The sequence below is a fragment of the Pseudomonas massiliensis genome, assembly GCF_000826105.1.
GTDB lineage: Bacteria > Pseudomonadota > Gammaproteobacteria > Pseudomonadales > Pseudomonadaceae > Aquipseudomonas > Aquipseudomonas massiliensis.
The window spans coordinates 1,192,567-1,307,909 of the sequence record NZ_CCYK01000007.1 but is presented as its reverse complement, the minus strand read 5'-3'; the positions used below and the strand labels follow the sequence as shown (position 1 = coordinate 1,307,909).

The window sequence follows — 115,343 nt, the reverse complement described above, 5'->3', positions numbered from 1 at the left end:
CGACAGGCAGCTGATACCCAGCCCAGCCGCGACCATGTGCTTGATGGCTTCGGAGCTGCCCACCTCCTGGGTATGCGGCCAATGCTTGAGGTGTGGCAACAGCAGTTCGCTCACCTGCTCGGCCGTACCGGAGCCAGGTTCGCGTAATAGCCAGCGCGCGGAGGCAAGCTGGTGCAAGCTGACCTTCGCGGTTTTGGCCAGGGGATCCTCGGCCGCTGCAACTATCAGCAATTCGTCCTCGCACCAGAGCCGGGCGCTGAGATCCGCCAAGTGACACGGGCCCTCGATCAGGCCCAGGTCGATGCTGAGCTGAGCGGCGTGGCGAGCGATGTCAGCGCTGTTCCCCATGATGACGTCAACTTTTACCTTGGGAGCGCGTTTGGACAGGGCCTTCATCAGGGCGGGCATCAGGTAGTTGCCGATGGTGGTACTGCAGCCGACCCGTAGACGGCCACCGATATCGGCATGTTGAAAGCCGTCTTCGATCTGGGCGGCGGCTTCCAACAACTGTATCGCCTGGGGTAGCAAACCTTGCCCATTCACATTGAGCACGAGCCGCTTGCCTGCCCGGTCGAACAGCTGTGCGCCCAGAGCATGCTCCAACTCTTGGAGTGCGGCGCTAGTGGCTGATTGAGACAAGGACAAGACAGCACTGGCCCGGGTTGTGGAGCCGTGCTGAGCGATCGTTCGAAAGATGGCCAACTGGCGCAGGGTGAGCCTCATGATCTACCAGTTATCCAGGTAACGGATAGCGATATTAACCGTTTCATCAATTAAATTCGGCGGGTTAGCTTTAACGGACCAAACACTTGTATCGTCCGGGGCACTTTCATGGCCGTTACCCTTTTAGCCCACACCTTGCGCCTGCGGCGGCCCCTGACCCACCTGCCGAGGCCGCTGGAAGTCATTCGGCAATTCACACCCAACTGGTTCGCCGTGACCATGGGGACTGGCATCCTTTCACTCGCGCTTGGGCAATGGCCCGGCCACCCGAGGCTTCTGACTCGTATAGGGGAAGTCTTGTGGCTGCTCAACATCCTGCTCTTCGCGCTTTGTACGATGCTGTACAGCGCTCGCTGGGCATTGTTTTACCCGCAAGCCAAGCGTGTATTCGGCCACGCTACGGTCTCGATGTTCTTCGGCACCATTCCCATGGGCCTGGCCACCCTGATCAACGGCTTGGTGCAGTATGGCCTGCCTCGCTGGGGCGAGGCGGCCCTGCACTGGGCTTATGCCTTATGGTGGCTGGATGCCGCGTTGGCCCTGGTGTGCGGTGTGGCCATCCCTTTTTTCATGTTTACTCGGCAGGAGCACCGCATCGATCAGATGACGGCGGTTTGGTTGCTGCCAGTGGTGGCTGGCGAAGTGGCTGCCGCCAGCGCAGGCGCGCTAGCGCCCCATCTGGCCGATGCCACGACGCGGTTCCACCTGCTGGTGGCCAGCTACGCGCTCTGGGCCTACTCGGTGCCAGTGGCCGTGAGCATCCTGGTGATCCTCATGCTGCGCCTGGCGTTGCATAAACTGCCTCAGGCAAGCATGGCTGCATCGAGCTGGCTCGCCCTTGGCCCCCTGGGCACAGCCGCGCTGGGCATGTTGCTCCTGGGCGCGGAGGCGCCGGCCACCTTCGCCGCACAAGGCCTGGGCGATGCCGGCCAGGTGGCGGCGGGCGTCGGCCTGGTGGCCGGGCTGCTGTTCTGGGGGCTCGGATTGTGGTGGTTGCTTCTGGCCGCCCTCATCACGATTCGTTACCTCAAGGTGGGCCTGCCTTTCAATCTCGGCTGGTGGGGCTTTACCTTCCCCATCGGAGTCTATGCGCTGGCCACACTCAAGCTCGGCGCCCTGCTTCACCTGGGCTTCTTCGATTGGCTGGGCGAGGCGCTGGTCGTATCGCTGACGGGGCTATGGCTGCTTGTGGCAGGTCGTACCGCGGCGGGGGCTTACCACGGCAGCTTGTTCGTTTCGCCCTGTATCGCGCACGGCCACAACTGAACCGGCTCATGGCGTTGCAGAGTTGACCCGTGGCCCCTTGACAACCTGCGCCGTAGTTAAAAGCCTTGCCATCCGTCAAGAAACCACTATATTAACGCTTAACGTTATCCGTTAAGCGCTTCCGATGATTGTCAGCTTCAACTGTAAGGACACCGAGACGCTCTATCGTACAGGGCGTACCGTTCGGTGGTCAGGGATTGTAAAAGTGGCAACTCGCAAGCTACAAATGCTTGAGAGCGCCTCGAAACTGATTGACCTTTGTGCGCCTCCAGGTAACCGGCTGGAAGGCCTCAACGGTGACCGCGCGGGTCAGCATAGCATTCGTATAAATGAACAATGGCGGGTGTGCTTCTCATGGACGGAAAACGGTCCGGCAAACGTTGAAATCGTGGATTATCACTGAGGTTCCTATGTTCAAGAACGGCATGCGCCCTATCCATCCCGGTGAAATATTGCGGGAGGAATTCATGGTGCCGCTGGGGCTCTCTGCTTCCGCCTTGGCGCGTGCACTCCATGTTTCAGCTCCGACGGTCAACGAAGTGGTCAGGGAACGGCGTGGCGTCACGGCCGACATGGCCCTGCGGCTGTCGCACTGTTTCAGTACCACAGCAGAGTTCTGGGTCAACCTGCAGGCTAGCTATGAGCTTCGTTTGGCTGAAGCTGAGCATGGGGATGCAATTGCCCGACAGGTCGAGCCAATCGTGGCCTGTGCCTAGTCTGCCGTCCACGGCTGCTGAGTCCAACGAGAGGCTATTGCGCTCTTTCTGCGTCCAGCTTCGATGGGATCTGACCGCACATCAATCCAGCGCGCTATGTCCTTCGCCGGGCCGCTATTGCAGCCAGCCGCGACGCCTGCCTTCATTCGAGATACCTCACTCGTCGATCCGATAATGGAAGGTATTGCGCACCGCGTTCACTTCTACCGCATGGCCGCCGACCATCCGCGGTCGATAGACGAAGGTACTGGCGGCCGCCAGGGACGGGCGAATGAACATCGGATGGCAGCTGCCCACCACATGGGGATCTTGCACATGGCCACGGGTATCCACACGGTATTCGACGGTGCAATCGCCTTCGATGCCATCGTCGAGCGCGCGCGCCGGGTAGCTTGGTGCTTGCTTGCTAATGGGCAGGTATTGCTGGCTCGAGGTCTCGGCGGTGGCCGGAGCGGCTGCGACTGGCGGGCGAGCGGTGGGCCCTGCCATGGGCTCGGCAGGCGGGCTGGGTGAGCTGGGCGCAGCGGGAACTGGCGGCGCCGGGACAGGCCGTGGCGTACTCACGGGCTCAGACGCCCTGGGCGGCACAGCGGGAGCTTTGGGCCGCGCCGTCGTGCTCACCCGCTGCCGCGCCAGATCAGCCGTCTTGGTGAGGGGCCGTGCAACGGCAGGCGCTGGCGTGGATGTTGGAGCTGTTGCCGTCGGTGCGCTAGGCTCTACCCTCGGCGTCGTGGGAGGCGCGGTTACGGGCTGAGCAACCACGGGCGGCGCCGCCCCGGCCGCCAGGCTGGGCGCGGCAGGCGCCAACATCACCACCTCGGTATGCAGCACCTTCGGCGCAGGCACAGGCGGTTGCGTCAGCCCAAGCCGGTAAAGGGCCCAGCCCAGCACCAGATGCAAGGCGACCGCCAGGCCCACCGCCAGGCCTCGCCCCAACCAGAGCGTCCACGACTCGTTGGTGCAGTAGCCAGCGAGCGAACCCGCGCGCGGGGCGACCAGCGCATTCATGGCGCTGCCTCCGTCATCAGGCCCAGCTTGCGGATGCCCGCTGTCTGTAGCGCGGCCATCACCTTCACCACAGCGCCATAGTCCACGCCCTGGTCTGCGCGCAGGTACACAGGCGTGTCCTGGGCTCGCTCGAGCACACTGACGAGCTGCTCGCGCAGCGCGGGGATGTCACTAGCCAAGTGAGGCTCGGGGTCGCGGCCCTGGGTCCAGGCAAAGCCGCCTTCTGGCTTGATCGATAGGGTGACGGCCTGGGACTCATCAGGACCCAGCGCCTGGGCTGCCACCTTTGGCAAATCGATCTTTACCGCTTGGGTAAGCATGGGGGCGGTGACCATGAAGATCACCAGCAGCACCAGCATGACGTCAATGTAAGGCACCACGTTCATTTCGGCCTTGGGGCTATGCTTGCGCAGGGGGCGAGTGAGCATGGGCAGGTCCTCAGGCCGCTTTGGCCAACGCGCCGTGGCTGCCATGCCACTGGCGATGCAGGCGGGCCTGCAGTTGATTGGCCAGGTTGTAATAGCGCGCCAGCAGACGCTGGCCTCTGGCAGCGAAGCGGTTGTAGGCAATAACGGCGGGAATCGCGGCGAACAGGCCGATGGCCGTGGCGATCAACGCCTCTGCAATCCCCGGCGCCACGCTGGACAGGGTTGCCTGCTGCGCCTGGGAAAGGCCCATGAAGGCGCCCATGATGCCCCACACCGTGCCCAGCAGGCCGATGTAGGGGCTTACCGAGCCGATGGTCGCCAGCAAAGACAAGCCCCGCTCGAGCCGCAGCTCCTCTTCTACCAGCAGCACGCCCATGGCGCGCTCCGAGGCTTCCAGCGCCGCGACCGGGCCACTGCCGTCCAGGGGGCGCAGTTGCTGATAGGTGTTCAGGCCAATGGACAACAGGCGCGCCGGACCGTCGTTGGCCTGGACGCGACCCAGGGCCGCAAGGTCTTGGCTCGCCTCCAGGTCTTTCCTGGCCCCGGCCATAGCCGCCTCGGTACGTGCCAGGGTCCAGTGGCGCAGTACGATAAGGTACCAGCTGGCCAACGAGGCCAGCAGCAAGATGGCCATGATCCCTTTCACCACCGGGCTTGCGCCGACGATCAGGCTCCAGACATCCATATGCTCAAGTGACGCTTGCATGGGTAACTCCTTCCCGCTACTGCGCGGGCACTAGATAAAAGCGAAAGAATGACCGTTTGATGACCGCAGACGTCATGGCAACCCGATAGCCCGGGCCAGGTCGTCCCAAGGCACCAGCTTGAAGTTCTGCGCCTGCTCGGGCATGCGCTTGCGTCCGTCCTGCACTACCAGCAGTCCGGCCTGCCAGGGCCCGCCCAGGTTGGCGCTGGTCACGTCCAGGCCATCGGTTTCCGAGGTGCCGTCAATCCCGGCGACGGCGTTGATCCCCACCCGGAAGGCCCCGTGCAAGCGGTACGGCGGCTGCGCGTCCAATACCAGGTAGCTGTCGTTGCCCTGGCTGGAAACCACCAGGTAGCGGCGGTCACCCTTGGCATAGAGCGCCAGCCCCTCCACGTCAGCCTTCAAAGTGTCGCCAACGCCAATGACCGGCCTGGGCTCGGCAGGCGCGCTGGCGCGGGCATCCAGGGCCCAGACCCCGACGTCCTCTTCGCCAATGAACAGGCGATGCTGGGCGTCGTCAGCGACACAGCCTTCCGGCTGGCTGTGCAGAGCGAAGCCGCGCAGCCGCTGGCCTACTACCTTGCCCTGGCTGTCCTGCAGAAGGTACTGCACGAAGCGGCCATCCTTGTCATTGGCGATCGCCTGGATGCCCTGCTCGTCCTTGTAGAGGCACAGACCGTAGATAGCACCCAGTTCAGTCGGCACCTCCCCAGCCACTTCCAGATGACCATCGTCGGGCCGGATGGCGAAGATCAACAGGCTGTTGCGGTCGCGCTGGGTAGCCACGGCCAGGTCCACCGGCTTGCCAGCCAGGCGAAAGCCTCTGCGCAGGTCCACATTGTTCAGCCGGCCCACGTCCAGGCTCTGGCGCAAAAGGCCGTCCAGGCCGTAAACCAGCAAGCCCTGCTTCTTGTTGGTGCCCAGTACCAGGCTACGGCTGGCATCGGTCGGGTGAATCCACAGGGCAGGATCGTCCGCCGCGTCCCCCTGCCGGGCCACAGGTTCGGTTTGCGCCGCCGCCTGCACCTCAGGAAGGGCCGACGCAGCGGCCAAGCGCTGAGGCCGCCACGCCAACTGCCCCAGGCGCACGCCGGCATGGCCGTCACTCTGTACGACCACGTCAAGGCCACTGGGCGACGGGCGAGCCGCCAGGGTTTCCGGGTGACCGCCGCCTGGGATGCTCAGGCTACCCATCGCTTGCCATCCCTTGCCGCTGGCCTGGTACAGGTGCAGTTGGCCTGCCTTGCTGTCCAGCCCCAGTAAGCCGCCGGCTGCCCAGGCCAAGCCATCGGCCGAGCCTGCGAGCTTACCGAAGGGCTGCCGCAGGTCCACCGGGCTGCGCTCGGCCCGTGCCTCGGCTTGCGCCGGGTACAACCACCAGCCCAGGCTGGCCTCGTTCACCGCCAGCTGTTGACTGGTGTCGTCCACTCGGCAATGGCTGGCGTCCGGGGGCAAGGCCAGGGTGCGTACCTGGCGCGGGCTGTCGAGCAAGCGCTCCTGGCTGCCGATCAGCCATTGCTCGCCGTGACCGCCCTCGCCCACCAGAAAAACGAACAGGTTTCCAGCCGGGTCGCGGAACAGACAGGCACCGTTCAACGCAACCGCCATGGGGGGTAAGGCTGGTCCGATTTGCCAAGGACTCGCAGGCTCCGCGGCCGTAGCCAGCACCAGTGCCTGCCGGGTGCTGTCGACCGCAGCTACCAGGGTGCCAGTACCTGACGGGCGACTGTCCAAGCTGTGGAAAGCGCCCTCCAGGCGCGGGCCAGGCGCGCCACCGGCGCTCAACCAGGTCAGGCCCTGGGCACCCGCTATCAGGGTGCCTCCGCTGGCGGGCAGGTCCACGGCCTTGGCCGGCGGTACGTCCAGGGGCGCCTGGAGCGTCAAGCTCGGGTTCGTCTGGGCGAACGCCGCCTGCAGCCCGGCCAGCAGGCCGAGCAGGACAAAGGAATAACGCATCGAGGGTTCTCTAGGTCAGAAATGGGTGAAGGTCAGGCCGAGCTTGTAGGTGGGCCCGTACTCTTCGTACTGGTAGTTGCGCGCGCTGCTGCCGCTGTACACGAAGTAGGGTTCGTTGGTGAGGTTCTGGGCGTCGAAGCTCAGTTGCAGGTTCTTGCTCAGCTTGTAGCGAGCACTGAAATCCACGAAGGTCTGGGCGTCCACATAGGCATCATGGTCTTCGTCGTCGATACCGGAGAGCTCGAACAGGTAGCTGGACTTATAGTTGGCAGCCAGGCGCAGGCTGACCTTTTCGTTCTCCCAGCCTACGCTCAGGTTGGCGACACGCTTGGCCTGTCCGGGCAGGTCGATGGCACGCTTGCGCATGGCCCCTGCGCCACTGTCATAGCCTTCGATTTTCGCGCGGGAGTGGGTGAAGGTGGCGTTGGCGCCCAGTAGGAGGCCGTCCCAGGGAGCGGGCAGCCAATCCAGTTTCTGCGACCAGGCCAACTCCAGCCCATAGAGCCTGGCATGGTCGCCGTTGGCATAGGTGTGGGCCTCGGAGAAGTCGGCATAAGCACCGGTGCCGGCCAGGTCAGTGTTGTAGATGAAGTCCTTGATGTCCTTATAGAAGACGAAGGCGGACAGCGTGCCGGCGCGGCCCATGAAATGTTCGATGCCCAGGTCCAGGTTGCTGGATTTGAGCGGGTTCAGGTCCGGGTTGCCGAAGCTGGCTTCGTCGTCCTCGATCACGAACCCTGGTGCCATCTGGCCAAAGGTTGGCCGCACCACGGTGTTGGTCCAGGCAGCCCGTATCTGGGTGGCGCGGTCCAGTTGATAGCGCAGGTGCAGCCCTGGCAGCCAGTGGTGGTAGCTACGCTCGCTTTCAACAGTGCTGAAGGCGCCATCGGTGTAGCCGGTGCCCTTGGCTTCGGTACGGGTGCCCTCATAGCGAAGCCCGGCGATGATCCGCCAGTTGTCCACATCCACTGTGTTCATGAAATAGCCAGCGTCGATGTCTTCGCTGATGTCGAAGTCGTTGACCCGGGACTCCTGCTCGTCGTAGTACGCCGACGAATCGAGGCCGCCGATCAATCCCTTGATGGCACTGGCACTGATACCGCTGCCGTAGTTGCCAAGGCTGTAATGCACCTTGCTGCCACTGAAGTTGCTCAGGTTCAACTGCGCGTCGGTGTAGCCGGCATCATCCAGATCCTCATACACCCAGGTATCCAGGTCATTGGTCTTGTCGCGGCGGCTCACCTTGCCGCCGAACTTGAACTGGGAGGCATAACCCAGGATATCGTAGTCACGGGCCAGGTCCAGGCGCAGGTTCTTTTCGGTGTCGCGGGTGTACTGCTTCTCCCACTCGACCTTGTCCAGGCTGTAGCTGCTGGCATCGTAGGCACTCACTGGGAGCAATGCGCGGGGCTGTTCGCTGTCGTAGTAACCGGCATCGAGGCTGTCGTCCGCCTCGAACACAGCGCTGGCAACATGTCCTGGGGTGTTCTCGCTGGAGCGACTGAAACCCGCCTGGCTGCTGACCGTCCACAAGCCCAGGGTGCGCTTGCCGCCTAGCACATAGGACTGGATCAGCTGGGTTTCTTCGCGGTTCTTCAGGCGCTGACTCACCTCGGCTTCGCCGGTTTCACCTTCGGCCAGGGCGTCTTCGAATTCGATGACCCGAGCGTTTCGGGTTTCGCTGTCCTTGAAGCTGCTGTAAAGGGTACGCAGGTAGTAGTTGCTCAGGTCGTCGGGCTTGTAGTCGAAGTTCAGGCCCATGCCGCCCCGCTCCCGGCTGATGTCATAGTCCCGTTGCTCGAAGGACTGCAAAGCGTCGCCGCTCCAGTCGCCGCCTGTCTCCACGTTGTCCGAGCCGAAGTCGCGCTTCTGCCAGCTCAGGGCCGCGGCCACGCCGAAGTTGTCGACCCCATCGCCCAGACTGAAGCGGTCGCTGACGGCGCCTGAGAACTTGGGGCTGTTCTAGTGGCTATTGCCGTCGTGGCTCACCTCGGAAGTACCGGTGTAGAACAACCCCTTGTGGTCGAACGCCGAGAGGCTCTGCACCTCGACAGTACCGCCGAGGGCGTTGGCGTCCATGTCGGGGGTCAGTGTCTTGGTCACCGACAGCGACTGCACCAGCTCGGCCGGCAGCACATCCAGGGCCACGGCCCGCCGATCGCTCTCCGGCGAGGGCACCAAGGTGCCGTTGATGGTTACGCTGTTGAGGTCAGGGCTCAGGCCGCGCACGCTGACGAAACGACCTTCACCCTGGTCCCGCTCGACGCTCACGCCCGGCAAGCGCTGGGTCGCCTCGGCCACGTTCTGGTCCGGCAGCTGCGCCACCCCATCGGCATGCACCACGCTCTTGATGCTGTCTGAGGCTTTCTGCTCCTTGAGCGCCTTGTCGATGCGCGCGGCCTGGCCTACCACCTTCACATGCTCCACGGGCGGCGTCACGGCCTCATCTTCGGCCTGGGCGGCCACTGCCATCGTCATGGTGCTCAAGGTAAACCCGACCCAACCGGCGGCGCCCCATCCCTTGCTCATCCTGATATCCCCTGTCAGCCATGCCGGGCAACGGCCCGGCGATCTGGTGGGGCACGCTAGGCAGCGGTCATGACACTGGCGTGACAGCCTCGGACGGCACGCGCCAGAAACCCTGGATTGCAGGCGGTTTCAGGGCGTCCGTGGGCTGATCCGACCCCTCTCTTGGGCCATGCCGCCTGATCCATCGCCCGCGGGACCGACAGCAAGGAGTCCAGGCGAGAATTCTTTGGCACATGGCCTGGGCTGAATCGACCCCTGGGCTGTCACCAGCCTGTCACACCGCTCTGCTTAGGTGGCGCCATCGAAACCGGGAGTTACGCAGATGCACAACGGATGGCGCTCACACCTTGGCCCCCTGCTCACTCTCGCCTTGGCCGCCAACGCTGTCCTGGTGACGATGCTGATGTTCGGCCGCGTCAAGGGCACCGAAGAGTGGATCTGGATCGATATCCTGGGTGAAGGCGGCTCGGCGTTGCTCAGCCTGGTGTGGCTGGGGCTGGTGCTCAAGAGCCGGCCGGCCGGGCGCGTTACTCGCTACCTGATGCTGGGCCTTTCGATGGTGTTCATCGCTGGCTGGGCGGATTGGCTGGACGAGTTCATTCGCCTGCCCGCCGACGCGCCCCTCGGGCATCTTCTCGAGTCGAGCTGCATGCCGCTGGGGCTGCTGCTGGTGACCTGGGGCATCTATCACTGGCATCGCGAGCAACTGGCGATCAACGCGCGCATGGCCAAACGCGAACAGGGCGTGCGCGACCATGAAAGCTTCGATGCCTTGACGCCCCTGGCGACTGCCGATTACCTCAAGGCCCGCCTGCCACGGATGATGGCGACCGCGCGCCGTGCAGGCCAGCCGCTCAGCCTGGTCGCGCTGGACATTTGTGATTTCCGCCAAGTGAACGATGCTTTCGGATACGCTGAAGGCGATGCCTTGCTCAGCAGCCTCAGCCACTTGCTGCTACTGAACCTGCGTCGGCAGGACTTGCTCTGCCGCCTGGCCGGGGACCGCTTCGCCGTGGTATTGCCCGGCACGGGAGAGCAACAGGCCGGACTGATGGCCGCCGAGCTGGCCGAGGCAGTCGCCAGCCTGGCCCACCGCACCACTGCGCAAGGCGAGCGCATCCGCCTGCGAGCCCGGGTCTGCGCCGTCATGGCCCGGGACGAAACCCCCGAACAGTTGCTGCAACGGGTGAGCCTGGGGCTGGCCCGCGCCGCCAACCTCGCCCGGAGCGCCTGAGATGGCCGCCAGCGTTAGCTACGAACGCGACAGCGTTTTCATTCCGGCGCACGGCCAGCCGGCGTTGCTGATCGACCTGGTCTTGTCCCGGGGTATCCACAATCACCGCCTGCTGCGCGGTACCGGACTATTTTACGAGGACATCGCCAGCGGGCAGGCCCTGCTTGCCGCCAGCCAGTACCTGGACCTGATCGGCAATGCCCGGCGCTTGCTGGTCGCCGACGACACCAGCTTCCTGTTTGGCCATCGGCTCTGGCCCGGCCATTATGGCCCCGCCAGCGATGCGCTGCGGACCGCCGCCAATCTTGGCGAAGCCCTGGAATCACTGGTGCATTTGCAAGTACTGCTAAGCCCGCTCGCTGCCCTCCGGGTGCGCACCGACGAGCAGCAGGCTTACCTGAGCTGGCGGGACAGCTGCGGCGCCGGCGAGCAGTGGCCCTTCCTGCTCGAGGCACTCTGCGCAGGCCTGGTGAACCTCTGCGACGGCCTTGCCGGGGAGCGGCTGCCGTGGCGCTTCGACTTTCGCCATCCAACGCCCAGGCATCTTGAGCAATACTGGGTGCACCTGGGAGAACAGTGCCGCTTCGATCAACCCGTGCAGCAACTGTGCCTGCCGCTGCGCTATCTGACGCGCCCGCGTGCCGGGGTCTCGCCCCTGGCCGGCCGGGTCGCCACCGACGAAGCCCGTCGCCAGGTACAGCGCCTGGGTTTCAGCCATAGCCTGATCGACTCGCTCTATGCCATGTTGCGCGACGCCGGGCCCAGGCCACCCAACCTGGAAGCCGCCGCCAGCGGCCTGGGCATGAGCGCCACCACCTTGAAGCGCAAGCTGCAGCGCCACGGTACCGGGTTCCAGACCCTGCTGGATGAAGCGCGTCGGGACCTGGCCCTGGACCTGTATCAACTGCGCGGCTGGGACCACGAAGCGGTGGCCCGCTACCTCAATCTCCAGGACCCGGCGAACTTTCGTCGGGCCTTGAAGCGCTGGACAGGAACCACACCCAGCTTGTTGCGCAGGCTGTTGCAGGGCGGCTGAGCACTTCCCGGCAGTGTCCTCCATGCACTGAGCACGCGCCAGCCGACGGCGCTTGCAATTGAGTGCAGATATTCATACAGCTGACGCTAGCTTCGCTTACAGTGGCAAGCCATGACTTGAAGGAATCCTAATGGCCAGCACCGAGACCCGCCCGCCACTACCGCCTTTCACTAGGCAAACCGCGATACTCAAGGTCCGCTTGGCCGAAGATGGCTGGAACAGCCGCGACGCCGCCAAGGTTGCCTTGGCCTATACGCCGGATACCCAGTGGCGTAACCGCGCGGAATTCATTCACGGTCGGGCCGAGGCCCAGGCTTTCCTTGAACGCAAATGGAACAAGGAGCTGGACTACCGCTTGATCAAGGAGCTCTGGGCCTTCACGGAGCACCGCATCGCCGTGCGCTACGCCTATGAATGGCATGATGATTCCGGCCACTGGTTTCGCTCCTACGGGAACGAAAACTGGGAATTTGCCGACAGCGGCCTGATGACTCGCCGCTTCGCCTCAATCAACGACCTGCCCATCACCGAGGCCGAACGCAAATTTCGCTGGCCCCTGGGTCGCCGGCCGGACGACCATCCTGGGTTGTCAGAGCTGGGGTTGTGATCGAAGATCACGCCCCCCAGAGATGCAATGACCTCAGGCCGATCACGCTCAATCGCTACCATAGCGCGGCGACCGCGGCCCGTAGAGCAACCCTGCCGGATGCCCGGCGGACAGCAGGCGGCCGCTGGTAATACCAGCGATGGGGTAACCGGCATCGTCCACCGCGCTGGCGATGATCTGATTCACCGCCGCCACGATCAGCATGCCCACCAGGCCGCCGCCGTTGTTCTGGTTTTCCTGGCTGGACGCACTGGCAGCCCCCGTCCACAAGGTGGTGCCAGTCTTCAGGTCCACCAGGCGGGCATGGGCGGTCACGATGGTTGCGCTGCTGAGCACCATGTACTTGGTACCGTAATCGCTGACGGTGATATAGAGCCCGGCATCGGCGCCATAGATCTCACGCAGCTTGGCCGGCGGCAGTTGATGAATGTCCCCTGCAGCGGTCACGCCGTTCTGGCGGAAAGTCTCGTCCATCAGTGCCACCGGCACCACGTAGTAACCCGCCTCGGCCAACGGAACCGTCACTTGGGCCAGCATGCTGTAGGTGGCCTTGACGTCCGGCGACTCGTTCAGTGGCGGCAGCACCACGATAGAACGCGGGCGAGCCTGCTTGTAGGCCTGGTAATCGACAGTCTTCATCGGCACGCAGCCACCGGCCAGGGCCGCCAGGGCAAGCAAGGCCAGGCATTTGAGCATAGGTTTCATAGCGACGTCGCTCCTTGAGCCGAGGCCGTAGTGGCAGCTGGAGCACTGGCGGCGGGTTGCGCATTGCCCGCGGCGCGATTGCCGCCTGCGTTTTTCAACAGAAAGTCCATATAGGTGGCCGATTCAGGAAACAACGCCTTTTCCGCCTGGAACTCTGCCGCCATCCGCGCCGGCTGGCCAAGATCGGCGCAGAGCAAACCCATCTGCGCGTGATAGCCGGGCGGCACCGCGCCGTTCTTGGCCTTGATCCGCTCCAGCCCCGCTTCGAGCGCCTGCAACTGCTGTTCTTTGGATTCACCCTTGAAGTAGCTGCGGACCTGAGGCTGGTAACCTTCCCATTGGTACAGCGTTTTAGGCCCGGCGCAGCCAGCCAGCCAGCCACACACCAGCGCGGTGGCCGTGCATTTCAATACAAGCTTCATGTGTTCAGTCCTTTGATCAGTGTTGCGGTTTCCAGGCACCGCTGTCCACGGCGCTGACCAGCCGGTTCACGGCTTCACGCAGGGCCAGGTCCAGCACCTTGCCGTTAAGCGTCGAGTCATAGCTGGCGGTACCACCGAAGCCGATGATTTCGCGATTGGAAAGGGCGTACTCACCGGCGCCCTGGGTGGAATACACCACCTCGGACGTGGTGCTATCGACGATGTTCAGCGCCACCTTGGCGTAGGCGACCTGGGTTTTAGCGCGGCCGAGGATGCCGAACAACTGCTGGTCGCCCACCTCTTTGCGACCGAACTCGGTCACGTCGCCAGTCACTACGTAATCGGCGCCCTTGAGGCGCTGGGCCTGGCCTTTGAACGTAGCTTCCTGCTGGATCTCACCCAGGTTGTCACGGTCCAGCACGTTGAACCGCCCCGTCTGCTGCAGGTGAGTCACTAGAATGGTCTTGGCCTGGCTGCCGAGGCGGTCCACGCCATCGGAGAAGATCCCGCGCATGTAGCTTGAGCGGTTGTCGAACTTGCCGACCGCGATGGGCGAACGCGCGCCGCTGTAGGGCCGAGCCACGCTCTCGACTTGGGCTACTGGCAGAGCTCGGGAGGTTTCAGTGGCGGCGCAGCCGGCCAGCACAACCAAGGCGGCGACCGCCAGCACAGGCGAGACGCCCCGGGTAAACATGGGTTTCACGAACAGCTCCTTGTCAGGAATGGCATCCATTGCGGCCCGCCATCAGGCGTGCTTGGGAGCTGCAGTATAAAGGTGCCACTCAATTGCCACTAGTGGTCTTTTGAAATTTATCCATATTTATACAGGACTGCAAAGGCTCTACTACGGGCCTTGGCAGAAGGCCATCTTGGTTGTAAACCGCCTTGATGTATCAGTAATAGCCACTATCAAAGCCCGTGATTTCTGCACGGGCGTCGAGGGCCTTAGCCTGAACGCATTCCAGAACTGAAATGCGCCGAGAGGCCGGAGGGACCCATGAAAACCTTGCTGATTATGACGTCGTTGCTGCTCACCGCCGCCCTGACAGGCTGCGCCACCGATGGCCCCGAAACCCGGCCGTATACTCCAGAAGAGCGCTTCCAGCTGTCCATGGAAGCCCTGAATCGCCAGGGGCTTTCCTACGACCAGTACGTCCAGGCTCGGGCCAGGCTGATCCGCGGCCAGGACACCAACGCCGCGGGCATTGCCCAAGGCCTGCGCCCCGCCTCGCCGGGTCGCGAGAGCTAATTCCCCGGTAGCCGAGCCGGCTTGTGCTTTGAAATCCTCCTTTACGATCTCACCAGCGGCCAGGGCACCCTTTGGGTCGAGCCGCTCTGGATCACTCAGCAAGCGTGGAGCAGGGTCATTTCTGCTCGATCTCCTTCAAGGCCGACAACCACGTCTCCCAGGCTACTGCTGCCCGCTCCGGTGTTGGACTGGCACTGGTGCCCCACTACCTGGGACGCCGGGAGCCAAGCCTGAGACGCTGCCGTCTGGGCAATGAGCCACCTGCCCTGGACATCTGTTGCTGATGCGAGCGCAAGACCGGAGAGCCTCCCTGTCCGGACCGTCGCGGCTTATCTGCGGGAGGCCTTCGAGCGTGAGCAAGGGCTATTCGTGGACTGATGCGCCTGAGCCTTCAGGCGCAACCCCTTACGCTGTGAAACCGCCATCGACCATCAACTCGGCGCCGCTGACGAAACCCGCCTCGGGGCTGGCAAGATAGGCGACCGCGCTGGCCACGTCACTGCCTTGGCCATACCGGCCAAGGGCGATGTTCGGACGGACGAAGTCTGCCACCGGGCCGTCGGCGGGGTTCATGTCACTGTCGGTGGGCCCGGGATGCACCACGTTGACGGTGATGCCGCGCGGCCCCAGGTCGCGGACCAGGCCCCGGCTGAAGCCGGTCAGGGCACCCTTGGTCAGGGTGTAGGCCGACGCGGTCGCGAACGCGGCGTACTGCACCATCGAGCTGCCGATATGAATGATGCGACCGCCCTGCCCCATGTGCCGCAGGGCTGCCTGGGTGGCCACGAATACCCCGGTGACATTGACCGCCAGGATCCTTTGAAAGTCTTCGAAAGCAATGTCTTCAGGCGCGCCCAGTACGCTGATGCCCGCATTGTTCACCAGAATGTCGATCTGGCCATAGCGCTGGGCAATGCCGTCGATAGCCTCGCGTACGGCCTGCGGGTCACCGGCGTTGGCGGCCAATGAGACAGCCTGGCCACCCGCCTCGATGATCTGCCGCACTACCGCGTCGGCGCGGTCAGGCGAGGCGTTATAGGTAATGGCCACGGTCGCGCCGTCCGCGGCCAGGCGCTTGGCGATGGCTGCGCCGATGCTGCGTGAACCACCGGTAACGATAGCGACCTTGCCGGCCAGCGGAGGATTGGAGATGTTCATCGTTTTAGCCTCTGGTATGTGTGGGTTGATGAGGCTATGAGACGCTTTTCAGTCTTTCTCCAGTAGAGGGTAATCGCTAGAATCATTTTCAAGCATCACTTGAAGGTAGGCTTATGGAAACCTTGGGTAACCTGTTGTCGTTCGTACGCAGCGCCGAGGCTGGGAGCTTTTCCGCGGCGGCACGGCGACTTGGCCTCACCCCGGCCGCGGTGAGCCGTAACGTTGCTCAGCTGGAAGCGAACCTAGGGGTTCGTCTGTTTCAGCGCAGTACGCGCAAGCTGACCCTGACCGAGGCCGGCGAGCGGTTTCTTGGGAACGTGGGTGCCGGACTGGACGCCGTGCAGGCGGCAATCGAACATATGGCCAGCCATGCGGACGAGCCCTCTGGCGTTCTACGGCTTACGGCCGCGCCCGGCTTCGGTCGCGATTTCCTGTTGCCGCTCATGCCCGAATTTCTTGAGCGATACCCTAAGGTCATCCCGGAATGGACGTTCGAGAATCGCCAGGTGGACTTGGTGGCGGAGGGTTACGACGCCGCCGTCGGTGGCGGTATCGAGCTGGCTCAGGGCCTTGTGGCCCGAAGCATCGCCCCCGCTCACCTGATGCTGGTGGCATCGCCAGGCTATCTTTCGAAACAGGGCCGCATCCGGGACCTGGAGGCGTTGGCCAAGCGGGATCATCTGGCCATGCGCTCCGTGCAGACAGGCAAGGTGCGCAGCTGGATGCTTCAAGGTCCGCATGGCCAGCAAAGCCCTTTGCAGTTAACTCCCCGCTTGCTGGCCAACGATCCCCAAGCCTTGTGCCAATGCGCCCGCCTGGGCTTGGGCATCGCCCTGCTGGCCGTGCCGGATGTGATGCCCTACTTGCGAGACGGCAGCCTGGAGCGGGTACTGCCCGGGTGGTACGTGGACGCCGGACAGATCTACCTTTACTTCTCCAGCCAGAAACTGTTGCCCGCCAAGACCAGGGCCTTCGTGGATTTCGTGGTGGACAGGGCGCGCAACGCTGACTGGGCGACGGGCCTGAATGCGCGACTCAGCAATTGAGTCCATTCAAAGACAGGGCTGAGGTTGTAGAACAGCGACAAGCGGACTACGCAAAAACGCAGCTTAGCCGATACGGTAATAGCAAACTGCCGCCTATTCCCTGACCTTGAAGCCTGAACATGAACGCTCACTCCGACGCCGTAGACCTGCGAGCGCTTCTGGACTCGATCCAGGAATTCATCGTGGTCAAGGACGGCCAAGGCCGCTGGCTGTTTTGTAATGAAACGGCTTTGCAAGCCTACGGCTTGAGCGGCTTTGACTATGTAGGAATTACCGACGAAGCACTGACAGCGATTCAGCCTGCCTACGCCGAGGGGTTCCGCCGAAACATGCAAACCGACGAGCTTGCGTGGAGTAACGCCCGCCCCACCCTGATCGAAAAATCCTTCACTGGCGCGGATGGGCGGCTGAACACCTGGGAAGTGGTCAAAACCCCACATTTCGATAGCGAGGGGAAGCGTCAGCGGCTAGTTATCGTGAGCCGGAACATCACTGAGCGCAAGCTTGCGCAAGAAGCGCTCAAGGCCAGCGAAGACCGCCTACGACAGCTCGCCTTCATTGACTCGCTGACCGGCATACCCAACAGGCGCGGGATACTGGACCTGGTTTCGCTGCAGCTGTCTGCCTTGAACCCGGCCGAACCGGCCGAGCTTGGTCGGGCCCTGCTTTACCTGGACCTGGATGACTTCAAGCGCATCAACGACCGGTACGGTCATGAGGTGGGTGATGAGCTGTTGGTCGCCTTCGCCCGAAGAACGCGTCATGCCCTGCGCAAGATTGACCTCTTCGGCCGCATCGGCGGAGATGAATTCGTCATATTCCTGGGCGGCGGCGAGCGCGGCCAGGCCATCCGACTCGCGACGCGTCTCTGTGAAGCGCTCCAGCAACCTTGGGCGATCAGAGGCCAACGGATCAAAACCTCGTCTTCCATCGGCCTGGCCTTCTATCCCGAAGCCGGGCGAGATATCCATACCTTGATGCGCCGGGCCGATGAAGCGCTCTACCAGGCGAAAAGCGGCGGGCGTTCCCAGGTCAGGGTGTACGTTCCAACGGGTTCGGCACCCCAGCCTTGATCAGCGCCTGGCTCGCTGCGTCGGATCAGGCTGATCGCAGCGCGCCCAAGTCACCCGCAGGGACGCCGGCCAGAGGTTCTAGAAGCTATAGGTGAAGCCTGTTTGGACCGTGCGAGGCGCGCCGGGATAGGCGTACCAGTTGAAGGCGCCTTCTTCGTATTCCTCATTGAACAGGTTACGCACGTCCAGGTTGACCCGCAGCTTCGGGGTGACCTGATAGAAGGTAAGCAGGTCCGCCACCGTATAGCTGGCCATCTCATAGGTGCTGTTGGCGGTCAGCCCGGCCCGCTCGCTCACGTGACGAACCCCCATGCCCAAGCCAAGGCCCTTCAGGCCGCCATCCTGGAACTCGTACACGTTGAGCAGGTTGAAGCTGCGCTGGGGGATGTTGGCCAGGCGCGTGCCGGTGGCCAGCGAGGTGTCCTTGGTGACCTCGGCGTCCACGTAGGCGTAACTGCCCATCACGCGCCACTCGGGCGTAATGTTGCCGGAGACATTCAAGTCGAAACCGCGGCTGCGTACCCTGCCAGCGGCCACGCTGAAGTTGGAATCGGCCGGGTCCAGTGCCAGGACGTTGTCCTTGATGGTGTGGAAGATGGCCGCGTCGACGGCAAGCTGATCGTCCAACGCCTTCCATTTCACACCCAGTTCGTAGGACTTGCCCTCTTCGGCATCGAAGCCCGCCCCCGTGCTGGAGCGCCCCATGTTGGGCTTGAGGGATTCGGAATAGCTGCCGTAGAGCGCCACGTCCGGGGTGAGGTCGTAGACCAGGCCGTAGCGCGGCGTTACCGCATTTTCGTCCTTGTGCCAGTCCTTGCCGATCTTGTTGTCATAGTCGTGCTGGTCGCGTTCGAGGCGCACGCCCACCAGCAGCTTGAGCCGTTCAGTGAGGGCGACCTGGTCTTGCAGGAAGGCAGCGGCAGTCTTGAGCTGTTCATGGTCGTAGGTGGTGACGCGGGTCAGTGCCGGGCGCGCCTGGCCCAGCACGGGGTCGAGTATGTCGATCGGGTAAGCCCCCGTGCCGGCCGCCGAGCGAAGGATGATCGACTCGTAGTCATAGGCTTCGTACTCGACGCCCGTGAGCAGGGTATGCTCCAGCCCGCCAGCGTAAAAGGTGCCGGAGAGGTTGAGCTGGGCATCGAGGTCGTTCCATTCCAGCTTGCGCCAGTTGAGGTTGCGCCCCAGAGTGCGGCCGTCGGCCTGCAGGCCGTTGGCTTCCACGGCGTTGCCTTGCAAGCGGCCGTCCAGCCACTGCAGGCCACCGGCAAGCTGCCAGGTATCGTTGAGCAGGTGCTCGAAACGCAGCTGGCTGACATTGTTGTCGTTGTGCAGCAGATTGGCGGAGCCTTTTTCCCAGAGGTAGGTATCCCGACTGCCAGTGCCGACCTGGTTCAGATAGCGGGTGTTGCCCCGGTCCAATGGGTGGTTGTTGCGCATGTAATCACCCTCGAAGGTGATACGCGTATCCTCGGTGGCCTGCCAGGTCAGCACCGGCGCGATGTCGTACCGCTCAGTTTCCACGTGGTCCCGGAAGCTGTCCCCGCCCTCCCCCAGCAGGTTCACCCGGTAGGTGAGCGCATCGCTGTCGTCCAGCGCGCCGGTGGTGTCCAGGGTGCCGCGGTACATGCCCTGATCGTCGAACTGCCCGCCGATGGTGGTCTTGCGCTCAGCCTGGGGCTGCTTGCTCACTACGTTGAACGTACCGCCCGGGTCGCCGCGCCCATAGAGAGTAGCCGCCGGCCCCCGCAGAATGTCGATGCGCTCGATGGTGTTGGCGTCCGGGGCGTTGGGGTAGCCCCGGTTGACCGGGAAGCCATTGCGGTAGAACTCGCCGGAGGTGAAGCCACGCACGGTGTAGGTGGTCAGGCCCTGCCCGCCGAAGTTGTTCGCCCGGCCTACGCCCCCGCCATAATCCAGCGCGTCCTGCAGCCGGGTCACGTTGCTGTCTTCCAGCACCTTGGCGGTTATCACGGAAACCGACTGCGGTGTCTCATGGAGCGGTGTGTCGGTCCGAGTCGCGCTGGAGGAACGCTGTGTGCGGTAGCCTTGCGCGCCCTGCGTCGCGTCCGCGCCAGTGCCCTGCGCCTCTACATAGAGCGTGGGCAGTTCGGTCGACGAGGCTTGCGCTGGGGTTTCAGCCCAGGCAAGGGCAGGAAAGGTCTGTAGCACACACAAGGAAACAAGGGCGTAGCGCATCGAAGCGTATCTCGCGGCAGGTCAGGGGCAAAAGCGTCGGCGATCATACATTCGATGAGAGTGAGTTGCATTCACAAAACTCAGGAAAGTTAAGTTTCGTCCTAAGGAGAGGTGTTCAGAGGCGAGTCACGACACCGGGGAGTTCTGTCTGGACTTTCTCGGTTTTAGCATTGAATTCGAACATCGGTTCGAGCCTGGCTTACCGCTCTACCTGGGCATAGATCGAACAGGTTTGCGCCTGCACCTTTCTGAACATCACCGCGACGCCAGCCCTGGCGCTACCCTCTTTGTCCCCATGACGAACATCGGCCTGCTGCGGGGTGAGCTACAGGCAAAAGGCTATGGATATGGCCGGCCGGAGATCGTCGAGCAGGGTTGGGAGCGGGTCATGGAGGTGCATGACCCCTTCGGCAATCGGCTTCGGTTTTGTGAGTATTGACCCATCCTTGAAGAATCTCGCCAGCTTTTGCTGGCTCCCACCTGTGCAAGCTGCCATAGGCCGGCGCTCAGCATAGGCCGATGGGCCTATTCAGGTATAGAGGCATGCTGGACGCCGCTGACGGTTTAAAGGAACGAGTGCATGCCCATTACGCCCCCCACGATCCCCATTTAACCAATGACCGCGCTTCATCTTGACGGCATTAAAGTGGTCGGGAACCTCAGCCTTGAGCAATACAGCCGTATTCGCCAGAGCCATGTAGGCACTATCGGCATGGGCGTAGCATCGGCCTGGCAGGGCAAGGGGGTCGGTTCGCGGCTGATGCAAGCGGCCCTGGCGGTGGCCGATGACTGGATGAACCTGCGCCGGGTGGAACTGACGGTATTCGCCGATAACGAGGCCGCGGTGAAGCTCTATGCCAAGTTTGGTTTCGAGCGCGAGGGCCTGCTGCGCGATTGTGCCGTGCGTGATGGCGCCTATGTCGACGCGCTCACCATGGCGCGGCTGCGGCGATAGCGGGGGCGCCCGAACGGCGGCCACCAACGAGCCGCCGTCCGGCGAAAGCCTTGATTGCAGAACTAGGCGGGCGCCGTTGCTCGATCAGCTTGGCTGACGCCGTCGTATCCCCAATCAGAGGCTGGAACTTCGTTCACCACGATATAGGTTGCCGGATGCAGGCCCGGCAGAGCGCTGCGCAGCACAGCCATGGCTTTGGAGAGGAAGTCGCGTTTTTGCTCGCAGGAATTGGTGCCGGCGGTTACCCAGACTTCCAGATGGGCCGCCGTCAATTGCTTCGAATTACCGACCGTCCAGCGCAGGCCGCCGGGTACCTCGATGAGCACGGAGGTAAGGTCATGCCGTTTTGCGAGGGCTTCGGCGATCAGCGTGGTCAGCGCCTCGCCCAGATTTGCTTCGGTACCGGGGAGAAGACTGTGGGACAACGTCACTCGAGCGAAGGGCATGGCGATTACCTGATGGAAGGTTGAGACCACAGCTTATTCGAGCGAAGTAGAACTATAGTGTGGTTCTACACTGATCAGACTTGAGCATTTCTCATGCTTCCCGATTTGCCATCCCCCCTGCTCCGTACCTTCCTGGCCGTTGTCGATGGAGGCTCGCTCGCTGCAGCCGCCAACCGCATCGCCCGCAGCGAGTCCGCGGCCAGCCTGCAAATAGCCCGCCTGGAACGCTTGGTAGGCCAGGCGTTGTTCGACCGGGACGGTCGGGCGCTTCGGCTGAATCCGGCGGGTGGGGTGCTGCTGGCCCATGCACGTGCCATCCTTGGCCGAATTGACGCAGCCCGCGCTGAGCTGGCACCGGATCAAGCGCTGCCGGTCCGGATAGGCGTGGTCCAGGATTTCGTCGCGGAGGTGCTGCGTCCTACCCTCGCAGATATCAAGGCGGCAACGCCGAATGCGGCCTTTTCCATGATCATCAGTAATACCGCCGAGCTACTTCAAGCCTTGGGCGAAGATCGCATCGACACGGCCTTGTGCGCAGGGGAGCCTTTCGGCGGCCGGGTCGTGGCCCGCTTGCCTATGCAGTGGTTCGGCAACGCGGGCCTAGCCGAAGCGGACGTGGTCCCGCTGATAGGCATCACCCCGCCTTGCCCCTTCCTGCTCGCCGCGCAACGGGTGCTTGATGCCGTGGGGCGACCATGGCGCCTGGTACTTACGACTCCAAGCCTAGAGGGCGTGCGCGCCGCGGTAGAGGCTGGATTGGGGCTGAGCTGCCGTACCGAGGCCGGCCTGGGGCTGCCGCCGCTACAGTCGGCCTCGCTGCCAGCGTTGCCGGACATCGCGTACTCCTTGGTCGAGCGACGCCATGGGCATGTGGCGAGCCGGCTGCCCTTCGAGCGAATGGCAGCTCATCTGGCAGCGCTGCTGGCCCCTCGGTGATATCCGGCTGCCCAGGTTTACTTCAGTCGCCCCAACCGCGCCGTCAGCAGGTCGAAGAAGCCCTGTGCATCGCCGTTCTCGACCCAGAAGACATTGGGTTTCTGCTTCAGGGTGCCGTACCAGTCGGCCACCGTCTGGCCAAAGCCGAGCCCTTCACGGCTGTCGATCGCCAGGTTGATCTCCCGGCCGGAGAACAGCTCCGGCTTGAGCAGCCAGGCGATGACGCTGGCATCATGCACCGGGCCGCCGGGCAGGCCATAGTGCTCCATGTCCAGCTTCACGTACTCGTTGAGAATATCGCCCACCAGCTGGCCGGCGTGGTTGCCCAAGGCGGCGATCTGCTTGAGGCGGGCTTCGCTGGTCAGGATCTTGTGGGTCACATCCAGCGGCACATAGGTGAGCTTCACCCCGCTGGCCAGCACGATCTGCGCGGCATGCGGATCGGCGTAGAGGTTGAACTCGGCTACCGGGGTGATATTGCCGCCGTTGAAGTGCGCGCCGCCCATGACCACCACTTCCTTGATGCCTTGGGTGATTTCCGGCGCCTGCGTCAGGGCCAGGGCCAGGTTGGTCTGCGGCCCCAGCATGGCGATGGTGACGCTGTGAGGCTTGGCCTGGCTGAGGGTGCGAATCAGGTAATCCACTGCGTTCCCGGAAGCCAGGCCCTTGGCCGGCTCATGCACGGGCACGCCCGGCAGCCCTTCCTGGCCATGCACGTTCTCGGCGTAGATGGGCGTGCGTACCAGCGGCCGTGGGGCGCCAGCGTACACCGGCACCTCTTCCCGACCGGCCCATTCGCGCGCCAGGCGGGCGTTGCGCGAGGTCTTGTCCAGCCGCACATTGCCCGCCACGGTAGTTATAGCCATGACATTCAGCTCTTCAGGCGAGGCCAGGGCCAGTAGCAAGGCGACCACATCATCGGCGCCGGGGTCGGTATCGATGATCAGGTCACGCTTTTGCGCCGCCTGCACGGCTGAAACGGTAGAGATCGCCAAAAGCAGTGCGCCTCCGATCAGGTATCTGGATAGACCTTTCAACATCCCTGTAGCTCCTTTCGTAAATTAAAAGACTACGCCGGCCACCAGCGCGACATTGCTGTAGGGCTGACATTCGCCAGTGCGGACAATGGCCTTGGCCGTGCGGCTCAAGGCCTTGAGGGTCTCGTGGCTGACCCAGCGTTGTTCACCCAGCTGATTGTCAAGGTTCAGGCTTTCGAGCACCTGCAAGGCCGGAGGCTTTACGTTGATCATTTCGTTGGCCAGCACATGGCTTTCCACCTGCATTTCGCTGAGGACCACGTCCAGCACGCTGACAAAGTCCGGCACGCCGCGGGTCAGGGCCAGATCGATCAGCGGTACGCCTGCCGGTACAGGCATGCCGGCATCGACGATCATCACGATATCGCCGTGGCCCAGGGAAGCGATGACCTTGGACAGCTCAATGTTGAGCAGGGCTGTCTTTTTCATTCCAAGCGAACTCCTTGACTTCGACATAGGTGGGAATCGACGGCTGCGCGCCGGCACGGGTCACGGACAGGGCAGCCGCCGCCTGGGCAAAGCGCAGCGCATCCCCTTCACTCTGGCCGGCGGCCAAGGCCGCGGCGAACCCGCCGACGAAGGTATCTCCCGCCGCGGTGCTGTCCAGGGCTTTCACCACAGGGGCTGGCCAATGCCCACAGCCCTCTTCGCCAACCTTGAGCACCCCCCGCTCGCCCAGGGTGACGATCACATTGCGAGCCCCGGCCTCGCGCAGCATATGCGCCGCCTGTTCAGCGGCCTGCGGCGAATCTACCACGATGCCGGTAAGGGCCTGGGCTTCGGTTTCGTTGGGTACCAGATAGTCGATCAGCGGATACCAGTCCGCTGGCAGCGGGCCAACGGCCGGCGCCGGGTTGAGGATCACCGTCTTGCCGAGTTGGCGTGCCCGGGTCAGGGCATGATGCACCGTCGGCACCGGCACCTCGAGCTGGCAGATGACGATCCGCGCCGAATCGAGCACGTTGTCGAACTGCTCCAGCAGGCCGGGGGTAAGCTCGCCGTTGGCGCCAGCCACGATCAGGATGGCGTTCTGGCTTTGCTCATCGACCACGATCGACGCCACGCCAGTGGAAACGCTGGAAAGGGTTGTCACGGCCCGGCAGTCGATGGATTCCACCATCAGCCCCGCGCGCAGGCGCTCGCCATAGGCGTCGTCGCCCACGCAGCCGATCATGGCCACGGACGCGCCCAGACGCGCGGCCGCCACCGCCTGGTTGGCACCCTTGCCACCGGGTACCGTTGTGAAGGTATCGCCAGCCAGGGTTTCGCCTGGGCGCGGCATTCGTTTGGCGCGTATCACCAGGTCCATGTTGAGGCTGCCGACAATCACGATGTCTGCCTGTTGGTTGTTCATGCGTCACTCCGGGTCGGCATCTTGAGGCCAGGGGCTGCGGTGGATTCCCGTACCACGACACTGGGGGTGACCAGCAGCCGGCGCACGTCAAGGGAATTGGGAGAGATAATGCGGCGCAGCAGCATTTCGGCCGCCGTTTCGCCCAGTTGCCGGATGGACTGCCCCACCGTGGTCAGCGCGGGGTAGACATAACGGCTGATCTGAATATCGTCGAAGCCGACCACCGACAACTGACCGGGCACCGAGATGCCTCGTTCGGCCGCGGCACGTAGCACGGCGATGGCGATCACATCGTTGCCGGCGAAGATCGCCGTTGGCTTCACGTCCTCCAGGAGGTGGACGGCAGCCTGGTAGCCGGCGGGGCTGGTGAATTCACTATTGATCATCAAGCCGGGCTGGGGGGCGATACCGGCATCACGCATGGCCCGCCGGTAACCGGCCAGGCGCATGTCCGCCACGGGCGTCGCGATCGGCCCGCTGATGCAGGCAATGCGTTCATGGCCGAGCTCCAGCAGGTGCCGGGTCGCCAGCCAGGCGCCCTGTACGTGGTCGATACGTACCGTGTCAGCAGGGACGCTATCCAGTTCGCGGTCTACCACTACCAAGGGCGTACGCACTTCGGCCAGCCCTCCGGCGATTCCCACATCGCCGTCCACCGAGGATACGATCAGGCCATCGACGCGCTTCTCCAGCAGCACGCGCAGGTAATTGCGCTGTTTCTCCGGGTTGTCGTCGGAATTGCAGAGAATCACGCAGAAGCCGTTGCGCTCGCAGTGATCCTCGATTCCCCGGGCCAGCTCGGCGAAATACGGGTTGATGCCGTTGGGAATCAACATGCCAATGGTGCGGGTGCTGCGGGCCTTGAGCGACCTGGCCACGCCACTGGGCACGTAGCCCAGCTGGGCGATCGCTGCCTCGACCTTCAGCCGCACCGGCTCGCTCACCGGCCGGCTTTTGTTCACCACATGGGACACGGTGGTATAGGAGATGCCAGCCAGTGCCGCCACATCTTTGATGGTTGCCATATCAGCCCTGCCGACGTGCCCGGTGGCTGCGGTAGGTATCCAGCACCACGGCAATCACGATCACGGCGCCGGTGATGATCCGCTTGGTCGGCTCGCTGGCGCCGATCTGGGCCAATCCGGCGGCCAGCACGGAAATGATCAGCACCCCGAAGAAGGTGCTGATGATCGAACCACGTCCGCCCATCAAGCTGGTGCCACCGATCACCACCGCCGCGATGACCTGCAGTTCCAGGCCAGCGCCGGCGTTAGGGTCGGCCGCTTCCAATCGGGAGATCTGGAACAGCGCCGCCACACCGGCCAGCAGGCCCATCAGCGAGAACACCAGGATCTTGTAGGGTTTGGGGTTGATGCCCGCCAGGCGCACGGCTTCTTCGTTGGTGCCGATGCCGATCAGGTAGCGCCCGAACACAGTGCGGGTGAGCACGGCCTGGGCAATGAAGATCACCAGCAAGGCGATCAGGAACGAGGGCGAAATGCCGAAGGCCAGCGGGTTGGACAGCCAGGCGAAGGCGTCGCCGATATAGGCGGTGCGCGAGTCGGTCATCTGGTAGGCCACGCCACGGGCCATTTCCAGCACACCCAGCGAGACGATGAACGAAGGAATGCGCCAGGCCACCGTAATCGAGCCGGTGATGGTGCCCGCCAGGGTGGCGCAACCGATGCCCAGCAGCGCGGCGGGGAACACGCTCCAGCCCCAGCCAAGGATGGCCACGCTTACCGCCGAGGCTGCCAGCGCCAGTACCGAACCCACGGAAAGGTCGATGCCGCCGATGATCAGGATCAGCGTCATGCCCACCGCCAGCACCATCAGGTCCGGGATCTGGTTGGCCAGGGTGCTGAAGGTCTGATAGGAGAGGAAATGGTCGCTGAGGATGGAGAACAGCACGATCATTGCCAGGAGCGCGCCGGCCAGGCCAAGGTAGGTTCCCAGGCCAAAGTAGTTACCGCTGCGCCGGGCAGGGGTTTGCAGCGTTGCAGAGCTTATGTTTTTCATGGGGCAGTCCTGAGCGCTGGGTCATGAATGAGCGCGTCACGTTTCTGGTAGCCGGCGAAAGCGGCGGCGAGCAAGCGGTCCTGGGTCCAGTTGTCGCGGTCGAAGGTCTCGATCAGTCGCCCGGCGGAGAGCACGCCGATGCGGTCGCAGATCAGCATCAGTTCACGCAGATCGCTGGACACCACTACCAGGGCCCGGCCCTGGCGGGTCAGCTCGGCCAGCAAAGCATAGATGTCGAACTTCGCGCCTACGTCAATGCCGCGGGTGGGTTCGTCGAACAGCATCACCGGGCAGTCGCGCTCCAGCCAGCGGCCGATTACCACCTTCTGCTGGTTACCGCCGGACAATTCCGACACCAGCTGCGACGGCCCGGCGCTACGGATGCGCATGGCGTCGATCTGGCGCTGTGCCAGGGCGCGCTCGTCCTCGGCGCTGACCACTCCCCCACGGGAGATGTTGGCCATGTTGCCCAGTGCGATGTTCGCGCTGATGGATTGAGTCATCAACAGGCCTTCGCTCTTGCGGTCTTCGGTGATCAGGGCGATACCGTGCTCCACCGCGTCGGCGGGCGAGCGCAGCGTGACCGGACGCAGCGGCCGGCCTACCTCGACAGTACCGCTGTCAGCGCGGTCGGCGCCGTAGATCAGCCGCAGCAGCTCAGTGCGCCCTGCCCCGATCAGCCCGGAAATTCCGTAGATTTCCCCGGCGCGTACGTTGAAGGAAACGTCCTGCACCTTGCCTTTGCGGCTGAGCTTGTTCACGGCCAGCACCACGTCGCCGATCTGCCGTTGGCCCATGTCGATATGCTCGCCCAGCTCGCGACCGACCATCAGCGTCACCAGCTGTTCGCTGTCGTAGCGGGAAATGGGTTCGGCACACACCAGCCGGCCGTCACGCAGCACGGCGATGCGCTGGGACACGCGAGCCAGCTCTTCCAGGCGATGGGAGATGTAGATGATGGACACGCCCTCGGCCCGTAGGCGCTGGATCTGCTCGAAGAGCATCTCCACCTCACGGGAGGTAAGCATGGCGGTGGGCTCGTCCAGGATCAGAACCCTGCAATCGCCGATCAGGTTACGGGCGATCTCCACCATCTGTTGGTGACCGATACCCAGGTCGCCAACCAGGGTGTCTGGGTCGATGGCGTCCAGGCCGACTTGCGCCATGGCCTTGATCGCCTCTTCGCGCAGACGCTTGCGGTCGATCCAGCCCGCCCGCCGTGGCAGGTTGTCCAGGAACAGGTTTTCCGCCACGGTGAGTGTCGGCAGCAGGTTCAGTTCCTGCATCACCATGCGTACGCCGAGTCTCTCGGCCTCGCCACGGCTCTGGGGCGCATAGGGGCTGCCATTGAATACCATGGTCCCGGTGGTCGGAATCACCAGGCCCCCGATGATCTTGGACAAGGTACTCTTGCCGGCGCCGTTCTCGCCGGTCAGCGCCAGGACTTCCCCGCGCATCAGGCTCAGGTTGATTCCGCCCAGCACGGGCTGGGCGTAGGTCTTGCCGATATCAGAGATCGACAGGACAGGCGTCTGGGTGGACGCAGACATAGGTTTTCTCCAAACACCCGCTCCGTTGGAGCAGGTGTCCTGGTCAAGAGATCAAGGTTGGGTGACGAGTTCTACCGGGGTCTCGATCACGCCTTTGTCATTGGTCTCAACCTTCTCGCCCTTGAGCTTTTTCAGCGCCGCTTCAATGCCGAACACCGCCTGACGGGCCGCGAACTGATCCGCGGTGGCCAACACGCGGCCATCCTTGAGCATCGGCTTGATGGCGTTGATGTTGTCGTAGCCGACCACCTTTACCTGGCCAGCCTTGCCGGCCGCGCGCACGGCGGATACAGCGCCCAGCGCCATGCTGTCGTTGCCGGCCAGCAGGGCCTTGAGGTCCGGGTATTCGTTGAGCATCGCCGAGGCGACCGCGTTGCCCTTGTCGATTTCCCAGTTGCCGGACTGCACGGAAACCACGTTCATCTTGGCCGCGGCCATGGCGTCCTTGAAGCCGGCGGTGCGCTGCTGCGCATTGCTGGTGGTCGGCACGCCTTCAATGATCCCGACCTGAGCGCCCGGTTGCAGCTGCTTGGCCAGGTATTCGCCCACCAGAGCAGCGCCCTTGCGGTTGTCCGGCCCTACGAAGGGCACTTCGAGGTTCTTGCTCTTGAGCACACCGGCATCGAGCTGATTGTCGATGTTCACCACCACGATGCCTGCGTCCATGGCTTTCTTCAGTACCGGCACCAGCGCCTTGGAATCGGCCGGGGCGATCACCAGCGCATCGACCTTGGAGACGATCATCTGCTCGACGATACGGATCTGGCTGGAGGTGTCCGATTCGTCCTTGATGCCGTTGGAGATCAGGTCGAAATCGCTGGCGTGTTCTTTCTGATAGGCCTTGGCGCCGTCCTCCATGGTCAGGAAGAATTCGTTGGCCAGCGACTTCATGACCAGCGCGACCTTGGGCTTTTCAGAGGATTCGGCGTGAGCGACAGAGAATGGCAGCAGGGTGGTGGCGCTGAGCACGGCAGCGGCCAGCAGGCGGCCAGCGAAGGGCAGCTTCATGGGTGATCTCCGTTGTTGTGATTATTTTTCTAGCGAACGCTGCCGGGCCAATCTGCCATCGCGCAAACGTTTGCGAAACAGGACTATGGAAAAACTGGCTTTGATTGTCAAATCAATGTTTCGAGGCTTTACATCGGAAGCGCGTCTGAAAATGCGCCGCGGTTTTTTTGGCGCGATCGGCGTCCCAACCCTCCAAGGCCGGGGCACCGTATCAACTGACCAAGGTAGGCCGTCCTGGGAAAACGACCGCCCAGACCGGCGCCGTACCGGCCCGTTCGGCCGCGAAGGATCAGCCAGCCTGAGCCTGTTCCGCTCCCAGCAGGGCAAGCTCGGGGCTGTGATCGGCAAAAACGAAGTTCTGGTCGCTCAGGGTCTGTCGGTAGTCACCTGACAGCTGCACCTGGAAGCGATGGCCTTCGCTATCGACCTGGTTGGACGTCAGGGCGGTTCGATCGTTGGAAGCGTTGTAACTGACCTTGAGGGTGTTGTCGTTTCCGTCTCCAAGGCCGGTGAAGCCCAGGGCGGAGACATCGATGCGGTCCACCGACACCAGCAGGTCGGTAATGATGTCCGACGCCCCTCGGTAGCTGTCGCTGACGCTGTTGTAAACGAAGATATCAGCGCCGGATCCCCCCGATAGCGAGTCGGCGCCGCCGTTGCCGATCAGCACGTCATCGCCGGCCTCCCCGGACAAGTAGTCGAAGCTGTCGTCCCCCGTAACGCGTCCGGACACGAGGTCGGCATAGGTCACGTCATTAGGGTCATCAGCGTCCGGCACAGAAGGCGCGAAGATGAAGGCATCATTGAATGAACCGCCTATGGAACCGACAAAGAGGCTACCTAGGACGGTCAGCGAGAAACGGTCGCCAGCGGCATTGGCTTCCAACGACTCGAGGGTGATCAATCCCGTCGTCTTGTCATAGCTCTCAAGAAGGGTGCTGCCATGACCGTCGCCCAACCCGGTGAAGCCCAGGGCCGACACGTCGATACGGTCACCGTCGCCCTGATAAGCGTCCAGAAGCAGATCCTGCTGTCTGATGCCTGCGGCATCGTTGACATAGCTGTCGGCGAGTGTCTTGTAGACAAAGGTATCGGCGCCGGCACCGCCGCTTAGACGATCCGCTCCAGCACCCCCTTCCAGGCGATCGTTGCTGGCGCCACCCCTTAGCGTGTCGTTGCCACCTAGCCCCACAAGCAATGCTCCGCGGGGGTAGGCGTCGATGATGTCCGCGTCTGGAGTACCGACCTCGCGGCCGAAGAAGTTTGCGTCGGTCAGGCTTGTTCGGTAGTCACCGTTCAAGGCCAGCTTGAAGCGATAGCCGTCGGCATCCGCATCCAGGCTCTGCAGGTAAGTGGTGTCGTTGTCGCCCTTATAGCTGAGCAGCAAGGTGCCCTGGTAACCATTGCCCAGGCCTGTGATACGCAAAGCGGCAAGGTCCAGTTGATCATGGGCGGTATCGAAGTCCAGGATGCGGTCATGGGTGTTGCCCGCGTCGCTGGCGTAGCTATCCTGCCGGCGGCTGTAGACGAACACATCGTTCCCGACACCACCGCTGAGCCGGTCCGCGGCCTGGCCCCCGTCAAGCCTGTCATCGCCCGCCGCGCCATCGAGCTGATCCCGGCCGCGTCCGCCGACCAAGGCTTCCCCGGCCCCAGTGCCAAGGATGCGCTCGGCCTTGTCGCTACCTATCAACGTATAGGCCGGGCCACCCAGAGAGCCATAGCTGTGCGTGTAGTCGGCACCGCTGACCACCAGGCCCAGCTGGGCATGGCTGATCTGGTTGCCATACACGTTGCGGTAATAGTCAGCAGGTTGAGCGTGGCTATCATCCAGCCCATAGGTTGCGTTGTCGCCACCGACGATGGTGTTGTCGATCAGATTGAGGACAGGGTCGCTTCCGGTTGTGACGCCCTGGGCATTGGTGTATTCGCCGATGCGGATTTCCGCCGCCGGGCCGGCCTGCGCGTTGTCGTGCACATAGTTTTGGTACAGCCCCTGCCGGAAGGTACCAAGTACCGCGATGCCTTCGGCGCCATTGCCATGTACATCCACATTGCTCAGGGTGCCGCCCTCCCACCCGCGAATCTCGATGCCGGCCCTGCCATTGTTGTAGTACTGGCCGCCGACGATCCCGAACTGTTGGTACATGTCAGTGTTAGCGGGACGCTCTACCCCAGTAAGCACGAAGCCGTTGCCGGTATTGTCGTGAGACTGGTTATTGAGGAAGTATCCAGAGCTCGACACACCGGATGCGACCACCACATCGAAGCCGTCGCCACCGTTGCGGTAGGCCTGGCTATCGGTGAAGGACATCGAGTCGGCCCGAACAGCCTGGGTCTGGAACGCTGTGGCGAAGCCGTCGCCGTCGTTGTCGTGGGCCAGGCTATCGCTCACTTGCGCGCCGTCCGTGAGGGCCTGGGCACGCAGGCCATCGCCACTGAAGTTGCGCAGCTCCACCCCTGCCACGATCAGCCCGGTGGTATGGGCGGTGCCGCCCGCCCCGCTACCGGTGACGATGCCATCCACCGTCCCGCTGGTATTGGCCTTGTTGCCGTCCAGCGTCAGGTTACTGACCTTGGCATCGGTGGTGTTGACCTTGGCGGCCGTGTGGATCAGCCCATCGATGTCACCGCTCGAGCCGTCCGCAAGCTTGAGGGTCGTTTCCCCCAGGCGCTCCCCATTGAGCGTTACCTTGCTTCTGAGCGTCAGACAACCCCCATCGCTGTTGGGACCGCTGAGGATGTAGGTACCCTCCGGCATAAACACCTCGCCGCCGCCGGCCTTGAAGGCAGCATCGATAGCTTTCTGGATCGCCTGGGTGTCATCGGTAACGCCGTCACCCTTGGCGCCGAAATCGAGCACATTGAAGACTGTGGCCACGTGAACTCCTTGATGAATAAAGGCTGGTCCGCGCGACCACAAACTGTGCGGATGGATGGAGCGATTACGACCCGTAGGATGAGCTCCGGTTCAAGGATGACGGTCCCGCCTGGCAGCTTGCAAACTCATGCCTCCCATTACCAGCCAGATGCCGCAAGCGGAAACCGCCATACCGGCCGCCATCCGCCAGCTCAGCGGTTCATCGAACATGGCCCAGGCCCAGAGCATGGTGATCGGGGGGCTCAGGTAGAGCACGCTGGCCACGCGGGTGCCGTTACTGCGGCGCAGGCAAAGCCAGTACAACCCGTAACCGCCGAGCGTCGATAAGCCCACTGTCCACAGCACGCTCAGGGCGAACCCAGTAGTCGGAACAGGGGCCAGGCTGCCTTGGCTGCCCTGGATAGCGGCGAAGGCGAAGCTGGAGACAAAGCATTGCAGCCACAGGTTGGGCAACAGGCCCAGGGTTTGCGCAGCACTCAATTGCTTCTGCCACAGGGTCGCGACTGCCAGTGACAGCATGCCTGCCACCGGCAAGGCGTAGGCCCAGAACGGTGCGCTGCCCAGCTCCAGTACGCCGTGCGTCACCCAGAGCACGCCCACGAGCCCAACGATCAACCCCAGCCAAACCCGACGCGCCAACCGCTCGCCTAGAAAGGCTGCTGCCAATAGCGCCATGCCCAGGGGCAGCAAGTCCGCACAAAGGGCTGCAAGTCCGGCCGGCACACCGAGCGCGATGCCTTGGGTGACGCCAGTCAGGTATCCGGCCATGGCCAGCAGGCCGATACCGGCATTTCTCAGCAGTACAGGAAGCGGCGTGCTCAGCAGCGATCTGAATACGAAAGGTGACAGCAGAAGGCATACCAGCACGCAGCGCCAGAACACCACCAACAAGGCGGAGGCATAGTCGATGGAAAAACGCGCGCCTATGAACCCTGAACTCCAGGCCAGCAACAGCCCTGCTTCAAGCAAAGGGAGCGGCAAGATCTCACTCCATGCACAGGGTACCGTTTCGCTGCGCTGGATCACACTTGGCTTGTTCATGGTCCAGAGGCTACGGAACCGGTCTAGTCTAATAAATCAAAATATTCTGGACCAGTTGTTCAAGGAAATTGAATTATGCGAGGCATTCTCGATATCGACCTTTTGCGGACCTTCCATTCGGTGGTCCGCATTGGCAAATTCAGTGCCGCCGCCAAGCACCTGCATAAAAGCCCGGCGGCAGTGAGCGTGCATATCCAGCGCCTGGAAGCGGTAGCAGGCGCTCGACTGCTGAACCGGGACAATCAATCGGTATCCCTCACCCCACTGGGCAAACGTCTGTTAGAGTCCACGGCCGCACTGTTACGCACCCACGATCAGGCATTGGCAGACCTGCACGGCCCTGCCCTCGCCGGGCGCATCACCCTGGGGGTACCCGATGAGTATGCGGCGCACGTTATCCTGGACATTCTTCCCATCTTTACTGCCGCCTGGCCTAATGTGGTCCTGGAACTCGAGACAGGGCCCAGCTATGCGCTGCGGGAACGGGTACAGCGCGGCGAGTTGCAGGCAGCCGTGCTGGCACAACCCAAAGGCCAGGCCGGCCCTGACGCTCAGGTGATGATGACGACCATGCCCGTCTGGGTCGGCCCAATCAACACCACCGTGGCGCTCGATGACCCTCTGCCCTTGGCCGTACACGCGCTGCAATGCCCCTACCGCGAAGCCATGACCGAAGCTCTGAAGGCCTGCGGCCGACGTTCGCGTATCGTGCTCGAAAGCCAGTCCAACCAGGCGGTAAAGGCCTGCGTGGAAGCCGGACTGGCTGTCAGCCTGATCGACCTTGCCAAGGTCACCGAGCGCATGCGAATTCTGAAAGACCTGCCCGTGATTCCTGATCATGAAATCGTGTTCGTGCGCAGCGCTGCGTCACAAGGGGATGAGGCGGTGGCCCTGCTCAGGAATGCGATGCGGCAGTGGTTTCGGTTGTAGATTCCGGGCTGGAAGCGCTCAGACCACGGCAGTGGAAAGAGTGCGCGGCTATGCTGGAGCTTCGGACAAGGAGGCGCCTATGGCAGGGCCTATCAGGGAAGCTGTCTACCAAGGAAAACAAAAGGTATGCACTGCAACGATCCGCGCGGGCCTTCAAGATGGACCGCGTATTATGAACAACACCGCGCGCGCCCTGCTTCTTCACTTCTTCGCACAGCGCTTGGGCTCGCTAGCAACCCCGAGAGCATCAAGAAAGCCGTGGACCTGGGCTGTGGATCTGGCATAGAGACGCGCGCCTTGCTTCAAGCTGGCTGGGATGTGCTAGCCATCGACCGAGAGCCGGCCGCAATAGAGATGGTGCACGCTATCGGTCTGGATCACCCTGCCGTGAAGCTAGAAACAGCAACCGAACGGTTCGAAAGCCTCGAGTCCTTGCCACCCTCTTCATTGATCCATGCAGGCATGTCGCTGCCATTTTGTCATCCAGAGCGCTTCGAAAAGTTCTGGTCGGTTGTGGTATCTGCACTTCTGCCGGGCGGAATCTTCGTAGGCCAGCTGTTCGGTGACAAAGATGATTGGGCATCCGACCCGGCGAGAACCTTTCATTCCGAGTCGGAAGCCCGCGCACTATTCGAAGCGTTTTGCCTGAAGACTTTCGAAATTCAGCAATATGATGGGCCTAGTATGCGAGGCAGGAAGCATTGGCATCGCTTTGACGTTATCGCCCTGAAACCGGCCTTGAACGGGTTCGCTTGATGCTTCGGTCTTCAGCTCAACGAAGAGCGTGACGGGTGATATCAGCAGTGTCTCTGGCCAGCTTCTTAGGCAGACGCGTCAGCACCAGCCAACCCATATTTCCTTCAACTGCATCAGGAGCCGCTCCATGATTCGCAAGGCATTACCTAGCGATGCGAACGCCATAGCTCGCGTACATATCCGCAGTTGGCAAGAAGCATACCGCGAGCTAATGCCCGAATCCTACCTGCGCTCGCTGGATGCAACACTGGATAGGCGTGAGTCATCCTGGGCTCGGTCGATTGAATCGGGTGAGACCGAGGTCTTGGTCGCGGCGTTGGATACAGGGATTATTGGCTGGATAGCGGTTGGGGCAAGCCGAGACGAGGACGTCTCTGGTGGACGCGTGGGCGAGGTCATGGCCATCTACGTTTTACCGAGGTACTGGAAAGCGGGTATCGGCCTGGCCCTGTGGAAGGCCGGCGTGGGACATTTAGCAGACCAAGGCTATGAGCGGTTGACCCTTTGGGTTCTCAAGGGTAACGAACGTGCGATTCGATTCTATATCAGGGCAGGATGCCTCGCGGAAGTCGGCAGTGAACGCCATCTTTCGAGAGGTGGCGTATCTTTGCGCGAAGTAAGGTATGGGTTAGCCATGTGATGCCGACATCAGGCCGGCCATCTTGGCCATGCCCCTCCACGGAAGGAAACCAATGATGCGAAAGCGAAAGGCCGCCCGATTGCTGGTGGTCAGTCCCTCACGTAAAGTGCTGCTTTTCAGGTTCTCCCATACCCAGGATGCCTTGGCGGGGAGCAACTACTGGGCAACCCCGGGCGGCGGCCTGGAGGAAGGAGAGACATTCCACGCCGCGGCAATGCGGGAGCTGCATGAGGAAACCGGGCTCCATGTTTCAATCATGGAAGAGCCCGTAGCAGACAGAAGCCTTCCGCTGCTTCTGCCTGACGGTGAAACGGTACTCACGGTAGAACAGTATTTCCTCGTGCACACCGCGGACAAAACCCTGTCCCGCTCCGGATGGTCCGCGCATGAGATGCGGGTTATGACGGAACACTGCTGGTGGTCCATGGCAGCGTTGAAGTCCACCAAAGAAACGGTATGGCCGGAAAACCTTGTCGACATACTGACTAAGGCGGGGGTCTTCACGCTGTGAAGGCCACGAGCCGCGACCTTTTTGGCCATGAGCGGGGGCTACATATAGTGGGCTGACCGATAAACGAGGAAGCCGAGCGCTACCATCAGAGACCAGAACCGCTTCCTTTGTACTCCCCCTACAGAAATAGCCAACGACACTCAGAGGGAAGAATCGCTTCACCTCCCCTTCCAGGGCCCTCCACAACGATGATGCCGACCTGTTCCAACCAACTCGACAGCTGCGCTCAACGAGAGCGCCAATAAACCATCTTTTTAAGTTCGTTTTTTTGACTTCCCTCTTCTGTATCAACACGCTTACAAGGCAGCCGCCGCCGGTAAAATGTCGATTTCGCCCTCACACTCTGCTTTTTATCCGGTTTATTGACGTTTTCGTTAAAAAGATAGAAGTGATTATGTGAACTCTGTCATAAAACGTGCCGACCCTCCGCCGACTAATTGGCTGAAATTTTTTCCCCAGGACGGACACGAACATGATCTTCAACGTAAAGGATTTTGGTGCTGTCGGTGACGGTGTAACGGATGACACAGCGGCGATGCAGAAGGCGATCGATGCGGCTTCGGCAGCTGGCGGCGGCACTGTATTCGTGCCTAGCGGCACCTACATCGTTTCGGCTGGGGAAGAGCCTTCCGACGGTTGCCTGATGCTCAAGAGCAACGTGTACATGGAAGGCGAAGGCGCGGGCAAGACCACGGTCAAGGTGGCCGATGGCAGCGATACCAAGATCACCGGCGTGATCCGCTCGGCCTATGGCGAGGAAACCCATGACTTCGGCCTGAGCAACCTGACCATCGACGGTAACCGCGACAATACCACCGGCAAGATCGACGGCTGGTTCAATGGCTATATTCCAGGCCAGGACGGCCACGACAGCAATGTCACCCTTAGCGGAGTCGAGATCAAGGATTGTTCAGGGTACGGCTTCGACCCGCACGAGCAGACCATCAACATGCTGATCGAGAACTGTGTCTCCCACGGCAACGGCCTGGACGGCTTCGTGGCGGACTACATGATCGACACCAAGTATGTGAACAACGTGGCCTATGACAACGACCGCCACGGATTCAACATCGTCACCAGTACCCATGACTTCACCATGACCGGCAACGTGGCCTACGGCAATGGTGGCAACGGCATCGTGGTGCAACGCGGCAGCGAAAACCTTCCCTCCCCCCACGACATCGTCATCGAAGGCGGCAGCGTCTACGGCAACGGCGCCGAGGGCGTGCTGGTCAAGCTTTCCAGCGAAGTCAGCGTCAGCGGGGTGGACATTCACGACAACGGCGGCTCAGGCGTACGCATCTACGGCAGCACCGGCGTGACCGTGACCGGCAATACCCTGACGAACAATGGTCTCAATGCCCCGGTGCCGGAAGTGGTCATCCAGAGCTACGACGACACCACCGGTGTTTCCGGCAAGTTCTTCCCCGGCAGCGACAACCAGATCATCGACAACACCATCACCGGCGGCGCCAACTCCACCTATGGCGTGGCCGAGCGTAACGAAGACGGTACCGACCGCAACACTATCCTGGACAACACCATCAGCAACACGACCAAAGGGGCCACGCTCACCTATGGCGATGGCACCACGGTCGGCGAGACACCACCAACCACCACGCCGGTCGGCACGGCCGGGGATGACACCCTGACCGGCACTGTCGGAAGCGACCTTCTGAAAGGGCTGGCGGGCAACGACACGATCAACGCAGGCAACGGCAACGACACCCTAGACGGTGGCGCCGGCGTGGACATCCTGACCGGCGGCGCTGGCGCGGATACCTTCGTGGTCGCCAGCCGCCTGGACAGCTACCGCAACTACACCACGGCGGGGGCCACCAAGGTCGATACCATCACCGACTTCGAAGCAGGGCAGGACCGCATCGACCTTTCGGCGCTGGGCATCACCGGGCTGGGCGATGGCCGCAACGGCACGGTGTACATCAGCCTGAACGCCGCCGGCGACAAGACCTATGTCAAATCCCTTGAAGCAGACGCCAACGGCAACCGCCTGGAGCTGGCCCTGAGCGGCAATTTTCTTAACACGCTCAAGCCAGCGGACTTCATCTTCGCCGGCACGGCCCCGGTCAACCATGCGCCAACCGTGGCCACCGCGCTGGTTGACCAGAGCGCCAAGGAAAGCACTCCATTCAGCTACGTCATTCCGGCCGGCGCCTTCACTGACGTGGACAACGATACCCTCACCTTCACCGCCACCCTGGCCGACGGCAGTGCCTTGCCCGCCTGGCTGAAGTTCGATGCCGCCACCCGTACCTTCAGCGGCACCCCGGACCTCAACGCCGCCGGCACCTTCAACGTCAAGGTCAGCGCCGATGACGGCAAGGCCGGCAGTGTGAGCGATATCTTCGCCCTGGCCGTGCAGGACACCCCGGTCAACCAGGCGCCCACCCTGGCCGCCCCGCTGGCTGACCAGAGTGCCAAGGAAACCACCCCGTTCAGCTATGCCATTCCGGCCGGAGCCTTCACCGACGTGGACAACGATACCCTGACCTTCACCGCTACCCTGGCCGATGGCAGCGCGCTGCCCGCCTGGCTGAAGTTCGACCCAGCAACCCGTACCTTCAGCGGCACTCCGGACTCCAATGCCGCCGGGACCTTCAACGTCAAGGTCACCGCCAACGATGGCAAAGCCGGCAGTGTGAGCGATATCTTCGCCCTGGCCGTACAGGACACTCCGGTCGCAACCCCCATCAAGACCGTTACCGGTACCTCCGGCAAGGACACCCTCACCGGCACCACCGGCAACGAACAACTGGTGGGCCTTGGCGGCGCCGACGTGCTCAACGGTGCCGGCGGCGATGACATCCTGGTAGGCGGCGCCGGTGCCGACAAGCTCACCGGTGGCGCGGGGGCGGACATCTTCCGCCTCTCCGCCCGCACCGACAGCTATCGCACCTCCAGCACCAGCTACGCCGATACCATCACCGATTTCGTCGTGGGCGTGGACAAGATCGACCTCTCCGGCCTGGGCTATACCGGGCTGGGCAACGGCTACAACGGCACCCTGTACCTGCAGTACAGCTCGAGTTCCAACACCACCTACATCAAGAACTACGAAGCCGATGCAAGCGGCAAGCGCCTGGAGCTGGCGCTGACCGGGAACCTGCTCAAGACCCTCAAGGCGAGCGACTTCATCTTCAACAGCACGCCTTCGGATAACCATGCTCCGGTACTGGCCACGCCCCTGGCCGACCAGAATGCCAAGGAAGCCAGCCCCTTCAGCTACGTGATTCCAGCCACGGCTTTCAGCGACGCCGATAGCGATGCCCTGACCTTCACGGCCACCCTGGCCGACGGCAGCGCCCTGCCCGCCTGGCTGAAGTTCGACGCCGCCACCCGTACCTTCAGCGGCACGCCTGACTCGAATGCCGCCGGCGCCCTGAATATCATGGTCACCGCCAATGATGGCAAGACCGGTACCGTAAGCGACACCTTTGCCCTGGCCGTACAGGACACGCCGGTCGCAACCCCCATCAAGACCGTTACCGGTACCTCCGGCAAGGACACCCTCACCGGCACCACCGCCAACGAACAGCTGGTGGGCCTTGGCGGCGCCGACGTGCTCAACGGTGCCGGCGGCGATGACATCCTGGTAGGCGGCGCCGGTGCCGACAAGCTCACCGGTGGCGCGGGGGCGGACATCTTCCGCCTCTCCGCCCGCACCGACAGCTATCGCACCTCCAGCACCAGCTACGCCGATACCATCACCGATTTCGTCGTGGGCGTGGACAAGATCGACCTCTCCGGCCTGGGCTATACCGGGCTGGGCAACGGCTACAACGGCACCCTGTACCTGCAGTACAGCTCGAGTTCCAACACCACCTACATCAAGAACTACGAAGCCGATGCCAGCGGCAAGCGCCTGGAGCTGGCGCTGACCGGGAACCTGCTCAAGACCCTCAAGGCAACGGACTTCATCTTCAACAGCACGCCCGCAGTCAACCATGCGCCTGTACTGGCCGCGCCCCTGGCAGACCAGAGCGCCACCGAGGCCAAAGCTTTCACTTATGTGGTCCCGGCCGATGCCTTCAGCGACGCCGACAATGACACCCTGAGCTTCACCGCCACGCTCGCCGACGGCAGCGCCCTGCCCGCCTGGCTGAGCTTCGATGCCGCCAGTCGTACCTTCAGCGGAACGCCGGATGACAGCGCCGCGGGTAGCTTCAGCGTTATCGTGACCGCCAGTGATGGCAAGAACGGCGTGGCCAGCGATACCTTCACGCTTGAAGTCAAGGACGTGCCGCCAAGCAACGGCGATGTACTCACTGGTACCGCGGGCCAGGATAGGCTGGTCGGCACCAGTGCCAGTGAGCAACTGTTCGGCCTGGGCGGCGCGGACACCCTCGATGGCGCTGACGGCGACGATCTGCTGGTGGGCGGCGCCGGCGCCGACACCCTGACTGGCGGCGCGGGCGCAGACGTATACCGCTTCAACGCCGTGAGCGACAGTTACCGCACCCTGCTCAGCGCCTACAGCGACACCATCACCGATTTCGATCCCGTCAAGGACGTCATCGACCTCACCGGCCTGGGCTTCCGCGGTCTGGGGCTAGGGTTCAACGGCACCCTGCTGGCGCAGTACGACATGCTGTCGGGTACCACTACGCTGACAAGCTTGGACTACGACGCCAACGGCAACGCCTTCGAGCTCAAACTCCAAGGCTTCTACCTGACCACCCTCAATGCGACCAACCTGGTGTTCTCTTCCGGCACCCCGCCGCTGAACAATGCACCTGTGGTCACCGACCCGCTGCAAGACGTTACCGCCACAGAGAAGAGCGCCTTCAGCTACACCCTCTCTCAGACGGCCTTCAGTGACGCCGACAACGACACGCTCACCTACACCGCCACCCTCCAGGACGGCACGGCGCTGCCGTCCTGGCTGACGTTCGATCCCAAGACCCTGACCTTCAGCGGCACGCCTGGCGACACTGCCGCCGGGGTCTACAGCCTGCTGGTCACCGCCACCGACGCCCTGGGCGCTTCGGCCAGCGACGTGTTCGCCCTGACGGTCGCCGAAGCGCCGGCGAACACCATCACCGGTACCGCCGCTGGCGAAAGCCTGGCCGGTACCGCCGAGGACGACCTGATCCTGGGGCTGGATGGCGCCGACACCATCAATGGCAACGCTGGCAACGACGTGATCGAAGGCGGCGGCGGGCGTGACAGCCTTACCGGTGGCGCCGGCGCCGACAGCTTCCGCTATACCAGCCGCCTGGACAGCTACCGGGACTACGATACTGGTGGCGTCAATGCCGCCGACACCCTCAAGGACTTCACCGTCGGCGTCGACAAGATCGATGTCAAGGCACTGGGCATCGTGGGCCTGGGGGATGGCACCCATAACACGCTGTACATCACTACCAGTAGCGATGGCAGCAAGACCTACGTGAAGTCCGGGCAAACCGACGCCGATGGCAACCGCTTCGAGATTACCCTGGATGGCAACCTGTCTGGCACCCTGAGCGCCAGCGACTTCGTGTTCGCCGAGCGCGCCCAGCAAGACATTCTTTTCGTGCCGACCCTCGGCCAGTCCAATGCGCGCCTGCTGCGCATGACCGAAGACGACGACCAGTCGGGGGTTACCGAGATGGTCAACGATCTGACCAAGTACACCGGCCTGGACGTACGCAGCCAATTCAACGATGCCGACGGCAACGGTATCGACGTTGCGGTGGGCGGCAGCACGGTCAGTGGCTTGTCCACCGGCACGGAAGAAGAGCTGCGCCTGAGCTGGTGGCTGACCGATACCGACCGGCCAGGCCCGGCCCTGCTGCGGGCGGTCAGCTTGCTGCAGGAACAGCTGGCCAGCCTCAAGGCCATCGACAAGGTGACCATGGCCATTGTCTGGGGCCAGGGCGAGGAAGCCGCCCAGGAGATCGGCCGCGCCAATGACCCGGCCGCCGCGGCCGCGCTCTACAAGGCGAACACGCTCAAGGTGTTCGACTACCTGCATGAGCAACTGGGCGATTTCAAGATCTTCATGATGAAGACCGGCGACTACGACGCCGATGCCGCCCGCGTGCGTGGCTACGACGAAGACAAGATCGCATCGATCGAGAAAGGCGTGATCGCGGTGCGGCAGGCGCAGGACGCAATGATTCTGGAACGCGCGGATGTGCTGCTGGGCGCGGACTACATCGACCTGCCTCTGCGCGAGGAGGCCGACCCGGTCACCTACCCTGACGACGTCTGGCACCTTCATGAAGAGTCCGCCGAGATCGTGGGCCAGCGCCTGGCCGATGCCATTGCCAATGACCTGGGCTATCTGGGGAACTACCTCGACAATGGCACCGCCCAGGACGTCTACGACGACGTCAACAGCCAGCAAGGCGGCTACATCCAGGGTACGGACCAGGACGACACCTTGGTGGGCAGCGCCGGGAACGACACCATCGATGGCGACCGCGGCGCGGACACCATGAGCGGCGGCAACGGCAAGGACGTCTATATCGTCGACAATGCCCTGGATACCGTTACCGAGACCAACGCCAGTACGACCCAGATCGATACCGTCCAGGCGTCGGTGAGCTGGACACTGGGCGAAAATGTGGAGTACCTGGTGCTTACCGGCTATTCCGCCATCAATGGCACCGGTAACGGGCTGCGCAACTTCATCACCGGCAACGACGCGGCCAACGTTCTGGATGGCCAGGGCGGCGCCGACAGCATGACTGGTGGCAACGGCTCGGATACCTACTACGTCGACAACGTCGACGACACCACGGTGGAAAAGAGCGGCGACAGTACCGTGGGAGGTATCGATACGGTCTACACCAGCCTTGCCACCTGGACGCTGACCAGCAACGTAGAGAACCTGGTGATCAACAGCGATGGCGCCGCCAATGGCATCGGCAACGCGCTGGACAACAGCCTGGTCGCCGGCAACGGCAACAACGTACTGGACGGCCGTGACGGCAACGACACTGTCTCCTACGCGCTTGCCCAGGCCGGCGTCACCCTGGCGCTCAACACCAGCGCGCAGCAGAACACCGGTGGCTCGGGCCTGGATACGCTCAAGTACATCGAGAATGCCATCGGCAGCGCGTTCGATGACAAGATCACCGGCAGCAGCGCGGCCAACCTGCTCGACGGCGGAGCCGGCAAGGACGAGCTCTTGGGCGGAGGCGGCAACGACACGCTGGTCGGTGGCGCCGGCAACGACTCGCTCACCGGCGGCACCGGTGCCGATACCTATGTGTTCGCGGCGCTGACCGACCTTGGACTCGGTGACCTGCGTGACGTGATCTACGGCTTCAAGACCGCCGAGGCGGACAAGCTCGACCTGACCGCCCTTGACGCCAAGGTTGCCACCGAAGCGAAGGACAGCTTCACCTTCATCGGCAGCCAGGCCTTCGACGCCAAGAACGCCGCCGGGCAACTGCGCTTCGAAAACGGCATCCTGTACGGCAGCGTCAACGCCGATGCCAACGCCGAGTTCGAGATCCAGCTGGTAGGAGTGACCCAGCTTCATCAGAGTGACTTTGCGGCCTAAGAAATGGAAGGGTCGCGGCTGCCGGGCCGCGTCCCCTCAAGCTCGGCTTGGCGTCATAGCGGTGAGACCGGGAAGCAGACGCGGCCTCGTTACTGCGCAGTCTTGCGCAATGGCAGGCTTGTCGTTCGGGTCCGCCGCCTGTCATGGTCTATTCGCCGTATCGGTTTTCGCGGCGATTCCAGCACTTCTCAGGTATCTGTAGAGACCTGATCCCAGTCGACATATTCAGCGTATGTCAGCCAATTGAGAACACGGTGTTGCTCACTCACAACGTCGATATCGGCCCCGTGGCGTACCGCTCGCCCGTGGCATCGGTCTGCTCGAGCGCACCCATGTAGATCCTCTACCCGTTGCCGGGCATCGTGCAGGTCCTTGGATGGGCGCGCCCGGATACTATCAATGAATTCATGTACGGGGTCCCCCAGCATGGGAAAGTGATTGACCAACTCGCCCAGGCTTGACTGGCTTGCGGCGTCGGGCATTTGCTCTACTAAGCCTCCCGCCCAGGCGAGTATCGCAGTCACTTCGACGTACCACGTAAATTCGGTAACCGTATGATCGGACGGTTCCGGATTTTCGAGAAAGGCCGCTTCTTCAGCGCTGAACAGCCCTGCCAGGTCTTGCTGGGCTATCCAGGCAACGATTTCATCACGGAGGGAGGGCTCACAAGCCACCGCGCCGCAAAGAAACGTGGCGAGCAACCGGCCCCCTATCTCGGAGTCGGTTCTTGCAGGCAGCACTACAACGGACATATTCGACTCCTTCCCTGGTTCAGGCCCGCCACCGCCAACGGGCGGCGAATAATTCCCGCCAGCCTAGCCAAGGCTTACGGGAATTCCCCGTAGGAAAATAAGCTGTTGCGTTGCAGGGATGTAGCTGCGCAGAGCGAATGCCTGAATCAGAACGGCACTTTCATGCTTAGGGTCGCGGTCTGGTCGGTATAGTCGCTGCGGTTCTGGGCGTCCCAGTTCAGCGATAACTCACTGCCATTCGTGAAGGTACTGGCCACCCCTACTCCTCCGCGCATCAGCCACGGGCTGGCACGCTCGGGCGTAACGGTGAACGTCTGCTCGGCGGCGCCAGCGAAGGCGGCGCGCAAGCTGCCGTCGGCGTTGATCAGGTCGTAGCCGATTCCCAGGTTGGCCCGCACGCGAGTGCCAGGAGCGATCTGGTGCTCCAGACGCGTGTCGAAGCCAGCGATCAATTGCTCGGTATCGCGCGCGGCAACCTTCAGCAACAAGGGCTGCAGGCTGCTCGTGCCGCGCTCGCGGTAGCTGCCTTCATGCACATGGTTGAAGTCCAGTCTCAGCGAGGGAACGAGCGTGGTGCTGTCGCCCAGGCGATAGGTTTGTGCCAGGCTGCTGCCCACGGTGGTGACCAGGCTGTCGTAGCGGGCGTGGGCGGTACCGCTCGCGGCGCCAGTGCTCAAGGTGCGCTCAGCGTCAACGCGATTGTTGCCGGCACCGCCATAAAGCATCCATTCGGTGTTCGCATCGAGGCGGTGGGTGCTGTAACCAAGGAACTGCCAGAGGTCGAACTGATCGCGTTGCCGGCTGCCCCCCAGACTGCCCGTGCTACCGTCAGCGTAGGCGAAGGCTACCCCAAGGCGATGGGTCGAGGACAACGCAGTATCCATGCCGATCACGCTGCCGCCCGCGGAACCACTGCCATTGGCGCCGCTACCGCTGTAGCTGAAGGCTTGGCGCCACAGCCCGGCACTGGCGTTGCCGGGGCTGGCCAGGCTCATGCGCCCCTGCACGGCCTGGCCGATAGCCGAGAGCGCGGCCTGGCTTGTGCGCAGTGCGTCGTTGTCCATGGGTACGCTTTGCGCGAGGGTAGTGGCCACCTCGGCTTGACTGCTGGCGCTGACGAAATAGGGAGTGAGAGCGCTGGCCGCACCCAGCGCCAGTTGCTGGTCCAGTACCGCCGCCGCGCCCGCCGCTTGCTTGAGGCCTGCTGAGCGGGCGGCGCTGGCCACGCCGTTGGCGCTTTTGGCAGCCAGGGCCAGGTCCACTGTATTGCCATGCTTCACCGCGCTGACATCGAACAGCGCGGAGTTGCTGGTGACCTTGAAGGTGCCGTCCGATACCAGCTTCCCGGCGCTGAGCACATCAGCCAGGCTGTTTACATTGAATGGCGTGCCAGTGTTGAGCAGTTTGACGTCAATGCGCGCGTTGCTGGCCAGGGTCGCGGTGCCGCTCACCAGCAATTGACCGTAGTTCTGCGCACTGCCTACCGTGGTTTGCAGAAGCGCGCCACTGGCCTGGGTGTAGTCGCCATTCACCCGGGCCGCTTGCAGCCCAGCCTCGGGTGCGTCCAAGACCAGGGTGCCGCGGTTGTACAGGCTTTTCACTACGAAGCTGTCGCCCCCTGCCATGTGATAGCGCGCATTACTGTTGATGTAGGCTTTGGTCCGCGGTGCATAGACTTCACCCTCGAAGCGCGCCTGGGTACCCCCGATGGTCAAGGTGCCCAAGGTACTCTCGTCGTCGACGAAGAGCGCGTATTCGAAGCCGCTGAGGGTGCCATAGGCCGCCAGTTCACTGACCTGGCTGCCGCTGCCGATGGACACGGCAGTGTAGTCGCCCTGTATCAGGCCGCGGTTCTCCACGCGCTGCACGCGCGTGTTCTCCAGGCTCAAGCCGCCGCCGTCGGTTCCTATCAAGGTGCCGGTGTTGAAAATGTCCCCGGCCACCTTCACCCCGGTCAGACGCACACCGGCATCAAAGCCCTTGATCAGCCCGCTGTTGACAAGGCTGCCACCGATGTCACCACCGTTGGCCAACAGGCCCGTACCGTTGTCCTCATAGAGATCGATGGCGCCCAGCAGGCTACCGCTGTTCACCAGATCACCAAGGATATGAGCGCCGTTGAGCTCAATGGCGGTGCGGCCCTGGGCCAGGCCCTGGTTGCGCAGGTCGCCCACGATCACCGCGCCGCGGTCCAGGGACAATCCGGAGGCGAAATGGCCGCCGTCGAGGGTGCCTCGGTTGATTAGATTGCCGGCGATGGAACCGCCATAGACCGTGAGGCCGTTGAAGCCGGTACGGCCTGTGGCGATGGTACCGCGATTGATGAGGTCGCCCTTGATCAGGGTGTCGCTCAGGCTGGTATCGCCCGATCCTGATTTCAGGATGCCATTGTTGATGAAGCTGCCCAGTACACTGTTGGTGATCCCCGTGCTCGAGCCGGAGTCGATCACGCCGGTGTTCACGAAGCCGCCCTCGATGATGGTATTGCCTATCCAGAACGCGGTGATGTTGCTGCCGATGTAGCCACTGTTGACGAAGCGACCAAGGATATGGCTGTTACTGATCGAGGCACCGCCGTCATTGCTGGTGATATCACCACTGTTACGCACATCGCCCAAGACCAAGACGTCAGTGATGCCCAGGGGCGTGCTGCCGCCTTCCAGCCGACCGCTGTTGAGGAACGAGCCGAGTATCTGACCGCCACGGAAGATCAGGCCATCGGAGGCGGAATCGCCGCCGACAAGGCCGCTGTTGCGCAGGTCGCCGATGATCACCGTATCGCGCATCAGCACTGCGCCCTCCGCTCCATTCCTGGCCTCGATAGTGCCGCTGTTGTTGAAACCATCAAGGTTGGCGTCGTCGGTACGCACCGCGTAGCTGTCGGTACCCGTGGCCGCCAAGGTGCCGAGGTTGCGGACCTGCCCCATCACTTCGCTGCGTTCGATCACCAAAGCCGCGTCGCTGCCTATGATGCTGCCCTGGCGGTCGTTCAGCCATTTGCCCACGAAAGCGCCGCCGCGGATCACCATCCCCTGCTCGCCTTGAACGCTACCGGCGTTGAGGAAACCGGCCTGACGGTTGACCACCCCTTCCTGAGCGACGGCCGCCCCGCTAGCAACGCTGAGAGAGCCTTCGGTGGTCAGGGTCACTCGCTCGCCATCACCCAGTCGGCAGGCCGTGGTCACAGCTGTGCCGATTACCGTATGCCGACCGGAGCAGCTGTCCGCTGCCACCGAGCCAGCCCAAGACCCGCCCATGGCGAGGACCACCGCTACGGCAAGCCGATGCCGCCGGTGCATGGGGATCTGAATCATGGAAGTGAAGGAAGACGAAACGAACGAAGCGGCCGACTGCCAATGCTGACCTGGGTTGCTGTTGTCCATAAGGCACCCGAGGTAGAGGAGGTTGTGGCCATGGGTATAGGCAGCGTGACGCGGGGTGTCAAAGCCGTATATCGGGTAGATGAGTTTTAGTTCAGGAAGTGAAGGCTATGGTCCGCGGGCTCGGCGCCACCTGCCCGCGGCCGTAGCAAAGGAAAAAATGGATTGTGTGCGAGGACTATGGACCATACACCCGGCTAACCGTGACTTTGGCCGACAGCACCCGCTCGTTGCTTGCCTTGCCAATATCTAACGCAGCCCTACCTCCCCTGCCTCACTCACAACCCACGCCGCACGACCGGCAGCGATACACACACCACCCACCCAGCGCTCGGCCGGTCCGTGATCTAGCCAGTTCGCCTGCCCGCACAGTATCCGCTCCCCTAGCGCCGTAATGCGAACAGGGCGCTGGTACCATTGCGCGTCCGGGTGCTCGTGGACCAGTGGCTGTGGAGCGTCTATCAGGTCTCGTAGTAATGCATGGAACATCAGGTCGCCCAGGTACGGCAAAGGTTCATAATGCATCATCAAATGGCCGAACACCTTGCCGGACGCGAGCTCACCATGCTCGGCCAGCACACGTAGCACCAGGCGTTGGGTCAAGCTCAGGCCATCGGCCTGGCCCGGTAGTTCTTGCAGTTGCCTGGCCAGGGCCGGGCCAAGCAGCGGCAGCGCGGGGTGTGCTGTCGCTGCGAGCTGCGCCCAGTGGCCGGGATTGTCCGCTCTGTACGCGGCCCAGGTTTCCCTCGCCAGGGCGAGGGCGTCTTCGCCCAAGGGGCGCCGTTGAGGCCACAGCCAAGCCAGCAAGTCAGGAGCCAGTTGGCCAATACCTATAAACCGCTCTACGCCGGGGACTTGATCGATCTCGATCAATTCCAGCCTGCGCGGTAAAGCCGGCAGGCTCGCCAGTACACGAACCAGAAACAGCTGATCATAGGCGTCGGCTTCGCACCACAGCACCAGTTCGCTATCGCTACTCAGGTTGCCCAGCGCCTCTCGCTGGATGGCCTGACGCCTTTGGCTGTCACCGAAGGACAACCCGAATGCCCGCTCAGCGAAGGCCCCACGCACGGCCCAATACTGCTCCTCGGGCAAAGCCGGGACCGGACCCATGACCATGGGATCGTCGAACATCATGAACGAACCTGTAAAGCCGGCAATGCGCAGGCTGTGCTCTATGTCGTTCCCACAACGCCAATGCTGGACGGAGGCCTCGCTTGCTTCGGCAAAGCCTGGATGGCGAGCCGCGAACGCAATACGCTCTACATGGGCGATCAGCTTGGGCCAACTGGCGAAACCCGCTTCGCGAGCGACCAGCCATTGGGTGTCGGCAAGACGGTACTCAGGGCCGGCCAATCCAAGCGCGCGCAATTGCTCGCGGATGCCCTCAGCCTCGTTGTCCTTCAATGCCTTCAAGAGGCGTTTGGCGCGCTTGCGCAGGGAGGGTAGATCGGGAAGACCGTGCTGGAGCGAAGCGTTTTTGGCAGGCATGCCAACTCCTTGTAGGGCTCGGTCCGCCGGCAAGCCTGGAGTTGGAATGTAAAATCGAGCAAAGCTGCTTGGGCAACCCCTTCGCGCGGACCGCAGGCATCGCACATGCCCGAGCGCTGACTCTAGCCCGAACAACGGCGAGAAGCAAAAGAGCTGGTCATAGCGCTTTTGAGCATCGCCTTTTCAACGCCAAACATGGATGATCGCTGGGTGGAGAAAGTCGCCTACCCTGTTGGAGATTTGTGTGAAGAAAAGCGACCTGCCCACCAAAGTCTGCGTCACTTGCCAACGGCCGTTTACCTGGCGCAAGAAGTGGGAGCGCTGCTGGGAAGAGGTTCGCTATTGCTCGGAGCGATGCCGCCGGGCTCGTGGCAAGGGTAGCGTTGAGTGACACCCATGGGATGTCAGTGCCCTATGGAAATCGGACGGCGCCAATGGCCCTGGTGCCAAGTTCTTCCCCAGCTGGCGCTGGGTCCCACAGGAGCGCTGTGCCATCTTCACGCCGAAAACCTGAAGCTGGCCCCCTTGCTGTGGGAGGTAGCGAAGCTGCCGAGCATGGCGCGGCAGCCCGACGGTTTCAGCCCTGGGCAAACATGAAGTCGTCCGCCCCCAACTGCCCCTGAAGATTCCCTAGCAGCGTGATCTCGAACCGCTCGCCGCTTGCGTTGACATCGAAGTTCTTGATGTAGGTGCGGTCCAGCTCGTTGTTGTAGACCACCTTGACCGTGCCATCGGTACCGTTACCCAGCCCGGTGTATCCCAGGACGGAAAGATCCAGAACGTCCCTGGAAGCCAGGAAGTCGACGATCACATCGTTCTGCCCGCGTATGCTGTCGGCGGTGGAGCTGAACCTGAAGCGGTCGACGCCGGTGCCGCCGGTAAGCTCGTCCTTGCCAAGGCCACCGTCGAGCACATCATCGCCGCCTCCGGCATAGATCCAATCATCTCCTCCCGCTCCCGTCAGAACGGTCCGCGCGTCGAAATCAGCCAGCCAGTCATCTCCCTGCCCGCCATGGACGGGGGAAGCGGGCACGGGCAGGATAGGACCCGGGCGGAAGAACATCCCTTCGGTGATGTTGTTGCCGTAGCGGGCGAAGTCCGTCTGGTTATCCAGCAGCAACCTGAAACGGTTGCCGTCCGCATCAGCGTCCAACGACTCCAGCACAAGGCCGCCTCCGGCGCGCTCGCTGACCAACAGGGTGCTGTCATGGCCATCGCCCAGGCCGCTGAAGCCCAAGGCGGACAGGTCGATCCGGTCGACGTCGGAGCGACGGCCATAGGGATAGGGCGCGAAGTCACGGATAACGTCCACCGATGACACCCCGGTGCGGTCATTCACGAAACTGTCGGTGATCCGCTCATACACGAAGACATCTCCCGCCAGGCCGCCGTTAAGCGTATCCGCTCCGGCACCACCTACCAGGTAATTGTCCTCGGCTGAACCGGTCAGCATGTCGTTGCCAGCGTTGCCGCGAATCACGGTCGCGCCTCCGGCAGCGCTTTCATCCAGGGTGTCTGCCCCTGCGGTACCTTGACGCAGGGTGACGAAGTCGGCGCTTGATAGCTTCCCGCGCAGGTCGCCGAGCAAGGCCAGCTCGAAGCCCTGGCTCGGGCCGGTTTCCGTCAGGCTGCGCAACAGGGTCAAGTCTTCTGCGGAGTCGTAGCTGAGCGCAACGGTGCCGTCCAAGCCATTGCCGAGGCCCTGCAAGCCAAGCCCGGTCAAATCAAGCTTATCGCTGCCCACCTGGAAGTCATCGACCGTATCGAAGGTCGTGGCTGAATCCTGATAACTATCGCTGGCCTGGGTAAATACGAACACATCCGCGCCACCCCCTCCAACGAGGCGGTCACTGCCGGCACCGCCTTGAAGACGATCAGCGTAAACACCGCCCACCAGCCTGTCGCTGCCGCCTTCGCCGAAGAGCGCCACGGCGCCCAGTGGTGTGTCCAGCACGTCTGCATCTGCCGAGCCGTAGATGCGGTTGATGGCGTCTATGTTGAACAGCGCATCCCCCAGGCCGGTGGCGGCTGTCGCCAAGCCGCCAAACAAGGTGCCTGAGAAGATGTGAGGGCGCTGCCCGTCATGAGGTTCCAGGGCGATGCCGACATTCGACTTGCCACCACTGACAATGCTGCTGTTCTCAATATCCAGCCTGTCAGCCGGCCCGAGCAGGTGGCCGTCTGCGTCTACATAGCCGCTGATCTCGATCTCCGCGGCAGCGATGCCCGGAGCGGCAGCCTGCTGGTTGTTCCTGGCTTCGCTTTGCATCAGCAACACATCGTTATTGCCCTGGAAGCGGAAACCTGCGCTGTCATTGTCATGGGCCGAGACGCTGACCATGTAGGGCGTGAAGCCACGAACCACTGCTCCAGCGCCGCCGTTGTTGGCGAGGTCGGCATAGCTGAGTACAGCGTCACCCTTGAACTCCACATCGGTAGCCAGACTCTCCATCACCATGCCATTGCCGCCGTTGTCGTGGGACCTGACATTGGCAAACTCCGAGTAGTTGCCATACAGCACATCCACGCCGTCGCCGCCGTTGCGCGCGGCCTCGTTGTCCATGAACTTTATCCGGTCGCCCTTGATGCCGTTGCTTTCGGTCTCGAAGCACGTGCTGAAGCCGTCGCCGCCGTTGTCGGCTGCCAAGCTGTCGCTTACGCTCAGGCGCACGCTCAGGGCATTGGCCAGCAACCCGTTGCCACTGCAATTGACCATCGCGACAGCGCTGACTGCGAAATCGATGGCATGGGCCGGAGCGCCGGTGGCCGACCCGGTGACCACGCCATGCACGGTTGCGCTGGTATGGGCCTGATTGCCGTCCACGGTGAGGTTTTCGACGCTGGCGTTGCTGGTGTTATACCGGGCCGAGGCGCGGACGATGCCATCGATGTTCGCGCTGGAGCCGTCAATCAGCTTGAGCACGGTTTCAGCCTGGCCGAAGCCGACCAGGTGCACGTTGTTCTTTAGCGTAAGGCAGGCGCCGTCAGCGTTCGGACCACTGACGATGAAGGTGCCCGGCGGAATGCGTACCTCGCCTCCGCCGGCCTTGGCCGCCGCATTGATGGCCAGCTGAATGGCCCGGGTATCATCGGTGGCGCCATCGCCCTTGGCGCCGTAGTCCATAACATTGAAGGTCGTGGTCATGGTGGCGTACCCGCGGCAGCTCAAGGTAGGTAAATTCTAGCCCTGTGCTCGCCACGTGAAGACCGGGCCGGATCAGCGGCTAGCGAAGCCTTGAGGCAAGGTGGCCACTGGCGCGCGGGGTCTGGTCCAGGGCGCCGGCGCTCGTTTTCCCGGCCATGCACCGCGAGTTGCAACGCAACAGGGGCGCGTGGGGCACGGTTCCCGGCTCCAGCGCAGCGATTGGCCTGGCTCAATCGAGCCAGGAATACTCATGGACCGCCCCCTTCCATGTACCCGCCCGGCGTTGAGCGATCACTAGGCAGTCTCCTTTACCCGCAGCGCCGCTGATCAGGGCGCCACCCGGGGCCCAAAACGCACTCTGCCCAGCGCATGCCCACCCGCCGGATGGCCCCCCGTGATTGGCCATCAGCACACCCATGGAATACTCCCTGGCGTAGCCTTGGAGCAGCTTACTATCCACGGCGTAGCCGTTATCGCTGATCAGGACACTGGCAGCATATACAACAGCCCCTGAGCGCGCGGCCGCTTGCGCATGGCTGGCATGCGTAAACTCGGCACACACAGACAAGGCCACTGGCTCATTGGCGATTTCCAACAATGCACCGCCAGTGCCTGGGCTGAACACCGCGTCTTCGCCGGGATGCAGGTGTCGCTTCGTATAGAGCGCTTGGGTGCCGTCGCCGCCCAATACCCATGCGCCGATCATTACCGCGCCGGTGTCAGCCTGGCGCACCGGCAGGCCGACGACCGTCGTCATGCCTGACTGCTTCGCCAGATCCCGCAATGGCTGCAAAAGCGTGGTGTCCGGCGCCTGGGCCAATTCAGAGGCGAGCGTAAGTTCATACCCAGTAAGCGACAGCTCGGGGAACAGGAGAAAATCCACGCCATGCGTGGCGGCCCCCGACATGAGCGCTGCATGGCGGGCGATATTGCCCTCAAGGTCGCCCGCCACCGCACAATACTGGGCGGCGCAAAGGGTCAGGTCTTTCATGAGTCGTTATTCCCGGAAGGCTGGGCGGTAGAGCATGGATCATGATGAGGCATACGCACATGACCCTTCTGGAGGCTGACGATGCGTTGACCAACAAGACGTGCCATGGACTTTTCAAATCACCGAGACGAACTACCTTTCGCACTAGGCCGTATTCCCTATCGAAACCACTCGCCCCAGGCTTTGAGCCGTTCGACTCCCTCGCGCCGGTAAAACAGGTTCGGCCAGATCATGCTCAGGCCGCAGACGAAGAGCAAAATGGCCAGCAGCGCGACGCCAAGGCAGACAAACCAGACAGCCAGGCCCCAGAAGACCACGGTAGCCAAAACGAAAGGCCATCGCCGTTCGTTCTGGTCAGGGTAACGATCACTCATGCGGGCTAGCCAGGTTTTTGAATGTGCAGATGTTAGCCCTTTTACGCCTGGCTGGCGTGGGCGAAGTGGAAGCTTGGTCGATGTAGGGACCGACCTGGTTTGCAGGTGCCTTGCGGGAGGGCAGCAAACGCCCCATGGATGCCGTCCGTGAGGGGCAGCAACCGACCCTGAGCGGTCAGCCAAAAGCAACCAGTCGCAGGCGTCTACGAAACCAGGAACGATTCAGTGGCAACAGTTCGATAGCCATCACTCGCATACGAGTACCCTGCGGAAGGCTTATCATGGATGGTCCTTTACGCTGCAAATGGAAATTGCAATGTTCCCTAATAAGGCTTGTGCAGTCTTGCTCTCGTCTTCACTGCCGACCAAACTTCTGCTATTTCGGCACCCGTTGGCAGGGACGCAACTGGTGAAAGGCACTATCGAGGAGGGAGAGTCCCCTGGCCAGGCGGCTTTGCGTGAGTTGGCAGAGGAATCTGGTATCCATGACGCTATGGTTGAGACAGACCTAGGATGTTGGAGAGCTGACCATCTAGATCAGATATGGTCGTTTCACCTTTGCCGCTCAGGGCAAGCCTTGCCCGAGTACTGGACTCATCAGACACTGGACGATCACGGTCACGCGTTCGAGTTTTTCTGGGCTTCGCTAGAAAACCTTCCTTACAACGAATGCCATCCGGTGTTCCAGCGAGCACTGAGGTTCTTGTGCAAAAGACTCAAAGAGGCCCGGCGCTGAGTCAGCCATTGCCATCGAGCGGCCGATGACTGGCCACAATGGGTCGGTAGCAGCCGACCGCAGCAGGCGGCTACCGACCCCTAGCTGCGGATCGTGTCCCGGGAAGTGGTATAACTGAACCAGCCGAGTGAACCGCCCCTGGTACCCCAGACAGTCTCCAAGCTCGGAAAATGGCGTTTCTCATACTCTACCGGCGACAGCTGCATAGCACTGCCGTGTCGGCGTTTAGGGTTATAAAACATTTCGATGTAATCGAAAATATGACTTCGAACCTCGGCACCTGTTGCGTAGATTCTTCGTCGAATTCGCTTCCGCTTAAAAAGCTGGAAAAAGCTTTCGGCTATGGCATCGTCATGGCAGTTTCTGCGTCGGCTCAAACTGCTGATCACATTGTTGGCCTTCATTCAACGCGATGGTTCGACACTGCTAAAACAAATGGGCGCCCGGGCTAATCGTGTTCCATGGCGTTTTTCTCGTTTACGCGATTGGGGCTACCCAATCCTCAATTCTCAAACCGGGTACGCGGTCGAACTCGCGGTGCTTGTTGGTGACGACAATCAGCCCTTGAGAACGGGCATGCCCAGCGATCATCTGGTCATAGGGGCCAATCTGCTTACCAAGACGGGCCAGCTCAGCACGAAGCTGTCCAGTGTGGGCGGCAGCTTCCTGGTCATACTTGAGCACTTCCAGGCGAGCAGCGAAGCCTTCTACGTCCGCAAGATTGCGCTCGGCGTCCGAGGACTTCTCCGCACCGTAGATCAGCTCCATCAGCGTTACGGTGCTGATGCACATCTGGCCGTGGTACCGCTTGAAGACCTCCCGCACCTCTTGGGGTCGGTTCTTGATGGTGAAGATGCAAATGTTGGTGTCGAGCATGAACTTGAGCATCAGAAAGTCTCGCGCTCTTGATCGGCAGGCTGTTCACGCTCCGCCATGAAGCCGTCAGTTACGCCCTGGCTGTCGAACCAGCTATCCCAAGATTCACCAGCAGGGGTGATGATCCGGGCTCGACCAACAGCCACCACATCGACACGCTTCACGTCATCGGGAAGCGCAACAGCCTTGGGAAGCCTCACCGCCTGGCTGCGATTGCTCTGAAAAACGGCACCTTGTTCCACGGCACCCCTCGCGGGATATATCAAATGTATATCCCATGTTAATCAAGCCAATGGATATGGCAACGGGATATACGCATAAGTAACGGCTGGGCTAGATTCTTGGTCCGGCATGACCGCCAGCATCGGGTGCGCCTGGCCACGGTGCGGTCGCCCCAAGGCCAAGCCCTGCTGCCCTACCGCCCTGGCCAGGCATCGCTTACCTGCTTGCCTTGATCGCCATTTTCATTGGCCGCCCCCGAGGGGCAAATGCCGGCGTTCGTTAGCCTTGACCACCGGACGAGAGCTGCGATGCATCCTGATAACCACGCGCCACGCCCAGTAGCTCCACTTCTGGCGACGCGCTGTCCTGGGCAGCGAAAATGAATGCATCACGGGTCAACGTCTGACTCAAGTCTCCCCTGAGGCTGATCTCGAAACGCTCACCGTCCGTATTGGCATCGAAACTCTTCAGGTAGGTAGTGGTTCCGTTATCGTTCACCCTCAACGCCAGCGTGCCGTCGTGGCCGTTCCCCAGCCCGGTGAAGCCCAGCGCGGACACATCGATGCGGTCGGTGAACAGGTCGAAGTCAGCGATACGGTCACTGAAATTCTGCTCCGCGTCGCGATAGCTGTCGGTCAAAGCCGTGAACCTGTAGGTATCTGACCCTGCGGAGCCAAAGAGGATGTCGCGGCCGGCGCCGCCGTCGAGGATGTCATTGCCAAGCCCTCCGTAAAGCCGGTCATCGCCTCCCCTGCCCAGCATTTCAACAGTCAGGTTGCTGGCAGACAGGGAATCGGCGTCGTCACCGCCCTCGATCAAGGAAGGCGCGAACGACAGGTTGGACGCATCCAGTTGCCTGCCGAGGTCGCCATCGAACACCAGCTCGAAGCGATGGCCGTTCGCATCGGCTTCGAAACTTTTGAGGTAGGTACGCTGAGCTTGGGCGTCCACCCGCAGGGCCAGCGTATTCCCGTAGCCGTCGCCCAGCCCGGCATACCCCAGCGCTGCAAGGTCGACCACGTCCTGGTCTGGGTCGAAATCCGTGATGCGGTCACTGAAACCCTCGCTGGCGGTACGGTAGCTGTCTGCCAGGGAGGTAAACCGGAAGACATCGTTGCCCGCTCCACCGCTGAGCCGGTCGCGGCCGCCAGCGCCGTCCAGCAGATCATCGCCCCCCAGCCCTGCAAGGATCTCGTCAGCCTCAGTGCCTACCATCAGGTCGTCGGTGGCGTGGCCGTCGATAGGCCGCGGGCCGTCGGCCAGGTCACCGAAGCTGGTATCCAGCGTGCCGTCGGCGTTGAGCCGCACGGCGGCGAAGTCGGCATTGCCGGAAGTATTGTAGGCGGCACCGGTCAGCAAAATCTTGCCGTCTTCCAGCACGTCGATGGTTTGCGCACCATCGCGACCGCCCAGGAAGTCGAAGGTAGCCTTGCCGCCGTTGCCAAAAGTGGTGTCCAGGCTGCCGTCGACATTCAGCCGAACCACGCTGAAGTTGAGATTTCCATCGCCGACTTCAGTATCGCCATTGTCACTACTGCCGGCGATCAACAGCTTGCCGTCCGCTTGCTGCGTCACGGCCCGGGCCCTGTCGTTGCCACCGGCTACATCTACCGTCACGGTGCCATCTGTGCCGAAACTGCTGTCGAGCGTGCCGTCCGGGTTATAGCGCGTGAGGCTGAAATCCGCGGTTCCGCCGGGGTAGCGATAGCCGGCGAGCAACACATCGCCATCGGCTTGCAGAGCCAGCGACGTCTGGGGGTTGACGGGCATTCCCTCTGGCAAGACGAAGGTGACGACGCCGCTGTCGCCAAAGGTCGGATCGAGGGCACCCTGATCATTGAATCGCACCAGGCTAAGGGTGGTGTCGCTGCGGGCGCTGGCCAGGAACATGCCATCGGCCAGTGCCTGAACGCTGGAATATTCAGGCGCGGCCCCTTGTGCCGGGATGGCCACTGACAATAGCTCGGAGGGCCGCTCATTCAAGGTGCCACCGAGCGCCATGATCCTCAGGTTATAGGTGCCGTTGTCATACAGGATCTGGCTGGTGAGGATCTGCCCGGAAGGCTGCGCTGCCAGATCACTGCTGTCACTGACCGGCAGCACAGCGGGAAGGCGCTCAATGCCATCCTGGCTGTAGCTGAAGTCAAGCTGGCCGTCAGCGGTCAGGCTCACCACTGCGTAATCGGCGCGGTCGCCGTCGGAGGTCAGCCCTACCATCCGCACCGTGCCGTCGTCGGCGAGGGTGATACTGTGGCTGGAGTCATTGAGGCCTGAAACATCGACCAGGGTCATGCCGGTGCGCAGGGCGGTCGCTGCGGGGGTAAGGGAAGAGGCAGAAATCATCATAATCTCCGGATCCCGACGCAAGTGGCCGGGTGTGCCTGAAACGGTAGTTGGGAATACGCCCGTGCCGAGGGTAATTCGTCTGGTTCCGGAAGCAGCAGGCATGAGCACGACATGCTCAGCGGCACCCGCTCCGCGCCTGGCGCTGGTTACGCCAAAGGCAGGCTATGAATTGTTGTTAGTAAGACCCGCGGCCGCTCGAGGCCGCCGCGGGCGCTCGCTGCCCCTTACCCCACCAGATCCACCGAGCGGAACGTGTCAAGCCCCAGCATCCGCACCTCGAATTCGGGCGCCCCATCGGCATCCTGGCTGCCTTGCAGCACGCCATCGGCAAACCGCAGCTCGCCGGTGGCATCGGCACTGAAGGCCGCGCTGCCAATGAACTTGAAGGTGTCCACGACCGCTGTTCGGGTATTGGCATCCAGAGCGGTGAGATCCACCTTGTCACCCTCACTCGCGCTGAATTCACCGATCTGGTCACGCTCGGCGCCCACACCCAGGTCCCGCCATGCGCTGAACCTGAACACATCAGCACCGGCACCACCGATCAGGGTGTCGCTGCCGCCCTTGCCATCGAGTACGTTATTGCCGCTGTTTCCCGTCAGGGTGTTGTCCAGGGCATTGCCCGTGCCGGCCAGCGCCTTGTCACCGGCCAGGTCGAGCTCTTCCACATTGCTGCCCAACGTCCAGCTCACCGAGCTTTGCACCGTATCGATATGAGCCGTGTTGGCATCGGTTTCGGTAACGGTATCCCCCAGGTCATCGACGATGTACAGGGTGCTGCCCGTGCCTTGGTCGATCAGGGTATCGGCGCCCAGGTCACCGTTGAGCACCTGGCTTTGCGAACCCGCCGCCACCAGGGTGTCGGCGACATCGGTGCCCTGTACTCGCCCATTCTGATTCGAGGTGGAAGCGGTAATGTCGCCGGGGTCGTTGTTGTCGCTGGGGTCACCTTTGTAGCCCAGATCGTTGGCGATGTAATCGGCCAGGCGTTGGCCGACGATCTCTGCCGACTCTTCGTGCAGGTGCCAGACGTCATCGGGGTAGGTTACCGGGTCGGCCTCCTGGCGCAGCGGCAGGTCGGTGTAGTCGACGGCGAGCTGAACGTCTGCGCGCTCGGCGGCCATGGCCTCCTGGGCGTGGCGTACATGCACGGTGCCGTCAACGATGCTGGCGATCTTGCTTTCGGAGTAGCCACGGTAGCGAGCGCCGTCCTCGGCGTAGTGGCCGGTTTCCATCAAATAGATGGTGAAGTCTCCCAGCTGTGCATGCAGGTAGTCGAAGACCTTCAAGGTCGAGGCTTTGTAGAGCGCCTCGGCGGCGGCCTTGTCGCTGGCCCTGGCAATGGCCTGGGCGCCCTCCTCGCCCTGCCCCCAGATGATGTCAAGGTTCACCGGGCCGCTTTTGCTCAGGGTCGCGATCTGGCTCTTGAGCAGGTCCACCGCCCGAGTAAGCACAGGCCCTGGTTTATTGGTGTCGGTGAACCACCAGCTCAGGTTCTTTTCCTCGGTCGTGGCGGTGGAAAGCCCGGTGACGGTCGTGCCGCCAATGGCGACGTCGATGGGGTTGCCATTGGCATCATCGAACTGGCTGCGCACATCCAGAGAGGTGTAACGCGCCAGGTCCTTGACCAATTCGGTGATACCGGACTGGTTGTCGTCTTCGGTCACGCGCATCAGGCGAGCATTGGACTGGCCCAGGGTGGGCAGGAACTCGATGCCCGCCGTGGTGCGTGGAGTGAACACAAAGTCGCTGGCGGTCAGGGCCAGGTTGCCGCTCAGGGCGATTTCGAAGCGATTGCCGTCAGCATCGGCGTCGGCGTTCTTGACGTAGGTCTTGTCGGCGGAGGCGCTGTAGGTGGTGTACAGCGTCCGCCCGTTGCCGCTGCCAAGCGCGGAAAAGCCCAGGGCGCTGACGTCGATCTTGTCTTGGCCGCGGACGAAATCGAAGATCGTATCGGTGACAGTCGCGCCGCCCGAGTCATAGTCGCGGTAGCTGTCCAGCAGTTCGCTGAAGCGGAAGGTATCGGCGCCGGCCTGCCCGTAGAGCGAATCCTTGCCCGCGCCGCCGTCAAGGGTGTCATTGCCATCGCCGCCCTTGAGCGTATCGTTGCCGCCAAGGCCCAGCAGCGTCTCGCCGTTGGCGGTGCCCACCAGGCTGTCGCTGCCGCTGGTACCGGTCAGCGTCGTGCTGGCGGTTCCGGCGAAGATGAACCTGTTGGCCGCCAGGTTGGCCACCTGGTTGCCCTGCAACGAAATCTCCAGGCGCTCCCCGGCCGCGTCCGCTACGTAGGACTTGATATAGGTCTTGCTGCCATCGCTGCTGGTGGTCACGCTGACGGTGGTGCCCTTGCCGTCTCCCAGGCCGGTGATCCCCAGGGCGGACAGGTCGATACGGTCGGTGCTGAAGTCCTTGATCAGGTCGCTGGCCACCGTGCCGCTGGTGCTACGGAAGCTGTCGCTGACCGCGGTGTAGACAAAGGTGTCGGTACCGGTCCCACCGGTGAGGGTGTCGACACCCGCGCCACCGGTCAGCCGATCGTTGCCGCCCATCCCATCGATGCTGTCCTTGCCCGCCAGGCCATTGATGATATTGGCGGGGCCGTCGCCTATCAAAGTATCGTCGCCCGCCGTCCCATTGAGCGGGTTGGCCACGGCAGCCGCCGCCACCGCGGCCTCTGGGGCCGAGGTATCGAGCGGGGCGGTGGGTGCCTTGGCAAAGATGAAACTGGACGCCTTGAGGCTGCTCAGGTAATTGCCGCTAAGGCCCAGCTCGAAGCGCGCGCCGTTGGCGTCGGCGTCATAATCCTTGAGGTAGGTCAGTTTACTGGTTGCGTCATAGGAAACCTGCAGGGTGTTGCCATGGCCGTTGCCCAGGCCGGTGAATCCCAGGGCCGCCACATCGATCTTGTCGCCGCTGGTGCTGAAGTCGGTCAGGGTATCCTTGGCCTTTACACTGGCTGTGCGATAGCTGTCACTGGCGGCAGTGAAGCGAAAGGTATCGCTACCCGTGCCACCGGTGAGTTTGTCCGCGCCCGCCCCGCCCACGAGTACGTCGTTCCCTCCGGCGCCGTTGATCACGTCCTTTCCGGCATAGCCCATCAGGGTTTCGTTGGCGCCAGTACCCAACAAGTTATCGTCGCCGCCCGTGCCGAGCAGCGGACCCTGGCTGCCACTGACCGTGCTGCCGTCGCCGTATAGCGCTGTCGCTCCCCGGGAGACGTGGCTGATGGCATTGTTGATCAGGGTGTTGTGGTCAGTGCCTTTCTCGTCCACTTCGGCGACGCCGTAGGTGGACCGGTCGCTGCCGACGATAGTGTTATCGCGGATCAGATTATTGCTGCCGTTGAAATAGTCACCGGACGCGCCCCGGGTGTCATCAAACGACTGGATCACGACTTCCGGCGAGGTTACCGCCAGGGAGTTGTTCTGGATATCGTTGTCCAGGAGTTCGATACCGGTGCTGCCGTACAGCCGTACGCCGGAGCGGGCATTATCATGGATATCCACTCCGCTGACGGTCACGTCATGGACCATCTTGAGCAACACCCCTTCGGCCTTGTTGCCATACACGCTCCCGCCAGTGATGGTAATGTCGTTCGGCGCGGGAATATCTTCATCACCACGCTGAAGCACGATGCCGGTACTGCCGTTGTTGTAGGCCTTATTGTCGCGCATCGTGAAATCATTGGTGCTGGTCACCACGTTGAACCCGTGGCGGTCATTATCGTAGCTGGTATTGTTCACGAACGAACTGTTCACCAGAAAATCGGCGACAAAGCCATCCAGGCCGTTTCCGTGCGCCACGCTGTTCTTGATGACCATGTTCCAGGTCTGCTCATGAGGATCGAAACCATAGCCCGAGCAGTTCTTGATTTCGACACTGTCGATGGTGACATTGGAATCGTGTCCGGCCTTTCCCGGGATATAACCGTTGAACCAGCCGTCGATCTTGCCGCTGGTGTTGTCGCGATTACCGTCGATGGTCAGGTCGCTGATCCCGAAATCGTGATTCTGCTCCCCGTAGGCTGAGCGAATCACCCCGGTGATCTTGCTATCTGAGCCATCGGCCACCTTGATGATAGTCTTGCCCATTCCGGCGCCGTACAGCTGGACGTTATCGCGCAGCATCAAACAGCCGTCGCCGGGTTCGTCTCCGGCCGAAACCACATAGGTACCGGCGGGGACATACACCTGCCCACCTCCCGCCTTTGCCGCCGCCTCGATGGCGCGCTGGATCGCCTGGGTGTCGTCGGTAATGCCATTACCTTTGGCCGAATAATCTTTTACGTTATAGATCATGCCGTTAATCTCCATTTAGGGCGGCATCGACAAATGATCTGCATGCGAATTTACATGGCACGCAATCGTTTACCGCTGATGCCTTTCTGGCATTAAAAGCTGAATAACGCCGTGCTGTGACTTTTACTGGCGTCAAGATTCAGGAAACTTCCCGCGCCGCTCATCGATTTGATTTCTAGATAACCAGCTCCTTCTACTGGCTCTCTCACACCAGATAGTAATTGGAGATCATTCCGATACCGGAACAGTCCCCCTATTCAACTCTACAAAAACGCCAGTCTTTTCAGCGAGTAACCTATAGTCAGCAGGCAAATTGCCCACGAAGCGCAAAGAAAACTGCGATCAGAAACTGGCCTAGGCGACAAGACATACCAGATGGTTGTGCGTACTTCGATACTGCAGCGCCGGGGGGTACCATAGTCGCAACTTCGAGGGATAGCCAATAATCGCAACCGATCAACTGCACCGATACAGCCCCGCCCCGCCTCTTCTCTCTGTAGCATTATGTCTTCACTCGATGGCAAAGCGTTGACGGCTGGCCATGAGTGGGCGTTCAAGTATCGCTTGGTATGAACAGGAGGCTACCGAGCAGGCCAATCTGGACTACCTTTGTATCCACCCCATACGCCAGGCCGGCGATGCATGGGTACCCAGGTAGCTGCCTGCTGCCCCTAGGAGCCCCAATGACTACTATCTACTACAACGTCCGCGACTACGGCGCGGTCGGCGATGGCGTCACCGACGATACCCAGGCGATCCAGGCGGCCATCGATGCCGCCAGGGCGGCCATCGATTCGGCCGACGAGATAGTCGACGCCGAGGTATACCTGCCTGAAGGCACTTACATCGTCAGTGGTGATCCCGATCAAAGCGCCAGCAGCTGCCTGCGGCTTTACAGCCGTGTGACCCTGGGCGGGGACGGTGCCGATGCGACTCGCATCAAGCTTGCCGACGGCTGGGACAAGGCCGTGACCGGGATCGTGCGAACGGCCGGCGAAACGCAGCACGTGGGCGCCCATGACCTGACCCTCGACGGCAACCGCGCAAACACCAGCGGCCGCGTGGATGGCTTTACCAGCGGCGGCGAGAACCTGCTCGACAACCCGGACACGAACGTCACCCTCAGTGGCGTGGCGTTGGTCAATTGCAGCGGCAATGGGCTCAATGCCCAGGAGAACACCTACGGCCTGAGCGTCACCGACAGCGTGGCCAGCGGCAACGGCCTCGATGGTTTCTATGCTCATCTGGTTGGCGCGTTCAGCCCGTACGTAGATGGCGGCGGCTTTCAGGACAACCGCAGCGAGAACAATGGCCGCAACGGCTTCACCCTGCTGCTGGACAACTACCGCACCACCTTGGCGGACAACGACGCCGCCAACAACGGGGGGCGCGGTATCCTCGTCCAGGGCCCGCAGGACGAAGCCCTTGATGATCGAGTGCAGATCACCGGTGGTGAGTTGTATGGCAATGCAGAGGAAGGCCTGCTGCTCAAGCTCACCGACTTCAGCCGCGTAAGCGGCGTCACCGTGCATGATAATGGCGGCGCTGGCATAGGCCTGTTCGGCAGCTCCGCCAACACCATTGCCGGCAATACCCTCTACAACGATGCCACGGACCACGGTAACGCGGAAGTCATCATCCAGGCCTCGGACGACACCGACGTCGCCGCCATAGGCTCCGCCGGGGGCAACGTGGTGTACAACAACATCATCAGCGGTGGCAACGCCAGCTACGCCGTGACCGAGCGCAACGAAGACCTGGTGGGTTTCAATACCGCATCCGATAACTACTTCAGCCGCCTGGGCGACCCTGCCACGCTCTTTTATGGTACCGACAGCGGCGCCTTCAGTAATCACCGCGGGCTGGTGATCACCGGCACGTCCAGCAGCAACACACTGACCGCTGTTGATCCCGCCGATACCCTCCTCTACGGCGGCGGCGGTAATGATCGCCTGACCGGCGGCGCCTATGATGACCTGCTATACGGTGGCGTCGGCAGCGACAGGCTGACTGGCGGCGCGGGCGCGGACAGCTTCCGCTACACCAACATCAATGACAGCGTGCGCGGCGCCAGCGACCTGATCATGGACTTCAAGCCCGGCGAGGACCAGCTCGACGTAGCCAGCCTTGGCTATTCTGGCCTGGGCGATGGCCACGACGGCACCCTGCGGGTCATCTACAACGCCAGCCTGAACCGCACCTACCTGCAGAGCCTGGATGCCGACGCCAACGGTCACTATTTCCAGCTTGCGTTGGCCGGCAACTACGTCGGCCTGTTGAGCGCCACTGATTTCCAGACGCTGCTCCAGGGCACCAGCAGCAGGAACACCCTGAGCGGCACCGATGGCAACGAAACGCTTGCCGGCTTGGCCGGACGCGATACCTTGAACGCCGCCGGCGGCAGCGATTACCTGATTGGAGGCGCTGGGGCTGACCAGCTCGCTGGCGGCGCCGGCGCGGATACTTTCGTGATCACCGCATTGCGCGACAGCTATGGCAACGATATACGGGGCGTGGATTACAGCGACACCCTCACGGATTTCGACTATCGGGAGGACGTGCTGGACTTGTCCGCCCTTGGCTTCACTTCCTTGGGAAACGGGCATGATGGCACCCTCCAGGCGATACAGGTAGACGCCACCGGCAACATGCTGCTGCAGTCGCTGGACCCGGACGCCAATGGCAACTATTTCAAGCTGCTACTGGAAGACGTCAATTACATCAATAACGCGGCGATCCGCTTCGGCGACCCCATCGCCACGCAGTTCAACGAACAGCCTGCCAGTTACGATGACTATTACCTCGACTCGCCGACCACTGGGGACGATATCATCGTCGGCTATTTCAGCGACGACCGCATCAACGGCCTGGGAGGCAACGACAGCCTGCGTGGCCAGGCGGGTGACGATACCCTGGCAGGCGGTGCTGGTCTTGATACCCTTGACGGTGGCAGCGGCAACGACACTTTGGCCGGCGGTACCGGCAATGACCTGCTCAGCGGCGGTGCCGGGGACGACCGGCTGACGGGCGGCGCCGGAGCGGACCAGCTCAGCGGCGGCTCGGGCGCCGATACCTTCCGCTTTACAAGCAGCACCGACAGCCTGAGCGACGCCAGCGACCTGATCACCGATTTCTCAGCCGGCCGCGACCTGATCGACGTCTCTGCCCTCGGCTACAGCGGCCTGGGCAACGGCAACGACGGCACGCTGAAGATCAGCTACAACGCCGAGCTCGACCGCACTTATGTCCAGAACTTCACCGCCACCAATAGTGGCCAACATTTCGAGGTCGCCTTGAGCGGAGACCAGGACCTGGATGCGGGGCAGTTCATATTTGCCGAAGCGAGTTCTGAGCTGACGTTGTTGGGGGTGTAGGGCACGGTACGTCTCCTGATGCGTTTATGCCGACCAGCACAAGGTTGTGCAAGCGGTAAACGCATCGAGGCGATAGGTGAACTGGCCGTCTACGATCTTTCCGGTCAAATCCAAAGATCGTTCTCAGCGGTCCGTTCACCGCCTTCATGTCCGGTGTTCAAAACCCCACGCGGCTCAATCATCATTACCTTCGCTTCACCCTTGGCCGCTGTTCTGTGCGCAATGCCCCGTGGGACAACATAAAGCTCCCCGGCCTGCACATGGACGCAGCTATCCAGAAGATCGATGCGCAGCGTACCCTCCAACACGAGGAAAGCTTCATCCGTTTCTGGATGGGAATGCCAGATAAACTCACCTTCGATTCGCACCACCTTGAACTGGTAATCGTTCATTTCCGCGACCATCCTGGGGCTCCAGGGTTGATCGATGAGCGTGGCTTTCTGCATCAGATTCACAGGCGCCGATGCATCTGGGGATTGGGAGATTGACATGGTCGATCCTCTTGAATGGAGCTGTCAGCCTATCGGCACAACCTGCACGGCTCTTGTACGATCCTGCACATCAGCGGGCCTGATTCAAGCGTTCCAGCCAGCGCCATGGCGGTACCCCGAAGCAGCGGGTGAAGTGCCGGGTCATGTGGCTTTGATCGTGAAAGCCAGCAGCGAGCGCGGCATCCACCAGTGTCAAGCCATCCAGGATCAAGCCGCGAAAGCAGTCCAGGCGCCGGAGCGTGACAAAGCGATAAGGGCTGGTGCCATAGAGGGCTCTGAAATCCCGTGACAGGCTCCAGCGCTCTCGCCCGGTGACGTGCTCCAGCATCTCAAGGGTGATGCCCGAGTGAAGATGTTCAAGGATGAACGACCTGGCGCGTTCAGCGCAGCGGTAATCCAAACGCTTGCGGCCGCGGGGCTTGCCTGCGACATCACGCAGCGCGATCGCCAGGTCATACAGCGCATCCTGCTCCTCGAGCGCCTCCAATGGATGCTCCACCGCCTGCACAAAGACCTCGCTGGCGCGGTACAGACGCGGATCGTTCGAAAGCCCACCGGCGATAAACGGCAGCGGCTGTCCACCAAGCACGTTCTGTATGAGCGCGGGGTCGATATAGGCCATGCGATATCGGAAACCCGCGTCGGTGCCGGCCATTCCATCGTGCACCTCGTCAGGGTGAAGAATGAGCGTATTACCGGGTACGCCATGGCGTAGCGAACCTTTGTAGTGAAAGCTCTGTACGCCAGCCAGGGTACGGCCGATCGAGTAGGTGTCGTGCCGGTGCGGGTCGTAGCCATGGCCGCCGAACCAGGCTTCGATGCGCTCGATGCTGCCAGGCTGCCTGCTGCGTACGACCCAGTCCGAGGTGGACGGCCCCTTGGTGTAGCCGGGTGTCATTTCCATACTCCACATCCTTGAACGCCGTAGGTGAACCTCCGAGCTCATTGTATGGATATCTGAACGGCAGTGCTCCGCAGCCACGCATCCGGGCCGGTAGCTTGTTGGCCTTGGCGTGCTGGAAGCAGGTGTGAAAAGACTGGTCTTGCCGCTTGGTGGCTGGGTATTCCCTACTGGGCCGCGCTGGGGACAGATCCCGGTCTGCTCGTCGATCGAATGGCCGCTAGGGGTCCAGGCTGTGTGCACACAGCCTGGGTCGCCTGCGGTCGGTAGTGGTAAGGCAGCAAGTGACTCATTGCGGTCACTCACGGTCTGTCCATATTCGCCTAGGCAGCGCGTTTTGAGGCGAGGTCTTTCCAAACGTGTCTGATGAACAGGCACCAAAGGAAGAGAAGCACCTCTGCTTTTACCGCTCGTAGCTCTAGGTTGGCCAATGCAACAACAAAATCGGCCAAAAAAACACACAGGACAAAAATACAAGCGAAACGTGTGTCCGTATCCCGTATTTTCAGCTTCATTTCTAAACCCCTGTTCCCTGCGACTCGCTGCATTCCGGCTACCATAGGTTAACAGAAGCGCTGCCTGTGCTTAGTGAGGTAGGTGAGATAGGCCGATTCTGCTTGTAGCAAATCTGGCCTTAGGTGAAAGCAGCTATGCATCAGTAGCTGATGGGTGCGGTAGGCAGAAACTGGCAGCAGACGACCCTTAGCGGCCGTTCGCCAACGACAACCTTGGAACGGCAGCCGGCAGTAAGGAACGACTACTGACGGCTACCTCAAGCGCCTCTCACCTAAGCAGCATTGATGTCACTAGGCGCAACACCTACTAGTTCAATAGGCGCATCGGGGACATGTTCAGTTGCTGAAACGGAGCTTGCAACGACCAGGTTGTCTGCAGTGAAGGTTCGGGTGTAACCACCTTCGAAGCCGATTTCGAACCGCTGACCCTCGGCATTCAGGTCGTAGTCCTTGAGGTAGGTGCGATGTAGGTTTGTGTCGTAGATAAGCTTCAAGGTGCCGTTGTGGCCATTGCCAAGGCCGGTATAGCCGAGCGCCGCCACGTCGATCTTGTCCTGGATCACATCGAAGTCCTTGATCAGGTCAGCGGCACCATGAACGCTGTCGCTGCTATCCAAATAGCGGAAGGTATCGACTCCAGTATTGCCTCTCAGCAAATCGCCCGCTCCTCCGCCGATCAGAATACCACCGTCTCGTGACGTATATAGTGTATCCCATGTGGGTTTCCCTGTTAGGGTCTGGTCGGCTTCATTACTACCACCAGCAAAAATGAAACCATCCGCATCTTGAATAGGAATGTTACCATTACGGTAGTACTGGTCAATATACACTTTGAAGCGGTTGCCTTGAGCATCTTCCTCGAAAGACTGCACCACCATGTGACCCACGGTTTTGTCATAAGTGTAATTCAGTGTATCGTTGTAACCATCGCCTAAGCCAGTGAAGCCAAGCGCGGAAACATCCAATACATCGCCAGTGAACAAGTTAAAATTACTGATAAGATCAACACTAGACACACCCAAGGCGTCGTTAACATAACTATCGCTGATCTGGTGATAGAGATAAGTTTCGATACCGACACCGGCGATATTACCGATCATGTGGTCAGCACCCGCACCGCCGTCGAGTAGACTCTCTCTTTTCCCGGCAGTCAGCGTATCGTCGCCGTCCAGGCCATTGAGCACGTATCGCTTGGTGCTGAAGCTGTAGTCCAAGGTATCGTTGCCGACTGTGCCGTCATGGCGCAGTACGAAGTTGGCCGTGCTTAGCTGACCTTGAAAATCGCCCGCCAGGCGTACCTCGAAGAATCTGCCATCGGCATCTTTGTCCAGCGAACGCACGTAGGTAATGTCCCTGGCCGCATCATAGCTGACGGCCAAATCACCATTATGGCCGTTACCGATCCGCTCCAGACCAAGGGCGTTCAGATCCAATACGTCGTATGGCCTGAAATCTATAATAAGATCGGAGTGAGAGCCTTGCGCATCGGCATAACTATCAGCGAGCGACGTGAAAACGTATTTCACCCCTGATCTAAGCTGATCTCCGGCAGTGAGGGTATCCACCCCTGTGCCGCCTACTAATACAGTGTTGATGCCATTTCCGATCAGGGTATCGTTTCCGGCACCACCATATAGATGATCTACCCAAGTGCCACCGGTAATTACGTCACCATCTGAAGTACCGGTATAAGTATCATAGAACGGTCCATCATGCATGGTGACTTGCTCATTGAGCGCGGCTTGCAGGACAGTTTTGGAGGCTGTAGGCACAGTATTGATCCTGAGTGGGTTGAATTGCTGGGCTTGGGTCGGCAATTCAGGCAGCAGCCCACCGGGCTTGACCTGCACGACTGTGGCTTTCATGTAGTAGATGAATTGCATAGGCTCGTCAACGTGCTCCAGCTCCATCAGACAGCTTATCAGCGCGGCTGATCACCAGGTCTGGCACCTTGGAGAGTCAATGTCCGCTATGGGTCGATTCTGTTGAAAAAGTCGGATTTCAGTTCGCTTGAACTCAGGCACGGCCACCACCGGAGAACCTACTCACCACATTGAGTGGTTTCTCGGCCCTTCGTTGACCTTTACTGCTCGGTTATTGGGTTAGTTTGAGGTTTTTTGCTTCGTGCAGGCGCACCTATCCCGTAACTGGCGGACCTTGAGATTTAAGTTTGGCCAGCCGTCGCAGGTTCTGCACCGCAGCGGCCAGCGTGAACTCATCGGTCGCGCCACTCATGCCACGTAGTCGCAAGCGATCCAATTTCAGGATGCGCTTGAGGTGGGCAAACAACATTTCGACCTTCTTACGTTCGTGGCGAGAGCGCACGTACTCCGGCGTCGCTGCGATGCGCCGAGCCACATCACGCGCGGCTTCATGGACGCTGCGGGCAATCTTGCGAATCGAAGTGTTCGGGCAGCACTTGGCTTTCATCGGACAGGCCGCGCAGTCGGTCTGCCTGGATCGGAAGATGATGGTGTTGGCTTTGGTGACGTGCGAACGCCCGTTCTTGAAGGCACGCCATTCGCTGCGTAATACGTTGCCGGCCGGGCAGCGGTATTCCTCAGTCTCTTCATTCCAGTGGAAATCGTTGCTCGAGAAACTGTCGTTCTTGCGCTCGGTTTTGTCCCATACCGGCACATGCGGCTCGATGTCTTTTTCCTCCACCATCCAGGCCAGCATCGGCGCGGTACCGTAAGCGGTGTCGCCAATGAGGCGTTCCGGCTTGATGTCGAACTGCGCTTCGACCCGATCGATCATCGTCTTGGTGCTCTCGACTTCTGCGGTTCGATGAGCCGGTGTGGGTTCCACATCCATGATCACGCCGTGCTCGGTATCGATCAGATAATTCGTAGAGTAAGCGTAGAAAGCTGGGCCGCCCGGTGCAGCCGTCCAGCGGGCTTGAGGATCCGTCAGCGATAGGCGTTTCGGTAGCGTTTCGGCCAGGGCCTCCTCATCGAGGGCTTCAAGGTACTCACGCACGGCGCGGGTGCTCAGGGACGGATCGCTCCAGTTGACCGGTTCATCACCCGGTACGCCGCGCTGCCGACTCGCATCTGCTTTGATGATGCTGGCGTCCACGGCAAAGCCTTCGCCCTTGACCAGGCCTGCGTCCATGCAGCGACGCAGCACTTCATTGAACAACCAGCGAAACAGATCGCTGTCCCGGAAACGGCCATGTCGATTTTTGGAAAACGTCGAGTGATTGGGTACTTCATCTTCAAGGCTCAACCGGCAGAACCAGCGATACGCCAGGTTCAAATGGGCCTCTTCGCACAACCGCCGCTCTGAGCGAATGCCGTAGCAATAGCCCACGATCAGCATGCGGATCATCAGTTCAGGATCAATCGACGGGCGCCCAATCGGGCTATAGAAATCGGCGAGGTAATGGCGCAGATCGCTCAGATCGAGACACTGATCAATGCTGCGCAGAAGGTGATTGGCTGGGATGTGATCTTCAAGGTTGAACGAGTAAAACAGTCGCTCCTGCCCACTCGATAACTGTCCCATCATGTTGCGTGCTTCCCTGCTGGCCAATGCAGATATTTTGCCGCAGGCCAGACAGGGGAGCTACTTTTTCAACAGAATCGGTCGGATAGCGACAGTCGTACCTCGACTGTCGCCCCGCGTGTCAGACCTCCGTCTGCTCTGCCATTTCCAAAGCATCATCGACCTCAACGCCTAGGTATCGCACCGTACTCTAAAGCTTCGTATGGCCGAGCAAGAGCTGAACCGCTCTCAGGTTCTTCGTCCTTCGATAGATTAACGATGCCTTTGTGCGTCTCATTGTGTGAGTACCATAAGGGCTGGATCAAGGCCAATAGCCTTAATCCACGCCTTGACGATTCTGGCGTATTGCCGGGTGGAAAAACGCTGGGAGGCGTGCAGCCGACTTGGAAAAAGGCAGTCCTCACTGTGGAGATGGGCTTGATGTATCCATGCCTCCAGGGCAATCCGTGTTTGCTCCGTAATCTCAAATTGCACAGGTCGCTGGTTTTCTGCTGCATCACTATTGCTCGCGATGACACATGCTGCCCATGAACCACGTCTCGTACACGAAGCTTGGTCAGATCGCAGGCTCGTAGCTTGCTGTCAATGGCTAGATCGAAAAGAGCCAAATCACGAGCTTCCTCCGCGATTTGGAGCCATACGCGAATGGCCCAGATATCCTTGAGTCGGAGCGGGGCTTTCTGGCCGACCAATTTTCCTTTGTTCCAAGGTTCCTGGGAGTGGGTCGTAATGGTTTTCATAGCTTGTCCTCCTCTTTGGGAAAGACAAGGATGGTCATCGCGAGCCACGGGCGCTAACCGACCAAGAGCGGACAACAGCTACTACTTTAACTGACCCGCATCTATCCCACCACGTCCATGGGATGGAAAGTTATCATTTGCGGGAGATGCCTACTATATCGCCCCTCGGGCTGACAGAAAGCGCGTCGGATACCGAGACCATTACCTAGCTGTTTTTCCTCGGTGCCACTCATAATAATGAGAGCTGGCCGCCCAGTTTGCAACGACCAGCCCTTCAATGCTTGTGATCATTTCACTAAGACGCGGTGTTGCAGTTTTTGCATCGGTGGATATAACTCTTCCAGCCTCGACTGATATATACCCGCGCTCATAAAGATCGTCACAGCCTGTTTTACACATTAGAGCGGCGACATTGTCGATGTCCTTACGTTCAGCCTTGTTACAGGCTGATCGCATTTTAAGGTGAGCAGCTACAAGCATGTCTACCGGAAAAATGTGATGACAAATGACGCATTTCCCTGTGAAAGATCCTCTTAACAGATGGGCTCTTAGGAAGGCTTGCTCCTTCCTCGCCTTAGAAATGCAGTCGCGATCCAAATCCACTTGGTCGATTATGCTGGGTAACAGCTCGGCGGGAGTGATCACCGCACCATCCTCAGTGAAATGGATATTTTTACTAACGATGAGAGATGGAGGATTGGGGATTTCAGGATTTGACATGCGGGCGGCGTAACCAGACCGAACCAAGACCTCAAGCTCATCAAGCTCATCTACTCGGATGTAGTCGATCTCAAAACGAGTAGGACTGGCGACGTATTTTCCATCCTTGTGCAAATGAGGATAAAGCGGTTTTCCTTTATGGTCACCTATGGATACTTTTGCTTGGAATTCGCTCATTGCGTAGTAGTCCATTGCCTGGCTGAAAGTAAAAATCAGTGTCCTGTGCTACCGACAATGTTAGCACCGCTTTTGGGTAAACCGTGTATCGCGAAAAGGCTGCTTTTGGCCGCTTTCTGCCCTTCGTGAGCGGCGGCTTCGGGTCGATTGCGGCAGACCGCATCCGACCGATTCTGTTGAAAAAGTCGGATTTCAGTTCGCTTGAACTCAGGCACGGCCACCACCGGAGAACCTACTCACCACATTGAGTGGTTTCTCGGCCCTTCGTTGACCTTTACTGCTCGGTTATTGGGTTAGTTTGAGGTTTTTTGCTTCGTGCAGGCGCACCTATCCCGTAACTGGCGGACCTTGAGATTTAAGTTTGGCCAGCCGTCGCAGGTTCTGCACCGCAGCGGCCAGCGTGAACTCATCGGTCGCGCCACTCATGCCACGTAGTCGCAAGCGATCCAATTTCAGGATGCGCTTGAGGTGGGCAAACAACATTTCGACCTTCTTACGTTCGTGGCGAGAGCGCACGTACTCCGGCGTCGCTGCGATGCGCCGAGCCACATCACGCGCGGCTTCATGGACGCTGCGGGCAATCTTGCGAATCGAAGTGTTCGGGCAGCACTTGGCTTTCATCGGACAGGCCGCGCAGTCGGTCTGCCTGGATCGGAAGATGATGGTGTTGGCTTTGGTGACGTGCGAACGCCCGTTCTTGAAGGCACGCCATTCGCTGCGTAATACGTTGCCGGCCGGGCAGCGGTATTCCTCAGTCTCTTCATTCCAGTGGAAATCGTTGCTCGAGAAACTGTCGTTCTTGCGCTCGGTTTTGTCCCATACCGGCACATGCGGCTCGATGTCTTTTTCCTCCACCATCCAGGCCAGCATCGGCGCGGTACCGTAAGCGGTGTCGCCAATGAGGCGTTCCGGCTTGATGTCGAACTGCGCTTCGACCCGATCGATCATCGTCTTGGTGCTCTCGACTTCTGCGGTTCGATGAGCCGGTGTGGGTTCCACATCCATGATCACGCCGTGCTCGGTATCGATCAGATAATTCGTAGAGTAAGCGTAGAAAGCTGGGCCGCCCGGTGCAGCCGTCCAGCGGGCTTGAGGATCCGTCAGCGATAGGCGTTTCGGTAGCGTTTCGGCCAGGGCCTCCTCATCGAGGGCTTCAAGGTACTCACGCACGGCGCGGGTGCTCAGGGACGGATCGCTCCAGTTGACCGGTTCATCACCCGGTACGCCGCGCTGCCGACTCGCATCTGCTTTGATGATGCTGGCGTCCACGGCAAAGCCTTCGCCCTTGACCAGGCCTGCGTCCATGCAGCGACGCAGCACTTCATTGAACAACCAGCGAAACAGATCGCTGTCCCGGAAACGGCCATGTCGATTTTTGGAAAACGTCGAGTGATTGGGTACTTCATCTTCAAGGCTCAACCGGCAGAACCAGCGATACGCCAGGTTCAAATGGGCCTCTTCGCACAACCGCCGCTCTGAGCGAATGCCGTAGCAATAGCCCACGATCAGCATGCGGATCATCAGTTCAGGATCAATCGACGGGCGCCCAATCGGGCTATAGAAATCGGCGAGGTAATGGCGCAGATCGCTCAGATCGAGACACTGATCAATGCTGCGCAGAAGGTGATTGGCTGGGATGTGATCTTCAAGGTTGAACGAGTAAAACAGTCGCTCCTGCCCACTCGATAACTGTCCCATCATGTTGCGTGCTTCCCTGCTGGCCAATGCAGATATTTTGCCGCAGGCCAGACAGGGGAGCTACTTTTTCAACAGAATCGACCCATAGCGGCCACCTCTCGACTGATGCAACGACTGAGTCTTAACCGTCGCCAAGCCATTCGCTGCGAGTTATCTCCCATATCTCAACCCGCATAGGTCCACAGACAAAATGCCCATCTTGCATTCCTACCAGGCGCATGCCCTCAGACTCTGAGACTTTGCGGGAAGCGTGGTTGGCAACCGCTTTTGGTACCCGCATGACTGGGCGTGCCAATGTCTCGAACCAGTATGCGTTGATAGCTCTGCAGGCTTCACGCATGTAGCCTTTTCCCCACCACTGCGGGGCAAGCCAGAAGCCCCTGTTGTTACCTTGCTGCTCATACAGGCTGATGCTTCCAATAACACGTTCGGGTTCGCTGCTCAGGCGGATCATCCAGTGCCATTCACGTCCCGCCACCATGGCAGGCAGGGCAATATCTCGCACATAAGCCAACGCTCCGTCTTCGGGGTATGGCCATGGCACACGACGGTCAAGGTAGCGGACTACCTCCCATTGAGGAAATAGCTCTTGGATTGCAGGTGCGTCCTCTAGGTTGAGAGGCATGAGGACAAGACGGTCTGTAGCAAGCTTTAAGGGGCAATCCATGGCACTGGCTCCTGCATCCTTTGGGAGATTCGGATAGTCTGCGATTGATCCGCTAGTGTCGAGCGCCTTCGCTGATCGGTAGCGGCCTGTTCCCAGAGTCAGCAACCGACCGTTTGTGTTGAAAAAGTCGACCCGGCCTGAGCATCCATGTATTGATGCGGTGTAAACGCCCTTTTTTCACGCTGCTACGTCAAATCGGAGCCCTGAACCTTCTGCGCCGAACACAGATTTCAATCTCAGACGCGTAATTTTCTGCCATGGAAACCGACGCCGACTTTTTCAACAGAATCGGACCCATAGCAGCCGTTCACGGCTGACCGCGATCGGCCAATAGCGCTCACTTCGGACTGCTCAGAGATGCCTCTAGCAAGTCGAGGAAAACACGCACACGATGCGGCACCTGTTGCCGGGTTGGAAGCACAGCCGTGATAAAGAGTTTCTCGGGAGTAGCGCCCTCCAGCTCCACCAGTCGCAAGCTGTTCTCTTCAAGATCATCACGAACATCCCAATAGGTGAGCATTGCTAACCCCAGCCCCTGTTTGCTCGCGGTGCGTACTGCTTCGACGCTATTCGCAGAGAATACGCTTTCACCTTTGAAGCCGACCGTTTCACCCTCCTGCACGAAAGGCCAATGCGGCATACCATGAAGCGCTATGCAGCGATGGCGGCGCAGGTCGTCGAGCTTACAAGGCACGCCGTGCTGCTCTAGGTAAGCGGGGCTTGCGCACAGCACGCGAGGGTTGGGAGCCAGCGAGCGTGCAACCAAGGCGGAATCGCGCAGGGTCGCAATACGAATGGCGACATCGATTCCCAGGCTGACAATATCCACGATGCTGTCCGAGAGATGCAGCTCGACTCGCAGTGCAGGATGCTCAGCCAGCAATGACGGGATAAGCGGCATGATGACGGTCTGCCCAAACACCGTCGGCGCAGTCACCTTCAACGCGCCGCTGGCCGTTCCTGCGTTTGCCTTCAGGGTGACTTTCGCCGCCTCGCTCGCGTTGAGAAGCGTCGTGGAAAATGGCAGGAAAACTTCCCCTTCAGGCGTGAGAGAAACCGAGCGAGTGGTGCGGTGCACCAATCGGACCCCCAGCTCTTGTTCAAGAGAAGCTAGCCGCCGCGACACTGCCATGGGAGACAGCCCAAGTCGCCGAGCGGCACCAGAAAGACTGCCGCTTTCAACAATAGCCGCAAACACTTCAACGTCTAAAATCTGCATGTTGTATCGCTTTCTGTTAAAGCGCCTTATCCGGTTCGCCCGATTCTCATCGCCATCGTCAATGCCTAACCTTGGCACATTGCCTTGATCGGCAGAAAGCACAGAGAGGATATGATGACGCTCGATTCACAGATTCTAACTCCATATGATATCGCTGGCTGCTCGCTGAAGAACCGGCTGGCGGTAGCTCCAATGACGCGCGTCAGCGCTACCGAGACGGGGCACGTAATCCAGGAAATGGCTCGGTATTACGAGCGTTTTGCCAAAGGAGGCTTTGGCCTGGTCATCACCGAAGGCATCTATACCGATCAAAAGCACTCGCAGGGTTACCCCTTCCAGCCCGGCATTACCGATGCGCAGCAGGCACAGGCTTGGCGAGCAGTTACCGACAGTATCCACGCTCACCAGGGTTCAGTCTTCGCGCAGATCATGCACGCAGGCGCACTTAGCCAGGGCAACCGCTTCGTCGATGTTCCGGCTGCACCCTCGGCACTGCGCCCAAAGGGGGAACAGATGAAGTTCTACTACGGTGAGGGTCGGTACCCGGTACCCCGCGCCATGACCGAAGAAGATATTGCCGACGCCATCGAGGGCTTTGCTCAGGCCGCAACCCTGGCCATCGAATTCGCAAATTTCGATGGCATTGAAATTCACGGCGCGAACGGATACCTGCTTGATCAGTTCCTTACTGACTACACAAATCAGCGTAACGATCGTTGGGGTGGCTCCGTACAGGCTCGAATTTCCCTGACCCTGGAAGTCGTAAAAGCGGTAAGGAAGGCGGTAGGCATGGTGCCTTTGGGTGTTCGAATCTCGCAGAGCAAGGTCAATGACTACGAGCACAAATGGGCCGAGGGAGAGCACGCTGCCGAGGTGATCTTCGGCTCACTCAACGATGCTGGACTCGGCTTCATTCACGTCACAGAGTTCGAAGCCTGGAAACCAGCATTCCCTGCTGGCCGGAACAGCCTCGTTGCCCTTGCTCGTCACTACGCGCCGCAGGTGGCGTTGATTGCAAATGGTGGTTTGCATACGCCAGAGCATGCGTCATCCGTAATGAAGGATGGTGCCGACATCATTGCAATCGGAAAGGCTGCGCTGGCAAATCCGGATCTGCCTCAGCGGCTAGCCAGCAAAGAAATGCTAGATGAGTTTGACCCTTCGATCTTGGGGCCTATCGCCAACATCAAGAGTAGCGAGCTGACTTTGGCTTAATAACAACGCCAGAAGCAGGTGAAAATGTCCGCTTCTGGCCGAATCCTGCCTTCGATGAAGGGCAGCCTGGGTCGCTTGCTACCGTTAGCAACGAATAGCAAACAGGCTTAGCTCGCCCAGGCCAGCTGTCACAACCCCGTGTCTGCGCTCTCTCCTGCCAACCAGTCCATGAACGCCCGGATATGCGCTTGCCGTTCTCGCCCCGGCACACAGGCCGCCACATAACGCGGACCGGGGAGGCTTACCTCTGGGCGATAAGCTACCAGCTCACCTCGCGCCAGGCTGTGCGCCACAAGCACATTACTGGCCAGGACTACACCCTGCCCCGCAATGGCGGCACTGAGCGCGTAATGCTCGTCGTCGAACTCCCGCATGCGCGCCGTCTGCAGCCAATCGGCATGGCCCGCCGCGGCGCACCAGCTTTCCCAGCTCACGGGATACACACCCGGTATCTGAAGGGTCAGGTCAATGAGCTCAATGCGAGAAGTCTTTGATAATCCAATCAGACCCGGCGCCGCGTACGCACCGAATCGCTCGACCATCAGCTCTTCGCAATACAGATTCGGGTCGTCGCGGCTGACGGTGCGAATTGCCAGATCGATACTCGAGTCCCTCAGTAAATCCACCAGTTCGTTGCGGGTATCGACGCGCACGTTGAATTGCGGAAACGCCTGATAGAAACCACCCAGCCGTGGAATCAACCACGACGCCGCGAGGCCAGGCGTGGTGGAAAGCGTGAGTGTTTGCAACTCCCTCTGCGGGCGAAACCGCTCCAGTGCGCTACTGATGTCCAGCAATGCCCGATGGATGTGGCGATTTAACTGCTCACCCTCTTCGGTCAGTTTGACGCCCTGTCCGGAACGCTCGAACAGCATCGAGCCGAGGCAAGCTTCGAGGGTCTTCACTTGATGGGAAATCGCAGCCGGGGTAACCGAAAGCTCCTCGGCCGCAGCCTTGAAACTACCACGCCGTGCCGCCGCTTCAAAAGTGCGTAAGGCATTGAGCGGAATATTGGAAAACACAGGCGGCTCCCAGCATTAGTTGAATTCAGGCGGGGTTAATTTATCTCATTTTCCTCGGTGGATACGTCTGTGTAGCGTAACCGGTATCCCTTACGAAACCTGGAGATACCTATGCAAGGTCCCGTGCGCAAGCTGTTTCAAGCAGTGCTCTATGAGGCGATCGCGGTCGCGGTGCTTTCCCCCGTGATCGCGGCTATCTACGATGACGGCCTTGCACATGCCGGAGCGCTGTCTCTGATGCTTTCGGCCAGCGCTCTGTTGTGGAACCTCGTCTACAACCATGCCTTTGAACACTGGGAGGCGAAACAGGCGCAACGTACGCGTACCTTCCGGCGCAGATTGCTGCATTCGCTGGGCTTCGAAGGTGGTCTGGTATTGCTTTTAGTGCCGCTGGTAGCGTGGTGGCTAGACATTTCCTGGTGGACGGCCCTGGTTACGGATCTCGGTCTGTTCGTGTTTTTCTGGCTCTATGCCTTCGTGTTTCAGTGGGGGTTCGACTGGGTCTTCGGTGTGCCGGCATCAGCACTGCTGGCACAACGCTGACGAGGGTTCGACGCCAGTCGACGGCAACATTTCGGCTGGGCGGTAGGTTGGTTGCTGCCAAATAGGGCCCAGGAACAGAAAACCGAGGACAGAACCAGCACAGGTAGGCAAATCGACTAACCTGTCAGCGAACCGATACCGCTTCCGGTACGAAATCCGCGGCTGTTATCTATAGCCTCCGCCCTACCCCCGCATCCAAGGACAGATCATGGCTACAACCAGCGATAAGATAGCGACCATCCACACCGTCAGAACCAGCCCAGGCAGTATCTCCGTGGACATCACTGGCGACAGCGATTCGGCTCAGGCCGTGACCGTACTGCCCGATGGCAAGCTCTTGGTCGGCGGCTTCAGCTTCTACCCTATCGCGGGCTATTCGGGCTCTCCCGGGGATGAAAGCTGGGCCGTCCGCGCCGATTATTCATTGGTCAGGCTCAATGCCGACGGCAGTCTCGACACGACCTTCAGGCAAGAAGGCGCAGACCTGGTTCCCGCCCGCATCGACCTGGAAGACGACGTGGGCCTGGTGATGGCGGTCCAGGCTGATGGCAAGGTCGTGGCGGCGCAGTCGGGGCGCGGTGGCCTGGTCGTGCAGCGTTTCAACACCGACGGCAGCCTGGACACCAGCTTCGGTGAGGCCGGTGCCGTCACGCTTGAAACGCCGGATTACTATGGAGACGGTGTTTCTCTTTCCATCGATGCGGACGGCAACTTTCACATTGGCTTGCGCGGTGAAACCGAGGCCACGCTTACCAAGCTCGACAGTAACGGCGAGCCGGTCGCAAGCTTCGGTGAAAACGGTCAGCTGTCCCTGAACCCCACGGGCGATTATTACAATGGCAGCATCAGCACCGGCCTGCAGCCGGATGGCAGCGTGTTGCTGGGCAGTTGGCTCTATGTCGGCGGCTACGACATACCGGGGGGCGGCCATGTGACGGGCGACCCGGTATATGCCGTCCAGCGCCTGACAGCGGATGGCAGCCTGGACACTCGCTTCGGGGACAACGGCGTGGTGTATTTCGATGAAGCGCTGATCCCGGACTATCATTCCGAACTTACCGTCCAGCCTGACGGCAAGTTTCTACTGGTAGGGTCGAGCGGTTCCATCATTCGCTTGAATGCCGATGGCAGCTTCGATACCAGCTTCGGTATCGATGGCGTCGTTGACTTCGACGTGCAATCCGGGGAGTCCGAAAGGCCTACTTCGCTGGTCGTTCAGGCCGATGGCAAGATCGTGGTCGTGGGTGCCAGCTCTTCCCTTGGCAGCCTGTCGGACTTCGCCATGGTGCGCCTGAATGCCGATGGCAGCCTGGATACCACTTTCGGCAGCCCGGACGGCAAGCTGCACGTGGACGGTTCCGCCGCCCAGGACACGCTGCTGGGCATAGACGCCGCGGAAATCATCCAAGGCTTGGCGGGCGATGATCTGCTGCAAGGCAATGGTGGCCGTGACCTGCTGGTCGGTGGCGCGGGCGCGGATATCTTCCGCTTCACGGACATCAGCGACAGCTACCGCACCTCTACCCAGGCGCAAAGCGATCGCATCCTGGACTTCAACGCCGCCGAAGACCGTATCGACCTGCTCGCACTTGGCTTCAGCGGCATCGGTGATGGCCATGATGGAACCCTGGCGATACAGGCAAACGCGGAGGGCACACGAACCTATCTTAAAAGCTTCGAGGCGGACGCTTCAGGGCAGCGGTTCGAGCTCGTGCTGGAGGGCAACCTGGTTGGGCAACTGAACGACACCAACCTGGTGTTCACCCCGCCTACGGTGGAAGGCACGTCGGCAAGGGACCTGATCACTGGGAGCGCCCTGCCTGAAATCATCCTGGGCGGCGCGGGCAATGATCGCATCAATGGCGGCACGGGCGCGGACATCATCATTGGCGGCGAAGGCGCTGATCAGCTCAATGGCGGGGATGCCGTAGACGACAACGCTTATGACCCTCGTATGCAGAATGAGGATACCTTCGTCTATACCTCGCTCGATGACAGCTACCGTACCGCTAGCCAGAGTTTCAGCGACCTTATCGTCAACTTTGCCGACCGCAGTGACAAGATCGACGTTTCGGCGCTGGGTTACACCGGCTTTGGGGACGGCACCGGCTCGACGCTCAAACTGGTCTACAGCGGGGAAACGGACCGTACCTATCTCAAGGATGTGGAAGCCGATGCCCAGGGACACCGCTTCGAGATCGCCTTGACCGGTTATTGGCTGGACGACCTGAGTGACAGCGACATGGTATTCGCGCCGGAGGCCGAAGTGGTTCTGCTGGGGGTAGCGGAGGGGGCGCAGGAGCATATCGCAGTCTGAGTCTCCTACCTCTTCATGCAACAAGAGCACCGGGTAGCAGCGCCACCCGGTCATCGTCCTTGTCGCTTCGGCACTATCAGTGGCTGATCATCCAGGGCCTTGCGCCTGGCTTGCCCTTGACCGCCTCCCGCGTAGTCGCTGCGGGGGGGTTGGCCGGGGAACAGCAGCCGCAGCCATTGCCATGCCGGCGGCTCTCCTTGGGCGCGTGTCGGCTGCGCTCGTTGATCTCCATCGCCTTGCGTCTATCGCTGGCCACCAACGCCAGGCGCGGTGCGCTGAGCACTACCCGCGGGCTGGATTCCGTACAGCGTGGGCAGGGACAGGGGGCCGCGCTGCTGGCCATGGCGCCTAGCTCCGTGAAAGGCCCGCAGGCGGGGCACTGGTAGTCATAGATAGGCATGGGCCGGCTCCTACTGGTCAGGGGCGATGGGCAGGTCGATACTGCCGTCCAGATGCTTGGTGGGGCCGCTGGCGCTGGGGTTGATGTCGAATTCAAAGATATCGGTCGGCAGCCACAGGGTCGCACAGGCGTTAGGAATATCCACGATCCCGCTGATATGGCCCTGTACAGGCGCCGAACCCAGCAGGGCATAACCCTGGGCGCGGCTGTAGCCGAACTTGGTCAGGTATTCGATGGCGTTGAGGCAGGCCTGGCGATAGGCGACATTCACATCCAGGTAGTGCTGCTGGCCTTGTTCATCGACCGAGATGCCTTCGAAGATCAGGAAATTATTGTAGTTGGGCACGATGGGGCTGGGCTTGAACACAGGGTTCTTGATGCCGTACTTGGCCATGCCGCCCTTTATCAATTGCACCCGCATGTGTACCCAGCCGGCCATCTCGATCGCGCCGCAGAAGGTGATCTCCCCGTCGCCCTGACTGAAGTGCAGATCGCCCACGGACAACCCGGCGCCGTCTACGTAGACCGGGAAGTAGATCTTCGATCCGCGCGAGAGGTCCTTGATGTCGCAATTGCCGCCATGCTCGCGCGGCGGCACGGTACGCGCGCCCGCGGCGGCGGCACGGTCGCGGGCCTCACCCTTGAGCTTGCCCATGTGAGCGGTGGCGGCGAAGGGAGGATTGGCCAGTGGTGGTACTCGACCCGGGTCGGTATCGATCAGCGCTTGTTCACGGCGGTTCCAGTCTTCCAGCAGCTTGTGGTCCGGCAGGCAGCCAATGAGCCCAGGATGGATCAGCCCGGCGAATTCGACTCCGGGGATGTGCCGCGAGCGCGTATAGAGGCCGTTGAAATCCCAGATGGCTTTCTGTGCAGAGGGAAAATGGTCGGTCAGGAAGCCGCCGCCGTTGGTCTTGGAGAAAAAGCCATTGAAGCCCCACAGCGAATCGGCGCGGGCCCCGATATCCAGGAGGTCGACCACCAGCAGGTCACCCGGCTCCGCGCCCTGTACCCCTACTGGCCCCGAAAGATAGTGCACGGTCGAGAGGTCAACATCTCGCACATCGCTGGCGTCGTCGTCATTCTTGATCGCCCCGGCGGTCCAGTCGTAGGTTTCCAGGATGAAGTCTTCACCCGGCTTGACCCAGCAGGCCATGGGAATGTCCGGGTGCCAGCGATTGTGAACCTGCTCGTTTTCGCTGGCAGGCTGGTTCAGGTCAACTTTGATCAGGGTGTCGGTCATTACAGGCTCCTTGGGTTAAACGGACAAATAGCGGGCGATGCTGGCTTCGTCGACGTTGCCGCGGGACTCTTCGACGACGAAGCGCCCTTTCTCTATCACCAGGAATCGATCAGCGATTTCCAGGGTGAAGCTCAACACTTGCTCGCTGACCACGATGGTCAGGTCACGCAAGTGGCGGATGTCCTTGAGGGTGCGGGCGATGTCCTTGATGATCGAGGGCTGGATACCCTCGGTAGGCTCGTCGAGCAGCAGCACCTTGGGCTCGGTGGCCAGCGCCCGGGCGATGGCCAGCTGTTGCTGCTGGCCGCCGGAAAGGTTGCCGCCCTTGCGCCCGCGCATGTCATGGAGCACGGGAAACAACGCATACAGGTCCTCGGGCACTTGTCCGCCGGCGCTTGCCGGAAGCCCGGTCTGGATGTTCTCCAGCACTGTCATGTGAGAGAAAATCATGCGCCCCTGAGGTACATAGGCCAGCCCTCCCATCACCCGTCGATGGGTCGGCAAGCCAGACAGGTCGGCACCATCGACGCTGAGCTGGCCGCGCCATTGCGGCAGGATGCCCATGAGGCTCTTGAACAGCGTGGTCTTGCCCATGCCGTTGCGGCCCATCACCGCGACTATCTCGCGCTGGGCGACATTCAGGTCGAGGTCATGCAGGATCTGGCTCTGGCCGTAGCCAGACGCCCATTGGTTAACGCTGAACATGGCGGCTTCCTTCAGTGGCCCAGATACACTTCGATGACTTTCGGGTTGCTCTGCACGGCGTCCATGCTGCCTTCGGCCAGCACCCTGCCCTGATGCAGCACGGTCACCTTGTGGGCGATGCTCTTCACGAAGTCCATGTCGTGCTCGATCACCAGTACCGAACGGTTCCGGCTGATGCGCTTGAGCAGCTCGGCGGTTTGCCCGCGCTCACTGACGCTCATGCCCGCCACCGGCTCGTCGAGCATCAGCAGCTCAGGGTCTTGCATGAGCAACATGCCGATTTCCAGCCATTGCTTCTGGCCATGGGAAAGCAGCCCGGCCTCGCTGTGCAGGCGTTCGGCAAGGAAGATCTCAGCCGCCACCTGCTCGACCCGGGCGATGACCTCGGCGCTGCGCTTGAACAGCAACGCGCCCAGCACCTTGCGCCCGGCGGGGTAGCTCATCTCCAGGTTTTCGAATACTGTCAGGGCTTCATAGATGGACGGGGTCTGGAACTTGCGCCCTACCCCAGCGCGCACGATCTGGTATTCGGCCTTGCGGGTCAGCTCCTGCCCTTTGAAACGGATGCTGCCGGCGGTGGCCCGGGTCTTGCCGCAGATGAGGTCCAGCAAGGTGGTCTTTCCCGCGCCGTTGGGCCCGATCACCACCCGCACCTCGTTGCGGTCCAGATAGAGATTCAGGTCGTCGACTGCCTTGAAGCCGTCGAATGACACCGTCAGCCCCTCGACCGCCAACACCGGCTTGTTCATTTCGAAACCGATTGCCTTCGCGCTCATGGCTGGCCCTCCAGCGCAACGTCTTTCACAGGGTGGGCGGCGCGCCGGGCGAGCAGGCGCCGGCGGGAGCTGGCCCAGAGCCCGGCCAGGCCGTTGGGCAGGTACATCACCACAACGATGAACAAACCGCCCATCAGGTACAGCCACAGCTCCGGGTAGCTTTCGGAGAAATAGGTCTTGCCGAAGTTGACCAGCAGCGCGCCATACACCGCGCCGAGCAGCGACAGCCGACCGCCAACAGCGGCGAAGATGACCATTTCGATGGAGGGAACGATGCCGACGAACGAGGGCGACATGAACCCCACCTGCAAGGTGAACATGGCCCCGCCGATAGCGGAGAAGGCAGCGGCCATGCAGAACACGAAGATCTTGAAGCTCGATACGTCGTAGCCACTGAAACGCACCCGCTCTTCCTTGTCGCGCATTGCCATCAACAAGCGGCCCAGCTTGGAAGCCAGCACCAGCTTGGCCAGCACCACACACCCCAGGAGCAGGCCAGCGTTCACGAAATACAACACCGTCTTGGCGGTATCGGTGCGGATGTCCCAGCCCAGCAGGGTCTTGAGGTCGGTGATGCCGTTGACGCCCCCGGTCAAGCCCTGCTGGCCCACGATCAGCACGGTCAGGATGAGCGCGATGGCCTGGGTCACGATGGAGAAATACACGTCCCCTACCCTGCGCTTGAACAGCGCCAGGCCGATGACCAGGGCCAGCAGCACCGGGACGGCCACCACTGCCAGTACGGTGAAAGCGAAGCTGTGGAACGGCTGCCACATGGCCGGCAGCTCGGTCAGCTGGTTCCAGTCCATGAAATCAGGAATGCCCGGCGTGGTCTGGATCTTGGTACTGACGGGGTCGGAGGCTTCCAGCTTCAGGAACATGGCCATGCAGTAGCCGCCCAGGCCGAAAAACACGCCCTGGCCCAGGCTGAGGATGCCACCGTACCCCCAGCACAGCACCAGGCCTACCGCGACGAAGGCGTAGGTCAGGTACTTGCCGACCATGTTCAGGCGAAAGCCATCCAGGGCCAGTGGGAACACCACCAGGATCAGCAGGGCCAGCACCAGCAGGCCCAGCGTTCCTTGGCGGCCACCGAGAAATTTGTCCAGGGTTTTCATCAAAAAGGGCCTCACTTGCGCACTTTGCTGGCGAACAACCCTTGCGGGCGCAGCATCAGGATGAAAATCACCGCCGACAGGGTCAGCACCTTGGCCATCGAGCCACTCATGAAGAACTCCGAGATCGACTGGGTCTGGGCTATGGCAAAGGCCGAGGCGATGGTGCCGAGCAGGCTGGCCGCGCCGCCGAACACGACGGTGAGGAAGGTATCGACGATGTACAGCGAGCCGGCGGTAGGCCCGGTGGAACCTATGGTGGTGAAGACTGCCCCCGCGACGCCGGCCACGCCGCAGCCCAGGGCGAAGGTCATGCGGTCCACGCGCTTGGTATCGATGCCCACCGCCCGGCTCATTACCCGGTTCTGCACGGTAGCGCGCATCTGCAAGCCCCAGCGCGAGCGGTACAGCATCAGGAACAGGCCGGCGGTCAGCAGCAGCGTGAGCGCAACCGTGAACAGGCCGTTGCGCGGAATATCCAGCGCATCACCGAGACTGACCGAGCCCATCAACCACTCGGGGAGTTCGGCGCTCACTTCACGCGCGCCAAAGATCGAGCGCAGCGCCTGCTGCATCATCAATGACAGCCCCCAGGTGGCCAGGAGGGTATCCAGGGGGCGGTGGTAGAGGCGGCTGATCATCGCCCACTCCACCAGCCAGCCGATGGCCCCGGCCACACAGAAGGCGACGATGATCGCGAGGAAAAAGTAGTACGGCTGCAGCGCCGGGGCGTAGTGCAGGGTCAAGCCTGAGAGTACATAGGTGGTGTAGGCACCTACGGTGAGAAATTCGCCATGGGCCATGTTGATCACACCCATCTGGCCAAAGATGATCGCAAGGCCCAGGGCCATGAGCAGCAGCACGCAGAACACGGACAACCCGTTGAACGCCTGCATGGCCGCGATAGCGCCGAACTCCGATAGCCATTCCATAAGGGGCCTCCCGTGGTTCCAGGAAAGGGGCCGGTGAAGGCCCCGCCAGAGGTGATTACTGGTAGCCTTTGGGGAAGGGATTGGGCTCGATCAGCTCACTTTCCTCGATCACCTTGAACTGGCCATCAGCCTGCGCTTCGCCAATGCGTGTCCTGCTCCACAGGTGGTGGTTTTCATGCACTTTCACGTAGCCTTCGGGCGCGGTCTTGAGCTCGATGCCGGGCGAGGCCGCGACTACCTTGTCCACATCGAAGCTACCGGCCTTCTCTACCGCGGCTTTCCACAACCAGGGGCCGAGGTAAGCTGCCTGGGTGACGTCACCGATCACGGCGTTGGCGCCATATCGGGCCTTGAAGGCTTCGACGAAAGCCTTGTTATTGGGGTTGTCCAGGCTCTGGAAGTACTTCATGGAAGCGAAGAAGCCGGCCATGTTTTCGCCGCCAATGCCCAGCAGCTCGTCCTCGGTAACGGAAATGGTCAGCAGGTTCTGCTTCGCGGCGGTCACCCCCGCGGCCTTGAGCTGTTTGTAGAACGCTACGTTCGAGCCCCCGACCACGGCAGCGAACACGGCGTCCGGTTTCTTCAGCTTGACCTTGTTGATCAGGGAGCCGAACTGGGTATTGCCCAGTGGGTAGTAGTCTTCGCCCACCACTTCGCCGTGCAGTACGTTCTCGATATGCTTGCGCGCGATCTTCATGGCCGTGCGTGGCCAGATGTAATCCGAGCCGATCAGGTAGAAGCTTTTGGCGCCCTTGGTCTTGGCGATCCAGTCCAGGCTGGCGAGGATCTGCTGGGTGGCTTCCTGGCCGGTGTAGATGACGTTCTTCGACTGTTCCAGGCCTTCGTAGAAGGTGGGGTAGTAGAGCAATCCGTTCTGCTGTTCGAACACTGGCAGGACCGCCTTGCGCGAAGCGCTGGTCCAACAGCCGAACACGGTGGCCACCTTGTCATTGACCAACAGCTTGCGAGCTTTCTCGGCGAAGGTGGGCCAGTCCGAAGCGCCGTCTTCCTGGATGATCTTGATCTGCCGGCCGAGCACCCCGCCCTGCGCGTTGATCTGCTCGATGGCCAGGCGCTCGGCCTGGATCGAGCCGGTTTCGGAAATGGCCATGGTACCGGTGGCCGAGTGCAGCTGCCCGACCGTCACTTCGCTGGACGTGATCGCCAGTCCGGTCGTGTTGGCATCGTCCGCCCATACCCGCGGCGAACCGATGCCCATGGCCAGCATCGACATCACCGCTGCCGCCAGCACGAAGCGACCTGTGCTCCCCCTGTTATTCGAATGCATGTTCCCCGCTCCTGTGCCCTGAGTGCGCCGCGACCCACTTCGCGGCAGCTGCGGCACAGGATGGCCGCAGCCCAGCCTGGGGCGTTATAAGGCGCATGACGTAGGCGGTACGTCATTTGACTGACCGGCGAGATACGTCAAATGACGTACCCGCCGAACCCTTCCGGGCCGACAGAATCGGTACGAAGGGCATGCAAATTGCTCGCTTCGGGGAAACTACAGGAGCGTCGCCGTGGCCAAACTGGGCACCCAACGCATCGTAAAGATCCGCCGTGACTACAATCGCTGGGTGGCAGACGACGCCATGGAGGACTACGCACTCAGGTTCACGCCCCTCAGCGCGCGCAAATGGTCCGAGTTCCGGATCGCCAATACGGCGCTGTCCGCCGTCTCTTTCCTGGCGCTGGAAGCCGTGGGCGGTACGCTGGTGATGAGCTACGGCTTTACCAACACGCTCTGGGCCGTGGCAACGGTAGCGCTGTTGATATTCCTGACCGGGTTGCCGATCAGCTATTACTCGGCGCGCTACGGTGTCGACATGGACCTGCTCACCCGAGGCGCAGGCTTCGGCTATATCGGCTCTACCATCACTTCGCTGATCTATGCGTCCTTCACCTTTCTGTTCTTCGCCCTCGAAGCGGCGATCATGGCACTGGCGCTGGAAATGTACCTGCCCATCCCGCTGGGGCTGGCCTATGTGCTGTGCTCGGTGCTGGTCATACCCCTGGTGGCCTACGGCATTGGGCTGATCAACCGCCTGCAGATATGGACACAGCCGCTATGGCTCGGCTTGCTCGTGGTGCCCTACGTGTTCGTGCTTGCCAAGCAACCCGACGCGCTCGGGCAATGGATGACCTTCAATGGCCGGCTGGGAGACAGCGGCGAGTTCAACCTGCTCTACTTTGGCGCCGCCGCCAGCGTGGTGCTCTCGCTTGTGACCCAAATCGGGGAGCAAGTGGATTATCTGCGTTTTCTGCCCGAGAAGACCCAGGCCAACCGCAAGCGCTGGTGGGCCGCCGTGGTGCTCGCCGGGCCAGGCTGGATCATTCCAGGCGCCCTCAAGATCCTGGGCGGCGCTTTCCTGGCGTTCCTGGCGCTGCAGCACGAGGTGCCGCTGGAACGTACCAGCGAACCGACCCAGATGTACCTGGTCGCGTTTGGCCATGTGACCGCTTCGCCGCAATGGGCACTGGCCTTGATGGTGCTGTTCGTCATCGTCTCGCAGGTCAAGATCAATGTCACCAACGCCTATGCCGGCTCCCTCGCCTGGTCGAACTTCTTCGCCAGGGTCACCCACAGCCACCCGGGGCGGGTGGTGTGGCTGGTATTCAACGTAGTGATCGCACTGACCCTGATGGAGCTCGGGGTACTGCAAGCCATCGAGCGGGTGCTGGGGCTCTATGCCAACGTCGCGATTGCCTGGATTGGCGCCTTGGTTGCGGACCTTGTGATCAACAAGCCTCTGGGCTGGTCGCCCCGGCATATCGAATTCAAGCGCGCCCATTTATATGACATCAACCCGGTGGGGGTAGGCGCGATGCTGATCGCCTCCGTGCTGTCGCTCCTGGCATGGTTTGGCGTGCTGGGACCGTTCGCCCAGGCAGCGCCGCCGCTCGTGGCATTCAGCGCGGCGGTGCTGCTGGCCCCCTTGATCGCCTGGCTGACCAGAGGGCGCTACTACATGGCTCGGGCCAACGACGAGGCCTTGATCTACCCGTCGGGAACCGTGCCGGGCCCCCGTTTGTGCGGCCTTTGCAACAACACCTTCGAGCTGCCAGACATGGCCAGCTGCCCCGCCTATGGCTGCGCCATCTGTTCCCTGTGCTGCTCGCTGGAAGCGCGCTGCCTGGATCAATGCAAGCCTCGCGCACGGCTATCGGAACAGTTCGAGGCACTACTGCTCAAGGTGATGCCAGGGCTGCGCCAGGCATATCTGCATACGCGGCTGGCCCACTACCTGGCATTGCTGGGGGTACTCATGCTGATGCTCAGCGGTGCCCTGGCCCTTGTCTATACCCAGGTGGCGCCTGGGCTGGCCAGCCAACCGCAAGCACAAGGGGCCTTGCAATTGGCACTCGTCAAAGCCTTTCTGACCTTGACGTTATTTGCCGGGGTGCTCGCCTGGTGGGTGGTGCTCACCCGGGAAAGCCGCCAGGTGGCACAGGAGGAGTCCAACCGCCAGACCGCCTTGCTGATCCAGGAAATCGATGCTCACCACAAGACTGACCAGGCGCTGCAGGCGGCCAAGGAGGCCGCCGAGGCAGCCAATGCCGCCAAGAGCCGCTACGTCACGGGCCTTTCCCATGAATTGCGTACCCCCCTGAACAGCATCATGGGCTTTACCCAGGTGCTGCAACGCGACACCGATCTGCGCGCGCAGCATCAGGAGGCGCTGGCCATCATCAACCGCAGCAGCTCCCACCTGCTATCACTGATCGAGGGCCTGCTGGATGTTGCCCGTATCGAGGCCGGCAAGCTGAGGCTTGAGCCTTCAGAGGTGCTGTTCCCTCAATTCGTTGCGGACGTCGGGAAGATGGTCGCGCCCCTGGCGCGAGCCAAGGGCCTGGAGTTCGTGCTGCAATGCCAGGCGCGCCTGCCCGCGGTGGTACGCGCTGATGAGAAGCGGGTGCGGCAGATCCTGATCAACCTGCTCGGCAATGCCGTGAATTTCACCGACGTGGGCCAGGTACGCTTGCATGTAAGCTACCTGCGAGAAACCGCCACCTTTGAAATCATCGACACCGGCATCGGTATCGCGCCTGCGCAGCTGGACGCGATCTTCCAGCCCTTCGAGCGGGCGGCGCCATCGCGCAGGGACGACGGCGTCGGGCTGGGCCTTACCATCACCCGCCTGCTCACTTCGCTGATGGGCGGGGAACTGACAGTGCACAGTGAACCGGGTGCAGGTACCCGTTTTCAATTGCGGCTGTTCCTGTCACAGGTGCGGGTACCCCAGGCAGTCATCCACCGTGATCATGACGTCATCGGATATCAGGGGCGCCCTCGCCATATCCTGGTGGTCGATGACAACCCGGCCCACCGCATGGTGATCCAGCAAATGCTGACGCCTTTGGGTTTCCTGATGCATGAAGCCGCCAATGGGCAGGATGCCATCCGCCAGGTGGCCCTGGGCACGCCCGACCTGGTACTGCTGGACCTGGCCATGCCAGGCATGGGCGGCCTGGAATGCGCCCGGCTGATCCGTCGCAATACCGGTTTTACCGCCCCTATCATCGTGCTGTCGGCCAACGTCACCCCACTGGCCGACGATATCAGCGAACACGGCAGTCCATTGTGCAACGAGCACCTGGCCAAGCCCTTCGACCTGCCCGTATTGCTCGGTGCGCTCCAACGCCATCTGGACATTGAGTGGCGCCGGCAACCGAGCCTGCCGCCCGCCCTCACCCAACCCGCAGCCCGGGAACCGTTGATGCCCGAGGAACTGGCCCCCATCATCGAGCTGTGCGCCCAGGGCTACGTTCGTGGCATCGAGCGCGCGCTCGAACACCTTCGCAACCGCCATCCGGCCAGTGCCGAATTGATCGCACAGTGGCGCGACCTGGCCCGTGGCTTCGAACTCGACCAACTGGCGCAAGCCCTTAGCGAGGCACTGGATGAACACCACGGCTGATACGCAGGATATCGGAACGGTATTGATCGTCGACGATGAACCCCAGAACCTGGCCTTGCTGCATGGCGCGCTCGACGATGCGGGCTACCGGGTGCTGGTGGCGATGGATGGCGCTGGCGCCCTTCAACGCCTGGAAAAGCGCCACCCTGACCTTATTCTGCTCGACGCGCTGATGCCCGGCCTCGATGGCTTCCAGACCTGCCGGGCCATCAAGGCCGACGATGCCTTCGCCGACATTCCCGTGCTGTTCATGACCGCGCTTACCGAAAGCAATCATGTGATCGAAGGCTTTTCCGCCGGGGCCGTGGATTATGTGACCAAACCGATCGACTGCCAGGAGCTTCTCGCGCGCGTCGCGGCGCATCTACGCACCGCTCGCAGACTCCGGGCTGCTCATTCGATACCCAGGCACACTGCCCCTAACCTGCAGAGCCTGGAAGGCAAGCATCACCTGGCAAAGCGCTTCTCGCTCACAGAGCGCGAGCTGGAAGTGTTGCATTGGGTGACCTGTGGCAAGACAAACAAGGACATCGCCGACATTCTGGGTCTCAGCGCCAGGACTGTGAACAAGCACCTGGAGCATATCTTCGTGAAACTGGGCGTGGAAACCCGCACGGCCGCCACTTCCATAGCGCTTCTGCAAGCGTCGTAGCGGCTCGAGATCACGGCCGGCCGGCGCGGTCAGATCACTCCCTGTGCGCCAGGACCGTTCACACGGCTCATGGCGTCCTCACCGTTTGATTCATAAGCACAGGATCAGCCCAGCATCAATCGCAGTGTATTGCAAGATGTAACATCGCCGCACACTTCTGCTACCATTCGTCAAACAGCGTAGCTTCCTATCGATTTCGATACCGCCCTTCCTGGGCACTCCTTATAAAAGCAAAAACAATCTCCCTCGCTGATTCACCGCTTGCAGCAACCACCGTGATCCACCCCCCGAGGGAGATGCCTTGATGGCGACCAATGATAAACCTGGCCACTCAGACGCCAGGCGAGACTTTCTGCGCAAATCCTTGACCCTGATTCCCGTCGTCTCGCTGGCGGGCAGCGGTGTCGGCAGCCAGGTGCTCGCCGCCACACCTGCCCCTGTTCCGGCCCCGCCGAGAGAATCCGGCGAGGTCGCGGACTATCACCCCACCTTCTTCACTCAGGAGGAGTGGGCTTTCCTGCAGGCAGCGGTCGCCCACTTGATACCCAGCGACGAGCGCGGCCCTGGGGCTGTGGAAGCCGGGGTGCCCGAGTTCATCGATCGCCAGATGAACACCACCTACGGCAGCGGTGGCCTGTGGTACATGCAGGGCCCCTTCCATCCCGACGCGCCCGCGGAGCTGGGTTATCAACTCAAGCTGTCCCCTCAGGAAATCTACCGGCTGGGTATCCTGGAAACCGATGCCTACTGCCGCAAAACCTACGGCAAGCCCTTCGTTGCGCTGAGCAACGAGCAGCAGGAGCAGGTGCTGCACGCCCTGGACGACAACAAGGCAAGCTTCGACGCGCTGCCAGCCGGGACCTTCTTCAGTATGCTCTGGAGCAATACCAAGGAAGGCTTTTTCTGCGACCCGATCCACGGCGGCAATAAGCACCTGGTGGGCTGGAAGCTGATCAACTTCCCTGGCGCCCGCGCCGACTTCATGGATTGGGTGGAGCGTGATGAGCGCTATGCCTTCCCGCCTGTTTCCATCAACGGCGCGCGGAGCTGAGCATGGCCAAGGTACTGGACAAGAAAACCGTAGTGATCGTGGGCTTCGGCTGGACAGGCGCGATCATGGCCAAGGAACTCACCGAGGCCGGCCTGGATGTAGTCGCCCTCGAGCGCGGCCCGATGCGCGACACCTATCCGGACGGCGTCTACCCACAGACCATGGACGAGCTGACGTTCAACTCGCGCAAAAAGCTGTTCATGGACATTTCCAAGGAAACCGTCACCCTGCGCCATAGCGTGAATGATGTAGCGGTGCCTTACCGCCAGTTCGGCGCCTTTCTGCCAGGCACTGGCGTGGGCGGCGCGGGGCTGCATTGGTCCGGGGTGCACTTTCGGGTAGACCCGATGGAGCTGCGCATGCGCAGCCATTATGAAGAACGCTATGGCAAGAAATTCATCCCCGAAGGCATGACCATTCAGGACTTCGGCGTGAGCTACGAGGAACTGGAACCCTTCTTCGATTTCGCCGAGAAGGTGTTCGGCACCTCGGGCACGGCCTGGTCGGTCAAGGGAGAGATCGTCGGCCAGGGCAAGGGCGGCAACTACTTCGCCCCCGACCGTTCCAACCCCTTCCCGCTGCCCGCCCAGAAAAATACGGTGTCTGCCCAGGTGTTCGGGCAAGCGGCCGCTTCACTGGGCTATCACCCCTACAACCTGCCCTCGGCGAATACCTCTGGCCCCTACACCAATCCCTATGGCGCGCAGATGGGCCCTTGCAATTTCTGCGGCTATTGCAGTGGCTACGCCTGCTACATGTATTCGAAGGCATCGCCCAACGTGAACATCCTTCCGGCGCTGCGCCAGGAGCCGCTGTTCGAATTGCGTACCGGCGCCCATGTGCTGCGGGTGAACCTCACCCCGGACAAGACGCTGGCCACAGGCGTGACCTATGTGGATGCCCAGGGCCGGGAGTTCGAACAGCCTGCGGACATCGTGATCATCGGCGCCTTCCAGTTCAACAACGTGCGCCTGATGCTGCTGTCAGGAATCGGCAAGCCGTACGACCCCAAGACCGGCGAAGGGGTGGTGGGACGTAACTTCGCCTACCAGAACGAAGCCGGCGTCAAGGCGTTCTTCGACAAGGACCAGCACCACACCAACCCCTTCATCGGGGCCGGCGGCAACGGCGTCGCCATCGACGACTTCAACGCCGACAACTTCGACCACGGCCCTCATGGCTTCGTGGGCGGCTCCCCCTTCTGGTGCAACCAGGCCGGCACCAAGCCCATCGCCGGGGTGACCACGCCTCCGGGTACGCCCAAATGGGGCAGCAAATGGAAGGCCGCCACGGCGGACTACTATACCCACCACATGTCGATGAATTCCCATGGAGCGCATCAGTCCTACCGCGACAACTACCTGGACCTGGACCCGGTGTACACCGATGCCTATGGCCAGCCATTGCTGCGCATGACCTTCGACTGGAAAGAGAACGACATCAAGATGACCCGATTCATGGTCGACAAGCTGGCGGAAATCGCCAAGGCCATGAACCCCAAGGCCATCTTCGCCCACAAGCGCGAGTTCAACAGCCACTTCGACGCTACTACCTATCAGACGACGCACCTCAATGGCGGGGCCATCATGGGGACCGATCCCAGGACCAGTGCCCTGAACCGCTACCTGCAAAGCTGGGACGTGCATAACGTGTTCGTGCCGGGGGCATCGGCTTTCCCGCAGGGCCTGGGCTACAACCCCACCGGGCTGGTCGCCGCGCTCACCTATTGGTCAGCGCGGGCCATCCGCGAGCAATACCTCAAGAACCCCGGCCCGCTGGTGCAGGCATAAGGAGCGATGACCATGAAAACAATGTTCATCGCCTCCCTGGCCTTGGCCAGCCTGCCCCTATGGGCCGCGGAAAACAGCCCCGATGCCCTGGTGAAAAAGGGGGAATACCTGGCGCGCGCTGGTGACTGCGTCGCCTGCCATACCGCCAAGGGCGGCAAGCCCTTCGCCGGCGGGCTGCCCATGGAAACCCCCATCGGCACCATTTATTCCACCAATATCACCCCGGACAGCACCGGCATCGGCGGTTATTCGTTCGAAGACTTCGACCAGGCCGTACGGCACGGCATCGGCAAGAGCGGCAGCACGCTCTACCCCGCCATGCCCTATCCCTCCTACGCCCGGGTCAGCGACCAGGACATGCAGGCGCTGTACGCCTACTTCATGCACGGTGTGCAGCCCGTGGCGCAGGACAACAAGCTCGTGGACATTCCCTGGCCACTGAGCATGCGCTGGCCCTTGTCCATCTGGCGCGCCACGTTCGCTCCCAAGGTAGAGCCGTTCCAGGCCGCTGGCGCGGACGCCGTGATAGACCGCGGCGCCTACCTGGTCGAGGGCCTAGGCCACTGTGGCGCCTGCCATACACCGCGGGCCATCACCATGCAAGAGAAAGCCCTGAGCGCCTCCGACGGCAGCGACTTCCTGGCGGGCTCTGCGCCCTTGGAGGGCTGGATCGCCAAGAGCCTGCGCGGCGACCATCGAGACGGCCTGGGCAGCTGGAGCGAAGCTGACCTGGTGGCGTTCCTCAAGACCGGCCGCAGCGACCGCGCGGCAGTGTTCGGCGGTATGAGCGACGTAGTCGAGCACAGCATGCAGTACATGAACGACGCGGACCTCACCGCCATTGCCCGCTACCTGAAAACCCTGCCGCCGGTGAACCCGAACGACAGCCCCCAGGCGTATGACCGCACCGTGGGCGATGCCTTGTGGAAGGGGGACGACAGCAAGCCGGGAGCATCAGTCTACGTAGACAATTGCGCTGCCTGCCACCGCACCGACGGCAAGGGCTATACCCGGGTGTTCCCGGCGCTGGCCGGCAACCCGGTGGTCCAGACCGAGGACGCCACCTCGTTGGTACATATCGTGCTGCGCGGCGGCATCCTGATCCCGACCCATACCGCGCCGTCCAGCTTCACCATGCCCGGCTACGCCTGGCGCCTGTCGGACCAGCAAGTGGCTGATGTGGTGAACTTCATTCGCACCAGCTGGGGCAACCAGGGCTCGGCCGTCACGCCTGCCCAGGTAAGGGACCTGCGCGAAAGCGATATGAAGGGCACCTCCGCGGACGACCTGGGCCAGGTATCTTCCAAGTGAGGTGACGGGCCCGCAACCCCATGCAGGAGGTAGCGAAGCTGCCGAATACCGGGCTCCCCCCAGAGCCCATTCCCCAGCTGGCGCTGGGTCCCACTGTGGTAGGCCCAGCCTTCGGTAGGAGGTAGCGAAGCTGCCGAATACCAGGCTCCCCCCAGCGCCCATTCCCCAGCTGGCGCTGGGTCCCACTGTGGTAGGCCCAGCCTTCGGTAGGAGGTAGCGAAGCTGCCGAATACCAGGCTCCCCCCGGCACCCATTCCCCAGCTGGCGCTGGGTCCCACCGTGGTAGGCCCAGCCTTCGGTAGGAGGTAGCGAAGCTGCCGAATACCAGGCTCCCCCCAGCGCCCACTCCCCAGCTGGCGCTGGGTCCCACCGTGGTAGGCCCAGCCTTCGGTAGGAGGTAGCGAAGCTGCCGAATACCGGGCTCCCCCCAGCGCCCATTCCCCAGCTGGCGCTGGGTCCCATTGTGGTAGGCCCAGCCTTCGGTAGGAGGTAGCGAAGCTGCCGAATACCAGGCTCCCCTGGCGCCCATCCCCAGCTGTAACTGCGGCATAGCCCCTGGCGATGATCGCCAGGGTGCCTTAAGGTACCAACCGACAATCATGGGTACTGAAACCTCTCCCGCCTGATCACTACCACCGGAGCGAAGCATGCGTACCATTGGCCTTATCGGCGGTATGAGCTGGGAGTCGACCGCCGAATATTATCGGCTGATCAATCGACAGGTTCGCGACCAACTGGGGCCACTGCGCTCAGCCCGATTGCTGCTGTACAGCGTGGATTTTGGGCCCATCGAACGCGCTCAGCACGCCGGGCGTTGGGACGATGCCGCGGCAATACTCGCCGATGCCGCGTGCCGGCTCGAGGCGGGCGGCGCCGAATGCATCCTGCTGTGTACCAACACCATGCACAAGGTTGCCCCGGCGATCGAGGCGGCGGTGGGCATTCCATTTGTACACATCGCCGACCCCACCAGCCAGGCCGCCCTGGAGAGTGGAACGCTGAAGGTGGGCTTGCTGGGCACTGCGTTCACCATGGAACAGGCCTTTCTCAAAGACCGCCTCACGGCCATGGGCCTGACCGTACTGGTGCCCGACGCACAGGAACGCCGAGAGGTACATCGGATCATCTTCGAAGAGCTCTGCGTCGGGGTGATAAGCGATGAGTCGCGCAAAGTTTATCAGCACGTAATAGCCTCGCTGGCTGCTCGGGGCGCTGAGTCCATCATCCTCGGGTGCACCGAGATAGGCCTGCTGATCAAGCCTGAGCACAGCGCCCTCCCCCTGCTCGACACCACGCTGCTCCATGCACAGGCGGCGGTGGCATTCGCGCTGGATGGATCGGCTTACGGAGAACGATAGCGCAGCAGTCGCCTGTGACGGCAATAGAGGCAGCCGGTAGTGAGCATCAGCAGCATTCTGCTCGTGTCCGGAGCACCCTCACGCCTTATGTGCCGTATGCATCAGGAACCCCAGGCACATGTCGCCCAGATCCTGTTTGAGGGCTTCCCAGTCCCCCTCACCCGCGGCATCGGCGGCCGAGCCTAGGCCAAAGAAGCGTGCGAAGGCGGCATAGGCGATGGTGAAACAACTGGCGACTGCATGTTCCGGCCGTGGGTGATGGATCTCTTCGCGGGCCTGCAACAGCAGCGTGATAAAGCTTTCCGACGTCAGCCTGAAAGACGCTTTGCCTCGGCGTGCCACATGTTCGTCATGGGCATGAGCCATGAAAGGCCGCAGCATGGCCGCGTGACGATGCAGATGGTCACCGAGCAGGCCAACCGCTGCTGGCACCAGGGCCTGCAGCCTCAATTCCTGCTTGCCCAATCGCTCGATGTGCTGCGCCCATTCTTCGTCGATTTCTTCGAGCACCAGGGCCATGACCGCGCGGAACAACTCATCCTTGCCTTTGAAACGGGCATAGATAGAGCCCGTCGAAACCCCCGAGCGCTTGCTGATGCCGGCGATGGTCAGATGTTCGAAGGTGCCGTCGTGGAGGATTTCCCGCGTGGCGGTCATCAGCCGCTCCAACGAGGCGCGGCTGCGATCCTGCTTGGGCATCTTGTCGCATGTCGCTTCAGTCATCAGTCGCACAAGCCTTTTGTTCTGATCGGGCCGCAGCAGTCTAGCTTAGGGTGACGGTCCGGGAACAGGGACAGCCGCGCCCGGAAAATATCATCGCTGATCAGGTTGACGCCTCTTGCGCGCATGACTATATTCGAAAACACGAATCAGTATTCTAGTTCTAGTAAAGACAAGAGTCTGTGACGCTCCATTCCAATAAAACAACAAGGAGTCTGCGCCATGCGCTTTTCCACGTTCCTGGTCGGACGCTCAAGCGGCCCTCATGAAGACAAGTACGTTATGGATGCCCTCGCCGACCATGCACGCCTGGCTGAGGATCTGGGTTTTGACGCAGTCTTCATGCCTGACCACCATTTCACCGGCTACGCCCCCATGTGCAGCGACCCCTTCATGTTTGCCGCCTACCTGGCAGGCACACTGAAGCGCATCCACTTCGGTATGTCAGTTACCACCGTGCCGCTGCACCATCCGGTGCGCTTTGCCGAACGTATCAACCTGCTCGACCAGCTGACCGAAGGCCGCCTGCTGGTTGGGATCGGCAGTGGCACGACGCCCGAGGAAATGATTGGTTTTGGGGTCAACTATAAGCAGGCCTCGGCCATGCTTCAGGAAAACCTCGATATCGTCAGCCAGCTCTGGACCAAGAAGATCGAGGACGAGCCTATCAGCTTCGAGACGGCTCATTACAAAGGTGCCATGGTGCAGCGGATCGTGCCCGGCGCATACCGGAACAAGCCGTTCAACCGAATCATGCCCGTAGCGTTGCGTGAAACCAGCATGCAACGCGCCGCCGACAATGGCTGGCCTGCTTTCATCCCGGCCTTTACCCCGCCAGTACCTGCAACCACCGAGCCCTTCGGGCACCTGAGCCGCTATTTCACCCGCTATCGCGATGCATTGCTGGCCGCCGGCCACAGCGATGAGGTGGTCGAGCATGCGCTGTCCTGGACCACTCACACTTACCAATGCGTGCATGTCGCCCCGACCGACGAACAGGCGGAAGACGAGCTGCATCAGATCCTCACCGCCTACAAAACGTCCATCGAGCGTGAATACAGCTTCAACAAACGTGCTGAAAGACTCAGTGGCGTGGAGCTGCATCCGCACCCGGACTGCTTCAGCGAAGGCTGGATCAAGACCTGGTGTCTACACGGCAGTCCGGACACCGTAGCGGCTGAACTGCAACAGCACCGTGAGCTTGGCATCGGCAATGTACTGATGGGGTTCACCAACGGTCCGTTGACGGCCGAGCGGCTTCGCCTGGGCAACCAGTCGATGGCCCTCATGGCCCGTGACGTCATGCCTCGACTGCGCTGAAACAGGAGCTAGCCATGTCTGAAGTGCTCGCAAAAAGCCGAATCGGCGACCATCGCCCGCTGCTGGTCGGCATCGGCGGCACCACCCGCCCCGGTTCCAGCACCGAGAACGCCCTGCGTACCGCCCTGGACCATGCGCGCTCGAAGGGTGCCCGCACCCTGCTGTTCGGAGGCGCTGAGCTGGCTGCCCTGCCCGCCTACTCCCCGGAGTGCCAGGCCCGCACCGAAGGCCAGACCGCGCTGGTGGAAGCCGTTCGCCAGGCCGATGGAATATTGCTGGCTTCCCCTGGGTATCACGGGGGCGTGTCAGGCCTGGTGAAAAACGCCATTGACCTGCTCGAAGACCTGCGCGCCGATACCCGCGTCTACCTTGACGGTCGCGCCACGGGTTGCATCGTCACCGCCGCGGGCTGGCAAGGCTGCAACAGCACGCTGGGCGCCCTGCGCTCGATCGTGCACGCGCTGCGCGGCTGGCCAACGCCGCTGGGAGTCACCTTGAACACTGCGGGTACCCGGTTATTCGGCAGCGAAGGCGAATGCACCGACGCCTCGGTCCACCAGTCCTTGCAGTTGCTTGCCGAGCAGGTCTTGGACTTCGCCCATGCGAAGCGCCTGGCCAGGAGCCTTTGAATGAATGCCCCCGGGACCGGCTTGACCCTTGAAGAAAAGCTCAGCCTTACCGCTGGCCGGGACATGTGGTCGACCTCGCCGATGCCTCACGCGGGGATCACCTCAGTGCGCTTCGCCGATGGGCCTATGGGTATCACCGGCGGCCGCGTGGATGAACGCGATCTGGCGTTGCTCACGCCATGCGGCGTCGCGCTTGGCGCTACCTGGGACCGAGGCCTGGTGAGGCGCATCGGTGAACTTGTAGGTGACGAAGCCATTCGAAGCGGTGTGCAGGCTGTGCTCGGGCCCAACCTCAATCTGCCCCGCAGTCCGCTCGCCGGTCGCGCTTTCGAACTCTTCAGTGAAGATCCGCAGCTTACGGCTGAATTGGGTAGCCAATGGATTGCCGGTGTGCAGGGTCGCGGCGTGGCGGCAGTTGCCAAGCATGTGGTGTGCAATGACTCGGAAACCGATCGGCGCGGTATGAATTCGGTGGTAGATGAGGCCACCGTTCGCGAAGTTTACCTATGGCCCTTCGAATACGCCGCGCGCAACGGCGTATGGGCGATGCTGACTGCCTACAACCGGCTCAACGGCACGCCCTGCGCCGAGCATGCCCAGGTGCTGCGTGCCTGGCTCAAGAATGAGCTGCGCTGGGACGGCCTGATCACCTCCGACTGGTTCGGCACCCGGAATGGCATGGCCAGCTTGCAAGCCGGACTTGACCTGGAAATGCCGGGGCCTGCCCGGCATCTGGGAACGCAGTTGACCAGGCTTTTCTCGATGGCCCCCAACGACACCGCCGCCCTCGACGAAGCGAATGAACGCTTGCGCAGACTGTCGCAACGGGTCGCCCATCCGGTTCCATACGCCGCGGATGAGCAGACAGTGGCAGCTCGCCTGGCCGTGCTCGAAGAGGCGGCCGCGGCCGGCTTCGTCTTGTTGCGCAACGAGGACGGGCTATTGCCGTTGAACCTCGCATCTCAGGGGCGTCTGGCTGTCATCGGCCCCAACGCGACCGCACCCTGCTATCAAGGTGGTACGTTCGCCAAGGTGGCGATCACCCCCCAGGCCCTGTCCCCACTAGAGGCCATCAGGGCGCATTTCAATGCCCTTGGGTGGCAGGTCGATCATGCCGAAGGCGTACCTCCGGCGTACCGGCTGCCTCCATTGAGCGCCATCGAACCCCGCAGCGCGAAGGGCCAGCCGGGTCTGGACGTCGCCTTTTTCACCAGTGCGAGCGCCAGCGAGGCGGCATTGCGCGAAGTGCGCAACACCACTTCCATGGTGTGGTTCAAGGAGATGCCGGGCATCGGCAGCCTACTTGAATTGAGCGGTGATGCACGCGTGGAAGCCAGCACCGTATTTACCCCACGGCAGAGTGGCAGCTACCGCTTCTGCATCGGCGGCACCGGTCTGGCCACGCTACAGCTCAATGACCACGAGTGTCTGACCTACGACGGCCAGGCGGTATCGGGTGATGTCATGGGCAAGCTGATGCAGAGCGAGTTCGCCTACGTCGATCACCCGCTGGTGGCAGGCGAAACCGTGACCCTGAAGTTCACTCTGCGATTCGGGGCCAGCATTGCCCATGGCCTGTGGTTCGGTTGCCAACCACCCGCGGCCGATAACCTTTTGGGACAAGCCGTAGAAATGGCGAGCGCAGCTGACCACGTTGTGCTGCTGGTGGGCGAAACCGCCGACGCCGGACTGGAAAGCGTGGATCGCGACACCACCCGATTGCCCGAAGCTCAACTGGAATTGATCCGGCGGGTGTGCGCGGTAAATCCGAACACCGTCGTCGTTATCAATGCGGCCCACGCCATCGATACTTGCGACATGGTGTGCGCCAGGGCGCTGATGATGGCGTGGTATCCCGGTCAGCAATTCGCCTCGGCGCTGGCTCAGGTGCTCAGTGGAGCGCGCGAGCCGGGTGGGCGGTTGCCCGTCACTTTCGCACGGGAAGAAGCCGATTATCCGGCCTGGTCGCTAGCACCGGATGCCACGGGCGACCTGCTATATAGAGAAGGCAGCGACATCGGCTATCGCCACTTTGCCGCCCAAGGCAAGACGCCTGCCTTTTGCTTCGGTCACGGCCTCGGCTATGCGGAATTCTACTACGACAAGTGGGTGCTGGCGGGCACTCAGGTGGACGACCTCTGCGTCGAAGTCACTCTCGGCAATCGCGCGTCTCGCGCTGGCAAGGAAATCATCCAGGTTTACCTCAAAGACCCTTCGGGACAGACCCGGCTCGCCGGCTTCAGCAGCGTCTGGTTGGATGCGCAAGAAACCCGCACAGTGAAGGTGAACATCCCCCGCCATGGGTTCGAGCGCTGGAGCGATGGCGGCTGGGCGTTGGTGAGCGGTGAATACCAGATGCAGCTAGGTCGTTCCCTAGAAGACACCCGGGGACGAATTCTTCTCACCGTGAACCCGGGAGGTGAACTGCATAGACCCTCTTGATATCCGCCTGCGTACCTACGAAGAACGACCCTTGAATACAAAAACAATAGGGTGCCGCACCCCGGTGCCAAAGGAGAAGAACATGGAGCCAACCGCGCTGCAAAGCCCGGGTAGTGATGCACCGAGCCAAAAACAGGCGCAAGCGCAACCCCGCTCGATGGATCGAGGTATACGACGCGAAGCCGGCGCTCTTCAGGCAATTATCCTGGTGTTCACCACCCAGCTGCCGATCATGGGGATCATCTCCATCGTGCCGATCATCCCACTGTTGATGAAGCATTTCGCTAGCCATCCACAGGTGGCACTGCTCATCCCCTTGCTCATCGCTGCCCCCAGCCTGTGCATCGCGGTGCTGTCACCCTTGGCAGGCTATCTTGCCGACCGGCTGGGCCGGAGGCGACTGCTGCTCGTCTCGGTGTGTTCGTTCGCGCTGCTCGGCTTCATGCCGTTTCTGCTGGACAATCTGGTGGCGATCATTGCCAGCCGCTTTGGCCTGGGGGTGTGTGAAGCGTTCATCATGACCATTGCCAATACGTTGATGGGCGATCTCTTCCAAGGCCAGCCACGCAAGAAATGGCTGGCGGTACAGAGCGCCGTGGGCTCGGTGTCGGCTACCACACTGTTGTTCGTGTCAGGCATGCTCGGCAACTTCGGCTGGCAGGGGCCATTCGCGCTTTACCTTCTGGCGCTGCCTGTATTTCTCTGTCTGTCGTTGTTCACCTGGGAGCCCGCCCCGCAAGTCGCGGAGCAGGCAACCACGCCCTACCATCGGTTTCCCGTAGCGGCGATGGTGGGCATCGGTGCGGTCACCCTGTTCTGCGCGGTGCTGTATTACGTCGAAGTGCTGCAGATCAGTTCGGTGCTAAGCGCCGCTGGCTTGGATTCCCCTACCCGCATTGGCTTCGCCAGTGGTATCGCCGGCATTGGCGTACCGGTAGGTGCACTGCTGTTCTCGTTAATGTCACGCCGTTCGATTCGCCTGCACCTCCTGTTCACGTTCAGCCTCTTTGCCGCCGGGCTCTACGGCATGGGGGCTTTGCCCGGTATCGCCTGGGTGGTGGCCGCCGCGTTCGTAGCCCAAGTAGCATGCGGCGTATTGATTCCGGCGCTACTGACCTGGTGCCTGGGTAGCCTCGAATATCAGCATCGAGGCAAGGGCATGGGCTTCTGGCACACCGCATTCTTCCTTGGCCAGTTCGTCAGCCCCTTCATCATCTCGTTGCTCGGCTTTCAAGTGCCCGGGGGCTTGCGCGGTGCCGTCTCGGCGCTAGGCATTGTGGCGCTGATAGCAGCACTGCTCACCGCCGTAACGAGCGTTCGTCGCGCCACTCGCCACCCCGCTTTCTGATCCTCAAGGCTTCCTGCGTCGCCCAGCTTGCTGGAGCGACCGGGGAAGCGTGCGCCTATCACCTGCTCAACCAGACAATAACAATACAGAGGTAGCCATGCGTCCGTTGAACCCTTTGATGTGTGCAGTGATGACCCTTGCAAGTGCGTCGGTACTGGCCGCTCCGCAAAGCAACACCCTTGAAGTTACCCCGACCCAGTCGTCAGTCACGCCGCCCACCTGTGAAGCCTATGCCCAATATGTCACCCGGGCCGAGGCGGTGCTCAAGGAAACCGCGCCGTGCGACACGGTGTCCCCAGAGCTCGGCGGCGTGCGCGCGGCCCTGGCCGAGCATGGCTTCGGAATCTACGGCAGCTACAGCCCCAACTTCCGCTACGACGTCTTGGGCCATAACGATCGCCCGCAGCTGTACAACGGCCAGAATCCCACGTGGCGGCAGTCGGAAAGTATCGGGCTCACCTACGACCTGACCCGGGTGGGTTTCGGCGGGAAGGCTCAACTGACCATGGCCTTGGGGTCTGAAAACGGCAGCTACAAATCCAGTAACCCGAATTTTCTGACGATGTCGATCTTCGCCATCAACCAGCGCTTCTTCGATGACCGGCTCGAGGTTCAGTACGGTTACTTCCCAATGATCCGGCAGTTCTACGGGATGGTGCTGGGAGGGAACTCATCGGCTGCCGCACTGGGCCCGATCAGTGTGATTCCGGTGCAATTGGGCCTCTCGCTTTTCAGCCCGAGCCCGGCGCTTACCATTCAGGTGAAGGACGAAAGCAAGCGCTGGTACAACCGGCTGGGCATCGCGCGCAGCGCCAGCCCCAATCGCTTCCAATATGACTTGGACGAGAACCCGACCGGGTTCAAGCTCAAGGTCGAGGGTTCCAACCCGTTGGTCGTCGACGAGCTCGGTTACAAGGTCGAATCCGCACCCGGCGAACATGCACGATGGTTCCGCGCCGGGGCCATCTACAACACTAGCCACTATAGCGACTACCGCCACGGAGGCATGACGGATGACAACTATGGCGGCTACCTAGCAGCGACCTATCAGCTTACGCAGCCAGATGGGCGCAGCCCCCGCGGCCTGTATGCCGATGTGAAAGTTAATTACGCCCCCGAGGACCGCAACCTGTACGGCAAGGACTTCCAGATCACAGCCTTCTATCTCGGCCCGCTGGACAACCGGCCTCGCGACATGGCCTCGCTCGGGTTCACCAAGAGCTATTTCAGCAAATACGTCCATGACGCGGTTGAAAGCAGTGGCACCGACGCGGAGCGCTCCTCCACTGCCCTGTCGCTTTCCTACGCGGCGCGCCTGACCCGCGGCATCTACTGGGTGAACGGCCTTACCTACCAGCAAGGGCCGTCATTCGCACCCGCCGCCGATGATGCCCTGCTGTTCCAGACGGGCTTGAACTTCGCTTTCTAACCTCACCCTACGCCCGCTGCACGCGCAGCGGGCCCTCGCATAAAAGGCCCACCTTTCATGAGCTACTGGTTGATCGTATTGTTGGCAGGGCTTGGCATGATCGGTTCCCTGGGCATCGATACCTATCTGCCAGCCTTCCCCACCTTGATCGATCATTTCCACGCCGCCCCGCTGATCCTTCAGCAAAGCCTGACGGGGTATTTGCTGGGCATGGCGCTGATGATGCTGTTCTACGGAACCCTCTCCGATTGCTTCGGGCGACGACGGGTCATCCTGTGTTCCCTTGCCGTGTTCGCCGGAGGAAGTTTCGCCGCAGCTGCCAGCCACAGCATTGATGCATTCATTGCCTGGAGAACCCTGCAGGGGCTAGCCGCCGGCGCAGGCTCGGTAGTAGGTCGGGCGATCATCCAGGACCGCAGCGAAGGCGCCGCTGCCCTCAAGGCCATGTCCCAGGTCATCATGGCTTTCGCGCTTGCTCCAGCCCTGGCCCCGCTAGTGGGAGCATGGCTGCTGTCCTGGGCTGGATGGCGCTCGATCTTCATTTTTCTCGGTGTGTTTTCCGCGCTTCTATGGCTGGCGTGCTGGATCTGGTTAACGGAAAGTCTACCTCCGTCCCGTCGCCAGAGCCTCTCTGTCCGACCTCTGCTGCGTCGGTACACCACGGTCATGGCCGACCCGCAGTTTCTGCTGCTGACCATAGCCGCAGGCTTGGGCTTTTCAGTATTTTCCCTCTATATAGGCGCGGCCGCCCCATTCGTCACCGAAACACTCAAGCGTGGCAGTGATGGTTTCGGCTGGTTGTTCGTGCTACTGGTGAGCGGGATGATCAGTGGGTCCTGGTTGGGTGCCCGCTTGGCTCACCACATCGATGGAACTGGTCTGATCGCGTTGGGTTATACGATTCAGACGGCAAGCACGGTTGCCGCCGTGTTGTATTTCAACTTGACCGAGGCCCAGCTTCCCTGGGCCGTGTTGCCACTTGGCGCTGCCACCTTTGGACTGGCGCTTATCAATCCGGGTTTGGCCTTGGCTGCCATGGGGCGTTTCCCAAATCACAGAGGCTTGGCCTCTTCCTTGAACGGCTTTATCAACACGCTGTTCTTCGCCGCCTTCGCGGGGATCATCGCGCCCCTACTGTCAGGCGACCCACGGCGACTTGCCGCGGCTTGCTTGCTCAGCGTACTGGTCAGCGCGCTGTGCTGGCAGATTAGCAAGCACTCGCGATCTGCTCCTGATGAGGGGAGCGCTTGAGAAACGATTGAAACCTGCGCCAGGCAGTGCGCCAGCCAAACGGAATCCATAGCCTATTCTCTGGTCGATCCAAGCGCTGTGCACGATCTTCCAAACACCAAGGAACGACCCGATGGCGAACACTTTCAATGTCCCTGGCATATGGTGGTGCTGCGCGAGATACGCTGATCGGTGGCGCTGGGGCGGACCCGATGTCGGGCTACCGGGACCGCCCCGCACGTCAGGGCTGGCGCAAGGGCCCGGGCATGGCAATCAGGCCGTAAGCGGATGCTCGCTCACCGGCGCAACGCCTACCAGCGCTACCTCCACCGCCTCCGCTCCAGCGCCACCGATGTCGCTGGCGGCCGTTGCCTGGGGCGTACTGCTGGCGAACACGAAGTTGCGATGAGCCAGGCCGGTGAGGTCGCCTTCCAGCGCCACCTCGAACCTGTGCCCTTCCCCATCGGTTTCCAGGCTTCGCACATAGGTACGGTCCAGGTTCTCGTTGTAAATCACTTTAAGCGTGCCATCGGTGCCATCGCCCAGGCGTGTGTAGCCGAGGGCAGCAACATCGAGCTTGTCCTTGCTCAGCTCGAAGTCGCTGATCAGGTCAGCCTGTCCGCGGTAGCTGTCGCTGGCGGTTTCAAAGCGGAAGCTGTCCTTGGCGCTGCTGCCAATCAGCGCGTCCGCACCGCCACTGCCCACAAAAATGGTGTTTTCGCCGGGGTTGTAAAGCACGTCATAAGCCTGGCTGCCGGTCAGTGTGTTATAGGCCGTGCCGGTACCCGGCCCCTGGGCGAAGATGAACTGGTCCGCGTCGCTGCCGCTACCTGCTTTCAGCGCGCGGGCGTAGTCCAGTTCGAGCACGAAGCGATCACCGTAAAGGCCGCCGTCGAACGACTGCACCAACACATGACCCGTGCTGGCGTCGTAGCCATAATGCAACGTGTTGTGGTAGCCATCCCCAAGCCCGGTGAAGCCCAGCGCCGAGACATCGATCAAGTCCCCCTGGCCGTAGGCGAAGTGACTGATCAGGTCAACGGCGCTAACGTTGTCCCGGGCATTTAGGAAACTGTCGCGCACGCCGTTGTAAAGGTAGGTATCCGCGCCGCTGATCCCATGCAGCTGGTCCGCGCCGAGGCCGCCGATGAATACATTGCCGGCCGCCTGGCTGCCGTAGAGCTGGTCATTCCCGTAACCACCGTCGAGTACGTACTGGGCCTCGGAGGTTCGCTGGTCGAAGGTATCTTCCAGGTAGGTGCCCTTCTGCATCAGCACGAAATTGCGCGTGCCAAGGCTGTCTCTCGCATCCCCCTGGATGCGCACCTCGAAGTAATAGCTGGAGGGGTAGTTATCCAGCGAGCGCACGTAGGTCAGGTTCTCGCCTGCGTCGTAGCTCACCGCGACATCACCGTTATAGCCGTCGCCGACCCGTTGCAAGCCTAGGGCTGTGAGGTCCAGGCGCGAGGCGGCATTCCAGTCTGTGATGAGGTCGGAATGTGAGATACCGCCCAGGCCATAACTGTCGTACAAGGACTTGAATACATAGGTATCGCCCGAGCTGCCGCCACCGGTCAAGGTGTCAACGCCGGTGCCGCCTTCGAGCACGTCCCGGCCTGTACCCCCGCGCAGCACATCGTTGCCGGCATCGCCGTAGAGGTAGTTCGAAGCCTTGTTCTCGGCCGTAATGACGTTGGCGGCAGCGGTGCCTTCCCAATAAGCTTGCCCGCGAGGCCCAGCCTGGGCACTGATCGGTGGATTGGCCGCCGCGGTAATCAGGTTGGCGTTGCTCAGGCTGGTCGCCAGGCTCCCCTGGAGCGCCAGTTCGAAACGGCTGCCGTCGCGTTGCAATTCATCATTGCGCAACAGCGTCCGATCCTGCGCTGGATCATAGATCAGCTTGAGCGTGCCGTTGCTGCCGCTCCCCAGGCCTGTGAAGCCGGCGGCGGATACATCCAGCTTGTCCTGGCTGACGTCGAAACCGAAGATTGTGTCTTCTTCAGCGGAGATTCTCTCCAACTGATCGGAAGACACAGGCTCACCCTGAATGCTGTCGTGACGGCTCAGGTAAACGAAGGTGTCGGCACCGGCACCGGCAATGAGGTCATCGCCACCGTCGTTGCCGGTCAGAATGGCCCCTTCGCGGTTGGCTCGAAGTTCTTCGCCGGCAGTGTCTGAGCCGGTGACCGTGTTGTACTCATTAGCGGTAGAGGTATTGCCTGCGAAATAGAACAGGCCCTTGTCGACTTCCGTATCCGGCACACCGTCTCGGAACCAATCGTCAAGGTGAAAATTCAGCACAAAGCGATTGCCCTGAGCATCGGTTTCCAGGGACTGCGCCACATAGTAGTCATGCACCCGGTCGTAGCTGAACTTGAGGGTGCCGTTGTAGCCATCGCCCAGGGCGGTAAAGCCTAGGGCCGAGACGTCGATCACGTCCCGCCCGCTGAGCACGGACCAGATCTGATCCACCGCGGCCGCTCCGGTCTTGTCATTGACGAAACTGTCCGATATCGCCGTGTAGAGGAAGGTGTTCTGGGCTCCGTCGTCCCAGCGCGCCACGGTGAGGATAGTGTCGCCGCCGGCGCCGCCATGGAAGGTACTGGTACTGTCCTGGCCTACACCGTCGGTTAGCCTGTCGTTGCCCGCCCCGCCATTGATGACGACAGAGCGCTCTTCAGGCCGCAACTCGAGACGATCGTCGCCCGAGGTCCCATCCACACGGAGTACGAAATTGTCCTTGGTCAGGGGCTGGGCTAGCTTGCCCTGCAGCCGGACCTCGAAGTAATTCCCGGCGCTGTTGGCCTCTGTGGCTCGCACGAAGGTGAGATCACGCGCTGCATCATAGCTGACAGTCAGGTCAGCGAAGTCCAGCCCAAGTCCGGTGAGGTCAAGGCGGTCCGTGGCGCTCCAATCGGTGATCAGGTCCGAATGGGAGCCCTGAACGTTGCCATAGCTGTCGCTGAGCCTGCTGAAGACGAAACTGTCCCTGCCAATCCCGCCGCTCAGTTTGTCTACCCCGGCACCGCCTATCAGCACATCGTAATTGCTGCTCGCCACCAGGGTGTCCGCCCCGGCGCCTCCCTGGAGGTACAAGGCGGCGGTGCCGCCGATGGCCAGGTTGTCGCCGGCGCTGGTGCCTTCATAGGCGGTATAGAAACCACGACTTTTTACAACGATGTCGTTCGGCAAGGCGGTTACAGCATCCTTGTTGACGCTCATGGGCGGTCCTCGTCTGGGCTGGGGGCAGGCACCGACGACGGACTGGGCCTATGGATTCAGCGGATCAGACCATGCTCGGTCCGCCCCGTTCGCACCCCTGTCAAGGCAAGTTGAGGCAACCTGCACGAGCTCGCGCAGGTCAGGACGTCAGAGAAAAGCCGAAGATCTGCTTCGCGAAGCCTGGGGCTCTTGACCACGCGAGGTACTGATATGGACTATCTGATCAGTGTGCGACCAGAGAATCAGGATACGGCACTACGTCCGCGGTGACGGCGACCTGTGGGTCACGGGCGTGTACGGCCATGGTCAGTTTGGTACCACTGTGCTGCACCGGTTGCCAGATACGCCAGGCCTGGCCTGCCTCGAGGTCAGGAACCTGCACCGTCTCTCGAGCGACGACTTCGCCTTTGCGGGTCAGTTCAAAGTTCAGGTAGCCCCCCTGAACCAGATGATCCGAAGTATTGGCCACGGTGCCGACGATGCTGGTGATGTGGCCTGCATCCACAAGCTGGACATTACGCAGCTTGAGGTCGTCAGCCGAGGCAAACGAATGGGCCAACATGCCGAAGACCAACCCTGCGATGGCTTTCCTTTTCACACTTCCCTCCATGGGACTAACGAGATGGCGCGATGATAGCAGCGACCGAAGCGTCAAGAAAAGGGCTTAATTCATGCCTTTCTAAAAAGTTCACTTTTATTGCCAAGAATTTGACAAGCGCTATGCCAGGGGAATGTAGGCTTCCAAACGCGTCGACCACGCCGAATCGTTCGTCAGCCAGGTCAGCTTTCCTCGCTTTCGGGAGATGGCGAAATCATGGGGACGGGACATTCCGGAGGGCCTATCCCAGCTGACGCTGGGCGCGACCAAGGTCCATCGGATGGGCGCGGTCTACTCGCAGCAAAGGCAAGGAGGCGAGCGCCGTGCCGGGCACGTTGCCACACGGCAGCGAAGCCAGGCTCTGCTGCCTGCTCAAGAATGCAGTATCAGGACGGAGGCGGAAAATAGGCCCGCCACTGAGCAGTGGTAGAGGGCCAGACCATTTTGCCTGGGATCCGGCGGCCAGCTCAGTGCAGTTGGGCCAGCGCGCGGTTGTACATGCGTGTGCGCCTATGCTTGGCGTCGTACCCGCCAGCGGCAGCCACAGTGCCGGCCTGGACATGATCCAGGTAGCGGAACAGCCGCCCCGGTGACACCAGCGAGATGTCGTAGCCCAGTTCCACCATACGGTCTTGCAGTGTGTAGCCGGGCACACGGTCATCCATGCAGAAATGCAGGCCGTGCTGCTTCATGGCCTGGGCGTTCCATAGGGTGCAGAAGCTTTTCAAATGTTGTTCTTTCCAAGGCTTTGGCGCGCGTCCCGGCAGGCCCAACGCGCGTAGGCCACGACGGAAGTAATGCTTGCAGTAGCGCGAGCTGTGCCGCCAAACCGTACGCAGCATGCCTCGGTTCAATTGTTCCAGGCAGCCTGCCGCGGCGACCTTTGGATGAGCCGTGCAACGATCAAGCAGAAGTTGAAATACTTGCGGGTCGTAGATGAAAGTATCGGTATGCAATAACAGCACGAACTCGGTATCGATGCGTTCCAGGATCATATCCAGGGCCTTGCCATGGGCAATATGTCCCTGCTCACGACCTGGCGAGGCGCGTTCGATGAGATTGATCCAGTCCAGGCTACGCAAGTATTCGGTGCTTTCATCAGCCGAATCGTTATCCACTACCCATACGGGAATCCCTTGGGCGCTAGCGGTTTCACGCAGCAATTCCAGGCAGTTCCTGGTCAGGTCGTGGGTTTTGAAGTTAACGAGGGCGATGCTGAATCTGGATGGGCCGGCCGCAATTTCTGTCATCTGATGCTCGACTTCCAATGGCTGAGCCAATATTGGCTAGCGTTAATGTTTCAGCGGCGACACGCGCAAGACACTATGCATCCAGACTGAGCAACTGCAGCAACCCGCTGATAAGAACTTTGAGCCGGAGGTTATTAAGGTTGGTGTGAAAATTTTGTTGCGGGCTCGTTGCCAAAATATTGCCCCGACACGACAGCTTGTAACTGGATGTTGCAAACAGATCCTGCTTCCTGACGGGAACTGTCATGGCCCAAATCGTTGGGCTCGCCTGACAGACGCCGTGAGGCCAGTAAAAACCGCCGATAAGCGCATCAGGCAGGTCCTGCCGTCGTCATTTTGCAATACATCGTTCATGAAGCTGTGACCTGCCACTGCCAATGTCCCGGCCATCAGTGCATACGCGCGGCAAGCCCAGGGACTGGTGAATGAACGTGACGGTATTCGGAACAGGTTACGTAGGCCTTGTCCAAGCGGCCTGCCTCGCCCAGGTGGGCCACTCGGTGTGCTGCGTGGACGTGGATGCCTCCCGGGTAGCCTCGCTGAATCGTGGCCATTGCCCATTGTTCGAACCTGGCCTGGAAGCCCTGCTCGACCGAAACCTTGCCAGTGGTCAATTGCGTTTTACCACCGACGCCGCCCAAGCCACGGCCTACGCAGAGATCATCTTCATCGCGGTCGGTACGCCCGCCCTGGCCGATGGCAGCGCGGACCTGCGTCAGGTTTTGGCGGTGATCGACAGCGTCGTCCGCCATGCCACGGGGCCACGCCTGGTGGTAAACAAATCCACCGCCCCCGTGGGCACCGTGGACAGGCTACGCCAACGGGTGGCCGAATCGGGCGGGGCGACCGCGGATATCCATGTGGTCAGCAACCCGGAGTTCCTCAAGGAAGGCTCGGCCGTGGATGACTGCATGCGCCCGGAGCGCATCATCATCGGCGGAGCACGCCCGCAAGATCTCGCCCTGTTGCGCGAGCTGTACCTACCTTTCAGCCGCAACCGCGACAAGCTGATGGTGATGGATGCCCGCAGCGCCGAGATGACCAAGTACGCGGCCAACTGCATGCTGGCCACGCGCATTTCCTTCATCAACGAAATGGCCAACCTGGCCGAGCATCTGGGCGCGGACATCGAGATGGTCCGCCGCGGCATCGGTTCGGATTCGCGCATCGGCTACGACTTCATCTACCCCGGGTGCGGCTTTGGCGGTTCCTGTTTCCCGAAAGACCTGCAAGCCTTGCGTAACGCCGCGGAGGCGTCCGGCTTCGACGCTCAGTTGCTGAGCGCGGTGGCGGCCGTGAACCAGCGCCAGAAACATCGGTTGTTCGACAAGATCCGCGAGCATTACCAGGGTTCCCTGAGCGGCAAGACCTTCGCCCTCTGGGGCCTGGCGTTCAAGCCCAATACCGACGACATCCGCGAGGCCTCCAGCCGGGTATTGCTTGAGTCACTCTGGCAGGCCGGCGCCCAGGTTCGAGCCCACGACCCCCAGGCCATGGGCGAAATCTTCCGCCTCTACGGCGAACGCACGGATCTGAAACTGGTGGCCAGCAAGGTCGATGCCTTGTGCGGAGCCGACGCCCTGGTGATTGTCACCGAGTGGGAGGATTACCGCGTGCTCGAGCTTAACCAACTGAGCGAACACCTGACGGACCGGGTAGTGTTCGATGGCCGCAACCTGTTCGAGCCTGACCATTTGCAGGCAGCCGGGCTTGCCTATTACGGCATCGGCCGCGGCCAGGTCGCCCAGGCATGACGGTACTGGTCACCGGCGCCGCCGGCTTCATAGGCTTCCATGTGGCGCAGCGTTTGTGCCACCTGGGCGTGCCGGTGGTCGGCGTGGACAACCTTAACGCCTATTACAGCGTGAAACTCAAGCGGGCTCGACTGGAAAAGCTCGAGGCACTCCCCCGGTTCGCCTTCGCGCCCCTGGACATCGTGGACAAGGCCGATCTGCTGGCGCTGTTCCAGGAATATGCCTTCACCGAAGTCATCCACCTGGCCGCCCAGGCCGGGGTGCGGTATTCACTGGAAGCGCCGGATACCTATGCCCAGGCCAACCTGGTCGGCTTTCTCAATGTGCTGGAAGCCTGCCGCCAGCATCCGGTGCGGCACCTGATCTACGCTTCCAGCAGTTCGGTATATGGCGCCAACAGCAAGCTGCCCTTCTCGGTGCAGGATCCGGTCGAGCAACCCGTATCGCTCTATGCCGCCAGCAAGCGCGCCAATGAACTCATGGCGCACAGCTACGCGCACTTGTTCGGCGTTGCAGCCACGGGCCTACGCTTTTTTACCGTCTACGGCCCCTGGGGCCGGCCGGACATGGCCCTGTACCGCTTCACCCGCGCCATGCTGGCCGGGGAGCCTATCGCTGTCTACAACCAAGGCGATATGGCGCGGGACTTCACCTACATCGACGACATCGTCGAAAGCCTGGTACGGCTACGCCTGCGCCCGCCAGTGCCCGTTCCCGGCTGCCCGCCCTGCCAACTGTTCAACATCGGCCGCGGCGCGCCTGTCCCGCTCACTGCCTTCATTGAGTGCCTGGAGCAGGCGCTGGGGGTGAAAGCCGTGCGTAACCACCTGCCCATGCAGCCTGGCGACGTACCGAGCACCTGGGCGGACATCGGTGCCCTGGCCGAGTGGATCGGCTACTCGCCCAAGGTAACGATCGAGCAAGGCGTGGCTGCCTTCGTGGCTTGGTACAAGGAGTTTCATCGACTATGAACCCCGTCAATGTAGTACCTCTTCATCCCGCTCCGGCGCTCGGGCGGGTTTACCTCTCGGTGCTGATCCCGGCCAAGAACGAAGAAGACAACCTCCCCGGTTTGCTGACAGAGGTCCGCGCGGCCCTGGCTGACGAAGACTACGAAGTGCTGGTGATCGACGACGGCAGCACGGATCATACCCTGGCCGCCCTGCAGTACTTGAAAGCCCAGGGTTTCCCGCAACTGCGGGTGCTGCGTCACCCGCGCTCGCTGGGGCAAAGTACCGCCATCTGGCATGGCGCCCAGGCTGCCCAGGGCGCCTGGCTGGTAACCCTGGACGGCGACGGCCAGAACGACCCGGCCGACATCCCTGGCATGCTCGAGCGGGTACGTGGCAGCGAAGGACTGGCCGGAGGGCTGAAGCTGGTGGCCGGGCACCGGATCAACCGGCGCGACAGCCTGAGCAAGCGCTGGGCCTCGCGCTTCGCCAATGGACTGCGCGGTCGCTTGCTCAAGGATGGCACCCCGGACACCGGCTGCGGCCTGAAGCTGATCGAACGGGCCACCTTCCTGCGCCTGCCCTACTTCGACCACATGCATCGGTTCATTCCCGCCCTGGTGCGTCGCCACCACGCGCTGATGTGCGTGCATCCAGTCAATCACCGGCCGCGCCAGGCGGGCGTCTCCAACTATGGCAACCTGGATCGGGCCCTGGTGGGCCTGCTGGACCTGGTCGGCGTGTGGTGGCTGATACGCCGCACCCGCCTGGACGGAGCGCCCCAGGAAATCGCCTCATGACGCTGACCCGGGAAACCCTATGGCTGTGCATCGGCTTCGCGGGCCAG

At 61.5% G+C, this 115,343-nt stretch carries 86 protein-coding genes and 6 pseudogenes (2 of these 92 only partly in view); 39 read left to right on the top strand and 53 right to left on the bottom strand.

The window, feature by feature from the left end; all coding sequences use genetic code 11:
* Positions 1 to 723, bottom strand: partial view of a LysR family transcriptional regulator gene (locus BN1188_RS16820; protein ID WP_040262524.1) — the 5' portion only. 186 nt of this gene lie to the left of the window's left edge; the window shows 723 of its 909 coding nt (coding positions 1-723); its start codon is at positions 721 to 723; the stop codon falls past the left edge of the window.
* 108 nt (positions 724 to 831) lie between these two features.
* Here BN1188_RS16820 and BN1188_RS16815 point away from each other — a divergent pair, with 108 nt between their 5' ends.
* The 3 genes from BN1188_RS16815 to BN1188_RS16805 all read left to right on the top strand — a co-directional run bounded on the left by BN1188_RS16815 (position 832) and on the right by BN1188_RS16805 (position 2,705).
* The gene (locus BN1188_RS16815; RefSeq protein ID WP_040262523.1) at positions 832 to 1,989 is read left to right on the top strand and encodes a TDT family transporter; all 1,158 of its coding nucleotides are present in this window, start codon (positions 832 to 834) and stop codon (positions 1,987 to 1,989) included.
* A gap of 124 nt (positions 1,990 to 2,113) precedes the next feature.
* Positions 2,114 to 2,392 (top strand): type II toxin-antitoxin system RelE/ParE family toxin, encoded by a 279-nt coding sequence (locus BN1188_RS16810; RefSeq protein ID WP_084596257.1) that lies wholly within the window; start codon positions 2,114 to 2,116, stop codon positions 2,390 to 2,392.
* A 7-nt stretch (positions 2,393 to 2,399) separates the two neighbouring features.
* The gene (locus tag BN1188_RS16805) at positions 2,400 to 2,705 is read left to right on the top strand and encodes a HigA family addiction module antitoxin (protein WP_040262522.1); all 306 of its coding nucleotides are present in this window, start codon (positions 2,400 to 2,402) and stop codon (positions 2,703 to 2,705) included.
* A gap of 156 nt (positions 2,706 to 2,861) precedes the next feature.
* On the opposite strand, the gene BN1188_RS16800 is transcribed toward BN1188_RS16805, so the two are convergent.
* From BN1188_RS16800 to BN1188_RS16780, 5 genes and pseudogenes are all read right to left on the bottom strand, one after another.
* Complete coding sequence (locus tag BN1188_RS16800; RefSeq protein WP_052469326.1) at positions 2,862 to 3,713, bottom strand: energy transducer TonB; 852 nt, start codon at positions 3,711 to 3,713, stop codon at positions 2,862 to 2,864.
* Positions 3,710 to 4,141 carry a protein TolR gene (gene tolR, locus BN1188_RS16795; protein ID WP_040262521.1) on the bottom strand — a complete coding sequence of 144 codons (432 nt, stop codon included), beginning with the start codon at positions 4,139 to 4,141 and terminating at the stop codon, positions 3,710 to 3,712. Before tolR ends, BN1188_RS16800 begins: the two co-directional genes overlap by 4 nt.
* A gap of 10 nt (positions 4,142 to 4,151) precedes the next feature.
* Positions 4,152 to 4,847 (bottom strand): MotA/TolQ/ExbB proton channel family protein, encoded by a 696-nt coding sequence (locus tag BN1188_RS16790; RefSeq protein WP_040262520.1) that lies wholly within the window; start codon positions 4,845 to 4,847, stop codon positions 4,152 to 4,154.
* A 72-nt stretch (positions 4,848 to 4,919) separates the two neighbouring features.
* Positions 4,920 to 6,803 (bottom strand): phytase, encoded by a 1,884-nt coding sequence (locus BN1188_RS16785; RefSeq protein ID WP_040262519.1) that lies wholly within the window; start codon positions 6,801 to 6,803, stop codon positions 4,920 to 4,922.
* A 15-nt stretch (positions 6,804 to 6,818) separates the two neighbouring features.
* Positions 6,819 to 9,332 (bottom strand): annotated as a pseudogene (locus tag BN1188_RS16780) (TonB-dependent receptor).
* 322 nt (positions 9,333 to 9,654) lie between these two features.
* Here BN1188_RS16780 and BN1188_RS16775 point away from each other — a divergent pair.
* The 3 genes from BN1188_RS16775 (at position 9,655) to BN1188_RS16765 (ending at position 12,209) form a co-directional block, all read left to right on the top strand.
* Entirely contained in the window at positions 9,655 to 10,566 is a 912-nt protein-coding gene (locus BN1188_RS16775) for a GGDEF domain-containing protein (RefSeq protein WP_040262518.1), read from the top strand.
* Between the two features lies 1 nt (position 10,567).
* Positions 10,568 to 11,602 carry an AraC family transcriptional regulator gene (locus BN1188_RS16770; RefSeq protein WP_040262517.1) on the top strand — a complete coding sequence of 345 codons (1,035 nt, stop codon included), beginning with the start codon at positions 10,568 to 10,570 and terminating at the stop codon, positions 11,600 to 11,602.
* A gap of 130 nt (positions 11,603 to 11,732) precedes the next feature.
* A complete protein-coding gene (locus tag BN1188_RS16765; RefSeq protein WP_040262516.1) occupies positions 11,733 to 12,209 on the top strand; it encodes a nuclear transport factor 2 family protein in 477 nt (158 codons plus the stop codon).
* A gap of 48 nt (positions 12,210 to 12,257) precedes the next feature.
* Here BN1188_RS16765 and BN1188_RS16760 read toward each other — a convergent pair whose 3' ends face one another.
* From BN1188_RS16760 to BN1188_RS16750, 3 genes and pseudogenes are all read right to left on the bottom strand, one after another.
* Positions 12,258 to 12,914: a DUF799 domain-containing protein gene (locus BN1188_RS16760; protein ID WP_052469325.1), complete on the bottom strand. Its 657-nt coding sequence runs from the start codon at positions 12,912 to 12,914 to the stop codon at positions 12,258 to 12,260.
* A gap of 80 nt (positions 12,915 to 12,994) precedes the next feature.
* Positions 12,995 to 13,336: pseudogene (locus tag BN1188_RS16755) on the bottom strand (DUF4810 domain-containing protein); the annotation flags it as partial.
* A gap of 16 nt (positions 13,337 to 13,352) precedes the next feature.
* Complete coding sequence (locus BN1188_RS16750; protein ID WP_040264108.1) at positions 13,353 to 14,030, bottom strand: CsgG/HfaB family protein; 678 nt, start codon at positions 14,028 to 14,030, stop codon at positions 13,353 to 13,355.
* A gap of 303 nt (positions 14,031 to 14,333) precedes the next feature.
* Here BN1188_RS16750 and BN1188_RS16745 point away from each other — a divergent pair, with 303 nt between their 5' ends.
* Positions 14,334 to 14,585 carry an outer membrane protein assembly factor BamD gene (locus BN1188_RS16745; protein WP_040262515.1) on the top strand — a complete coding sequence of 84 codons (252 nt, stop codon included), beginning with the start codon at positions 14,334 to 14,336 and terminating at the stop codon, positions 14,583 to 14,585.
* Positions 14,586 to 14,990: 405 nt separating this feature from the next.
* Here the strand turns inward: BN1188_RS16745 and BN1188_RS16740 are convergent, their stop codons facing one another.
* Entirely contained in the window at positions 14,991 to 15,743 is a 753-nt protein-coding gene (locus tag BN1188_RS16740; protein ID WP_040262514.1) for a 3-oxoacyl-ACP reductase family protein, read from the bottom strand.
* A 113-nt stretch (positions 15,744 to 15,856) separates the two neighbouring features.
* Here BN1188_RS16740 and BN1188_RS16735 point away from each other — a divergent pair, with 113 nt between their 5' ends.
* Both BN1188_RS16735 and BN1188_RS16730 read left to right on the top strand, forming a co-directional pair.
* The gene (locus BN1188_RS16735; protein WP_040262513.1) at positions 15,857 to 16,789 is read left to right on the top strand and encodes a LysR family transcriptional regulator; all 933 of its coding nucleotides are present in this window, start codon (positions 15,857 to 15,859) and stop codon (positions 16,787 to 16,789) included.
* Between the two features lie 119 nt (positions 16,790 to 16,908).
* Positions 16,909 to 17,862, top strand: a complete 954-nt coding sequence (locus BN1188_RS16730) for a GGDEF domain-containing protein (RefSeq protein ID WP_040262512.1) — start codon at positions 16,909 to 16,911, stop codon at positions 17,860 to 17,862.
* 78 nt (positions 17,863 to 17,940) lie between these two features.
* Here the strand turns inward: BN1188_RS16730 and BN1188_RS16725 are convergent, their stop codons facing one another.
* On the bottom strand, positions 17,941 to 20,058 hold the full coding sequence (locus tag BN1188_RS16725; protein ID WP_040262511.1) for a TonB-dependent siderophore receptor: 2,118 nt from the start codon (positions 20,056 to 20,058) through the stop codon (positions 17,941 to 17,943).
* Between the two features lie 139 nt (positions 20,059 to 20,197).
* Between BN1188_RS16725 and BN1188_RS16720 the strand changes: the two are divergent.
* Positions 20,198 to 20,497 (top strand): annotated as a pseudogene (locus BN1188_RS16720) (glyoxalase superfamily protein); the annotation flags it as partial.
* Between the two features lie 177 nt (positions 20,498 to 20,674).
* Positions 20,675 to 21,013, top strand: a pseudogene (locus tag BN1188_RS16715) (GNAT family N-acetyltransferase); the annotation flags it as partial.
* A 62-nt stretch (positions 21,014 to 21,075) separates the two neighbouring features.
* Here the strand turns inward: BN1188_RS16715 and BN1188_RS16710 are convergent.
* The gene (locus tag BN1188_RS16710; protein WP_040262509.1) at positions 21,076 to 21,459 is read right to left on the bottom strand and encodes a tautomerase family protein; all 384 of its coding nucleotides are present in this window, start codon (positions 21,457 to 21,459) and stop codon (positions 21,076 to 21,078) included.
* A 93-nt stretch (positions 21,460 to 21,552) separates the two neighbouring features.
* Between BN1188_RS16710 and BN1188_RS16705 the strand changes: the two genes are divergently transcribed.
* Positions 21,553 to 22,395 (top strand): LysR family transcriptional regulator, encoded by an 843-nt coding sequence (locus tag BN1188_RS16705; protein ID WP_052469323.1) that lies wholly within the window; start codon positions 21,553 to 21,555, stop codon positions 22,393 to 22,395.
* Positions 22,396 to 22,412: 17 nt separating this feature from the next.
* Here BN1188_RS16705 and BN1188_RS16700 read toward each other — a convergent pair whose 3' ends face one another.
* The 9 genes from BN1188_RS16700 to BN1188_RS16660 form a co-directional block, all read right to left on the bottom strand.
* Entirely contained in the window at positions 22,413 to 23,435 is a 1,023-nt protein-coding gene (locus BN1188_RS16700; protein WP_040262508.1) for a nucleoside hydrolase, read from the bottom strand.
* A gap of 21 nt (positions 23,436 to 23,456) precedes the next feature.
* Positions 23,457 to 23,861: a D-ribose pyranase gene (gene rbsD / locus BN1188_RS16695; RefSeq protein ID WP_040262507.1), complete on the bottom strand. Its 405-nt coding sequence runs from the start codon at positions 23,859 to 23,861 to the stop codon at positions 23,457 to 23,459.
* Positions 23,833 to 24,786: a ribokinase gene (gene rbsK / locus BN1188_RS16690; RefSeq protein WP_040262506.1), complete on the bottom strand. Its 954-nt coding sequence runs from the start codon at positions 24,784 to 24,786 to the stop codon at positions 23,833 to 23,835. Before rbsK ends, rbsD begins: the two co-directional genes overlap by 29 nt.
* A complete protein-coding gene (locus BN1188_RS16685; RefSeq protein WP_040262505.1) occupies positions 24,783 to 25,811 on the bottom strand; it encodes a LacI family DNA-binding transcriptional regulator in 1,029 nt (342 codons plus the stop codon). Before BN1188_RS16685 ends, rbsK begins: the two co-directional genes overlap by 4 nt.
* Before the next feature lies 1 nt (position 25,812).
* Positions 25,813 to 26,805: an ABC transporter permease gene (locus BN1188_RS16680; protein WP_040262504.1), complete on the bottom strand. Its 993-nt coding sequence runs from the start codon at positions 26,803 to 26,805 to the stop codon at positions 25,813 to 25,815.
* On the bottom strand, positions 26,802 to 28,355 hold the full coding sequence (locus BN1188_RS16675; protein WP_040262503.1) for a sugar ABC transporter ATP-binding protein: 1,554 nt from the start codon (positions 28,353 to 28,355) through the stop codon (positions 26,802 to 26,804). Before BN1188_RS16675 ends, BN1188_RS16680 begins: the two co-directional genes overlap by 4 nt.
* Before the next feature lie 51 nt (positions 28,356 to 28,406).
* A complete protein-coding gene (locus tag BN1188_RS16670) occupies positions 28,407 to 29,363 on the bottom strand; it encodes a sugar ABC transporter substrate-binding protein (protein ID WP_040262502.1) in 957 nt (318 codons plus the stop codon).
* 289 nt (positions 29,364 to 29,652) lie between these two features.
* The gene (locus tag BN1188_RS22010) at positions 29,653 to 32,244 is read right to left on the bottom strand and encodes a M10 family metallopeptidase C-terminal domain-containing protein (RefSeq protein ID WP_052469322.1); all 2,592 of its coding nucleotides are present in this window, start codon (positions 32,242 to 32,244) and stop codon (positions 29,653 to 29,655) included.
* 90 nt (positions 32,245 to 32,334) lie between these two features.
* Positions 32,335 to 33,285 (bottom strand): DMT family transporter, encoded by a 951-nt coding sequence (locus BN1188_RS16660; protein ID WP_040262501.1) that lies wholly within the window; start codon positions 33,283 to 33,285, stop codon positions 32,335 to 32,337.
* Between the two features lie 75 nt (positions 33,286 to 33,360).
* On the opposite strand from BN1188_RS16660, the gene BN1188_RS16655 reads away from it, so the two are divergent.
* The 5 genes from BN1188_RS16655 (at position 33,361) to BN1188_RS16635 (ending at position 43,638) form a co-directional block, all read left to right on the top strand.
* Entirely contained in the window at positions 33,361 to 34,215 is an 855-nt protein-coding gene (locus BN1188_RS16655) for a LysR family transcriptional regulator (protein WP_040262500.1), read from the top strand.
* Positions 34,216 to 34,341: 126 nt separating this feature from the next.
* Positions 34,342 to 34,971, top strand: a complete 630-nt coding sequence (locus BN1188_RS16650) for a class I SAM-dependent methyltransferase (protein WP_040262499.1) — start codon at positions 34,342 to 34,344, stop codon at positions 34,969 to 34,971.
* 127 nt (positions 34,972 to 35,098) lie between these two features.
* Positions 35,099 to 35,611, top strand: coding sequence for a GNAT family N-acetyltransferase (locus BN1188_RS16645; protein ID WP_040262498.1), 513 nt, complete (start codon positions 35,099 to 35,101; stop codon positions 35,609 to 35,611).
* Between the two features lie 55 nt (positions 35,612 to 35,666).
* The gene (locus BN1188_RS16640) at positions 35,667 to 36,122 is read left to right on the top strand and encodes an NUDIX hydrolase (protein WP_040262497.1); all 456 of its coding nucleotides are present in this window, start codon (positions 35,667 to 35,669) and stop codon (positions 36,120 to 36,122) included.
* Positions 36,123 to 36,594: 472 nt separating this feature from the next.
* A complete protein-coding gene (locus tag BN1188_RS16635; protein ID WP_052469321.1) occupies positions 36,595 to 43,638 on the top strand; it encodes a putative Ig domain-containing protein in 7,044 nt (2,347 codons plus the stop codon).
* 188 nt (positions 43,639 to 43,826) lie between these two features.
* Here the strand turns inward: BN1188_RS16635 and BN1188_RS16630 are convergent, their stop codons facing one another.
* From BN1188_RS16630 to BN1188_RS16620, 3 genes are all read right to left on the bottom strand, one after another.
* Positions 43,827 to 44,390, bottom strand: a complete 564-nt coding sequence (locus BN1188_RS16630) for a DUF4272 domain-containing protein (RefSeq protein WP_040262496.1) — start codon at positions 44,388 to 44,390, stop codon at positions 43,827 to 43,829.
* Between the two features lie 146 nt (positions 44,391 to 44,536).
* A complete protein-coding gene (locus BN1188_RS16625; RefSeq protein ID WP_040262495.1) occupies positions 44,537 to 47,773 on the bottom strand; it encodes an autotransporter family protein in 3,237 nt (1,078 codons plus the stop codon).
* Between the two features lie 246 nt (positions 47,774 to 48,019).
* Positions 48,020 to 49,261, bottom strand: a complete 1,242-nt coding sequence (locus BN1188_RS16620; RefSeq protein ID WP_040262494.1) for a DUF1835 domain-containing protein — start codon at positions 49,259 to 49,261, stop codon at positions 48,020 to 48,022.
* A 244-nt stretch (positions 49,262 to 49,505) separates the two neighbouring features.
* On the opposite strand from BN1188_RS16620, the gene BN1188_RS16615 reads away from it, so the two are divergent.
* Positions 49,506 to 49,652, top strand: a complete 147-nt coding sequence (locus BN1188_RS16615) for a DUF2256 domain-containing protein (protein WP_084596255.1) — start codon at positions 49,506 to 49,508, stop codon at positions 49,650 to 49,652.
* Positions 49,653 to 49,838: 186 nt separating this feature from the next.
* Here BN1188_RS16615 and BN1188_RS16605 read toward each other — a convergent pair whose 3' ends face one another.
* The 3 genes from BN1188_RS16605 to BN1188_RS16595 all read right to left on the bottom strand — a co-directional run bounded on the left by BN1188_RS16605 (position 49,839) and on the right by BN1188_RS16595 (position 53,771).
* Positions 49,839 to 52,406, bottom strand: coding sequence for a glycosyl hydrolase family 28-related protein (locus BN1188_RS16605; protein WP_040262492.1), 2,568 nt, complete (start codon positions 52,404 to 52,406; stop codon positions 49,839 to 49,841).
* A gap of 229 nt (positions 52,407 to 52,635) precedes the next feature.
* The gene (locus tag BN1188_RS16600) at positions 52,636 to 53,397 is read right to left on the bottom strand and encodes a carbon-nitrogen hydrolase family protein (RefSeq protein ID WP_040262491.1); all 762 of its coding nucleotides are present in this window, start codon (positions 53,395 to 53,397) and stop codon (positions 52,636 to 52,638) included.
* A 158-nt stretch (positions 53,398 to 53,555) separates the two neighbouring features.
* Positions 53,556 to 53,771 carry a hypothetical protein gene (locus tag BN1188_RS16595; protein WP_040262490.1) on the bottom strand — a complete coding sequence of 72 codons (216 nt, stop codon included), beginning with the start codon at positions 53,769 to 53,771 and terminating at the stop codon, positions 53,556 to 53,558.
* A gap of 316 nt (positions 53,772 to 54,087) precedes the next feature.
* Between BN1188_RS16595 and BN1188_RS16590 the strand changes: the two genes are divergently transcribed.
* On the top strand, positions 54,088 to 54,507 hold the full coding sequence (locus BN1188_RS16590; RefSeq protein WP_040262489.1) for an NUDIX hydrolase: 420 nt from the start codon (positions 54,088 to 54,090) through the stop codon (positions 54,505 to 54,507).
* Between the two features lie 149 nt (positions 54,508 to 54,656).
* Here the strand turns inward: BN1188_RS16590 and BN1188_RS16585 are convergent.
* The 5 genes and pseudogenes from BN1188_RS16585 to BN1188_RS16565 form a co-directional block, all read right to left on the bottom strand.
* Positions 54,657 to 54,911, bottom strand: a pseudogene (locus tag BN1188_RS16585) (IS3 family transposase); the annotation flags it as partial.
* Between the two features lie 73 nt (positions 54,912 to 54,984).
* A complete protein-coding gene (gene vapC, locus BN1188_RS16580) occupies positions 54,985 to 55,395 on the bottom strand; it encodes a type II toxin-antitoxin system tRNA(fMet)-specific endonuclease VapC (RefSeq protein ID WP_040262488.1) in 411 nt (136 codons plus the stop codon).
* Positions 55,395 to 55,625 carry a type II toxin-antitoxin system VapB family antitoxin gene (gene vapB / locus BN1188_RS16575; protein WP_040262487.1) on the bottom strand — a complete coding sequence of 77 codons (231 nt, stop codon included), beginning with the start codon at positions 55,623 to 55,625 and terminating at the stop codon, positions 55,395 to 55,397. The genes vapC and vapB overlap by 1 nt, the downstream gene beginning before the upstream one ends.
* Before the next feature lie 259 nt (positions 55,626 to 55,884).
* Entirely contained in the window at positions 55,885 to 57,951 is a 2,067-nt protein-coding gene (locus BN1188_RS16570) for a M10 family metallopeptidase C-terminal domain-containing protein (protein ID WP_187375333.1), read from the bottom strand.
* Between the two features lie 224 nt (positions 57,952 to 58,175).
* Positions 58,176 to 62,249, bottom strand: a complete 4,074-nt coding sequence (locus BN1188_RS16565) for a M10 family metallopeptidase C-terminal domain-containing protein (protein WP_040262486.1) — start codon at positions 62,247 to 62,249, stop codon at positions 58,176 to 58,178.
* Between the two features lie 683 nt (positions 62,250 to 62,932).
* Between BN1188_RS16565 and BN1188_RS22120 the strand changes: the two genes are divergently transcribed.
* Entirely contained in the window at positions 62,933 to 65,623 is a 2,691-nt protein-coding gene (locus tag BN1188_RS22120; protein ID WP_052469319.1) for a M10 family metallopeptidase C-terminal domain-containing protein, read from the top strand.
* A 104-nt stretch (positions 65,624 to 65,727) separates the two neighbouring features.
* Here BN1188_RS22120 and BN1188_RS16555 read toward each other — a convergent pair whose 3' ends face one another.
* The 9 genes and pseudogenes from BN1188_RS16555 to BN1188_RS16510 all read right to left on the bottom strand — a co-directional run bounded on the left by BN1188_RS16555 (position 65,728) and on the right by BN1188_RS16510 (position 76,258).
* Positions 65,728 to 66,114 (bottom strand): cupin domain-containing protein, encoded by a 387-nt coding sequence (locus BN1188_RS16555; protein ID WP_040262485.1) that lies wholly within the window; start codon positions 66,112 to 66,114, stop codon positions 65,728 to 65,730.
* Positions 66,115 to 66,184: 70 nt separating this feature from the next.
* Entirely contained in the window at positions 66,185 to 67,012 is an 828-nt protein-coding gene (locus tag BN1188_RS16550; protein ID WP_040264096.1) for an AraC family transcriptional regulator, read from the bottom strand.
* Between the two features lie 790 nt (positions 67,013 to 67,802).
* A complete protein-coding gene (locus BN1188_RS16540; protein WP_187375332.1) occupies positions 67,803 to 69,413 on the bottom strand; it encodes a M10 family metallopeptidase C-terminal domain-containing protein in 1,611 nt (536 codons plus the stop codon).
* Between the two features lie 253 nt (positions 69,414 to 69,666).
* Positions 69,667 to 71,040, bottom strand: a complete 1,374-nt coding sequence (locus BN1188_RS16535) for an IS1182 family transposase (protein WP_040259777.1) — start codon at positions 71,038 to 71,040, stop codon at positions 69,667 to 69,669.
* A gap of 118 nt (positions 71,041 to 71,158) precedes the next feature.
* Positions 71,159 to 71,777 (bottom strand): annotated as a pseudogene (locus BN1188_RS21990) (tyrosine-type recombinase/integrase).
* Positions 71,778 to 71,978: 201 nt separating this feature from the next.
* A complete protein-coding gene (locus tag BN1188_RS16525; protein ID WP_148485263.1) occupies positions 71,979 to 72,674 on the bottom strand; it encodes a hypothetical protein in 696 nt (231 codons plus the stop codon).
* 327 nt (positions 72,675 to 73,001) lie between these two features.
* Positions 73,002 to 74,375 (bottom strand): IS1182 family transposase, encoded by a 1,374-nt coding sequence (locus BN1188_RS16520; protein ID WP_040259777.1) that lies wholly within the window; start codon positions 74,373 to 74,375, stop codon positions 73,002 to 73,004.
* Between the two features lie 118 nt (positions 74,376 to 74,493).
* Complete coding sequence (locus BN1188_RS16515; protein WP_040262483.1) at positions 74,494 to 75,039, bottom strand: GNAT family N-acetyltransferase; 546 nt, start codon at positions 75,037 to 75,039, stop codon at positions 74,494 to 74,496.
* A 337-nt stretch (positions 75,040 to 75,376) separates the two neighbouring features.
* Positions 75,377 to 76,258 (bottom strand): LysR family transcriptional regulator, encoded by an 882-nt coding sequence (locus BN1188_RS16510; protein WP_040262482.1) that lies wholly within the window; start codon positions 76,256 to 76,258, stop codon positions 75,377 to 75,379.
* Between the two features lie 111 nt (positions 76,259 to 76,369).
* On the opposite strand from BN1188_RS16510, the gene BN1188_RS16505 reads away from it, so the two are divergent.
* Positions 76,370 to 77,473, top strand: coding sequence for an oxidoreductase (locus BN1188_RS16505; protein WP_040262481.1), 1,104 nt, complete (start codon positions 76,370 to 76,372; stop codon positions 77,471 to 77,473).
* Between the two features lie 128 nt (positions 77,474 to 77,601).
* Here BN1188_RS16505 and BN1188_RS16500 read toward each other — a convergent pair whose 3' ends face one another.
* On the bottom strand, positions 77,602 to 78,495 hold the full coding sequence (locus tag BN1188_RS16500) for a LysR substrate-binding domain-containing protein (protein ID WP_040262480.1): 894 nt from the start codon (positions 78,493 to 78,495) through the stop codon (positions 77,602 to 77,604).
* Positions 78,496 to 78,606: 111 nt separating this feature from the next.
* Between BN1188_RS16500 and BN1188_RS16495 the strand changes: the two genes are divergently transcribed.
* Positions 78,607 to 79,038: a PACE efflux transporter gene (locus tag BN1188_RS16495; protein ID WP_040262479.1), complete on the top strand. Its 432-nt coding sequence runs from the start codon at positions 78,607 to 78,609 to the stop codon at positions 79,036 to 79,038.
* Positions 79,039 to 79,246: 208 nt separating this feature from the next.
* The gene (locus BN1188_RS16490; RefSeq protein ID WP_040262478.1) at positions 79,247 to 81,355 is read left to right on the top strand and encodes a M10 family metallopeptidase C-terminal domain-containing protein; all 2,109 of its coding nucleotides are present in this window, start codon (positions 79,247 to 79,249) and stop codon (positions 81,353 to 81,355) included.
* Between the two features lie 76 nt (positions 81,356 to 81,431).
* Here BN1188_RS16490 and BN1188_RS16485 read toward each other — a convergent pair whose 3' ends face one another.
* From BN1188_RS16485 to urtA, 7 genes are read right to left on the bottom strand one after another with little or no spacing between them, the layout of a single operon-like run.
* Positions 81,432 to 81,755 carry an FmdB family zinc ribbon protein gene (locus BN1188_RS16485; RefSeq protein WP_040262477.1) on the bottom strand — a complete coding sequence of 108 codons (324 nt, stop codon included), beginning with the start codon at positions 81,753 to 81,755 and terminating at the stop codon, positions 81,432 to 81,434.
* 10 nt (positions 81,756 to 81,765) lie between these two features.
* Entirely contained in the window at positions 81,766 to 82,995 is a 1,230-nt protein-coding gene (gene fmdA / locus BN1188_RS16480; protein ID WP_040262476.1) for a formamidase, read from the bottom strand.
* Between the two features lie 15 nt (positions 82,996 to 83,010).
* The gene (gene urtE / locus BN1188_RS16475) at positions 83,011 to 83,700 is read right to left on the bottom strand and encodes an urea ABC transporter ATP-binding subunit UrtE (RefSeq protein ID WP_040262475.1); all 690 of its coding nucleotides are present in this window, start codon (positions 83,698 to 83,700) and stop codon (positions 83,011 to 83,013) included.
* A gap of 11 nt (positions 83,701 to 83,711) precedes the next feature.
* Entirely contained in the window at positions 83,712 to 84,476 is a 765-nt protein-coding gene (gene urtD, locus BN1188_RS16470) for an urea ABC transporter ATP-binding protein UrtD (RefSeq protein WP_040262474.1), read from the bottom strand.
* Positions 84,473 to 85,594 (bottom strand): urea ABC transporter permease subunit UrtC, encoded by a 1,122-nt coding sequence (urtC, locus tag BN1188_RS16465; RefSeq protein WP_040262473.1) that lies wholly within the window; start codon positions 85,592 to 85,594, stop codon positions 84,473 to 84,475. Before urtC ends, urtD begins: the two co-directional genes overlap by 4 nt.
* Positions 85,595 to 85,605: 11 nt before the next feature.
* On the bottom strand, positions 85,606 to 86,523 hold the full coding sequence (urtB, locus tag BN1188_RS16460) for an urea ABC transporter permease subunit UrtB (RefSeq protein WP_040262472.1): 918 nt from the start codon (positions 86,521 to 86,523) through the stop codon (positions 85,606 to 85,608).
* 55 nt (positions 86,524 to 86,578) lie between these two features.
* Entirely contained in the window at positions 86,579 to 87,757 is a 1,179-nt protein-coding gene (gene urtA / locus BN1188_RS16455) for an urea ABC transporter substrate-binding protein (RefSeq protein ID WP_232430966.1), read from the bottom strand.
* Positions 87,758 to 88,043: 286 nt separating this feature from the next.
* Here urtA and BN1188_RS16450 point away from each other — a divergent pair, with 286 nt between their 5' ends.
* The 6 genes from BN1188_RS16450 (at position 88,044) to BN1188_RS16425 (ending at position 97,604) form a co-directional block, all read left to right on the top strand.
* The gene (locus BN1188_RS16450) at positions 88,044 to 91,442 is read left to right on the top strand and encodes a hybrid sensor histidine kinase/response regulator (protein ID WP_040262471.1); all 3,399 of its coding nucleotides are present in this window, start codon (positions 88,044 to 88,046) and stop codon (positions 91,440 to 91,442) included.
* Complete coding sequence (locus tag BN1188_RS16445; protein ID WP_040262470.1) at positions 91,426 to 92,094, top strand: response regulator; 669 nt, start codon at positions 91,426 to 91,428, stop codon at positions 92,092 to 92,094. Before BN1188_RS16450 ends, BN1188_RS16445 begins: the two co-directional genes overlap by 17 nt.
* Before the next feature lie 304 nt (positions 92,095 to 92,398).
* Positions 92,399 to 93,145: a gluconate 2-dehydrogenase subunit 3 family protein gene (locus BN1188_RS16440; protein ID WP_040262469.1), complete on the top strand. Its 747-nt coding sequence runs from the start codon at positions 92,399 to 92,401 to the stop codon at positions 93,143 to 93,145.
* Positions 93,146 to 93,147: 2 nt separating this feature from the next.
* Positions 93,148 to 94,935: a GMC family oxidoreductase gene (locus BN1188_RS16435; protein WP_040262468.1), complete on the top strand. Its 1,788-nt coding sequence runs from the start codon at positions 93,148 to 93,150 to the stop codon at positions 94,933 to 94,935.
* 12 nt (positions 94,936 to 94,947) lie between these two features.
* Positions 94,948 to 96,246: a cytochrome c gene (locus BN1188_RS16430; RefSeq protein ID WP_040262467.1), complete on the top strand. Its 1,299-nt coding sequence runs from the start codon at positions 94,948 to 94,950 to the stop codon at positions 96,244 to 96,246.
* A gap of 647 nt (positions 96,247 to 96,893) precedes the next feature.
* Positions 96,894 to 97,604, top strand: a complete 711-nt coding sequence (locus BN1188_RS16425; RefSeq protein ID WP_040262466.1) for an aspartate/glutamate racemase family protein — start codon at positions 96,894 to 96,896, stop codon at positions 97,602 to 97,604.
* 78 nt (positions 97,605 to 97,682) lie between these two features.
* Here BN1188_RS16425 and BN1188_RS16420 read toward each other — a convergent pair whose 3' ends face one another.
* The gene (locus BN1188_RS16420; RefSeq protein ID WP_040262465.1) at positions 97,683 to 98,327 is read right to left on the bottom strand and encodes a TetR/AcrR family transcriptional regulator; all 645 of its coding nucleotides are present in this window, start codon (positions 98,325 to 98,327) and stop codon (positions 97,683 to 97,685) included.
* A gap of 219 nt (positions 98,328 to 98,546) precedes the next feature.
* Between BN1188_RS16420 and BN1188_RS16415 the strand changes: the two genes are divergently transcribed.
* The 6 genes from BN1188_RS16415 (at position 98,547) to BN1188_RS16390 (ending at position 106,743) form a co-directional block, all read left to right on the top strand.
* Complete coding sequence (locus BN1188_RS16415; protein WP_040262464.1) at positions 98,547 to 99,644, top strand: LLM class flavin-dependent oxidoreductase; 1,098 nt, start codon at positions 98,547 to 98,549, stop codon at positions 99,642 to 99,644.
* Positions 99,645 to 99,658: 14 nt separating this feature from the next.
* A complete protein-coding gene (locus BN1188_RS16410) occupies positions 99,659 to 100,273 on the top strand; it encodes an NADPH-dependent FMN reductase (RefSeq protein ID WP_052469315.1) in 615 nt (204 codons plus the stop codon).
* Complete coding sequence (locus BN1188_RS16405; RefSeq protein ID WP_040262463.1) at positions 100,274 to 102,715, top strand: beta-glucosidase family protein; 2,442 nt, start codon at positions 100,274 to 100,276, stop codon at positions 102,713 to 102,715.
* Between the two features lie 82 nt (positions 102,716 to 102,797).
* Positions 102,798 to 104,063 (top strand): MFS transporter, encoded by a 1,266-nt coding sequence (locus tag BN1188_RS16400; RefSeq protein ID WP_052469314.1) that lies wholly within the window; start codon positions 102,798 to 102,800, stop codon positions 104,061 to 104,063.
* A 130-nt stretch (positions 104,064 to 104,193) separates the two neighbouring features.
* Positions 104,194 to 105,492 (top strand): carbohydrate porin, encoded by a 1,299-nt coding sequence (locus BN1188_RS16395; RefSeq protein ID WP_157395818.1) that lies wholly within the window; start codon positions 104,194 to 104,196, stop codon positions 105,490 to 105,492.
* A 57-nt stretch (positions 105,493 to 105,549) separates the two neighbouring features.
* On the top strand, positions 105,550 to 106,743 hold the full coding sequence (locus BN1188_RS16390; RefSeq protein ID WP_040262462.1) for a multidrug effflux MFS transporter: 1,194 nt from the start codon (positions 105,550 to 105,552) through the stop codon (positions 106,741 to 106,743).
* A 252-nt stretch (positions 106,744 to 106,995) separates the two neighbouring features.
* Here BN1188_RS16390 and BN1188_RS16385 read toward each other — a convergent pair whose 3' ends face one another.
* The 3 genes from BN1188_RS16385 to BN1188_RS16375 all read right to left on the bottom strand — a co-directional run bounded on the left by BN1188_RS16385 (position 106,996) and on the right by BN1188_RS16375 (position 111,792).
* Positions 106,996 to 109,944: a M10 family metallopeptidase C-terminal domain-containing protein gene (locus tag BN1188_RS16385; RefSeq protein WP_052469312.1), complete on the bottom strand. Its 2,949-nt coding sequence runs from the start codon at positions 109,942 to 109,944 to the stop codon at positions 106,996 to 106,998.
* 223 nt (positions 109,945 to 110,167) lie between these two features.
* Positions 110,168 to 110,542, bottom strand: coding sequence for an FxLYD domain-containing protein (locus BN1188_RS16380; protein WP_040262461.1), 375 nt, complete (start codon positions 110,540 to 110,542; stop codon positions 110,168 to 110,170).
* 467 nt (positions 110,543 to 111,009) lie between these two features.
* Positions 111,010 to 111,792 (bottom strand): glycosyltransferase, encoded by a 783-nt coding sequence (locus tag BN1188_RS16375; protein ID WP_040262460.1) that lies wholly within the window; start codon positions 111,790 to 111,792, stop codon positions 111,010 to 111,012.
* A 425-nt stretch (positions 111,793 to 112,217) separates the two neighbouring features.
* Between BN1188_RS16375 and BN1188_RS16370 the strand changes: the two genes are divergently transcribed.
* The 4 genes in view from BN1188_RS16370 to BN1188_RS16355 are tightly spaced (each overlapping or abutting the next) and all read left to right on the top strand, a layout consistent with a single transcriptional unit that may run on beyond the window.
* Complete coding sequence (locus BN1188_RS16370; RefSeq protein ID WP_040262459.1) at positions 112,218 to 113,546, top strand: UDP-glucose dehydrogenase family protein; 1,329 nt, start codon at positions 112,218 to 112,220, stop codon at positions 113,544 to 113,546.
* Entirely contained in the window at positions 113,543 to 114,517 is a 975-nt protein-coding gene (locus tag BN1188_RS16365) for an SDR family NAD(P)-dependent oxidoreductase (RefSeq protein WP_040262458.1), read from the top strand. The genes BN1188_RS16370 and BN1188_RS16365 overlap by 4 nt, the downstream gene beginning before the upstream one ends.
* A complete protein-coding gene (locus BN1188_RS16360; RefSeq protein WP_052469311.1) occupies positions 114,514 to 115,296 on the top strand; it encodes a glycosyltransferase family 2 protein in 783 nt (260 codons plus the stop codon). The genes BN1188_RS16365 and BN1188_RS16360 overlap by 4 nt, the downstream gene beginning before the upstream one ends.
* Positions 115,293 to 115,343 carry the beginning of a lipid-A-disaccharide synthase N-terminal domain-containing protein gene (locus BN1188_RS16355; RefSeq protein WP_040262457.1) on the top strand. It continues 228 nt past the right edge of the window, so only the first 51 of its 279 coding nucleotides appear in the window; the start codon lies at positions 115,293 to 115,295; its stop codon lies beyond the right edge, outside the window. The genes BN1188_RS16360 and BN1188_RS16355 overlap by 4 nt, the downstream gene beginning before the upstream one ends.

What these genes read in the sequence shown, in the direction of transcription:
- BN1188_RS16815 (WP_040262523.1), top strand. Translation starts at nt 832, where the DNA reads ATGGCCGTTACCCTTTTAGCCCACACCTTGCGCCTGCGGCGGCCCCTG.
- BN1188_RS16810 (WP_084596257.1), top strand. Translation starts at nt 2,114, where the DNA reads ATGATTGTCAGCTTCAACTGTAAGGACACCGAGACGCTCTATCGTACA.
- BN1188_RS16805 (WP_040262522.1), top strand. Translation starts at nt 2,400, where the DNA reads ATGTTCAAGAACGGCATGCGCCCTATCCATCCCGGTGAAATATTGCGG.
- BN1188_RS16800 (WP_052469326.1), bottom strand. Translation starts at nt 3,713, where the DNA reads ATGAATGCGCTGGTCGCCCCGCGCGCGGGTTCGCTCGCTGGCTACTGC.
- tolR (WP_040262521.1), bottom strand. Translation starts at nt 4,141, where the DNA reads ATGCTCACTCGCCCCCTGCGCAAGCATAGCCCCAAGGCCGAAATGAAC.
- BN1188_RS16790 (WP_040262520.1), bottom strand. Translation starts at nt 4,847, where the DNA reads ATGCAAGCGTCACTTGAGCATATGGATGTCTGGAGCCTGATCGTCGGC.
- BN1188_RS16785 (WP_040262519.1), bottom strand. Translation starts at nt 6,803, where the DNA reads ATGCGTTATTCCTTTGTCCTGCTCGGCCTGCTGGCCGGGCTGCAGGCG.
- BN1188_RS16775 (WP_040262518.1), top strand. Translation starts at nt 9,655, where the DNA reads ATGCACAACGGATGGCGCTCACACCTTGGCCCCCTGCTCACTCTCGCC.
- BN1188_RS16770 (WP_040262517.1), top strand. Translation starts at nt 10,568, where the DNA reads ATGGCCGCCAGCGTTAGCTACGAACGCGACAGCGTTTTCATTCCGGCG.
- BN1188_RS16765 (WP_040262516.1), top strand. Translation starts at nt 11,733, where the DNA reads ATGGCCAGCACCGAGACCCGCCCGCCACTACCGCCTTTCACTAGGCAA.
- BN1188_RS16760 (WP_052469325.1), bottom strand. Translation starts at nt 12,914, where the DNA reads ATGAAACCTATGCTCAAATGCCTGGCCTTGCTTGCCCTGGCGGCCCTG.
- BN1188_RS16750 (WP_040264108.1), bottom strand. Translation starts at nt 14,030, where the DNA reads ATGTTTACCCGGGGCGTCTCGCCTGTGCTGGCGGTCGCCGCCTTGGTT.
- BN1188_RS16745 (WP_040262515.1), top strand. Translation starts at nt 14,334, where the DNA reads ATGAAAACCTTGCTGATTATGACGTCGTTGCTGCTCACCGCCGCCCTG.
- BN1188_RS16740 (WP_040262514.1), bottom strand. Translation starts at nt 15,743, where the DNA reads ATGAACATCTCCAATCCTCCGCTGGCCGGCAAGGTCGCTATCGTTACC.
- BN1188_RS16735 (WP_040262513.1), top strand. Translation starts at nt 15,857, where the DNA reads ATGGAAACCTTGGGTAACCTGTTGTCGTTCGTACGCAGCGCCGAGGCT.
- BN1188_RS16730 (WP_040262512.1), top strand. Translation starts at nt 16,909, where the DNA reads ATGAACGCTCACTCCGACGCCGTAGACCTGCGAGCGCTTCTGGACTCG.
- BN1188_RS16725 (WP_040262511.1), bottom strand. Translation starts at nt 20,058, where the DNA reads ATGCGCTACGCCCTTGTTTCCTTGTGTGTGCTACAGACCTTTCCTGCC.
- BN1188_RS16710 (WP_040262509.1), bottom strand. Translation starts at nt 21,459, where the DNA reads ATGCCCTTCGCTCGAGTGACGTTGTCCCACAGTCTTCTCCCCGGTACC.
- BN1188_RS16705 (WP_052469323.1), top strand. Translation starts at nt 21,553, where the DNA reads ATGCTTCCCGATTTGCCATCCCCCCTGCTCCGTACCTTCCTGGCCGTT.
- BN1188_RS16700 (WP_040262508.1), bottom strand. Translation starts at nt 23,435, where the DNA reads ATGTTGAAAGGTCTATCCAGATACCTGATCGGAGGCGCACTGCTTTTG.
- rbsD (WP_040262507.1), bottom strand. Translation starts at nt 23,861, where the DNA reads ATGAAAAAGACAGCCCTGCTCAACATTGAGCTGTCCAAGGTCATCGCT.
- rbsK (WP_040262506.1), bottom strand. Translation starts at nt 24,786, where the DNA reads ATGAACAACCAACAGGCAGACATCGTGATTGTCGGCAGCCTCAACATG.
- BN1188_RS16685 (WP_040262505.1), bottom strand. Translation starts at nt 25,811, where the DNA reads ATGGCAACCATCAAAGATGTGGCGGCACTGGCTGGCATCTCCTATACC.
- BN1188_RS16680 (WP_040262504.1), bottom strand. Translation starts at nt 26,805, where the DNA reads ATGAAAAACATAAGCTCTGCAACGCTGCAAACCCCTGCCCGGCGCAGC.
- BN1188_RS16675 (WP_040262503.1), bottom strand. Translation starts at nt 28,355, where the DNA reads ATGTCTGCGTCCACCCAGACGCCTGTCCTGTCGATCTCTGATATCGGC.
- BN1188_RS16670 (WP_040262502.1), bottom strand. Translation starts at nt 29,363, where the DNA reads ATGAAGCTGCCCTTCGCTGGCCGCCTGCTGGCCGCTGCCGTGCTCAGC.
- BN1188_RS16660 (WP_040262501.1), bottom strand. Translation starts at nt 33,285, where the DNA reads ATGAACAAGCCAAGTGTGATCCAGCGCAGCGAAACGGTACCCTGTGCA.
- BN1188_RS16655 (WP_040262500.1), top strand. Translation starts at nt 33,361, where the DNA reads ATGCGAGGCATTCTCGATATCGACCTTTTGCGGACCTTCCATTCGGTG.
- BN1188_RS16650 (WP_040262499.1), top strand. Translation starts at nt 34,342, where the DNA reads ATGCACTGCAACGATCCGCGCGGGCCTTCAAGATGGACCGCGTATTAT.
- BN1188_RS16645 (WP_040262498.1), top strand. Translation starts at nt 35,099, where the DNA reads ATGATTCGCAAGGCATTACCTAGCGATGCGAACGCCATAGCTCGCGTA.
- BN1188_RS16640 (WP_040262497.1), top strand. Translation starts at nt 35,667, where the DNA reads ATGCGAAAGCGAAAGGCCGCCCGATTGCTGGTGGTCAGTCCCTCACGT.
- BN1188_RS16635 (WP_052469321.1), top strand. Translation starts at nt 36,595, where the DNA reads ATGATCTTCAACGTAAAGGATTTTGGTGCTGTCGGTGACGGTGTAACG.
- BN1188_RS16630 (WP_040262496.1), bottom strand. Translation starts at nt 44,390, where the DNA reads ATGTCCGTTGTAGTGCTGCCTGCAAGAACCGACTCCGAGATAGGGGGC.
- BN1188_RS16625 (WP_040262495.1), bottom strand. Translation starts at nt 47,773, where the DNA reads ATGGACAACAGCAACCCAGGTCAGCATTGGCAGTCGGCCGCTTCGTTC.
- BN1188_RS16620 (WP_040262494.1), bottom strand. Translation starts at nt 49,261, where the DNA reads ATGCCTGCCAAAAACGCTTCGCTCCAGCACGGTCTTCCCGATCTACCC.
- BN1188_RS16605 (WP_040262492.1), bottom strand. Translation starts at nt 52,406, where the DNA reads ATGACCACGACCTTCAATGTTATGGACTACGGCGCCAAGGGCGATGGC.
- BN1188_RS16600 (WP_040262491.1), bottom strand. Translation starts at nt 53,397, where the DNA reads ATGAAAGACCTGACCCTTTGCGCCGCCCAGTATTGTGCGGTGGCGGGC.
- BN1188_RS16595 (WP_040262490.1), bottom strand. Translation starts at nt 53,771, where the DNA reads ATGAGTGATCGTTACCCTGACCAGAACGAACGGCGATGGCCTTTCGTT.
- BN1188_RS16590 (WP_040262489.1), top strand. Translation starts at nt 54,088, where the DNA reads ATGTTCCCTAATAAGGCTTGTGCAGTCTTGCTCTCGTCTTCACTGCCG.
- vapC (WP_040262488.1), bottom strand. Translation starts at nt 55,395, where the DNA reads ATGCTCAAGTTCATGCTCGACACCAACATTTGCATCTTCACCATCAAG.
- BN1188_RS16570 (WP_187375333.1), bottom strand. Translation starts at nt 57,951, where the DNA reads ATGATGATTTCTGCCTCTTCCCTTACCCCCGCAGCGACCGCCCTGCGC.
- BN1188_RS16565 (WP_040262486.1), bottom strand. Translation starts at nt 62,249, where the DNA reads ATGATCTATAACGTAAAAGATTATTCGGCCAAAGGTAATGGCATTACC.
- BN1188_RS22120 (WP_052469319.1), top strand. Translation starts at nt 62,933, where the DNA reads ATGACTACTATCTACTACAACGTCCGCGACTACGGCGCGGTCGGCGAT.
- BN1188_RS16555 (WP_040262485.1), bottom strand. Translation starts at nt 66,114, where the DNA reads ATGTCAATCTCCCAATCCCCAGATGCATCGGCGCCTGTGAATCTGATG.
- BN1188_RS16550 (WP_040264096.1), bottom strand. Translation starts at nt 67,012, where the DNA reads ATGACACCCGGCTACACCAAGGGGCCGTCCACCTCGGACTGGGTCGTA.
- BN1188_RS16540 (WP_187375332.1), bottom strand. Translation starts at nt 69,413, where the DNA reads ATGCAATTCATCTACTACATGAAAGCCACAGTCGTGCAGGTCAAGCCC.
- BN1188_RS16535 (WP_040259777.1), bottom strand. Translation starts at nt 71,040, where the DNA reads ATGATGGGACAGTTATCGAGTGGGCAGGAGCGACTGTTTTACTCGTTC.
- BN1188_RS16525 (WP_148485263.1), bottom strand. Translation starts at nt 72,674, where the DNA reads ATGAGCGAATTCCAAGCAAAAGTATCCATAGGTGACCATAAAGGAAAA.
- BN1188_RS16520 (WP_040259777.1), bottom strand. Translation starts at nt 74,375, where the DNA reads ATGATGGGACAGTTATCGAGTGGGCAGGAGCGACTGTTTTACTCGTTC.
- BN1188_RS16515 (WP_040262483.1), bottom strand. Translation starts at nt 75,039, where the DNA reads ATGGATTGCCCCTTAAAGCTTGCTACAGACCGTCTTGTCCTCATGCCT.
- BN1188_RS16510 (WP_040262482.1), bottom strand. Translation starts at nt 76,258, where the DNA reads ATGCAGATTTTAGACGTTGAAGTGTTTGCGGCTATTGTTGAAAGCGGC.
- BN1188_RS16505 (WP_040262481.1), top strand. Translation starts at nt 76,370, where the DNA reads ATGATGACGCTCGATTCACAGATTCTAACTCCATATGATATCGCTGGC.
- BN1188_RS16495 (WP_040262479.1), top strand. Translation starts at nt 78,607, where the DNA reads ATGCAAGGTCCCGTGCGCAAGCTGTTTCAAGCAGTGCTCTATGAGGCG.
- BN1188_RS16490 (WP_040262478.1), top strand. Translation starts at nt 79,247, where the DNA reads ATGGCTACAACCAGCGATAAGATAGCGACCATCCACACCGTCAGAACC.
- BN1188_RS16485 (WP_040262477.1), bottom strand. Translation starts at nt 81,755, where the DNA reads ATGCCTATCTATGACTACCAGTGCCCCGCCTGCGGGCCTTTCACGGAG.
- fmdA (WP_040262476.1), bottom strand. Translation starts at nt 82,995, where the DNA reads ATGACCGACACCCTGATCAAAGTTGACCTGAACCAGCCTGCCAGCGAA.
- urtE (WP_040262475.1), bottom strand. Translation starts at nt 83,700, where the DNA reads ATGTTCAGCGTTAACCAATGGGCGTCTGGCTACGGCCAGAGCCAGATC.
- urtD (WP_040262474.1), bottom strand. Translation starts at nt 84,476, where the DNA reads ATGAGCGCGAAGGCAATCGGTTTCGAAATGAACAAGCCGGTGTTGGCG.
- urtC (WP_040262473.1), bottom strand. Translation starts at nt 85,594, where the DNA reads ATGAAAACCCTGGACAAATTTCTCGGTGGCCGCCAAGGAACGCTGGGC.
- urtB (WP_040262472.1), bottom strand. Translation starts at nt 86,523, where the DNA reads ATGGAATGGCTATCGGAGTTCGGCGCTATCGCGGCCATGCAGGCGTTC.
- urtA (WP_232430966.1), bottom strand. Translation starts at nt 87,757, where the DNA reads ATGTCGATGCTGGCCATGGGCATCGGTTCGCCGCGGGTATGGGCGGAC.
- BN1188_RS16445 (WP_040262470.1), top strand. Translation starts at nt 91,426, where the DNA reads ATGAACACCACGGCTGATACGCAGGATATCGGAACGGTATTGATCGTC.
- BN1188_RS16440 (WP_040262469.1), top strand. Translation starts at nt 92,399, where the DNA reads ATGGCGACCAATGATAAACCTGGCCACTCAGACGCCAGGCGAGACTTT.
- BN1188_RS16435 (WP_040262468.1), top strand. Translation starts at nt 93,148, where the DNA reads ATGGCCAAGGTACTGGACAAGAAAACCGTAGTGATCGTGGGCTTCGGC.
- BN1188_RS16430 (WP_040262467.1), top strand. Translation starts at nt 94,948, where the DNA reads ATGAAAACAATGTTCATCGCCTCCCTGGCCTTGGCCAGCCTGCCCCTA.
- BN1188_RS16425 (WP_040262466.1), top strand. Translation starts at nt 96,894, where the DNA reads ATGCGTACCATTGGCCTTATCGGCGGTATGAGCTGGGAGTCGACCGCC.
- BN1188_RS16420 (WP_040262465.1), bottom strand. Translation starts at nt 98,327, where the DNA reads ATGACTGAAGCGACATGCGACAAGATGCCCAAGCAGGATCGCAGCCGC.
- BN1188_RS16415 (WP_040262464.1), top strand. Translation starts at nt 98,547, where the DNA reads ATGCGCTTTTCCACGTTCCTGGTCGGACGCTCAAGCGGCCCTCATGAA.
- BN1188_RS16410 (WP_052469315.1), top strand. Translation starts at nt 99,659, where the DNA reads ATGTCTGAAGTGCTCGCAAAAAGCCGAATCGGCGACCATCGCCCGCTG.
- BN1188_RS16405 (WP_040262463.1), top strand. Translation starts at nt 100,274, where the DNA reads ATGAATGCCCCCGGGACCGGCTTGACCCTTGAAGAAAAGCTCAGCCTT.
- BN1188_RS16400 (WP_052469314.1), top strand. Translation starts at nt 102,798, where the DNA reads ATGGAGCCAACCGCGCTGCAAAGCCCGGGTAGTGATGCACCGAGCCAA.
- BN1188_RS16395 (WP_157395818.1), top strand. Translation starts at nt 104,194, where the DNA reads ATGACCCTTGCAAGTGCGTCGGTACTGGCCGCTCCGCAAAGCAACACC.
- BN1188_RS16390 (WP_040262462.1), top strand. Translation starts at nt 105,550, where the DNA reads ATGAGCTACTGGTTGATCGTATTGTTGGCAGGGCTTGGCATGATCGGT.
- BN1188_RS16385 (WP_052469312.1), bottom strand. Translation starts at nt 109,944, where the DNA reads ATGAGCGTCAACAAGGATGCTGTAACCGCCTTGCCGAACGACATCGTT.
- BN1188_RS16375 (WP_040262460.1), bottom strand. Translation starts at nt 111,792, where the DNA reads ATGACAGAAATTGCGGCCGGCCCATCCAGATTCAGCATCGCCCTCGTT.
- BN1188_RS16370 (WP_040262459.1), top strand. Translation starts at nt 112,218, where the DNA reads ATGAACGTGACGGTATTCGGAACAGGTTACGTAGGCCTTGTCCAAGCG.
- BN1188_RS16365 (WP_040262458.1), top strand. Translation starts at nt 113,543, where the DNA reads ATGACGGTACTGGTCACCGGCGCCGCCGGCTTCATAGGCTTCCATGTG.
- BN1188_RS16360 (WP_052469311.1), top strand. Translation starts at nt 114,514, where the DNA reads ATGAACCCCGTCAATGTAGTACCTCTTCATCCCGCTCCGGCGCTCGGG.